Source organism: Variovorax sp. Soil_C_17 (assembly GCF_057657265.1).
Window position 1 is genome coordinate 56,761 of record NZ_JBDGIT010000010.1, and the last position, 91,178, is coordinate 147,938.

At 64.1% G+C, this 91,178-nt stretch carries 76 protein-coding genes and 6 pseudogenes (1 of these 82 running past the window's edge); 50 read left to right on the plus strand and 32 right to left on the minus strand.

What is annotated here, in order from left to right:
* Positions 1-858, plus strand: the 3' portion of a protein-coding gene (locus tag AC3A6Y_RS29540) for a winged helix-turn-helix transcriptional regulator (protein ID WP_487871782.1). Its footprint begins 165 nt before the window's first position; the window shows 858 of its 1,023 coding nt (coding positions 166-1,023); its start codon lies off the left edge, out of view; its stop codon occupies positions 856-858.
* Between the two features lie 46 nt (positions 859-904).
* Here AC3A6Y_RS29540 and AC3A6Y_RS29545 read toward each other — a convergent pair whose 3' ends face one another.
* Complete coding sequence (locus AC3A6Y_RS29545; protein ID WP_487871783.1) at positions 905-2,122, minus strand: ABC transporter substrate-binding protein; 1,218 nt, start codon at positions 2,120-2,122, stop codon at positions 905-907.
* 901 nt (positions 2,123-3,023) lie between these two features.
* On the opposite strand from AC3A6Y_RS29545, the gene AC3A6Y_RS29550 reads away from it, so the two are divergent.
* On the plus strand, positions 3,024-4,298 hold the full coding sequence (locus AC3A6Y_RS29550; protein ID WP_487871784.1) for a ribulose-bisphosphate carboxylase large subunit family protein: 1,275 nt from the start codon (positions 3,024-3,026) through the stop codon (positions 4,296-4,298).
* Between the two features lie 162 nt (positions 4,299-4,460).
* The gene (locus AC3A6Y_RS29555; protein ID WP_487871785.1) at positions 4,461-5,312 is read left to right on the plus strand and encodes an alpha/beta fold hydrolase; all 852 of its coding nucleotides are present in this window, start codon (positions 4,461-4,463) and stop codon (positions 5,310-5,312) included.
* 66 nt (positions 5,313-5,378) lie between these two features.
* Here AC3A6Y_RS29555 and AC3A6Y_RS29560 read toward each other — a convergent pair whose 3' ends face one another.
* Positions 5,379-6,317 (minus strand): LysR substrate-binding domain-containing protein, encoded by a 939-nt coding sequence (locus tag AC3A6Y_RS29560; RefSeq protein ID WP_487871786.1) that lies wholly within the window; start codon positions 6,315-6,317, stop codon positions 5,379-5,381.
* Between the two features lie 466 nt (positions 6,318-6,783).
* On the opposite strand from AC3A6Y_RS29560, the gene AC3A6Y_RS29565 reads away from it, so the two are divergent.
* The 17 genes from AC3A6Y_RS29565 (at position 6,784) to AC3A6Y_RS29645 (ending at position 26,082) form a co-directional block, all read left to right on the plus strand.
* Positions 6,784-8,610: a TRAP transporter large permease gene (locus tag AC3A6Y_RS29565; RefSeq protein ID WP_487871787.1), complete on the plus strand. Its 1,827-nt coding sequence runs from the start codon at positions 6,784-6,786 to the stop codon at positions 8,608-8,610.
* 48 nt (positions 8,611-8,658) lie between these two features.
* Positions 8,659-9,678 carry a TRAP transporter substrate-binding protein gene (locus tag AC3A6Y_RS29570; protein ID WP_487871788.1) on the plus strand — a complete coding sequence of 340 codons (1,020 nt, stop codon included), beginning with the start codon at positions 8,659-8,661 and terminating at the stop codon, positions 9,676-9,678.
* 364 nt (positions 9,679-10,042) lie between these two features.
* Positions 10,043-11,470, plus strand: coding sequence for a pyruvate kinase (pyk, locus tag AC3A6Y_RS29575; RefSeq protein ID WP_487871789.1), 1,428 nt, complete (start codon positions 10,043-10,045; stop codon positions 11,468-11,470).
* A 228-nt stretch (positions 11,471-11,698) separates the two neighbouring features.
* The gene (locus AC3A6Y_RS29580) at positions 11,699-12,709 is read left to right on the plus strand and encodes an ABC transporter permease (RefSeq protein WP_487871790.1); all 1,011 of its coding nucleotides are present in this window, start codon (positions 11,699-11,701) and stop codon (positions 12,707-12,709) included.
* Positions 12,710-12,726: 17 nt separating this feature from the next.
* Positions 12,727-13,722 carry a substrate-binding domain-containing protein gene (locus tag AC3A6Y_RS29585; RefSeq protein ID WP_487871791.1) on the plus strand — a complete coding sequence of 332 codons (996 nt, stop codon included), beginning with the start codon at positions 12,727-12,729 and terminating at the stop codon, positions 13,720-13,722.
* A 23-nt stretch (positions 13,723-13,745) separates the two neighbouring features.
* Positions 13,746-14,777: an aldo/keto reductase gene (locus AC3A6Y_RS29590; RefSeq protein WP_487871792.1), complete on the plus strand. Its 1,032-nt coding sequence runs from the start codon at positions 13,746-13,748 to the stop codon at positions 14,775-14,777.
* Positions 14,778-14,788: 11 nt separating this feature from the next.
* Positions 14,789-15,769, plus strand: coding sequence for an aldo/keto reductase (locus AC3A6Y_RS29595; protein WP_487871793.1), 981 nt, complete (start codon positions 14,789-14,791; stop codon positions 15,767-15,769).
* Between the two features lie 13 nt (positions 15,770-15,782).
* Positions 15,783-17,285, plus strand: coding sequence for a sugar ABC transporter ATP-binding protein (locus AC3A6Y_RS29600; RefSeq protein WP_487871794.1), 1,503 nt, complete (start codon positions 15,783-15,785; stop codon positions 17,283-17,285).
* A gap of 272 nt (positions 17,286-17,557) precedes the next feature.
* On the plus strand, positions 17,558-18,592 hold the full coding sequence (locus tag AC3A6Y_RS29605) for an aldo/keto reductase (RefSeq protein WP_487871795.1): 1,035 nt from the start codon (positions 17,558-17,560) through the stop codon (positions 18,590-18,592).
* Positions 18,593-18,629: 37 nt separating this feature from the next.
* On the plus strand, positions 18,630-19,103 hold the full coding sequence (locus AC3A6Y_RS29610; protein ID WP_487871796.1) for a hypothetical protein: 474 nt from the start codon (positions 18,630-18,632) through the stop codon (positions 19,101-19,103).
* Between the two features lie 26 nt (positions 19,104-19,129).
* Positions 19,130-19,999: an N-acyl homoserine lactonase family protein gene (locus tag AC3A6Y_RS29615; protein ID WP_487871797.1), complete on the plus strand. Its 870-nt coding sequence runs from the start codon at positions 19,130-19,132 to the stop codon at positions 19,997-19,999.
* A 77-nt stretch (positions 20,000-20,076) separates the two neighbouring features.
* Positions 20,077-20,658 (plus strand): L-threonylcarbamoyladenylate synthase type 1 TsaC, encoded by a 582-nt coding sequence (tsaC, locus tag AC3A6Y_RS29620; RefSeq protein ID WP_487871798.1) that lies wholly within the window; start codon positions 20,077-20,079, stop codon positions 20,656-20,658.
* A gap of 139 nt (positions 20,659-20,797) precedes the next feature.
* Positions 20,798-21,988 carry an MFS transporter gene (locus AC3A6Y_RS29625; protein WP_487871799.1) on the plus strand — a complete coding sequence of 397 codons (1,191 nt, stop codon included), beginning with the start codon at positions 20,798-20,800 and terminating at the stop codon, positions 21,986-21,988.
* 301 nt (positions 21,989-22,289) lie between these two features.
* Positions 22,290-22,565: a hypothetical protein gene (locus AC3A6Y_RS29630; RefSeq protein WP_487871800.1), complete on the plus strand. Its 276-nt coding sequence runs from the start codon at positions 22,290-22,292 to the stop codon at positions 22,563-22,565.
* A gap of 73 nt (positions 22,566-22,638) precedes the next feature.
* Entirely contained in the window at positions 22,639-23,898 is a 1,260-nt protein-coding gene (locus tag AC3A6Y_RS29635; RefSeq protein WP_487871801.1) for a ribulose-bisphosphate carboxylase large subunit family protein, read from the plus strand.
* 29 nt (positions 23,899-23,927) lie between these two features.
* Entirely contained in the window at positions 23,928-25,259 is a 1,332-nt protein-coding gene (locus tag AC3A6Y_RS29640) for a four-carbon acid sugar kinase family protein (RefSeq protein WP_487871802.1), read from the plus strand.
* 31 nt (positions 25,260-25,290) lie between these two features.
* On the plus strand, positions 25,291-26,082 hold the full coding sequence (locus AC3A6Y_RS29645) for an SDR family NAD(P)-dependent oxidoreductase (RefSeq protein ID WP_487871803.1): 792 nt from the start codon (positions 25,291-25,293) through the stop codon (positions 26,080-26,082).
* A gap of 349 nt (positions 26,083-26,431) precedes the next feature.
* On the opposite strand, the gene AC3A6Y_RS29650 is transcribed toward AC3A6Y_RS29645, so the two are convergent.
* Entirely contained in the window at positions 26,432-27,283 is an 852-nt protein-coding gene (locus AC3A6Y_RS29650) for an alpha/beta fold hydrolase (RefSeq protein ID WP_487871804.1), read from the minus strand.
* Positions 27,283-28,254, minus strand: a complete 972-nt coding sequence (locus tag AC3A6Y_RS29655) for a Bug family tripartite tricarboxylate transporter substrate binding protein (RefSeq protein ID WP_487871805.1) — start codon at positions 28,252-28,254, stop codon at positions 27,283-27,285. The genes AC3A6Y_RS29650 and AC3A6Y_RS29655 overlap by 1 nt, the downstream gene beginning before the upstream one ends.
* Before the next feature lie 76 nt (positions 28,255-28,330).
* Here AC3A6Y_RS29655 and AC3A6Y_RS29660 point away from each other — a divergent pair, with 76 nt between their 5' ends.
* The 5 genes from AC3A6Y_RS29660 (at position 28,331) to glcF (ending at position 34,225) form a co-directional block, all read left to right on the plus strand.
* The gene (locus AC3A6Y_RS29660; RefSeq protein ID WP_487871806.1) at positions 28,331-29,263 is read left to right on the plus strand and encodes a LysR family transcriptional regulator; all 933 of its coding nucleotides are present in this window, start codon (positions 28,331-28,333) and stop codon (positions 29,261-29,263) included.
* A 131-nt stretch (positions 29,264-29,394) separates the two neighbouring features.
* Positions 29,395-30,300 carry a LysR substrate-binding domain-containing protein gene (locus AC3A6Y_RS29665; protein ID WP_487871807.1) on the plus strand — a complete coding sequence of 302 codons (906 nt, stop codon included), beginning with the start codon at positions 29,395-29,397 and terminating at the stop codon, positions 30,298-30,300.
* A 103-nt stretch (positions 30,301-30,403) separates the two neighbouring features.
* Positions 30,404-31,909 carry an FAD-linked oxidase C-terminal domain-containing protein gene (locus AC3A6Y_RS29670; protein WP_487871808.1) on the plus strand — a complete coding sequence of 502 codons (1,506 nt, stop codon included), beginning with the start codon at positions 30,404-30,406 and terminating at the stop codon, positions 31,907-31,909.
* A 4-nt stretch (positions 31,910-31,913) separates the two neighbouring features.
* Positions 31,914-32,996, plus strand: a complete 1,083-nt coding sequence (gene glcE / locus AC3A6Y_RS29675) for a glycolate oxidase subunit GlcE (RefSeq protein WP_487871809.1) — start codon at positions 31,914-31,916, stop codon at positions 32,994-32,996.
* Between the two features lie 5 nt (positions 32,997-33,001).
* Entirely contained in the window at positions 33,002-34,225 is a 1,224-nt protein-coding gene (gene glcF / locus AC3A6Y_RS29680; RefSeq protein WP_487871810.1) for a glycolate oxidase subunit GlcF, read from the plus strand.
* 286 nt (positions 34,226-34,511) lie between these two features.
* Here the strand turns inward: glcF and AC3A6Y_RS29685 are convergent.
* From AC3A6Y_RS29685 to mdlC, 8 genes and pseudogenes are all read right to left on the minus strand, one after another.
* Positions 34,512-35,603, minus strand: a pseudogene (locus AC3A6Y_RS29685) (maleylacetate reductase).
* Positions 35,604-35,634: 31 nt separating this feature from the next.
* Entirely contained in the window at positions 35,635-35,943 is a 309-nt protein-coding gene (locus AC3A6Y_RS29690) for a Dabb family protein (protein ID WP_487871811.1), read from the minus strand.
* On the minus strand, positions 35,940-36,782 hold the full coding sequence (locus AC3A6Y_RS29695) for an intradiol ring-cleavage dioxygenase (protein WP_487871812.1): 843 nt from the start codon (positions 36,780-36,782) through the stop codon (positions 35,940-35,942). The genes AC3A6Y_RS29690 and AC3A6Y_RS29695 overlap by 4 nt, the downstream gene beginning before the upstream one ends.
* Before the next feature lie 11 nt (positions 36,783-36,793).
* On the minus strand, positions 36,794-37,759 hold the full coding sequence (locus AC3A6Y_RS29700) for a Bug family tripartite tricarboxylate transporter substrate binding protein (protein ID WP_487871813.1): 966 nt from the start codon (positions 37,757-37,759) through the stop codon (positions 36,794-36,796).
* Positions 37,760-37,830: 71 nt separating this feature from the next.
* Entirely contained in the window at positions 37,831-39,516 is a 1,686-nt protein-coding gene (locus tag AC3A6Y_RS29705; protein WP_487871814.1) for an FAD-dependent oxidoreductase, read from the minus strand.
* Positions 39,517-39,541: 25 nt separating this feature from the next.
* Complete coding sequence (locus AC3A6Y_RS29710) at positions 39,542-40,513, minus strand: Bug family tripartite tricarboxylate transporter substrate binding protein (RefSeq protein WP_487871815.1); 972 nt, start codon at positions 40,511-40,513, stop codon at positions 39,542-39,544.
* A gap of 23 nt (positions 40,514-40,536) precedes the next feature.
* Positions 40,537-41,988: an aldehyde dehydrogenase gene (locus AC3A6Y_RS29715; RefSeq protein WP_487871816.1), complete on the minus strand. Its 1,452-nt coding sequence runs from the start codon at positions 41,986-41,988 to the stop codon at positions 40,537-40,539.
* A gap of 40 nt (positions 41,989-42,028) precedes the next feature.
* Complete coding sequence (mdlC, locus tag AC3A6Y_RS29720) at positions 42,029-43,654, minus strand: benzoylformate decarboxylase (protein WP_487871817.1); 1,626 nt, start codon at positions 43,652-43,654, stop codon at positions 42,029-42,031.
* Between the two features lie 84 nt (positions 43,655-43,738).
* Here mdlC and AC3A6Y_RS29725 point away from each other — a divergent pair, with 84 nt between their 5' ends.
* Entirely contained in the window at positions 43,739-44,644 is a 906-nt protein-coding gene (locus AC3A6Y_RS29725; protein WP_487871818.1) for a LysR family transcriptional regulator, read from the plus strand.
* A gap of 58 nt (positions 44,645-44,702) precedes the next feature.
* Here the strand turns inward: AC3A6Y_RS29725 and AC3A6Y_RS29730 are convergent.
* Positions 44,703-45,522: pseudogene (locus AC3A6Y_RS29730) on the minus strand (transketolase family protein); the annotation flags it as partial.
* Positions 45,522-45,848: pseudogene (locus AC3A6Y_RS29735) on the minus strand (transketolase); the annotation flags it as partial. The pseudogenes AC3A6Y_RS29730 and AC3A6Y_RS29735, both read right to left, overlap by 1 nt.
* Positions 45,849-45,856: 8 nt before the next feature.
* On the opposite strand from AC3A6Y_RS29735, the pseudogene AC3A6Y_RS29740 reads away from it, so the two are divergent.
* Positions 45,857-46,107 (plus strand): annotated as a pseudogene (locus AC3A6Y_RS29740) (electron transfer flavoprotein subunit alpha/FixB family protein); the annotation flags it as partial.
* Between the two features lie 24 nt (positions 46,108-46,131).
* Here AC3A6Y_RS29740 and AC3A6Y_RS29745 read toward each other — a convergent pair.
* Together AC3A6Y_RS29745 and AC3A6Y_RS29750 are read right to left on the minus strand one after the other, a co-directional pair.
* Positions 46,132-46,611 carry a PaaI family thioesterase gene (locus tag AC3A6Y_RS29745; protein WP_487871819.1) on the minus strand — a complete coding sequence of 160 codons (480 nt, stop codon included), beginning with the start codon at positions 46,609-46,611 and terminating at the stop codon, positions 46,132-46,134.
* Positions 46,612-46,614: 3 nt separating this feature from the next.
* Positions 46,615-47,502, minus strand: coding sequence for a beta-keto acid cleavage family enzyme (locus tag AC3A6Y_RS29750; RefSeq protein WP_487871820.1), 888 nt, complete (start codon positions 47,500-47,502; stop codon positions 46,615-46,617).
* A 250-nt stretch (positions 47,503-47,752) separates the two neighbouring features.
* Here AC3A6Y_RS29750 and AC3A6Y_RS29755 point away from each other — a divergent pair, with 250 nt between their 5' ends.
* From AC3A6Y_RS29755 to AC3A6Y_RS29775, 5 genes are all read left to right on the plus strand, one after another.
* Positions 47,753-48,751, plus strand: a complete 999-nt coding sequence (locus tag AC3A6Y_RS29755) for a fumarylacetoacetate hydrolase family protein (protein ID WP_487871821.1) — start codon at positions 47,753-47,755, stop codon at positions 48,749-48,751.
* Between the two features lie 10 nt (positions 48,752-48,761).
* Positions 48,762-49,799 (plus strand): fumarylacetoacetate hydrolase family protein, encoded by a 1,038-nt coding sequence (locus AC3A6Y_RS29760; RefSeq protein ID WP_487871822.1) that lies wholly within the window; start codon positions 48,762-48,764, stop codon positions 49,797-49,799.
* A gap of 1 nt (position 49,800) precedes the next feature.
* Complete coding sequence (locus AC3A6Y_RS29765) at positions 49,801-50,913, plus strand: FAD-dependent monooxygenase (RefSeq protein ID WP_487871823.1); 1,113 nt, start codon at positions 49,801-49,803, stop codon at positions 50,911-50,913.
* Between the two features lie 40 nt (positions 50,914-50,953).
* Entirely contained in the window at positions 50,954-51,520 is a 567-nt protein-coding gene (locus tag AC3A6Y_RS29770; RefSeq protein WP_487871824.1) for a cupin domain-containing protein, read from the plus strand.
* Between the two features lie 178 nt (positions 51,521-51,698).
* Positions 51,699-52,367, plus strand: coding sequence for a TetR/AcrR family transcriptional regulator (locus AC3A6Y_RS29775; protein ID WP_487871825.1), 669 nt, complete (start codon positions 51,699-51,701; stop codon positions 52,365-52,367).
* A 22-nt stretch (positions 52,368-52,389) separates the two neighbouring features.
* Here the strand turns inward: AC3A6Y_RS29775 and AC3A6Y_RS29780 are convergent, their stop codons facing one another.
* From AC3A6Y_RS29780 to AC3A6Y_RS29795, 4 genes are read right to left on the minus strand one after another with little or no spacing between them, the layout of a single operon-like run.
* Entirely contained in the window at positions 52,390-53,241 is an 852-nt protein-coding gene (locus AC3A6Y_RS29780) for an ABC transporter substrate-binding protein (RefSeq protein ID WP_487871826.1), read from the minus strand.
* A gap of 9 nt (positions 53,242-53,250) precedes the next feature.
* Positions 53,251-53,616 carry a Rieske (2Fe-2S) protein gene (locus AC3A6Y_RS29785; RefSeq protein ID WP_487871827.1) on the minus strand — a complete coding sequence of 122 codons (366 nt, stop codon included), beginning with the start codon at positions 53,614-53,616 and terminating at the stop codon, positions 53,251-53,253.
* Between the two features lie 3 nt (positions 53,617-53,619).
* Positions 53,620-54,558 (minus strand): VOC family protein, encoded by a 939-nt coding sequence (locus AC3A6Y_RS29790; protein ID WP_487871828.1) that lies wholly within the window; start codon positions 54,556-54,558, stop codon positions 53,620-53,622.
* A gap of 38 nt (positions 54,559-54,596) precedes the next feature.
* Positions 54,597-55,769 (minus strand): MFS transporter, encoded by a 1,173-nt coding sequence (locus tag AC3A6Y_RS29795; RefSeq protein WP_487871829.1) that lies wholly within the window; start codon positions 55,767-55,769, stop codon positions 54,597-54,599.
* A 301-nt stretch (positions 55,770-56,070) separates the two neighbouring features.
* Between AC3A6Y_RS29795 and AC3A6Y_RS29800 the strand changes: the two genes are divergently transcribed.
* The 5 genes from AC3A6Y_RS29800 (at position 56,071) to AC3A6Y_RS29820 (ending at position 61,268) form a co-directional block, all read left to right on the plus strand.
* On the plus strand, positions 56,071-57,549 hold the full coding sequence (locus AC3A6Y_RS29800; RefSeq protein ID WP_487871830.1) for an NAD-dependent succinate-semialdehyde dehydrogenase: 1,479 nt from the start codon (positions 56,071-56,073) through the stop codon (positions 57,547-57,549).
* 77 nt (positions 57,550-57,626) lie between these two features.
* The gene (locus tag AC3A6Y_RS29805) at positions 57,627-58,577 is read left to right on the plus strand and encodes an ornithine cyclodeaminase family protein (protein ID WP_487871831.1); all 951 of its coding nucleotides are present in this window, start codon (positions 57,627-57,629) and stop codon (positions 58,575-58,577) included.
* Positions 58,578-58,611: 34 nt separating this feature from the next.
* Positions 58,612-59,622, plus strand: a complete 1,011-nt coding sequence (locus AC3A6Y_RS29810; protein ID WP_487871832.1) for a dihydrodipicolinate synthase family protein — start codon at positions 58,612-58,614, stop codon at positions 59,620-59,622.
* Between the two features lie 74 nt (positions 59,623-59,696).
* Positions 59,697-60,638, plus strand: a complete 942-nt coding sequence (locus tag AC3A6Y_RS29815; protein ID WP_487871833.1) for a Bug family tripartite tricarboxylate transporter substrate binding protein — start codon at positions 59,697-59,699, stop codon at positions 60,636-60,638.
* 111 nt (positions 60,639-60,749) lie between these two features.
* Positions 60,750-61,268 carry a MarR family winged helix-turn-helix transcriptional regulator gene (locus AC3A6Y_RS29820; RefSeq protein WP_487871834.1) on the plus strand — a complete coding sequence of 173 codons (519 nt, stop codon included), beginning with the start codon at positions 60,750-60,752 and terminating at the stop codon, positions 61,266-61,268.
* A 301-nt stretch (positions 61,269-61,569) separates the two neighbouring features.
* On the opposite strand, the gene AC3A6Y_RS29825 is transcribed toward AC3A6Y_RS29820, so the two are convergent.
* Positions 61,570-62,553 carry a Bug family tripartite tricarboxylate transporter substrate binding protein gene (locus AC3A6Y_RS29825; RefSeq protein WP_487871835.1) on the minus strand — a complete coding sequence of 328 codons (984 nt, stop codon included), beginning with the start codon at positions 62,551-62,553 and terminating at the stop codon, positions 61,570-61,572.
* A 159-nt stretch (positions 62,554-62,712) separates the two neighbouring features.
* Between AC3A6Y_RS29825 and mhpA the strand changes: the two genes are divergently transcribed.
* The 7 genes and pseudogenes from mhpA (at position 62,713) to AC3A6Y_RS29860 (ending at position 69,751) form a co-directional block, all read left to right on the plus strand.
* Positions 62,713-64,317 carry a bifunctional 3-(3-hydroxy-phenyl)propionate/3-hydroxycinnamic acid hydroxylase MhpA gene (mhpA, locus tag AC3A6Y_RS29830; RefSeq protein ID WP_487871836.1) on the plus strand — a complete coding sequence of 535 codons (1,605 nt, stop codon included), beginning with the start codon at positions 62,713-62,715 and terminating at the stop codon, positions 64,315-64,317.
* Positions 64,314-65,126, plus strand: a complete 813-nt coding sequence (locus AC3A6Y_RS29835) for an IclR family transcriptional regulator (RefSeq protein WP_487871837.1) — start codon at positions 64,314-64,316, stop codon at positions 65,124-65,126. Before mhpA ends, AC3A6Y_RS29835 begins: the two co-directional genes overlap by 4 nt.
* A gap of 135 nt (positions 65,127-65,261) precedes the next feature.
* Positions 65,262-65,828 (plus strand): cupin domain-containing protein, encoded by a 567-nt coding sequence (locus tag AC3A6Y_RS29840; RefSeq protein ID WP_487871838.1) that lies wholly within the window; start codon positions 65,262-65,264, stop codon positions 65,826-65,828.
* Between the two features lie 85 nt (positions 65,829-65,913).
* Complete coding sequence (locus AC3A6Y_RS29845; protein WP_487871839.1) at positions 65,914-66,663, plus strand: SDR family NAD(P)-dependent oxidoreductase; 750 nt, start codon at positions 65,914-65,916, stop codon at positions 66,661-66,663.
* A gap of 90 nt (positions 66,664-66,753) precedes the next feature.
* Positions 66,754-67,326 (plus strand): VOC family protein, encoded by a 573-nt coding sequence (locus AC3A6Y_RS29850; RefSeq protein WP_487871840.1) that lies wholly within the window; start codon positions 66,754-66,756, stop codon positions 67,324-67,326.
* Positions 67,327-67,349: 23 nt separating this feature from the next.
* Positions 67,350-68,845 (plus strand): annotated as a pseudogene (locus AC3A6Y_RS29855) (aldehyde dehydrogenase family protein).
* An 18-nt stretch (positions 68,846-68,863) separates the two neighbouring features.
* Positions 68,864-69,751, plus strand: coding sequence for an alpha/beta hydrolase (locus AC3A6Y_RS29860; RefSeq protein WP_487871841.1), 888 nt, complete (start codon positions 68,864-68,866; stop codon positions 69,749-69,751).
* Positions 69,752-69,990: 239 nt separating this feature from the next.
* Here AC3A6Y_RS29860 and sdhC read toward each other — a convergent pair whose 3' ends face one another.
* The 5 genes from sdhC to AC3A6Y_RS29885 all read right to left on the minus strand — a co-directional run bounded on the left by sdhC (position 69,991) and on the right by AC3A6Y_RS29885 (position 77,321).
* A complete protein-coding gene (sdhC, locus tag AC3A6Y_RS29865; RefSeq protein WP_487871842.1) occupies positions 69,991-70,422 on the minus strand; it encodes a succinate dehydrogenase, cytochrome b556 subunit in 432 nt (143 codons plus the stop codon).
* A gap of 107 nt (positions 70,423-70,529) precedes the next feature.
* Positions 70,530-71,210, minus strand: coding sequence for an SGNH/GDSL hydrolase family protein (locus tag AC3A6Y_RS29870; RefSeq protein WP_487871843.1), 681 nt, complete (start codon positions 71,208-71,210; stop codon positions 70,530-70,532).
* Positions 71,211-71,496: 286 nt separating this feature from the next.
* Positions 71,497-72,933: an AdeC/AdeK/OprM family multidrug efflux complex outer membrane factor gene (gene adeC, locus AC3A6Y_RS29875; protein WP_487871844.1), complete on the minus strand. Its 1,437-nt coding sequence runs from the start codon at positions 72,931-72,933 to the stop codon at positions 71,497-71,499.
* A gap of 1 nt (position 72,934) precedes the next feature.
* Complete coding sequence (locus tag AC3A6Y_RS29880) at positions 72,935-76,102, minus strand: efflux RND transporter permease subunit (RefSeq protein WP_487871845.1); 3,168 nt, start codon at positions 76,100-76,102, stop codon at positions 72,935-72,937.
* 16 nt (positions 76,103-76,118) lie between these two features.
* A complete protein-coding gene (locus AC3A6Y_RS29885; RefSeq protein WP_487871846.1) occupies positions 76,119-77,321 on the minus strand; it encodes an efflux RND transporter periplasmic adaptor subunit in 1,203 nt (400 codons plus the stop codon).
* A gap of 128 nt (positions 77,322-77,449) precedes the next feature.
* On the opposite strand from AC3A6Y_RS29885, the gene AC3A6Y_RS29890 reads away from it, so the two are divergent.
* Together AC3A6Y_RS29890 and AC3A6Y_RS29895 are read left to right on the plus strand one after the other, a co-directional pair.
* Positions 77,450-78,073: a TetR/AcrR family transcriptional regulator gene (locus tag AC3A6Y_RS29890; protein ID WP_487871847.1), complete on the plus strand. Its 624-nt coding sequence runs from the start codon at positions 77,450-77,452 to the stop codon at positions 78,071-78,073.
* Between the two features lie 125 nt (positions 78,074-78,198).
* Positions 78,199-78,285, plus strand: a complete 87-nt coding sequence (locus tag AC3A6Y_RS29895) for a hypothetical protein (RefSeq protein ID WP_487871860.1) — start codon at positions 78,199-78,201, stop codon at positions 78,283-78,285.
* A 189-nt stretch (positions 78,286-78,474) separates the two neighbouring features.
* Here AC3A6Y_RS29895 and amaB read toward each other — a convergent pair whose 3' ends face one another.
* The 6 genes from amaB to AC3A6Y_RS29925 all read right to left on the minus strand — a co-directional run bounded on the left by amaB (position 78,475) and on the right by AC3A6Y_RS29925 (position 86,061).
* The gene (gene amaB / locus AC3A6Y_RS29900; protein ID WP_487871848.1) at positions 78,475-79,980 is read right to left on the minus strand and encodes an L-piperidine-6-carboxylate dehydrogenase; all 1,506 of its coding nucleotides are present in this window, start codon (positions 79,978-79,980) and stop codon (positions 78,475-78,477) included.
* Between the two features lie 52 nt (positions 79,981-80,032).
* Positions 80,033-80,812 (minus strand): enoyl-CoA hydratase/isomerase family protein, encoded by a 780-nt coding sequence (locus AC3A6Y_RS29905; protein WP_487871849.1) that lies wholly within the window; start codon positions 80,810-80,812, stop codon positions 80,033-80,035.
* Between the two features lie 26 nt (positions 80,813-80,838).
* Positions 80,839-81,825, minus strand: coding sequence for a Bug family tripartite tricarboxylate transporter substrate binding protein (locus AC3A6Y_RS29910; RefSeq protein ID WP_487871850.1), 987 nt, complete (start codon positions 81,823-81,825; stop codon positions 80,839-80,841).
* 61 nt (positions 81,826-81,886) lie between these two features.
* A complete protein-coding gene (locus AC3A6Y_RS29915) occupies positions 81,887-83,428 on the minus strand; it encodes an AMP-binding protein (RefSeq protein ID WP_487871851.1) in 1,542 nt (513 codons plus the stop codon).
* Positions 83,429-83,693: 265 nt separating this feature from the next.
* Positions 83,694-84,416, minus strand: coding sequence for an IclR family transcriptional regulator (locus AC3A6Y_RS29920; RefSeq protein WP_487871852.1), 723 nt, complete (start codon positions 84,414-84,416; stop codon positions 83,694-83,696).
* A gap of 274 nt (positions 84,417-84,690) precedes the next feature.
* Positions 84,691-86,061: a site-specific integrase gene (locus AC3A6Y_RS29925; protein WP_487871853.1), complete on the minus strand. Its 1,371-nt coding sequence runs from the start codon at positions 86,059-86,061 to the stop codon at positions 84,691-84,693.
* An 813-nt stretch (positions 86,062-86,874) separates the two neighbouring features.
* Between AC3A6Y_RS29925 and AC3A6Y_RS29930 the strand changes: the two genes are divergently transcribed.
* The 4 genes and pseudogenes from AC3A6Y_RS29930 to AC3A6Y_RS29945 form a co-directional block, all read left to right on the plus strand.
* Positions 86,875-87,579: a hypothetical protein gene (locus AC3A6Y_RS29930; protein WP_487871854.1), complete on the plus strand. Its 705-nt coding sequence runs from the start codon at positions 86,875-86,877 to the stop codon at positions 87,577-87,579.
* Positions 87,576-89,534 carry a hypothetical protein gene (locus AC3A6Y_RS29935; protein ID WP_487871855.1) on the plus strand — a complete coding sequence of 653 codons (1,959 nt, stop codon included), beginning with the start codon at positions 87,576-87,578 and terminating at the stop codon, positions 89,532-89,534. The genes AC3A6Y_RS29930 and AC3A6Y_RS29935 overlap by 4 nt, the downstream gene beginning before the upstream one ends.
* 24 nt (positions 89,535-89,558) lie before the next feature.
* The gene (locus AC3A6Y_RS29940; RefSeq protein WP_487871856.1) at positions 89,559-90,515 is read left to right on the plus strand and encodes an ATP-binding protein; all 957 of its coding nucleotides are present in this window, start codon (positions 89,559-89,561) and stop codon (positions 90,513-90,515) included.
* Positions 90,494-91,178 (plus strand): annotated as a pseudogene (locus AC3A6Y_RS29945) (hypothetical protein); the annotation flags it as partial. The gene AC3A6Y_RS29940 and the pseudogene AC3A6Y_RS29945, both read left to right, overlap by 22 nt.

Genomic DNA, 91,178 nt, shown 5'->3' on the forward strand with positions numbered 1-91,178 from the left:
TGCTATTTCGGCGTTCGCCGCTTTGAGCGCTTCAAAGACATGTTGGGTCTTCCGCGCACGACCCTGACGGATCGTCTGCGCAAGCTCACGGCGCTCGGGCTGCTCCGCCAGGTTGCGTACTCCGAGCGGCCGGTACGCTATGAGTACCAACTGACCCTTATGGGCATGGATCTGTACCCGGTCATGCTTGCGTTGATGACCTTCGGTGACCGCTGGCTCGCTGGACGCAAGGAAAAGCCCCTGCAGCTGATTCACAAGGTCTGTGGTCAGCCGTGCACGGCCGTTGTCGTGTGCTCCGCGTGCAAGGAGGAGATCCTCGCCCGCGAGGTCACGTACCGCGACGGCCCGGGCGCTGGCAGCAGCCCGGTGCCGGAGACGCGAACCAGTCGACGATCCACCGACCCCACTGCGTTGGAACGTCGCCGGCCCAGTTCGGTTGCACGAGCGCTGCAGGTCATCGGCGACCGTTGGAGCTTCATGATCATTCGTGAAGCCTTCTTTCGGGTACGTCGCTTCGATGATCTGCAGACGCGATTGGGCATCGCGCCTAACATCCTGGCGGACCGCTTGAACAGGCTAGTCGCTGACGGTGTCTTCCGACGCGTGAAGTACCAGGATGGTCCGGAGCGTTTTGAGTACCGCTTCACCGACAAGGGGCGCGACCTGTTCGGCCCTATGTTGGCGATGCTGCGTTGGGGGGACACGTGGCTTTCGGGGGGAGAGCCACCGTTGATCTTGACGCATACAACTTGCGGTAACGACTTTGAGCCGACCGTGGCGTGTGACCAGTGCCTGGAGGCCTTGAGTGCCTTTGAGATGCGCTATCGAATGAACTACCGCGACCCTGCGACCGCCTAGAGTGAAAAGCAAATCGGCCGCCAGTGAGGCGGCCGATTTCTTGCTTCTACTTCTTCACGAGCGGGCAAGAACTTTCCGACAGCGGCCGGAAGGCCACTTCAGCGGGGATCGTTGCCCGCAACTTGTAGTAGTCCCACGGGTACTTCGACTCCGACGGTTTCTTCACCTCGTACACGTACATGTCGTGGATCATCCGGCCGTCCTCGCGAATGCGGCCGTTGGTGGCGAAGAAGTCGTTGATCGGCATTGACTTCATCTTGGCCATCACCGCGCCGGACTCGTCCGTTCCTGCGGCCTGCACGGAATTCAGGTAGTGCATGGTCGAGGAGTAGTCTCCCGCGTCACCCATATGCGGCATCCGCTTCATGCGCTCGAAGAAGCGCTTGGACCATGCGCGGGTCTTCTCATCCCGATCCCAGTAGAAGGCGTCGGTCAGCAGCATGCCTTGGGCGGTTTCCAAACCCAGCGAGTGAACATCGGTCAGCCACACCAGCAAGCCGGCGATCGTCTGCTTGCCGCCGATGCCGAATTCATGCGCCGATTTGATCGCGTTCACGAATGACGCGCCGGAGCCGGCGATCGCCACCACCTTCGCCTTCGAGTCCTGGGCGCGCAGCAGGAACGACGAGTGGTCGCTGGTCTCCACGGGGTAGCGAACGTTGCCGACGACGCGGCCGTTGCGCGCCTTCAAGATGGCCGTGGTGTCTGCCTCCAACGCTTGGCCGAACGCGTAGTCGGCTGTGAGGAAAAACCACGTGTTGTCGCCCTTGTCGAGAAGCGCACGGGCGGTGCCGTTGGCCAAGGCGTACGTGTCATACGCGTAGTGGATGCTGTTTGGCGTGCACGAGTCGTTCGTCAGGCGCGAGCTGCCGGAACCATTGACGATCGCGATGCGATTGCGCTCCTTGGAAACGTTGGCAACGCCCAGTGCGATGGCCGAATTGATCAGGTTGGTGATCATGTCGACCTTCTGCGTGTCATACCACTCGCGCGTCTTGGCGAGGGCAACGTCGGGCTTGTTGAGGTGGTCGGCGGAAATCACCTCGATAGGCACGCCAAGGACCTTGCCCCCAAAGTCCTCGACAGCCATCTGCACGGCAGTCACGGAGCCCTTGCCCGATTCATGCGAGAACTGGCCGGACATGTCGGTCAGCACGCCGATCCGTACGACGTTGTCCGAGATCTTGGCCTGGGCCCAGGCGGTGGTGGAAAGCGCAGCTACGGCGACGGCCACGCTCGTGCGAACCATGCGGGAAATCTTCATAACGATCCTCTAGCTCAAGTTGAAAAAGAACAGGTGGGGTGGCGGCCCCAGAGATGATCCAGCAATGCAAGTTACTTGCATAGTCCAATATTGCAAGTCATGATCGGTGTTTTCCCCAGATGAGCTGGCGAAACTCCGCGCTGCCCTGCGCGTTTCTTGGCCTCTAAGGGGTGAGAGGGGTGGTTTAGGGGGGCGAAGACGGGGCTCTGCCGTGTCAAGAAAGAAGATTGGGCGAGCGCGCTCCCTGGCTCTATCGCAGGTGGGCCGCTCTACGGAAAGGCGGCGGCGGGGGTCGGTGTTTTACCCAGGTCATTCGCGATGGCCTGACGCATGAACCGGAAGGAGACATATGCCAGATCGACAACGTTTCGCCGAGGCAGGCGTGCGAAGCATTGCCGTTCAAGTCCCTGGCGCGGCAAGCCGGCTGGGGCGGGCTGCCGATGACGCTGGAGCGGCTTCCTGGCAACGAGGAAGTTGGAAGCGTGGTGGTTCCCCGCGCCGCAGTCGCGATGGTTCGCGGCGGAGAAGGCACACGGTGGATCACGTCGGCGGGGGCACTGAGGAACTTCGAAGCGCGCCGGGACTGTTGGCCACGTGCAAGGACGGCTACCGCGTTGATCGTGCCCGATGATGCGGGCACGCGGGCCAGGTCATCATGATCCACTCTCCCTCAGTGATCGTGGACCCACTGTTGGAAGGGAACCTGCCTGCCGTATCGGCAACTGTCTGCTACGACGAGCGACGCGTTTGCATGTGACTTTTGCTGATAGGTCCCAGACTTAATGTCGATTGCAAGAGCCGAGGATGCTGCCTAGGATTGCCTAGCGTTGGATGGCCGACGTCTCACCCTCGTGCAATTGGCGCGGGGTCCCGCACAACCAACCTGCAGATCGACGCAACCATGTCGGAACCATCTCCCCGAGAAGAATTTCGGGCCCGCTACTTTGTAGAGAGCTGGGAGCCCATTCAGAGGGCGGCCGAAGTCATTGCGGGCGAGCAATCCAGTGGAACCTTTCTGTCGCTGCCGGGCGAAACGGACGCGTTGAAGGAGCGCGCGCGTGCGCGTGTGACACGCGTCGACCCGCTGGAGGCGGTGCTGGAGCCTACGTTGCATAGTGCGTTTATCCAGAGACGCGGCTCGACCCAGGTGTACTACAGGGGCGAAGTGGAGATCGCGTTCCCGATCGCCAACGTTGGTGTCAACATTCCGACGTTGCTTGCCACTGTGGCGGGAAACCTCTTCGAACTGGGCGAGGTGACTGGTCTGCGGCTGCTCGACATCGAGATGCCATCGCACTATGCGGAGCAGTTTTCGGGCCCTCAGTTCGGCGTCGACGGGACGAGGAAGTTCGCTGGTGTCTTTGATCGGCCGATCATCGGAACGATCATCAAGCCGAGCATTGGACTATCGCCTGAAGAGACGGCGGACATGGTCGACGCGCTTTGCTCTGCGGACATCGACTTCATAAAGGACGACGAACTTCTCGCCGATCCCCCCTACGCACCTTTCGAGGCGCGTTTGAAGGCGGTGATGCCGGTCCTGCATCGGCATGCCGATCGGCTCGGTCGGATGCCGATGTATGCCATCAACATTTCAGGCGCAATGGACGACATGCTGCGTCGGCACGACGCAGTCGTTGGCGCCGGCGGCACGTGCGTGATGGTCAGCGCAAACTGGGTCGGATTCGCGGCCGTCGAGCATCTTCGCAAGCGGTGCGCGGTGCCGATCCATGCCCACAGGAACGGCTGGGGTGCGTTCACGCGGCATCCCCAACTTGGATTTTCCTTCGCTGCTTACCAGAAGCTCTGGCGCCTCGCGGGCATCGACCACCTTCACGTCAACGGTCCGAAGGGGAAGTTTTGGGAGCCCGACGCGTCTGTGATGGCTTCTGCACGATCCTGCCTTGCCACTTTCGGCGAGCTACGCGGCGTCATGCCGGTGTTTTCATCGGGCCAATGGGCGGGCCAGGCGCCCGAAATCTACGCTGAACTTGAAAGCGTTGATCTAATGCATTTGGCCGGCGGCGGGATCATTGGACATCCAGACGGAATCGCCGCCGGCGTTTCAAGCATGCGGCAGGGTTGGCAGGCGGCACTGTCTGGGGAGAGCCTTGAAAATTTCGCCAAGACGAAGCCCGAGTTGGGCAGGGCCATCTCAAAGTTCGGTAGGCAGTGAAATCGAACCGTGACGCACGCAGTCAGACCACCAACGTGTCAATCGATCAAACAGCGTCGTGACTGCGTAGAAGATAGCGTTGACGCCACTACGTCGACGGCGGCATCGGCGCCATTGCTCTGATGTACCAGCCGCTCAAGATACTTCGATGGAGATGCCCAAATGACGTTCTCACCTGAGCACCACTACGCAACAGTCGGTGATTCGAGGGTCCACTTCGTTACCGCAGGCCAAGGCCAGCCCTTGGTACTGCTGCACGGTTGGCCGCAAACCTGGTACGCCTGGCGGAAGGTGATGCCCGAGCTTGCGCGGACATACCGGGTGATTGCGCCAGACCTCCGTGGGCTAGGCGATTCGTCGCGTCCCGCAAGTGGTTTCGACATGCGCACGGTCTCGGGCGAGATCGCCACGCTGCTGCAGGACGTTCTCGGGCTTCAGGAGATCTACCTTGCGGGGCACGACTGGGGTGGTCCTGCAGCCTTCGCATTGGCCGCCTTCAATCCGGGCCTCGTGCGCAAGCTGGTGATGCTCGACGCCGCGGTGCCGGGTGACGGCAGCGGCACCTATTCGCAGGGTGGTCGCAGGTGGCACCATGCATTCCATCAGACCCTGGACCTGCCGGAGGCCATGATCACGGGGAGGGAGGATGTGTACTACCGCTACTTCTATCGCCAGTTCGGACACCGGCAGGATGCTATGTCTGAGGAGGACATCCAAGAGTACCTGCGGACTTATCGGGAAGTGGGTACGCTGCGTACAGGCTTGGCCTACTACCGTGCGGTGCCGCAAACGGTGCGGGACAACGAGGCGTTTCTGCGTGAACAGCGCCTGAGCATGCCGATCCTGGCATATGGCGGCGGCGAGGGGTTTGGGCGCGGCGAAGAAGGGTTTACCTCGTTGGAACGCGTCGGTCAGGACGTCAAGGGCGGCGTCATTCCCGATTGTGGGCACTGGGTCGCCGAGGAGCGGCCAGAGTTCGTCCTCAAAGAGATGAACGTGTTCCTGCGCGACTGAACCAGTTCAGCCGCAAGGCACATTGGGACATCGGGAGCCCGTAACAGCCTCGGCATCGGTACGTAGTCAGGCTTCCAGCCGCGCCTGTCGTGCGTGCCCGTTGCCGTGCATGGCGATCGCATCGTCCGCCTCGGATGCGTGCAACTCCTCGTCGAGCCATGCAGTGAGGACCTTGGTCTCGTGCCTCGCCGCTAGGTGCGGCGCGACCCAAAGTGTGAGTTTCCGTGGTCCGGGCACGAAGCCGAATGGCGCAACAAGTTTTCCCGAGCGCAAGTCGTCGAGCACAAGCATGCGCGGTACGGTTGCCACGCCAAGCCCGCAAGCAGCTGCCTGGATAAGCAAGTAGAAATGATCGTAGAAATCGCTCGGATCGAGCGCGGGACCGGCGTAGCCTGAGGCATTCGCCCAGTCCGGCCATGCGCTCGATCGTGTCTTGCTCGACATCAGGCGTGCACCAGCAAGATCGGACGGCGCCTTCAGCCGAATCGATCGCATGTACTCCGGCGAACAGACCGGGCCGATGGACTCGATCATCAGCTCTCGGATGTCGACTTCCTTTGGGGATTGGATCGTGCTGTTTCGGATCGCGACACCGATCTTGTCTCGCACGAAGTCGACTTGGTCGTAGTTCATGTTGAACTGCAACTTGATGTCGGGGTGCCGCGCGTTGAAGCGAGACATGCGCGGTATCAGCCAGTACATCATGATCGAAGACGAACATGAAAGCGTCAGCGGTCCAGGCTGAATCTGCTCGACGCTCGATTGAATCAAGCTGAATGCGGTCGACAGGTCGTCTGCCAAACGCATTCCCTCGGGCGTCGGATCCGTGGAGTGCGGTCCGCGGTTGAGGAGCACGACCCCCAGGCTCTCTTCGAGGGAGCGAATGTGGCGGCTCACAGCACCGTGCGTCACGCACAGCTCGTCTGCGGCGCTACTCATGCTTCGAAGGCGAGCGGTGGCCTCGAAGGCACGCAGGGCGTTCAAGGAGAGGCGTGGTGTCTGCATGACTGTGGCTAGAGATTCAGTGTGATCTAAGTTCACAGCACCGTCGATCGGCGAACGCAGGACTGCCGGGCATCCAGACCCTGTGCGCCCATTCTGCGAACGCCCTACGGGAAAACCCGAGGTAGCCGAGTCGCGACCTGGGCTGGACTGGTAGATGTGATTATAACTCACAAGGCGGCGAGATCAAATCGTTTGTCGTCGGTCGATTTACCACTTAATCTGCTCCCACGACGATCCAGAGGTTGAGGCAGCGAACCAGCGCGGGCCCAGCCTCTTCGGCACGAAGCCCGGTCCGGTGCCAGAGCCTTGTGATTCACAGGAGACGAGATGACTGAACCCAACGACCAAGGATTGCGCGCGTCCGCACGGCGCAGTGCGGTTGCCCCCGGCCACTACGCCGCTGCTGAGCGAAGCTGCTATGTGCTCTGACGTCACAAGCATTCATGAGACGGCGCAACAGACGCCGATGAGCAACATCGCAGGCGCGGCTGAAAAGCGAGTCGGACAAGTCGTCGAGGTTGCTGCGGCTCTGCTGGTCGCTGCAGAGATCGCTGTTTTGTCCTCTGGGGTCTTCTACCGCTACGTGTTGCACAAGCCGCTGGTTTGGTCCGACGAACTTGCGTCAATGTTGTTCCTCTGGCTCGCCATGTTGGGCTCAGCGGTCGCTTTCCGGCGGGGCGAGCACATGCGCATGACGGCCATCGTGAGCATGGTCTCGCCGACGGCGAGAGCGCTACTCGATGTGGTAGCAGTAGTCGCGGCGCTTGCCTTCTTGATCGTAATCTCGCCGTTTGCATACGAGTACGCCGTCGAGGAAACCTTCATCAGAACGCCCGCCATGGACATCCAAAACTCATGGCGGGCTGCCGCCATGGTCACTGGCTTTGGCCTCATGGCTCTCTTCGCTGTACTGCGGCTCATCCGCTTCGGCAACCTGAAGCTGGTCAGCGGCGCGCTCGTGTTGGTCTTGGCTGTCATCGGCGTACTGTGGCTCGCCCGGCCGATATTCCTGCAACTCGGCAATCTGAACCTTGTTCTGTTCTTCGTGCTCGGTGTCGCGGCGTGCGTGTTCTCAGGAGTACCAATAGCCTTCGCGTTCGGACTTGCAACGTTGGGCTACTTGACGCTGACCACGACCACGGGGCCGCTGGTCGTCGTCGGGCGCATCGATGAGGGCGTCAGCCATCTGATCTTGCTTGCGATTCCCCTGTTCGTCTTCCTCGGACAATTGATCGAGATGACCGGGATGGCAAGGGCGATGGTTGCCTTTCTAGCCAGCCTACTTGGGCATGTCCGGGGCGGTCTGCACTACGTGCTCGTCGGGGCGATGTACCTGGTCTCCGGCATTTCAGGCTCGAAGGCGGCGGACATGGCTGCGGTGGCGCCGGTACTGTTTCCCGAGATGAAGCAGCGGGGAACAAATGAAGGCGATCTTGTTGCCCTGCTTGCGGCGACGGGTGCCCAAACCGAGACGATTCCGCCGAGTATCGTGCTGATCACCATCGGCTCCGTGACCGGAGTCTCGATTGCGGCGCTTTTCACCGGCGGCATGGTTCCTGCACTCGTACTCGCCGCTGGATTGTGTGCTGTCGTATGGTGGCGGTGCCGGGGCGAGAACAAGGCTCATGTAAAGCGCGCCACAAAGCAAGAGATCGGCAAAGCCTTGCTTGTGGCCATTCCCGCGGTGGCGCTGCCCTTCATCATTCGGGCCGCGGTCATTGAAGGTGTCGCCACGGCCACCGAGGTTTCGACGATCGGCATCGGGTACTCCGTCGTTGCAGGCCTGCTGATCTACCGACAATTTGCCTGGAGGCGGATTGTTCCCATGCTGGTCGAGACTGCAAGCCTTTCCGGCGCCATCCTGCTTATCATCGGGACGGCAACGGCGATGGCCTGGGCGCTAACGCAGTCGGGCTTTTCGAGTGCGCTGAGCGCAAGCATGACCGGTCTTCCTGGAGGCGCAGCTACCTTCATGGCCGTGTCCATAGTCGCTTTCGTCATCCTGGGGAGTGTGCTGGAAGGGATTCCCGCGATCGTGCTGTTCGGGCCCTTGCTGTTTCCCGTGGCTCGCTCAGTGGGCGTCAATGAAGTGCACTATGCAATGGTCGTGGTCCTCGCGATGGGCATCGGCCTGTTCGCACCTCCGTTCGGCGTCGGGTACTACGCTGCCTGCGCGATCGGGCGCGTGAATCCGGACGCTGGCATGCGTCCTATCGTTGGCTACGTCATTGCAATGCTCTTTGGCCTGATCGTAGTTGCGATCTTTCCGTGGTTGTCTACCGGACTGCTCTAAGTTCGGCCCCTATAAGTCGACGCACCAGATTCTTAAAGAGGAGCACACATGAACCTTACTCGTCGCCAATTCACGACCGCTGGCGTAGCCGGAGCCGCTAGCCTCGGCCTGGGGGTGTTGCCGCGCTATGCGAGCGCGGCTGAGGTCACGCTGCGGTTTGGCTTCAACCTGGCAGAAACTCACCCTATCACGACTCGCGCCAAAGAGGCGGCGGCGAAGATCCTGCAGGAGTCCAATGGCCGACTCGACATTCGCGTCTTCCCCAACAACCAGCTCGGCAGCGACCAGGACATGTTCCAGCAGCTGCGCAGCGGCGCAATGCACCTATTCCTAAACTCCGGCATCAATGTCCTGTCGACCATGATTCCGTCTGCATCGGTCTATGGTCTGGGGTTCCTGTTCCCAGACCTTTCGGCGGTATGGCGCGCAATGGATGGCGACGTCGGCAATTACGTGCGCTCGCAGATCTCGAAAGCGGGGATGGTGCCACTGGACAAAATGTGGGACAACGGTTTCCGTCACATCACGACGAGTGCCAAGCCAATCACCACACCGGGCGACCTGGCCGGTCTGAAGATCCGCGTGCCGGTGGGTGCGCTTTGGACCTCGATGTTCAAGGCATTCGGCGCTGCACCGACGACGATCAACTTCAACGAGCTCTACTCGGCGCTGCAGACGAAAATCGTGGATGCCCAAGAGAACTCCCTCGCAAACATCATGACGGCGAAGCTCTTTGAGGTGCAAAAGTACCTTTCGCTCGTCAATCACATGTGGGACGGCTTCTTCTGCGTCGCAAATCGACGTGCATGGGAGGGGCTGCCCGCAGACCTTCGGGAGCTTGCTACCAAGCATCTCAACAATGCTGCCTTGCTGGAGCGCGAAGACATGGCCGGGAATGTCACGACGTACCTCGCGCAACTCAAGGAGAAGGGTTTGGTGGTCAACCAACCCCCGACGATGCAGTTCCGCGAAGCCCTGATGCAAGCCGGCTTCTACAAGGAATGGCGTGCCAAGTACGGAGAGGAGCTCTGGGCGCTGCTGGAGAAGTCTGCCGGCAAGCTTGGTTGAGACATCATCTTCGGTGCCCTGCGGCAGTGCCGACCCAGAGAGTTGCACAGCGACAGTTGTTGCCCCAGAGATACTCTGGGGCGCGGTCACTCGTCCAATGACTTGAATCGGCTCGTTCTCTCGATCGTCTCGCGCTGCCGCCCATGTGCATAGCAGGGTGGGCTTGTCACCGGAAGGGCATCGACAAGTGCCGCCGTGATCGAGTGGCTTCTCGACCTCATCGTGGTGCCACGTTCCTCTGGTCTTCGATTGAACTCGCCGAGCCAAATCTCTACGTCAACCTCCGCGTGCCAGTGGATGCGGAAGGTCGACAGGGCAACTACCGCGGGCCACGCCGTGAACCGCTTTACTTTGGAGAAGTCAAATGCCGCGTCCTCGAAATGCCAAGATTGTCGCGACGCTTGGCCCGGCCAGCGCTCATCGCGAGACGATTGCGGCTCTGGTGCGCGCCGGAGCTGACGTCTTCCGTTTGAACTTCAGTCATGGAACCCATGACGATCACAAACAGCGGCTTGAGTTGATTCGCTCCATCGAGAGCGATGTGGGTCGCCCGATCGGCGTGCTGCTCGATCTGCAAGGCCCAAAGTTGCGGGTGGGAGCTTTTGAGGAGGGCGCCGTAGACCTGGATGAAGGAGCCGCTTTCCGGCTGGACATGGAGATCGATAGGTGCGGCGATGCTTCACGCGTCAGCTTGCCGCATCCGGAGATCTTCGCTGCGCTGAAAGAAGGGGCCGAGTTGCTCCTTGACGACGGACGGCTGCGTCTGAAGGTGGAGCGGTGCGGTCCAGATTTTGCAGACACGCGGGTCATCACTGGAGGCAAGCTCTCGAATCGGAAGGGGGTGAATGTTCCAGGTGTCGTGCTGCCGCTATCAGCGCTGACGAAGAAGGATCACGAGGACCTGCAGTACGGGCTAAGCTTGGGCGTGGATTGGGTGGCCCTGTCATTCGTACAGTGCCCGGACGACATCGCCGAGGTGAAGGCGATCGTTCAAGGTCGAGCGGCAATCGTCGCGAAGATCGAGAAGCCAGCGGCCATCGAAACGCTGAATGGCATCTTGGCACAAGCGGATGCCGTGATGGTCGCGCGAGGCGATCTCGGGGTAGAGATGCTTGCAGAGCAGGTTCCGGCCATCCAGAAGTTCATCGTGCGCGCCTGCCGAAAGTTGGGCAAGCCAGTGATCGTCGCGACACAGATGCTCGAGTCCATGGTCACGTTACCGGTTCCCACGCGAGCAGAGGCCTCGGACGTCGCGACAGCAATCTACGACGGTGCCGACGCAGTGATGCTCTCAGCTGAATCAGCATCAGGCAGATACCCAGTGGAATCCGTTGCGATGATGAATCGAATCATCGCTCGCACGGAGGCGGACCCGCACTACCGCGACGCCATCGAGGCGTCGCATACCCCGCCTCCGGTCGATACGGCTGATACGGCTGATGCTATCGGATGGGCTGCGAGGTCGGTTGCGGGGCTCCTGGATGTGGCCTCGGTGGTTGCCTACACGGGTACTGGATCGTCGGCATTTCGTATGGCGCGCGAGCGCCCGCGCGCGCCGATCATTGGCATGACGCCGAAGCGGGCAACGGCGCGGCAACTTGCGCTCGCCTGGGGCGTGAATCCTGTTCTATGCCACGACGTGATGGGTGTTGACGAGATGACCGAGGTGGCTCGTCAGACAGCGCTCAAGCTCGGCTTTGCGCAACGTGGCCAGAGTATCGTGATTGCCGCTGGCATGCCGTTCGGCACACCTGGATCAACCAACCTGCTGCGAATTGCACAGGTGGATTGAGAAGCCTGTCGGAGCATTCACTCAATTCGAGCGGCATCTGCCGGATGCCGAAGTGCGCTGGCACCTGAGAGCGAACGAGACTGAGCTTCGCACCAGGTGGAACTAGTCAGACGCCTTTGACTTTAAATCACAGGCCTCAACACAAAAATCGTTTGTGGCTCAATGGACCGGCTTCTACACTGACCGCAGAACCGAGCCCCTACTCAGGAGACAAGACGCGTGCAGCCAATGACAACCACTGCAAGTTATCGTCCTCAGGTGCCGATCGCACTGCTGCCCGTAATTCGATCGTTCGGGATTGTCGCGGTGTTCTTGGTGATCTGCGTCGCTTTCGCAGTTTCGAGCGAATACTTCATGACGGTGGACAACTGGCGCAACCTATTGCGGCAGTCATCGATCAATGCGATCTTGGCCATTGGAGTCACGTTTGTCATCCTCGCGGGGGGAATCGATCTCTCGGTCGGTTCCGTCATGGCGCTGTGCGGCATGGTGGTTGGAAGCCTCGTCACGTCGTCCACGTTGCATGCGGGCTGGTTCGCCGGAAGCGTTGAGGCTGGCTCCATCCTGCAAACTGTTCCGATTGCGTGCACGATCGGATTGCTCGCCGGCGCTGTTCTGGGCGCACTCAACGGAGTGCTTGTCGCCGGCCTTGGTCTTCCGGCGTTCGTTGCGACGCTCGGCATGCTGAGCATGGCGCGTGGAATGACGCTGATTTACTCAGACGGCCGGCCGATTCCGAACTTGTCGCCGGACTTTCGCTGGCTAGGTGCTGGTGATGTCGTTGGCATCCCTGTACCTGTGCTCGTCCTCGTGATCGTCTTCGCGCTGTCGTACATCGCGCTCAAAGCAACCACTTGGGGGCGGTACATCTATGCCGTGGGAGGTAGCGAGAAGGCGGCGCGCACGTGTGGCGTGCCGACGCGCCTGATCATCGCATCGTCATACGTCGCTTGCGGTGTGCTCGCTGCACTCGCCGGCCTCATCCTGACCGCGCGAACCACGGCCGCGCTTCCTCAAGCCGGCGTGGGCTATGAGCTCGATGCAATTGCAGCGGTGGTTATCGGCGGAGCCAGTCTGGCAGGCGGCCGAGGATCGCTGGTCGGAACGCTCGTCGGTGCGCTCATCATCGGGACCATCAATAACGGTATGGATTTGTTGGGAGTGTCCTCCTATTACCAGCAGCTCTTGAAGGGGCTGATCATCGTCATCGCGGTTGCTGTCGACCGCACTCGCAAATAACCAGTCCGGAGACCACTATGAAAAGCACGTTTCGTCGAACCATTTTGAAGTCGCTCGCGATGTTGACCGTGAGCGCGGCTGCTGGCCTCGCCCAAGCGGCCGACAAGGTTTACACCATAGGCGCTGCCTCTTTCGGTGAAGCGGCCGAATACATGCACACGTGGACTTCCGAAATGAAGAACCACCCCTGGGTGAAGAGCGGCCGAGTCAAGCTCGTCATCTTTGACGGCAAGTTTGATCCGCTTGTGCAGGCCAACCAGGTCGACAGCATGATTACGCAGAAGTTTGACGCGATCGTGATCGCTCCGTTCGACCTCGATGCGTCGGCGCCCCCGATCGACAAGGCCGTTGCGGCTGGCATTCCGGTCATCGGCTCGGCCCTGAAGACGAAGTCCACGAAGCTGACCTCATCCATTATCGTGGACGACGTGGAGGGCGGGCGCCTGATCGCGGTTGAGCTCGCGAAGCGTCTTGGCGGAAAGGGCAACGTCGCGCTGCTGGAAGGTCCGATCGGGCAGTCGGCGCAGATCGAGCGGCGCCGCGGAGTTGACGCCGGCCTTAAGGCGTCGCCTGGGCTGAAGCTGCTCGTCCAGAAGTCGGGCAACTGGAGCCGCGCCGAGGGACAAGCTCTGATGGAGAACTGGCTCTCCGCACATCCAGGTCAGATCAACGGTGTGCTGGCTGAAAACGACGAGATGGCGCTCGGTGCCATCGAGGCGCTGAAAGCCAAGCGGGTTGACCTGTCCAAGGTACCCGTCATTGCGATCGACGGCATCCCCGACGGCAAGCGAGCGGTGGCCGACGGGAGCATGGCCATGACGCTTTACAAGTACGCGCGTGCCGAGGGTCAGGGTGCGCTGGACTTGGCGCTGCGAGCCCTGGTTGGCACCTCCTACCAGCCTCAGTCGGAGGTCTGGAAGGACCTCATGACGTGGGAGGGTGGCACTGCGAAGCTCTACACGGTGCCCTGGCTGATGCTCGATAAGAGCAACGTCGGCAAGTACATGAACTGAGCTGTTTGGGAGATCTGCTGAGCATGAACACGCTTGCCTCGAAGCGCCTGGCCCCAGGAGTCGAAGTCACATCGGTGGGCTTGGGGACATCTCCACTCGGTGGCTGTGGTGTCCCCGTCTCCTTCGCCCAGTTTGAAGAGATCGTTCTAGCCGCCTACGAACGGGGCGTGCGCTACTTCGACACAGCCCCGCTGTACGGGCTCGGCAAGTCCGAGCACTCGCTCGGTCACATCTTGCGGGTCCATGGGCTTCGAGACAACGTCGTGCTCAGTACCAAGGTCGGACGTGTGCTCAAGCCTGCCAGCCGGTCTGCGCGCGCCGAGACGCTCTACGCGATCAATTGGGTCGACCCGCTGCCATTCGTTGACGAATACGACTACACCTATGACGGCGTCATGCGATCGTTCGAGGATAGCCAGCAGCGGATCGGTGTTGACCAGATTGACGTGCTGCTGGTGCACGACATCGGTGAGGTTTGGTTCCGGAATGAGTACCCGCGCTACCTGAAACAGTTGCGCGACTCTGGATTCAAGGCACTCGACGAACTGCGGAGCACAGGCTCCGTAAAGGCCATCGGGCTTGGCGTCAACGAGACGGCCTCTGTCCTGGCAATCTCGGACGAGTTCAAGCTCGACTGTTCACTTGTGGCGGGCCGCTACACGCTGCTCAACCACGAGCCACTGCAGACCTTCTTTCCGGAGTGCGCGCGACGCGGCATTGCAATCATTGCGGGCGGCATCTTCAACTCGGGCATTCTTGCGGAGGGTAGCCGCGGTCCTGCGGCGACCCGAACGTATGACTACCAAGCGGCTCCAAGCTCGGTCATCGAGCGAGTGCAGAGGATCGAGGCGGTGTGCGCCGACCACGGTGTTGGGTTGGCCGCAGCGGCTCTGCAGTTCGTCTGCCGTCATCCGGCTGTCGCCACGGTAGTGGTTGGCGCGTTGAGCCGTACGCAGATCGATCAGAACCTGGATGCACTGAAGCAGCCGATTCCACAGAAGTTCTGGGGCGACTTGAAAACTCGAGGTCTGTTGCCCGAGAACGCACCGGTTTGAGGGGAGGACTCATGAAATACGTGAAACTTGGCCGATCTGGCTTAGAGGTTTCTCGGATCTGCTTGGGGTGCATGGGCTTTGGGGCACCCGATCGCGGCGCTCATCCCTGGACGCTTGACGAAGGGCAAAGCAGGCCGTTGATCCGCGCTGCACTTGAAAGGGGCATCAACTTCTTTGACACCGCCAACGCGTACTCGGACGGATCGTCGGAGGAGATTGTCGGAAGGGCACTTCGAGAGATGGCACCCCGCGACGAGGTTGTCATCGCTACCAAGGTTGCTTTCCCTTCGCGACATGCACCCAACATAGGTGGCTTGTCACGCAAGGCGATCATGTCGGAGATCGACACTAGCCTTCTGAGGCTGGGCGTCGACTACATTGATCTCTACCAGATTCATCGTTGGGACTACAAGACGCCGATCGAGGAAACGCTCGAAGCACTCCACGATGTCGTCAAGGCGGGCAAGGCCCGCTACATTGGTGCCTCATCGATGTTCGCCTGGCAGTTCCTGAAGGCCTTGTACATCGCCGACCGGCACGGTTGGACGCGGTTTATTTCCATGCAGGATCATGTGAGTCTGCTCAACCGTGAAGAAGAACGCGAGATGCTGCCGCTGTGCCAGTCCGAGGGGATCGGGGTCATGGCGTGGAGTCCTCTGGCGCGCGGCCGTCTGACCCGAGACTGGAACGAGAGCACTTACCGGACGCAGACTGACGAACCAGGCAAGCGCATGTACGGGAAGACCGACGAATGCGACAAAACAATTGTCGAGACCGTCGCAGCCATTGCCCAGCACCGGGGGGTGTCTCGCGCGCAAGTCGCGATGAGCTGGGTGCTGCGCCAAAGTGCTATCACAAGTCCGATCATTGGAGCGTCCAAGTTGGAGCATCTGGACGATGCCGTGGCGGCGCTCGACCTGGAACTCACTGCCGATGAGGTCTCGGCCCTCGAGCAGCCCTACGTGCCTCACCCAGTCGTTGGATTCGAATAAGGCGAGGCGACCAATGTCCGAGTCCGAGAAGGCTGCATCCGGGTTCCTTCTGGAAGCGGTAGGGGTCGCGAAGTCGTTCAATGGCGTGCCGGCGCTGCTAGACGGGCGGTTGCTCGTGCGTCCTGGTAACGTGCATGCTCTGTGTGGTGGCAATGGAGCAGGCAAGTCCACCTTCCTGAACATCGTGATGGGCTTGTTGCGGCGCGATGCAGGCACGATCCGATTGAAAGGTCACGAGGTTGATTTCCACTCCGCGGCCGATGCTCTAAGAAGCGGCATCGCGATCATCACTCAAGAGCTGGCACCCGTCCCGGAAATGACGGTGGCCGAGAACCTCTACCTTGGTCGTGAGCCTCGGCGCGCCGGACTCTTCGTCGACTTCGCCCAAATGCGCGCCGACGCGCAGGCATTGCTCGACCGGCTCCGCTTTGATGTGCCGGCAGGTGCGCGCATGGCCGATCTAAGCCTGGCCAAGATCCAGCTGGTGGAGATTGCGAAGGCCTTGAGTCATAACGCCGACGTCGTGATCATGGATGAGCCGACGTCGGCAATCGGCGAGCACGAAGCGCAGGTTCTGTTCGACGCCATTCGTAGCGTCACGGCACATGGGTCCTCCGTCATCTATGTGTCTCATCGGTTGACCGAGATCTTCGAGATCGCCGACGAATACACTGTATTCAGGGATGGACGGTGCGTTGAGACCGGGCGTATCGCTGACATCGACCGACGGAAGTTGGTCACGGCCATTCTCGGCCACGATGTCTCCAATCGAATAGCCACTTCAGCGCAGCGGACAGAATCTGCGATGCTCCGAACGACGAAGCTCTCGCTTGACGGAAGCTTCGAGAACGTGTCGGTCGATGTGGGTGCTGGCGAGATCGCTGGGATCTATGGCTTGCTCGGGTCGGGGCGGACGGAGTTCCTCGAGAGCGTTTACGGGCTGAGAAACCCGTCGGCGGGCAGTGTTGAGTTCTGTGGGAAGGTTCTGCCGGCAGGAAGACCAGGTGAATCGATCCGTCGGGGGATCGCCATGATCTCCGAAGACAGGAAGGAGTCCGGCCTGGTACTAAGCGCTTCAATTCGCCACAACATCAGTCTGTCGACGCTGCGATCATTGTCGACATTCGGGCTGATCGAGCGGCGCCGCGAGGAACGCATTGTCTCCGAGATGAGCACGAAGCTACGCGTCAAGGCCGCGTCGCTCAGCTTGGCGGTGGAGAATCTGAGTGGCGGCAATCAGCAGAAGGTCGTCTTCGCCCGATGTTTGGCCTCTCATCCCAAGCTGCTGATCTGCGACGAGCCGACGCGCGGCATCGACGAAGGAGCGAAGCAGGAGATCTATGCATTGCTGCGTGAGTTCGCTGTGAGCGGCGGCGCCGTGCTGATCGTGTCTTCGGAAGCGCCTGAGATTCTGGAGGTTTGCGACCGGATCGTCATCTTCAAGGACGGCCGTGTCAGCGGGTCGCTTGCGCGGGAAGAGGCGTCACAGCAGGTGATGCTCGACATGGCTGCCTGAGTCGAGGTGAATCCCGATGTTCGTATTTCACCGGCCCGGTCAGCTCCTGTAGGCCGCTCCTACGCCCGAGATTTCCAAGCCGCCGCTCGGCTGCTCGCCGGGACTTGCGAGCCGCACGGCACTCACACCGCGGTGATCTTTGCTCACATCCCTCTGCCAAATTGTCGTTTGGTTCGTCCGCGAGGCACGCCTACGATCGAGCTATTGTGAGAGCAGTGCTATTTTAGGAAACAACTCTGCTCACGCGAGCAGACTATCGAATGGAGACAACGATGGCATTCCTCGGAACGCGCCGCCTGGGCGCGACCACGGCAGAAGTAACCCGGCTTGGCTTCGGCACCGTGCCATTGAGCGGCTTCGGTGAACCTGCCAGTTACGAAAAGTTTGAACGTGTAGTACTCGAAGCCTTCACTCGCGGGATTCGCTATTTCGACTGTGCGCCGATGTATGGGCTGGGCCTGTCCGAGCACTTCCTCGGCCACGCGCTGCGAACGCACGGTCTGCGTGATCAAGTCAAAGTCAGCACAAAAGTAGGTCGCGTTTTGAAGCCTGCCAGCCGGGTAAAGAAGGTCGAGACCGTCTATGGCATCGAATGGCAGAACTGTCTTCCGTTCCTCGATCAGTACGACTATACCTACGACGGGATCATGAGATCGTTCGAGGACAGCCAGCAACGACTGGGCCTCGACCATATCGACGTTCTGTTCGTGCACGACGTCGGCACTGCGTGGCACGGTGATCAGAGCGAGTTCTACTGGGATCAGCTTCGCCAAAGCGGCTATAAGGCGCTCGACTCGCTGCGTAGCAGTGGGGCCGTCGACGCCATTGGACTAGGCGTCAACGAGACAGCTTCCGTGCTCGGCGTGGCCCGAGAATTTCGCCTCGACTGCTCCATGATCGCGGGGCGCTACACGCTGCTGAATCATGGCCCCCTGGAGCAAGACTTTCCGGAATTGCTGCGTCGCAATGTGTCGGTAATAGCCGCAGGCGTGTTCAATTCCGGAATTCTCGCGGGGGGAGCAGTTGGAACCTATGACTACCAGAACGCGCCAGCAGCGGTCATCCAGAGAGTCAAGGCGCTCGGGGACGTCTGCAAACAGTTTGAAGTCAGCCTTTCGTCGTTGGCGCTGCGATTCGTCTATGACCACCCGGCGGTCGCGTGTGTGGTCCAGGGAGCACGCAGTGGGGAGGAGGTTCGGCAGAACGTGGATGCTACATCCGCTGTCGTGCCTGCGGCGCTGTGGGCTGAACTCAAGCGACGCGAGTTGATTCCCGCGTCCGCGCCGGTAGCGGACGCCAGTGCATAAGGTTGCAGAGCTGGACCACTATCTCGGATCAAGGTCCGTGCTGGTGCGCACTTCGTCGAACGAAGAAGCACCGGCCAGCTACGCAGTAGCCGTTAGGTCGGCCTTCGATGCTCTGGTGGGTACGGCGGCGCAGATGTCGGCAGCGCTGCTGGCAGCGACGGCAGGGCTACGGGATAAATCGTCCGCAGAGGCGTTGATTTGTTCGGCGTACTCATTGCACGCCGAGGCAGTCGATCTCTTGCGTGCGGTTCATGTTCCGCCGAACGCCAAGCATTTTCACCAGCACATCGAGCACGCGGCCCAGCTGATTGGTCTCGCAGTCTCGTCGACGCGAAATACCGGCGTGCAAAGGGGCGTCGAAGCCGGCAAGCCTCTTGCTCAATTGCGGCGCGGGTGGAGCGAACTGAACAGGGCGACAGCGGCATTGCCTGGACTGAGCGTCCTCAATCTAGGGCACTGTTGCGGGGCCAATCCTTCGCTGCATGAGATTGGCTGGCTGGTTAAACGGTGAACAAACAGGAGTTAGTAGGCATGTGCATGTACTCGATCTGGGTTCTCGAATATGCGTGCGTCGAGCAGCATCCGTGGAGCGCCACACTCTACGGGTCGCACAATAGCGGCACAACGAGGCTTCCGTTCTGCTACGTGCTACTGAAAGGCGATGGCGTAGTTGCCATGGTCGATGTCGGGCACAACAACGTCGACTACAAGAAGTCTTTCGCCGAACAGATCGGTGTGTCCAACTGGCACTCGCCTCAAGAAGTTCTCTCGGAATGTGGCGTGGCTCCCAAGGACGTTACGCATGTTTTTATCACACATGCGCATTTCGACCATATGGGCGGGATCGATCTCTTTCCCAACGCCACCTTCTTTATCCAGGAGCGGGAGCTTGCCAGCTGGGTCAAGACCATGGCACTCAGCCGCAAGTTCCGCTCGCTTATGGGTGGTGTCGATCCTAGCGACATCCTACGGCTCGTCGATCTAGCGCGTGAGGGGCGTCTGGTTACGGTGGATGGGGCCCGGGAAAACGTCATTCCCCACGTCGATTTGCACCCGGCATTCGACACGCACACCGCTGGCTCTCAGTACGTGGTCGTTCGCAACAGCGGAGACGGGGAGTCTGGAGACACCTGGGTGCTGGCGGGAGACTTGGTCTACAAGCACGAGAATCTTCATGGTGGCGATGAGGCAGATCCCTTCTATATTCCGGTCGGATTCGCCACCGGCAGTCAGACCAACCTTGTGATGACTTCCGATGAGATGCTATGTCGCGTAGGCGGCGATATCAAACGCGTGATACCAGTGCACGAGAATCGGCTGAAGGACTTTTTTAGCTCTCGGCAAAGCAGATTCGGCCTCCAGGTCGTAGAGCTGTCTTTGCGCGAGGCCGACGTGACGGCCGTCTAGGCTAGGCAAGTGGTGAACCAACGCCATGGTGTGATTCGCGGCCAAACAGCGGTCATCGCCCTTGTGCCGGCACTTTCATGATACGCACATTCACTCTTGCGAACATCGACGCGGCGGCGAATCTGCTTCGCAAGGGCGGTTTGCTGGCCTATCCGACCGAGGCAGTCTTTGGTCTAGGATGCGATCCATTTGATGAGGTCGCCGTCGGTCGCCTGTCTCGACTGAAGCAGCGCGATTCAGCACAAGGATTCCTTCTCGTTGCGGCAACTGAGAAGCAATTGGATCCGTTTGTTGAGTGGTCGTCGCTGTCTCCAACGCGGTTGGATGAGGTGCGCGCGACGTGGCCGGGGCCGGTGACGTGGGTTCTCCCCAGAAGGCCCTGCGCGCCGGCCGCGATCGTTGGGGCCCATACCGGGATTGCGGTTCGGGTGACGTCACACAGTGGTACGGCGGCGCTCTGTCTGGCATTTGGGAAGGCGATCGTGTCTACGAGCGCAAATCTTCACGGGTCCGCTCCGGCGAAGACCGTTTGCGAAGTTGAACGGCAGTTCGGAGGATCAAACCTCGATGGCGTCTTGAGGGCGCCGATCGGTAGGTTGGGCAAACCCACGGAGATCCGAGATGCAATGACCGGTGCCGTTGTTCGCCATGGGACTTAAATGGAACAAGGGGTGGGCGAGGGTGCGGGGCGGCTATGACGCCATGATGGGCCACTTCTGTGGCGCTTGAAGCGTTCTACCGGTGAAACCCTTGGTGACACAGATGCAGCCGCAGGTCTCTAGAGCACAGTTTGCCACGATGGCAGTGCTGTTCAGCAATGGAGTCCTCTACGCCACCTGGGGCGTTTCCATGCCGGCCCTCAAGGCCAGGTTCGGCATCTCAGACGGCATCTTGGCCGTTGCGATGGCGGCGGTTGCGTTAGGAGGCATCCTGACGATGGCTCAGGCCGGTAGATGGATTGCCAACGAGGGCAGTGGCAGTGCATCCGTGAAGAGCGGAATTATCATGGCGGCTTCTGCCGCTCCGATTCTGCTGGTTCCCAACTACTACGCGTTGCTGCCGCTCTTGCTTGTCTACGGTATCGCCACGGCTGCGAACGATGTTGCCGCGAACTCCCAGGGCTCCTACCTGGAAAAGCAGGCCAATCGGTCGATGATTGGATCGCTCCACGCAAGCTTCAGTGTTGGTGGCTTGCTGGGCTCATTGTTAGCGAGTGCATGGTCGGCATCCGGGCTTCCGATCTCGTCCAGCTTCTGGGTGGTCGCTGCTCTGGTTCTCGTCGTACTGCTGATCTGTGCTCCGCATCTTCAGAACGAGCCACTCGAGTCGGCCGGAAAGGCCGAAGCCTCAGAGGTAGTCAAGATCGAAGAGCATCCCCGGGCTAGAAGCCGTCTGCGGCTTTTTGGGGCGTTGGCTTTCGCTGCGTTGGCCGTCGAGGGTGCGTTTTATGACTGGGCCGCGGTCTACATGAGGGAAGTTGTCAAGGCCCCAGCGTCGTGGGTCGGCTTCGGCTATGCAGCCTTTGCCGTCGGCATGTCGGTCGGTCGACTTTGTGGAGATAGGGTGAGAGATGCTTGCCCGCACCAGGCCGTGGTGGCGGCGAGTGGTGTTATCTGTATCTCCGGCCTTGCTTTCAGCTTGACGGTTAGCGTGCCGACATTCGTCGTTGCCGGGTTCTGGATTTCTGGTGTTGGTTTATCCAACTTCATCCCCCTACTTTTTTCTTCGGCAGGCCGACTTTCCCGCGATGCAGGGCTGCCGGTGTCGCAGGGGCTCGCGTTAACGACACGAATGGCCTACGTGGGTCTTCTCGCCGGGCCGCTTGTCATTGGTCCCGTCTCCCAGCAGATCGGTCTTCGAAACTCGCTCACCACCTTGAGCGTTGCCGTCGGTGCGATATGCCTAGGCTGGCTGTACATAAGTCACCTGAGTGGCGGCGTGCCTTGGGAGGTTACGACCCGGATGCAGCCCACGCGCCCATCGCAGTGACTGTTCGCTACGACGCCGAAGGTCGGCAGCGGGCGCGAGCTTGAATCTGTCTCCTTGCCCGCTTGCTAGACGACAGCGTTGGGCTTGCGAAGAAAACTCACACGACAAGCCGAAGAAATCGAGTGTATGACGTGCACTTCCCTCCTAGACTTCACATGAGAACAGCAAGAAGCGCTTGTCGAGCTGGTAATAGGATTTGGGTCAACCGGGTTTGCAGAGCAAAGGTCTGGTTGTACAGAGAAGACAACATGAAGTCCGAAAGCGATAGGCTTCATGTCCCCTGGGCTAAGGAGCGTAACGCGTGAACACAGCAGACACCAACGGCCTGGAGAGAGGCGACATCTTTCTCAATCTGGTCGACTTCAAGTGGCTCATGGCCGGCATGGGTTGGTGGGTGGACTTGTCGCGCCTGCAAAGCGATAGGGCCTACATCGACGAGTGCCTGCAGCGCGCCCAGAAGAGCGGCTCGGAGTTGCTGCGCGAGCGCAGCATCGAGTTGCTTGGCTTGCGGCCTGCCTCGGATGCGCACGCCCCGCGGCGATGCAATGCCAGTGACCGGTGGCAGATTGGTACATAGGTGATCGGCGCAGCACTAACGGCATTCCCCTTTCTGCCCTTCGGAACACCGGGTTTCACTTTTGGGATTCTTCATGCAGCAACACCGTATCGAGGCCGACTATCTTCTTGAGACGCCGGACGACCCGGCATTGGCGGCGGAAACCATCGCAGGCGAGCAATCGAGCGGCACATTCGTCCCCGTGCCAGGCGAGAGTCCCGAACTGCGTGAGCGCGCGGCTGCGCGCGTCGTCAAGCTGGAGGTTCTCGAAGAGATCTTCGGCGAGCGTTCCCTGCCGACCTCGAAATCAACGCCCGAGAAAGAGCGGCTTGTCCGCGCGAAGTTGACCTTGTCTTGGCCGCTAGCAACGCTTGGTCCGTCGCTGCCGAATCTTATGGCGACGGTCGCCGGCAATCTGTTCGAGCTTCGTCAGGTGAGCGGCCTTCGCATTCTGGACATTCGATTGCCCGAGCCTTTCGCGCAAGCGTACTCGGGACCCAAATTCGGAGCGGAAGGCACGAGGCGCCTGGCTGGTGTGCACGATAGGCCGCTGATTGGCACCATCATCAAGCCGAGCGTCGGTTTTTCCGCCGAGGAAACGGCCGCGTTGGTGGCGTTGTTGTGCTCGGCCGGGATCGACTTCATTAAGGACGACGAACTCCAAGCGGACGGACCCAACTGCCCGTTCGAAGAGCGTGTGGCCGCGGTGATGCGCGAGATCAACGCCTGCGCGGACCGCACAGGTAAGAAGCCGATGTACGCGTTCAACCTCACGGGGGACGTCGAGGAAATGAAGCGCCGGCACGACGTGCTACTCAAGCATGGCGCCACCTGCCTCATGGCGAGCATCAATTCCGTCGGGCTGGCCGGGATGATCGAGCTCGCCAAGTTCTCGCAGTTGCCGATCCACGCGCACCGCAATGGATGGGGCTACCTTTCGCGGCATCCCATGCTCGGTTGGTCTTTCGTTGCGTGGAGCAAGCTCTGGCGCCTGGCTGGGGCAGACCACATGCACGTTAACGGCCTGGCGAACAAGTTCTCTGAACCGGACGCGAGTGTCATCGAGGCAGCGCAGTCCTGCCAAACGCCCATGTTTCAGTCCAAGCCGTGCACGGTCATGCCGGTGTTCTCTTCGGGCCAAGGTGTCAAGCAGGCGCCGGCTACGTACGCGGCTCTGAACTCGACAGACCTGATCGTGACAGCCGGCGGCGGCATCCTGGCGCATCCGGACGGCCCTGGTGCCGGCGTGAACGCCTTGCGCCAAGCCTGGGAAGCCGCCTTGCAAGGTACGCCGCAGGCGGAATACGCGCGTACCCATCCCGCGCTGCGGACCGCAATGAAGGCGGCCGCATGACGTCAGTTCGCCCACTCCCCGACGGGCCCTTGGTCGCCTTCTACGGCGACGATTTCACCGGCTCCTCGGCGGCGATGGAGGTACTGGCTTTCGCGGGATTGGAGACGATCCTCTTCCTCGATGCGCCGACCCCCGAGCGACTTGCTCGATTTGCCGACTATCGAGCGATCGGAATCGCGGGCGTCGCGCGCTCGCGCCCGCCTGAGTGGATGGACTCGCACCTGCCGCCGATCTTCCTTCTACTCGGACAGGTCGGTGCCTCTGTCATTCACTACAAGGTGTGCTCTACATTCGACTCATCGCCGCACATCGGAAGCATCGGCCGCGCTGCCGAGATTGGCCAACGAGAGTATCCAGGCTGGATCCCGCTGGTGGTATCTGATCCGGGCATGGGACGCTTCCAGGCGTTCGGAAACCTGTTCGCGCATGCCAATGGGGTCGGCTACCGGCTCGATCGCCATCCGACGATGTCAGTCCACCCGACAACCCCGATGCACGAGGCCGACTTGGCACGGCATCTGGCAGATCAAACGAGCTTGCGAGTGGGTCTGGTCGACTTTGCGACCATGAAGCGCGGGGGTGCCGATGACTTGCTCAGGCAGGAGATGGAGCGCGGCGCCGCCATCATCTCGCTTGATGTGCTGGATGGAGAGACCCTGCGCGAGGCGGGTCGCCTCATCTGGGAGCGTGGCGCTCCGCGACAGTTCGCCCTCGGATCACAGGGCGTCGAGCAAGCGCTGGTGGCCTACTGGCGGGCGGCAGGGCTATTGCCTGCGGACGCGGCCGCAACCAGGTGCGCCGCGGTGGAGCGAATTGCCGCCGTGTCGGGTTCGGTGTCTCCCATCACCGCAGTGCAGATCAGCCAGGCCCAGGAGCAAGGTTTCGAGCTGATTCATCTGGATGCGACGCTGGCCGTCGACGAGGAGGGCTTTTCCACCGAAATTGCAAGAGTGACGCAGGCCGCTCTCGTCGCTCTAGAGGCTGGCCTCGATCCGCTTGTTCACACCGCAGCCGGACCAGATGATCCCCGGGTCGCCGCTTTCCGCGCGGCAGTAGCCGCCAGCGGCCTGCCGATCGGCGAAGTAAACGACCGACTCGGGGCTGCGCTGGGGGACATCCTCAACGTCCTGGTTCGACGGGCGGGATTGCGCAGGGTCGTGATTTCCGGCGGAGACACATCCAGCCATGCCGCTTCTCGCATCGGGATTGACGCGCTCACAGCGATTGCGCCGCTCGCTCCGGGCGTCCCGCTGTGCCGCGCGCACTCCACGGACCCGGCGATCGACGGCTTGGAAATCGCCTTGAAGGGCGGCCAAACCGGCGCGCCCGACTTCTTCGCGGCGGTCCGGGACAAGCGGTGATCAGACCACATCAACCCTTAGAGGAATAGCAATGAGACTTCAAGGACAAGTCGCGCTGATTACTGGCGGCGCGCGCGGCATCGGTTTCGCGATCGCCACGGCATTGGCGCGCCAAGGCGCGACCATCGCCATCGCCGACATCAACCTGCAGGGCGCCAACGCGGCGGTAGCCAAACTCAGAGAGGGTGGTGCGCAAGCTCACGGCTTCGCAGTCGACGTCGCCGACGCCAGTTCTGTCCAGACGCTGCTCAAGGACCTGGTCGCCCATTTGGGGCGACTGGATATTCTTATCAACAATGCCGGCATCGGCGGCAATACGCCGTTCCTCGAGACGACGCTGGAGAACTGGAACCGCACGATCGCCATCAACCTCACGGGTGCATTCATCGTGGCGCAGAGCTGCGCAACGCAGATGGTTGCCCAGGGCGATGGCGGCAAGATCATCAACATCGCGTCGTTGTCTGGCCAGCGTGGCGGGAACGGACGGGCTGCCTACGGCGCTGCCAAGGCCGGCCTCGAATTGCTGACGAAGGTGATGGCGGTGGAGCTGTCGGAATACGGCATCAATGTGAACAACATTGCCCCGGGTGCCATCGAAACAGAGATGGCCGCCACCGCCCACGATGCTGCCACGCGAGCGGCCTACAACTACCTCATCCCGATGGTCCGCTACGGTACGCCCGAGGAGATCGGTGACGCCGCAGTCTTCCTTTGCTCCGACGAGGCGCGCTATGTCCAAGGTCACACGCTCAACGTCGACGGCGGCTTTCGGGCAGCTGGTCTAATGTTCGCCGGACGAAAGGCGCCAAAGGTGGCGACCTGACCTGCGACAGTGTGACGCGAAATTTTGACTGCTGCGGGTCGAACTGCGTCGTATGCCTCCAAAGTTGGCGTCCGCTACGCCTGCCGCCTGCTCGAGCCGCGAGATCACCTTCCAGGACCGCGGTTCGGTCAGCTCGCGAAGGTCGCACGTCTTCCCCAATTTCGGCCCGCGCTGCACCATGCGCGGCTCGAAGCGCCAGGACAGCACCTCAACGAAACGCTGCATACAAGCGGCTTTGCGTGCGCTCTGCAGGCCGAGGGGTGTCGATCATCGACATCGTGCAGCTATTCGTCGGGCTGTTCGATAGCAAAGTGCATTATTGAAGATCGACCTTCTGACGCTCGTCGACTCAAAGGTTCTTTCCCAGGAAGTCCAGCACGATGCGGTTGAAGGCCTCGGGATTGTCGCGATGCACGCCATGGCCGCTGTCGGCCACCTGCATCAACTGCGCACCCGGCAGAAGGCGGGACAGCGCCAGCGTGGTGGCGCGGTGGACATTCTGCGTGCGGGCTCCGTGCAGCAGCAGAGTCGGGATGGTCATCCGCTGCAGAGCGTCCTCGTCCACTGCGGGAAAGGGGTCGGAAGAAAGCAGCAAGGCCCGCATGGCTTCCGCGTTGCGCAGCCTGCGCTCCCGCCCCGCAGGCGTGCTGGCCTCGCCTGGGCCAGTACCGTTGATGCCGTCGGTGAGTAGCCGCACGCCGTGCTCGGGCTGTCCGCTCGCGAAGGCGTCGGCCGCGGGAGCCCAGACCTGGCGCAGGAAGCCCAGCCGCGCCGCGCGTCCACCCTCGCTGCGATCCGCGAGGGGCAGGATAGGCGGCTCGGTAAGGGCCAGCGCGCGGACCTTGTTGGGTTGTGTCAGGGCCAACTGCAACGCCGTGAGGGCGCCATAGGAGGTCCCGACCAGAATCGCTGGCGCTGCTTGCCACTGTGAGAGCAGGGCGCCGAGATCCTGCGCTTCGGCCACCGCGGAATGGCTGCGGCTATCGATGGTGTTTCGGTTGGGGCTGCTGTAGCGGCGGCTGTAGCTGATGCAGCGGAAATACGGGGTGAACTCTGCCCACTGAGGGGCCCATGAGGACCAATCCCCCATGCCCCCGTGCACGAAAACCAGGGGCTGACCGACGCCTTCCTCGATATGGTGGATCTCCACGCCGCCTGCGATCAGCGTGCGATGCAGCGGCCGGGAATGGATGTCGCCCATCACTCGACTTTGATGGTGGCCAGGCGCGGTTTCAGGCGCATCTCTTCCTTGACCAGGTACTGTTGGAAGTCCTGCGGGCTGCTTGGCTCTGAGGCAATGCTGCCGGCCTTGAACTCGGCCTCACGGTACTTGGCATCGGCCAGGATGTCCCGCACGGCCGCAGCCAAACGCGCAACCACCGGCACCGGCAGGTTCACCGGCGCGAACAGGCCTGTCCAGAGATCGGCCTGCACGCCGCGCACGGTCTTGCCCTCATTGACGGTGGGAATTTCAGGTGCTGTTGGGTCGCGTTGCTCCGAGATCACGCCCAAGGCCTTCAGCTTGCCTGCGCGAATCATCGGCAGCGCGCCGGTCAACGCAATGGTGCCTACTGACACCTGACCGCCGATGAGGTCGTTGAGAAGCGGCGCGCCGCCCTTGTAGATCACGGGGCTGACTGCAAAGCCGGCAGTGTCGGCCACGAGGGTGCCCCCCAGCGTCTGCATCATCGCCGCACCCGTGGCGCCGAGGAGCAAGGGTTCCTTGGCGCGCTTGGCCCAGGCGGCGAGCTCGTCCACGTTGTTCGCCGGCAGGCTGGGATGCGCCACCAGCACGGTGCTGTTGGTCGACAGCTTGGCAATGGGCGTGAAGTCGCGCAGGGTGTAGCCGGCCTTGAGCGCCGCAGGCCCGACCAGCAAGTCGTTGACCGAGCCGAGCAGCAGCGTGTAGCCATCGGGCGCTGCACGCTGGACCTTCTTGGCGCCGAGAGTGCCTGAGGCGCCGCCGACGTTGTCCACCACGACGGACTGGCTCAGCCGCTTGCCCAACTCGGCCGCCAGAGCCCGGCCGATCCGGTCAACGGAGGCTCCGGCCGGATAGGGAACGACCAGGGTGATCGGCTTGTCGGGATAGGACTGGGACCAGGCAGGACCGGCCACCAAGGCTGCCGCGAGAGTTGCCAGCGCGGCCCGGCGAGTTAGGAAGGGAGTCATGTGGCCAGTGTCGGCCTAGACGAAATAGGTGTCCAATCAATAATAAGGATCCGCAATTGGAGAATTCAATACCGGCATGGGAACCTCCGCCAGCACCCTCCGCAACCGGCTTCTGAGCCGTGCCCGCTTGCGCCACCTTCACGTCTTCGCCAAGGTGGCCGAGACCTTGACGGTGAAGCGCGCGGCCGAAGCGGTAGGCATCACCCAACCGTCGGCCACACAGGCTTTGGCCGAACTCGAAAAGCTGCTGGAGTGCGCGCTGTTCCTGCGGCATTCGCGGGGCATGTCGCTGACGCCGGCAGGAAAGCTGCTGCTGCCGCTCGCCCGGCGGGCCATTGGCCTTGTCGACGATGTCGCGACTCAGGCCGCGGCGCTGTCGCAAGGGGCAACCGAAGTCGTGCGCGTAGCAGCCATCTCCGCTGCCCTCGGGCGTTGTCTTGGTCGGGCCATCCCGGGCTTTGTGCGTGCATATCCGACGGTGCGCGTGCATCTTCAGGAGGCCGATGTTTCCCGCCAGGCTTCGCTCATCACCAGCGGCGATGTGGACTGCACCTTCTGCCGGGCACCAGGCCTGGTGCCCAGCGGCTGGGCCTTCACTTCGCTCTGGCCGGATCGCTTCGCGATCGTGGCTGGCCCTTCTCATCCCCTGGCCGGGAAGCGCCGCGTCTCAATGGCGCAGTTGCAGGCGGCCACCTGGATCGTGACACCCTCGTCCGTCGCGGCACGGGATGCGTTCGACGCATTCTTCGCCCACGTGCAACGGCCGATGAAGACCTACGGCGTGGTGACAGGCTCAGCTGCGATGATGTGGCAACTGCTCTCGCACGAGCCACTGCTCGCGTTGGTGCCTCACAGCGTGGTGCGAGTGTGGCTCGAAGCCGGTCTTCTCGCCGAACTGGCGTGGCCCGAGCGTCTTCCGTTTGGTGAGATCGGCATGTTGGTGCCGCAGCGGCCACACGGGGAGGCGCTGGAACAGTTCGAAAGGTATATGGTGCGGTTCGCCCAGTAACCGCAGATCTCTCCAACGGTCCTCGACCGAAGCTTGACCCCACCGCGGCTCCACGCGTGTTCTGGAGGGGTTGGGAGAATGGTACCGTCCGGGAAGCGATAGTTCGTTTCGCCACGATGTTGGAGGCCCACATGTCGTTCAGAAACATTCCTCCAGTTCAGTGTCTTGTCACGTTCGAGGCGCTTGCTCGACTGCGCAACGGCGGCCGAGCCGCTGATGAGCTGTGCGTCACGCCGAGTGCCATCAGCCATCGAGTCCGGCAACTCGAGGCACATGTAGGGTTCAAGTTGTTTGAACGCGGCGACTTCACGTTGACGTCAGAGGGCGCGCTCTATCTGGCGAACGTCCGGATCGGCCTTGCAGCACTCCAGCCCGGCACCAAGGACAATGAAAGCCGGCAAACGCAGTTGCGTGTGGCCGTGACTCCCTCGTTCGCGCGTACCTATGTGATGCCCCGGTTGGCGGGATTCCGGGCCGCCTATCCGGAGATCGAGCTGGTTTTGCAAGTGTCGATTCCGCTGCTCGATGTGACGGGAGAAGAAGCTGACCTGGAAGTTCGTTTTGGCGCTGGCAACTACCCCGATCGGGAATGGAGGCTTGTCTCCGGCGACGAGGTGACGCCGGCCTGCAGCCCCAGTTATCTGAGCGAGTACGGGCCGTTCGTTGGTTTCCATACAGCGGAGGAATTCCGGCGCGCACATCTCATCCGGAGCCCGCTCGAGCCATGGAGTACTTGGTTCGCAGCGTGCGGGATCTCGGTGTCGGAGCCCAATGTGGGTTCCCAGTTCAACGACCTGGGTCTTGTCTACGATGCGGCAGCCAGCGGGTTCGGTGTTGCGCTTGTCCGGCTGGGAATGGGCTCTGCATGGCTCGAAAGCGGAAGGCTCGCGCGCTTGTCGCCGCGTGCCGTTCCGTCCCCCAATGGGAACTATCTCTGCTGGCGGCCGCGCACGCTGGAGCGTTGGGAATGCGCGGCGTTTGCTGACTGGCTGACCCAAGACGGACCAGTCCTGACGCGCAAAATTTCTTCAAGATGATGAAGAAAAAGGATCAATCAGACATGGTTTTGAAGTCCTAAAGTTCGGGCGATCAGCGCAGCGCTGGCGCCGAGGATGGCAGGTCTCGATTTCGGAGACCTCGATGAATGCCCGAACTACCGGTACAGAGTACGAAGCGTTGCGACGCGCGCAGAGGCAGGATGGGATCGTCCGAGCCCTGAAGCGCCGGCTGCCGGCCCACGCGCTGATCTGGCAGCCCGAGGACACCACGCCCTACGAATGCGACGGCCTCACCGCCTACCGTCAGCGCCCGCTCGTGGTGGCCCTGCCCGAGACCGAGGCACAGGTGCAGGCCGTGCTCCAGGCCTGCCACGCGCTGGGCGTGCCGGTGGTGGCGCGCGGCGCGGGCGCGGGCCTCTCGGGCGGCGCGATGCCGCATGCGATGGGCGTGACGCTCTCGCTCGCCAAGTTCAACAACATCCTGAAGGTCGATCCGGTCAGCCGCACGGCTGTCGTCCAGTGCGGCGTGCGCAATCTCGCGATCAGCGAGGCGGCCGCGCCCTTCAACCTCTACTACGCGCCCGACCCGTCCAGCCAGATCGCCTGCACCATCGGCGGCAACGTGGCCGAGAACTCGGGCGGCGTGCATTGCCTCAAGTACGGCCTGACGCTGCACAACGTGCTGCGCGTGCGCGGCTTCACCGCCGAGGGCGAGCCGGTCGAGTTCGGCAGCGAGGCGCTGGACTGCGCCGGCCTGGACCTGCTGGCCCTGGTGGTGGGCAGCGAGGGCATGCTGGCCGTCACCACCGAGGTCACGGTCCGGCTGGTGCCGAAGCCGCAGCTCGCGCGCTGCATCATGGCCAGCTTCGACGACGTGCGCAAAGCCGGCGACGCCGTGGCCGCGGTGATCGCGGCCGGCATCATCCCCGCGGGCCTGGAGATGATGGACAAGCCCATGACCGCCGCCGTCGAGGACTTCGTGCGCGCCGGCTACGACCTCGAGGCCGAGGCGATCCTGCTGTGCGAATCCGACGGCACGCCGGAAGAGGTGGAAGAAGAGATCGCGCGCATGAGCGAGGTGCTGCGGACGGCGGGCGCCACCGCGATCTCGGTGAGCACCAGCGAGGAAGAGCGCCTGAAGTTCTGGAGCGGCCGCAAGAACGCCTTCCCCGCCTCGGGCCGCATCAGCCCCGACTACATGTGCCTGGACTCCACCATCCCGCGCAAGCGCCTGGCCGACATCCTGCTGGCGATCCAGCAGATGGAGAAGAAGTACGGCCTGCGCTGCTGCAACGTGTTCCACGCGGGCGACGGCAACCTGCATCCGCTGGTGCTCTTCGATGCCAACGACCCCGACGAGCTGCACCGCTGCGAGCTCTTCGGCGCCGACATCCTGGAGACCAGCGTCGCCATGGGCGGCACCGTGTCCGGCGAGCATGGCGTGGGCGTCGAGAAGCTCAACAGCATGTGCGTGCAGTTCACGGCCGAGGAGAACGAGCAGATGTTCGGCGTCAAGCGCGCCTTCGACCCGGCGGGGCTGCTCAACCCGGGCAAGACCATTCCCACGCTGCAGCGCTGCGCCGAGTACGGCAAGCAGGTGTTCCGCGCGGGACAACAGATGCGGTACGCCGATCTGCCGAGATTCTGAGCCCATGGACGCCACCCTCCGCCGCATCGCCGAGCGCATCCGCGCCGCTACCGCCGACCGCACGGTGCTTCGCATCCGCGGCGCCGGCACCAAGGATTTCTATGGCGAGCCGCCGAGCGGCGAGCCGCTCCCCACCACGGGCCTGACCGGCATCGTCAGCTATGAGCCCAGCGAGCTGGTCGTGACCGTCCGTGCCGGCACGCCCCTGGCCGAGCTCGAGGCCCTGCTCACCACGGAGGGCCAGTGCCTGCCCTTCGAGCCGCCGCGCTTCGGTGCCGGCGGCACGGTCGGCGGCATGGTGGCAGCCGGCCTAAGCGGCCCGGCCCGCGCCAGCGTCGGCGCGCTGCGCGACTATGTGCTCGGTGCGCAGTTGATCAACGGCCGCGGTCAGCTGCTCGCCTTCGGCGGCCAGGTCATGAAGAACGTCGCCGGCTACGACGTGTCGCGCGTGCTGACCGGCTCGCTGGGCGTCCTGGGCGTGATCACCGAAGTCAGCCTCAAGGTGCTGCCCGCGGCGCCGGCCGAGGCCACGCTGGTTTTCGATTGCCACCAGGCCGATGCGCTGCGACTGCTCAACGGCTGGGGCGGCCGGCCGCTGCCGCTCAACGCCAGCCGCTGGAGCCACGAGCAGGGCCGCGGCAGGCTCTGGCTGCGCCTGCGCGGCGCCGCCGCCGCGGTCGCGGCCGCCTGCGAAGGCCTGGGCGGCGAGCGGCAGGATGACGCCTCGGCCCGCGCCTGCTGGGACGCCTCGCGCCACCTGCGCCTGCCCTGGTTCGATGCGCGCCAGGGCCGCGAGCTCTGGCGCCTGTCGGTGCCGCAGATCGCGCCGGTGCTGGCGTTGGGGGCGCCGCCGCTGATCGAATGGCACGGCGGCCAGCGCTGGTATGCAGCGGCACCCCACGAGGGCGAGCGCCTGCGCGCCGCAGCCCGCAGCGCCGGCGGCCATGCCACGCTCTTCATGGCCGCTGCCGGCAGCACGACCCGGCGCTTCGACGCGCTGAGCCCGCCGCTCGCGCGCATACATGGCGCGCTGATGCGCGAATTCGATCCCCATGCCGTGTTCGACCGTGCACGGCTCCTTCCCTGAACCCCATGCAGACCGATCTCGCCCCCGAATTCCGCGACACGCCCGATGGCAAGGAGGCCGAGGCCATCCTGCGCAAGTGCGTGCACTGCGGCTTCTGCACAGCCACCTGCCCGACCTACCAGCTGCTCGGCGACGAACTCGACGGTCCGCGCGGGCGCATCTACCTGATCAAGCAGGTGCTCGAAGGCAAGGCCCCGACGCGCAGCACGCAGCTGCACCTGGACCGCTGCCTCACCTGCCGCAACTGCGAGAGCACCTGCCCGAGCGGCGTGCAGTACGGCCACCTGGTCGACATCGGCCGCAGGATCGTCGACGAGAAGGTGCCGCGGCCCGCGCTGGAAGGCGCGCTGCGCTGGACGCTGAAGGAGGCGCTGCCCTCGCCGCTCTTCGGCCCCGCGATGAAGCTGGGCCAATCGGTGCGCGGCCTGTTGCCGGCCAAGCTCAAGGCCAAGGTGCCGGCGCCGCAGCCCCCGGGCGAGTGGCCCACGCGCAGCCACGCGCGCAAGATGCTGATGCTCGCCGGCTGCGTGCAGCCTTCGATGGCCCCCAACATCAACAGCGCGACCGCGCGCGTGCTCGATGCTGCGGGCATCCAGACGGTGATCGCCCCTGCCGCCGGCTGCTGCGGCGCGGTGAAGTTCCACCTGAACGACCAGGATGGCGGCAAGGCCCAGATGCGCGCCAACATCGATGCGTGGTGGCCGCATGTGGAAAGCGGCGCGGTCGAGGCCATCGTGATGAACGCCTCCGGCTGCGGCGTCACAGTGCGCGAGTACGGCCACCTGCTGCGCGAGGAGCCCTCCTATGCGCAGAAGGCCGCGCGCATCAGCGCGCTGACACGCGACCTGAGCGAGCTGCTGCCCGGTCTCGTGCCCCTGCTTGAGGACCGTGTGAAGGCGCCACCGGGCGTCTTCGCCTACCACCCGCCCTGCACCCTGCAGCACGGACAGAAGCTTCGCGGCGGCGTTGAGGTGAGCCTGCGCGCGCTGGGCTTCGACATCCAAGTCGCGATGAGCGAATCGCACCTGTGCTGCGGCTCGGCCGGGACCTATTCGGTGCTGCAGCCGGAGCTGGCCTATCCGCTGCGCGACCGCAAGCTGGGTCACTTGGATGCACTCGGGCCGAGCGCGATCATGTCCGCCAACATCGGCTGCATCACCCATCTGCAAAGCGGCAGCGGACTGCCGGTGCGGCATTGGGTGGAGGTGCTGGACGAGGCGCTGACGTGAATGCCCGCGGCACAGCAGGAGCTCGCCGCTTGCGGTGGCGCCGGTGGAGATCCACGATGACCAGGCCCGGTGGCGATGTCCAATGCCGTGGAGAGTAGGGGCGTGCCGCGGCGCTGGCAGTGATGGATTCGTCGTTCGAGGATGCTGGGCGCCAAGGCTGGGCTGCACCTCAAGGTAGTCAAACGGCCTTGGCCGCAAGAGTCCTCCATTGCAATGTTGCGATGCTCGCGCGGTCAGGCAGGTGGGGCGGATCTCGATACGAGTGTCCGGGCAAAACAGAACCGGCTCACAGATAAGAAGCCGAATCAGGTCGGATGCCTTCGAAGGCCTTTTGCAGGAGCTGTCGGACCTCGTTGCGCTGTGTCGCACCAACATCGCGCGGGTTCCAGTACGGATTGCTCACGACAATGTCCGCAGCGAGGCCCAGGTCACCCTCCTTCATGCCTATGTCGCGAAGCGCCACCGGCGCCCCGTTGTCTCGTGCGAGGTCGAACAATCCTGCCGCAGCGCTGCACTGACCTTCCACTCCGAGTGCACGCTCGATGCGCGACATGGCTTCGGGCGCCGCCGCCGCGTTGAAGGCGACGGCCTGCGGCAGAACCGCCGTGTGCACCTCGGCGTGCGGCAGGTTGAAGCTGCCACCCCAAGGTGTGACATAGCTTGTGGTGAAGCGCCATTCCCACGTTGCCCAGCACTGCCCCACACAGCCAGGCGCCATAGAGTGCATCCCCGCGCGCCTCAAGGTCATCGCCTCGGCTGCGTATGCCCGGCAGCGCTTTGACCAGTGCGCGGATGCCTTCCTCGGCCATCAGGTCCATCACCGGGTTGCCGTCGCGTGCGTACAGACCTACCGCCGCGTGTGCGATCGCATTCATGCCACTCGTCACGCTGAGGGCAACAGGAAGCGTCAGCGTCAACTCCGGGTCGTAGATGACCGTGCGCGGCAAGACACGCGGATCCCTTCCGGTCTTTTTCAACCCGCCCTCGGTGATGCCATAGATCGGGGTCATCTCGCTGCCCGCGTAGGTCGTCGGGATCGCCAGAACAGGCAAGCCGCAGTCCAGTGCAATAGCCTTGCCCAAACCGGTGGTCGAACCACCGCCGATGGCAACGGCGCAATCGGCACCTAGGCGGCGCGCCTCATCGCGGCCTCGCGGGCGGTCTCGATGGGCACATGCATGATGGCGCGCGCAAAGACGCCTGCCGCACTGGCCCCAAGACGATCGGCCACACTCTGCGCTTGATCCATCTGCTCTGGCGTGGACAGCACCAGTGCGCGACGCGCACCGAGCAGATCGATTTCGCGCTCCAGATGTGCCAGGGCCCCGGTGCCGAATATCACCCGCGACGGCTGGCCGTTGTAGACAAAATCCTTCATGCGCTTCCTTCTGTGTCGTGTCCGGCCCGCCTCAGTCGGCCCAGACTTCGAAGTCCACTTGATGCCTGGCAATTCGGATGCCGTTCAGTGCATCGCGCACCCTCAGGTGCTCCGGATGTGACGCATACGCAGCCAGTGCTTCCCAGGACTCGAACGTGCTATCCAGCACAACATCACAGGCGTAGTCGACCGCGCTGGCATCCACGCCGACTTCCAGGTGCAGCAGCCCGGGAATGTGGCCCCGCAGACCGCGAAAGCACCTTTGCAGAAGCTCGATGTTTCCCCGCTTTTGCTCGGCTGTGGCGCCGCGCACGTCCCACATCACGATGTGCCGGATCATGACTCTACCTGGCCCAGTGGATTCAGCACGAAGTCGTACTCGACGAGGTAGGTGCCATCGGACTGCCGCGTCCAGTCTGCGATCAGCGACTGACGCACGCCGAACACCGCGTCCGAGTCCAGATACGGGTCGTCGCTGCGAAAAACATGCGTCGTCAGCGTCTCGTAGCCATGCGCCTTGATAAGAAAGTGAAGGTGTGCCGGCCGCCAGGGATGCCGGCTCGTCGCCTTGAGCAGGTCACCCACGGGACCGTCATGCGGAATGGCGTACGGCACCGCCAGGATGGAACGGAAGTGGTAGCGTCCTTCGCTGTCCGAATGCAGGATGCCGCGCGCCTGAGCATGGTCGATTTCCGCGTGCTGCACGTCGTACAGGCCGTCCTCGTCCGATTGCCACACGTCCATGTGCGCCTTGGCGACCGGTTCGCCGCCAATGCCGCGCACCGTGCCTCGCACGACGCAGGCGACGCCGCGCGCGCCGTTGGAAATGTCCGTGCCGAGTTCGTAGTGCGGAGCCCCTTCCACGTGGAAGGGACCGAAGACGGTCGCCTCGGTGCATCCGGCCGGCTTGTCGTTGTTCTGGGCGACCGTCAGCATCGACAGGCCCAGCACATCCGACAGCAGGATGAACTCCTGGCGCTTGTCGTCCGTGATGTGGCCGCATCGTGTCAGAAAGTCGATGCCTTTGAACCACTCGTCTTCGGTCAGTTCCACCTCGCGCGCGAAGGCATGCAAGTGCTTGACGAGGCTGTCCATGATGCGATTGAATCGCGCATCCGCCGTCTCCGTCTGCCGCGCAAGGACGGCTTCAGTGATCGTATGCTGGTTCAGATTGCGCATACGCGTTTCCTTCAGTCCAATTGCAGTTGAGTTCGCTGCGCGACACCGCCCCATTTGGCGAAGTCCTCCTGGCTGCGGCGTTGAGCTTCCTGTGCGCTGTTGGCCTCGACACGCAGGTCCATCTCAGCCAGGCGGGCCTTCATGGCCGGAGCTTGGAGCGCGGCGCGCACATCGCGCTGGATCTTGTCGACCGTCGAGGCAGGCAGGCTCGTGGGCGCCATCAAGGTCTCGAAGAAGGTCGCGTCGAAGCCAGGATGCCCGCTCTGGGCGACGGTCGGCACATCGGCCAGTAGAACCGAGCGCTCCTTGCCGGAGACGGCGATCGCCCGCAGCCGTCCGCTCTGGACATGGGGCAGAACGACCGAGGAAACGATGAAGCCGCAATCCACATGGCCCGCCATCACGTCCTGCGCCGCAGGTCCGGGTCCTTTGTAGGGAACATGGGTAAGCTTGGTGCCGGTCTTGGCCAGCAGCATCTCCATCGTCATGTGGCTGGGGGTTCCCGGTCCTCCGGACGCATACGGCCGCGTCGATGGAAGCTGAACGAATTTCGCGAAGGACGTGACGCCGGTGGCGGGATGGCATACCAGCGTCTGATTGAAGCTGGCGAAGTAGGTGACGGGCTTGAGCGAGGCTCGCAGGTCGAAGCCCAGATTCTTGTACAGGTGCGGATTGATGGTGAGGATGGTGTCTGGTCCGACGAGTAGGGTGTGGTCGTCCTTGGCGTGTGCGACCTCGGCGGCAGCCAGGTTGCCTCCGGCCCCTGGCTTGTTTTCGACCACGACCGGCTGGTTCCACGCCGCCTGCAGTGCCGGCTGGATCAGTCTGGCGATCACGTCACCGGGGGTGCCCGGCGGGAATGCCGCGACCAGGCGAACCGCCTTGGTGGGCCAGGTCTGCGCGTAGGCTGGGTGAACGAATGCCAAGGCCATCGCGATGGTCGAGAGGCCGCGAAGCAAAGCAATGGTAGCTTTCATTGCGAGGGTTCCTTAGGCGGATCGCCGGAAGTACTTGAAGTTTTGAAGGTGGAAGGCGGACCCGAGGGCATCTACCGGGCCGTCACGCGGGACAGCGCGCTTGCAGCGTCGCTTGCCGTCGTCCCGCGCCAGGCGACGATCTGGTCGGGCCGGATCAGCGCCAGCGGCGCTTCATAGAGCTCGCGAAGCGATGGCTGCGACAGCCGCACCACGCGCAAGTCCATCGCCAGTGCACGGGCCGCGGTTTCGAAGGCTTCGGTGGAAGGCGCATCGGGCCCCAGCGCCAGCAGGGTCCACTCGGCGTGGAACAGGTCGAACAGCGAGCGCCCATCGTCCAGCCAGGCATGCGGTGGCCGGCCGCCGGGGCTGGCGGTGGGCGTGTAGGCATTCGGCTCGTCAGGCGGCAGCGCAGCGCCGTCGCCGGCGATGATCGGCGAGTCGTCGTAGCGGCCGCCGAAAGTCACACCCGGGATGTTGAACTCGAGCCGGGCATGCTCGTCGAAGTGCCGCGCCGCCAGCTCGCGTTCGGCATCGCCCCGTGCAGAGGCTTCCTCCAACTCGGGCTTCGCGGCGAAGAGTCCCACCGAGTCGGCGAACCTGCGCGCGTAGCCCGTGTTCCGCTCGGCCAGCGGCTTGCGCTCGGCTTCGTAGCTGTCGAGCAGCGCCGGCGGCGCCTGGCCGCGGATGACGCTGGCCAGCTTCCAACCCAGATTGACCGCATCCTCGACCGCCGTGTTGTAGCCGAGCCCGCCGGTGGGCGTGAACAGATGGGCGGCGTCGCCGGCGATGAAGACGCGGCCCTTCCGGAAGCGCTGGGCCACCAGCGCGTGGCCGGCGAGCCAGGTGCCCATCGACAGGATTTCCATCGGCATATCGACGCCCACCGCTTCGGTGAAGACGCGACGCGCATCCGCCTCGGTCCAGCTGTCGGCGTCTTCTCCGGGCCGCAGCGCGGCATGGAAGGCGTATTCGCCCCTGCCGTCCACCGAGGCCATGAACGCGCGCCTCTCATGGTTGACGGCCACGTACATCCAGGCCTTGGGGTGGCGCAGCGCGGAGAGGAACTCCGGCGCCCTCAGGTAGATGGCGAACATCTTGCCGCCCATGAACTCGCGCTGGATGCCGGTGACGCCGCCCCACGCGATGCCCAGCTGTTGCCGCACGAAGCTGCGCGCGCCGTCGGCGCCGACCAGGAACTTCGCGGCCACGTCCTGCGCGGAGCCTCCTTCGTTCGGTCGCACCGTGGCGCTCACCGATGCACCGTCGTCGCGGAAGCGTTCCAGCCGCCAGCCATAGCGCACATCGGCGCACGGCCAGGCCTGCGCATGGCGGCGCAGGGTTTCCTCCACGAACTTCTGCGAGACGCGATGCGGCAGCTCGGCGGCGCTCCAGGACCCCGCCATCGACTTGATCCTGACGATGGCCTCGGCGGCGGTCGGCAGGCTGATGCGAGCCAGCTCATGCCTGGCAAAGCGCGTGAAGTAGGCGATGTCGGTTGGGTGGTCGGCCGGCAGGCCCAGGGCGCGAATCTCATGCGCGAAGCCGAGCCTGCGGAAATGCTCCATGGTGCGGGCCTGCGTCGCGTTGGCCTGCGGGTTGAAGGCCGTGCCGCGTTTGGCGTCGACCACCAGGCAGCGGATGCCGCGGCGCCCCAGCTCGTTGGCGAGCATCAGGCCGCAGGGGCCGCCGCCGGCGATCAGGACATCCGTTTCAATGAGGCGAGGGTGGCCGGCCGCAGGGCGGGGAGGGGAGATCATCTGTTGTCCTTCTTCACTTCAGGCATCAGTCGGCGCGAATGCCGCGCTCCCGGATCACGGCGCCCAGCCGCTTGAAGTCCGCCGTGCCCTTGTCGCCGAAGGCTGCGGACGTCAGGGGCTCCGGCACGTTGCCGAGGGCTTCGATGCGTGTCCGGACCGCCGGCGTCGCCAGCGCGCGGTTGACTTCGGCATGGACGCGCTGGACCACCGCTGGCGGCGTGCCCGCAGGGGCGTAGAGACCGAACACCGCATCGGCGTCGAAGCCCTTGAGCCCCAGTTCGTCGAGCGTCGGCACTTCCGGCATCTGGGGTGCCCGATGGAGGCTGGCCACCGCCAGCATGCGCAGCTTTCCGGTCTTGACGTGCTGGATGCTGATCCCCGGATCGAACAGGAAGTCGATCTGTCCGCCCAGCAGGTCCGTCAGCGCAGGCGCCGCGCCGCGGTACGGGATATGGACCGCGCTCGTTCCCGTCCGGCCCGTCATCATCTCCGCCGCGAGGTGAGGTGAGCTCCCGTTGCCGGGCGAGCCGAAGGAGCGCTTGCCGGGGTTTGCCTTCAGGTCGGAAATCAGACCCTTGAAGTCCTTGATCGGGCTGTCGGCGCGCAGCACCAGGTAGAACGGAACGCGTGCGACGGACGCGACCGGGATCAGGTCCTTCGCCGGATCGAATGGCATCTTCGCGTAGAGGTGCGGATTGATCGACACCATGCCGCCGGAACTCATCAGGAGCGTATAGCCGTCGTGCGGTGACTTGGCGACGAACTCGCCGCCGAGGTTGCCGCCGGCGCCGCCCTTATTCTCGACGAGCACCGGCTGCGCCAGCGCTTCCTGCAGCGGCGCGCCGATCACGCGGGCCAGCTGGTCGGCCGCGCCGCCGGGTGCGAAGTTGGCGACGATCTTGATGGGCTGCTTCGGCCAGTCCTGGGCCTGGGCGCTGCCGCATGCACCCAGCCCGAGCGCGAGTGCGAGTGCCGCGCTTGCCAACAACGATTTCATGAGCCCTGTCTCCTGCTATTCGGTCAGAACGGGTAGTGACGGTCGGTGGTCTGCACCGTGATCCACCGCAGTTCGGTGAAGGCATCGATGCCAGCCTTGCCGCCGAAGCGGCCGTAGCCCGAATCCTTCACCCCGCCGAACGGCATCTGCGCCTCGTCATGCACGGTCGGGCCGTTCACGTGGCAGATGCCGGAGTCGATCCGGTTGGCCACCGCCCAAGCGCGCGCCAGGTCGCGTCCGAACACGGCTGCGGAGAGCCCATACGGGTTGTCGTTGGCCACGCGCACCGCCTCGTCGACGCCATCGACGCGCACCACCGGTTTCACGGGACCGAAGCTCTCCTCGTGGTAGATGCGCATCTGCGGTGTCACATGGTCGAGCAGCGTCGCCGGCATCAGCGTGTTGTCGGCCTTGCCGCCACACGCGAGCTTCGCGCCCTTGGCAAGCGCATCGTCGATCAGCGCGTTGCAGCGCTCGACGGTACTCGCATCCACGACCGAGCCCAGCACCACCGGCCCCTTGCGCGGATCGCCCAGCGGCAGCTGCGTGGCCTTGGCAGCGAGCCTGTCGACGAAGGCGTCGGCGATGCGCCGGTCGACGACGATGCGCTCGGTGCTCATGCAGATCTGGCCGCTGTTGGCGAAGGCGCCGAAGGCCGCGCCGCTGACCGCGGCATCGAGGTCGGCGTCGTCCAGCACCACCAGCGGGGCCTTGCCGCCCAGTTCTAGCACGGCCGGCTTCAAGTACTTCGCGCAGGTCTGCGCGATCAGCTTGCCGACGCGGGTGGAGCCGGTGAAGTTCACCCGGCGCAGCGCAGGGTGGGCGACGATCGCCTCGACCACGTCTGCCGCGTCCGCCGGTGCGTTGGTCACGAAGTTGACGACGCCCGGCGGGAAGCCTGCATCCTTGAAGGCCTCGACGATCAGGCCGTGCGTGGCGGGGCTGAGTTCCGAGCCCTTGAACACCACCGTGTTGCCGCAGGCCAGCGGCGTGGCGATCGCGCGCACGCCGAGGATCACCGGTGCGTTCCACGGCGCGATGCCCAGCACCACCCCCGCAGGGCGGCGCACACCGAGCGCCAGGCTGCCGGGCACGTCCGAAGGAATGACCTCGCCGCCGACCTGGGTCGTCATGCCGGCGGCCTCCTGCAGCATGCCGGCTGCCAGGTGCACGTTGAAGCCGGCCCATGGCGCGGCAGCACCGGTTTCCGCTGCCATCGCCTCCGTCAGCGCCTGCGCCTTGGCCTCGATCGCGTGTGCCGCCTTCAACAGCAGCGCCCTGCGTTCGCCCGGGCCGGTGCGGGACCAGGCCGGGAATGCGGCTGCGGCGGCTTCGACCGCGGCCACGGCGTCGGCCGGGGTGGCGGCGGGTGCCGTGGTGGCCACCGCACTGTCGAGCGGGTTGCGGCGTTCGAAGGTGGCGCCGTTTTCAGCCTGCCGGGCCTCGCCGTTGATCAACATCGATATCGTGCCCATCGTCTGGTCTCCTTGTAGGTTGTGGATTCAAAAAAAGCGTTCAGGCCACTTCGACCTCGACCAGCATCGGTGCGGCCGCTCGCAGGGCCTGCATCAACGCCGGGCGCAACTGTTCGGCCGCCTCGACACGCAGCCCCTGCATGCCTTGCGCGGCCGCCAGCGCGACGAAATCGAGGTCGGGCAGGTCAGTGCCCGGCACATGCTCGTCGGGCCGGTAGCCGAAGATGCGGGCGAACTCGTACAAGGCTGCATAGCGGCGGTTCTTGAGGATCACGACTGTCACCGGCAGCGCCAACTGCGCTGCGCTCCACAGCGCCTGGATGGCATACATCGCCGAGCCATCGCCCACCAGGGCGATGACCCGCGCGCCCGGCTTGCCCAAGGCCACGCCCACCGCGGCCGGAAGCCCGAAGCCCAGGCCGCCGCTGCACATGGTGTAGAAGGTTTCCGACTCGAAGATCGGCAGATGGCCATGCATGATCGGCCGTGCACTGGGGGCTTCCTCGACCACGATGCTGTCGCGCGCGCGCAGATCGGTCAGCGTCTGCAGGACCCACGCGACGGGCAGGCGTTTGCCGGGCGGCGGTTCTGCCACGCGCGCCGGCCGCGGGTGCGGGCGTGGTGCGGGACGACGCGGCGGCGTGCTGCGTTCGAGCAGGTCGAGCAATCCCAGCCGGATGCTGCCGACCACGGAGCTGCCTGTCGGCGCCCAGGCGGCGACCTGAGGGTCGTCGGTCAACTGCACCAGCGCGCATCCTTCGGGGAGGTGCGGCCCGCGGCCCTCGACGTGGTAGGTGAAGGCGGGTGCGCCGAGCGCGAAGACCAGGTCGTGGCCGGCGAGCCGCTCGACGATGCGCTCGCGCATCGGCGGCAGAAAGCCTCCCCACAGCGGATGGTCCTCCGGGAAGCTGCAACGACCTGACATGGGGGCGACATACACGCGCGCGTTGTGCCGCTCGGCCAATTGGACTGCTTCGTTCCAGGCCTCGTCGCGGTCGACCGCGGCACCGACCACGAAGGCCGGGGAGCGGGCACCGTCCAGCGCCTCGGCAATGCGCCCTAGAAGATCCGGGTCCGCGCGCAGGTTGCGGCTGACCTCTCGCGGATCGACCGGCAGGGACTGGACGCCCCAGTCGTCCGACGGAATCGAGACCAGGACGGGGCCGCGCGGCGGCGTCATCGCGATGTAGTAGGCGCGCGCAATCGCCAGCGGGACGTCTTCGGCGCGGGCCGGCTCGACGCTCCACTTCACGTAGGGCTTCGGCAGTTCGCTTGCCTGCGTGGAACCCAGGAAAGGCTCGAAAGGCAGGATCGAACGTGCCTGCTGGCCGGCCGTGATCACCAGCGGCGTGCGATTGCGATAGGCCGTGAAGATGTTGCCCATCGCGTGCCCGACGCCGGCGGCCGAGTGCAGGTTCACGAAGGCCGCGTTGTGCGTTGCCTGCGCATACCCGTCCGCCATGCCCACGACCACCGACTCCTGCAGCCCGAGCACGTAGCGGAAATCTTCCGGGAAGTCGATGAACAGCGGCAGTTCCGTCGAACCGGGGTTGCCGAAGACGCGGGTCATGCCGAATGCGCGCAGCAGCCTGAAAACGGCGTCCCGCACGGTCAGGGTGCCGCCCGCCACGAGCGTCTCTTGCGCGGGCTCGACGCGTTGATCCATGAATGCTCCTTGATGAAGCACGCAGTCTTGCGCGCCCGGGCGTATCCATCAATACAATGGGTCGACTAGAAGAAAATAAGCATCATGCATAGTGAAAAGCTGGACATGAACCTGCTTCGCCTGTTCGAGGCGGTATACCGCCTGGGCAGCGTCAGCCTTGCGGCCGAAGCGCTGGGGCTGTCCCAGCCGGCCGCCAGCCAGGGCTTGACGCGTTTGCGGCTGGCCCTGGGTGATGCGCTGTTCGTGCGTGCCAACGGGCGCATGCGCCCGACCCTGCGGGCGGAGCGGCTGGCCGGCGTCGTGCAGCCGGCCGTGGCGGCCATCCACGAGGTGCTGCGGGACGAGGACACCTTCGACCCCTCACGCTCGCGGATGACCGTTCGAATGCACATGAACGACATCGGGGAGGCCCGGCTGCTGCCGGAACTGATGGCGGCCTTGCACCGCCAGGCACCCGGCGTGCGGGTGCACACCGCCCCGCTGCCGCATGGCGAGATCGCCGATGCGCTCGAAACGGGGGCCATCCATTTCGCGCTCGGTTTCCTGCCCTCGGTCAGCGGGACGGAGCGCGTCGAGCTGCTGCGCGACCGCTACGCGGTCGTGGTGCGGGCGGGGCATCCCATCGCCGGCGCCACGCAGGGGCGCACGACCCTCCAGGATCTGCGACGCCTGGAGTACGTGGCCGTGCGATCGCACTCGGAGACCCTGCGCATCTTGCAGCAACTCGGGCTCGATGGCAGGCTGGTCCTGACCTCGGCGCACTTTCTTGCGTTGCCGGCCATCATTGCGCGAACGGATTTCGCCGTCGTGATGCCCTATGCCATCGCGAGCAGGTTCATCGACCCGAAGCGTTATGCGGTGCTTCCGGCAGAGCTTCCCCGCAGCACCTTCACCGTGTCGATCCACTGGAGCCGCCGCTTCGAGTCGGATCCGGCTCACCGGTGGATGCGGGATCTGTTCGTCGGACTTTTCAAGGACAAGGGGAGCTGAGGGCCGGGTGATCCTGTGGCTACCGCGTATCAGCGCCGCCTTATGCTGAAGCGACGGAGGCATCCGGAAGGCAGATCTGGCGGAGTGTCGGCGCAACGCCCGAGCGCATCAGGAGGCTCGCAACCGCCTCTCCCAGGCCGCCGATCACCGAGTGGTTCTCCGCCACCACGACCAAGCGCCCCAGTCGGCGGATCTCTGAGGATGGTCCCCTCGTCGAGCGGATTGATCGTCGGGACGTGCAGCACGGCAACATCCACACCGTCACTCTCTGCAGTTGCTGGGCAATTTCCAGCGAGTGCATTGTCATGAAGCCGCTGGAGACACCAGGACGCTCTTTCCATCGCGAATCAGCTTGGCCTTGCCGAGCTCGAACTTGTAGTCGCAGCCGTCCAGAACGAGCGGAACGTTGCCGCGCGGCAGCCGCATATAGACGGGGCCCGCATGGTCGGCCATCTGCGCCACCGCCTGTTCGACGTCAAGCGCGTCGCAAGGGTCGATAATGGTCATGCCCGGGATGCTCCGCATCAATGCCAGATCCACGGTCGCCTGGTGGCTCGGCCTATATCGGGTGGCCAGGCCAGGCAGCGCGCAGCAGATCTTGACGTTGAGATTCTCCTCGGCGGTCACCTGGTGCACGAAGTCGTAGGTTCGGCGTGTGCCGAAGACGCCATATGTCGTCGCGAAGGGAATGAAGCCCTCCTTGGTCGTGCCGCCCCTGGCGAGGTCGGTCGTCATCCCGACGATCTCCGGCCGGTTGCGACCCAGTTCGACCATGGCCTTGCCGAACGGCGCCGCCGTGACACGTGGCCCTCGCTGGCGAGCGAGGCGATCATCGCGGAGGTGGTGAGCCTCGGCTTCTCTTGGGTAACGGCGGTCATCAGAGGGCCCCTTCCGTTTGGGTGCTGTCAACATGGGCGGTGGCTTGCTGCCATGCCGGCGGGTGGACGCGGATGAAGTGATTCTTGTCGCGCGTCTCCAGGAACGGGACGCCTTTGCCCATGAGGGTGTCGACGAGGATGACGCGGGGCTTGTCTTCCTTCAGCGCGCGCGGTATCGAAGGCGGCGACAACGGCCGGCAGGTCATTGCCGTCGACGCGTGCCAACCGAACGCGGTCCATTTGTCGACGAGTGGCTCGAAGCCCATGATCTTTCCGGACGGACCGTCGGCCTGCTGGTTGTTGATGTCGACCAGGCAGATCAGGTCGAGAGGCGATGGTGGACGATCCAGCCGTGGGCTCCTCGGTCAGCATCACGCCGAGTCGCGCTGCAGTGGACGCGGGTTACGCGCCCAACGACCCGCCGTCGGCATTTCCGGTGCCATTCAGCATCTGGCTGGCATGAGCGATTCCAAGGTGAGCGTTGCAATCAACAAGGATGACGAGGCTTACATCTTCAGTGTGGCCGACTACGGCCTTGTCGGAGATCTGTTTGATGTCATTCCCGAGTTGACCGGGGCGCTCTGACGGCCCTGGCAGCATTGGGTCCCGTCATGCCTGAACGGGAACCACCGCAAGTGACGAGATTGCATTTGCGATGACACGGGAGCCCTCTGCGTTGTAGAGCGTCGCGTGGGCGAACGCGACTTTCCCGCCCACCCGGTCCGCCCCCGCCACAACCAGGAAGTGGCCTTCCTGGCCTGCTGCCTGCATGTTGACGGTCAGGCTGATGGTGGCGCACGTGAAGCCGGGCTTCAGGCGTGAGAGGATCGTCATCGCCATGGCGAGATCCAGCATGCTTGCGAGCGTGCCGCCACCGACGACGCCATTGCCCTGAGTCGCGGTGCGCGGCGCGGTGAACCGCAGCACCAGTTGCTCCCCTCGCACCTCGACAAGCTGCGTCGAAAGGCTCGCCAGGGCGGGGTTGACGTCCAGCGGCACATGGCGGCGCCCGCTGGCGACTGCCTCCGCCACATACGCCCGGGTGGGGTTGTCTTCCTGCAGCCCGGAAGGCGTCTGAAGCGATTGCACGGGTCAAGCGCCCAGCAGCGTGCTGCGGGCGTGGTCTACCGCAGCCACCTCGTAGCCGAGGTCATCGATTATCCTGGCTGCCTTGGCGACCAGTTCAGCGTTGTCGCGCGCGAGTTTCCCGGGCGACACATACAGGTTGTCCTCGAGGCCGACCCGCACATGCCCGCCGAGGATCGCCGCGGTCGCCACCATCGGGAATTGGTCCGGCCCGATGCCGAAAGCACTCCACTTTGCTCCGGCGGGGAGAAGGCGCTGCATCTCGGCGACGACGGTCGGCGCCGCCGGTGCGCCCCAGGGAACCGAAAGGCACAGCTGAAAATAGGCACTGCTGGGAATTGCCCCGATGCCGATCAAGTGGCTGGCAAGGCGCACGTGGCCGAAGTCGAAGACCTCCAGCTCCATCGTGACGCCGGCCTGCGCGATCTGTGAGGCCATCTCGCGCAGATGCTGCGCGGTATTCACGAAGGCGGCCTCTCCGAAATTCATCGTGGCGACATCGAGACTGCAGATGTCTGGCTTGAGCTTCACCACGTGCGCCACGCGCTCTTGCGGGGTCATCAGCTCCGCATCCGGAATGGGCTCCACCCGAAACGGCGAGTCGGTCGGAACGGTCAGCATCGTGCCGGGGCCTGTCGTCAAGTTGATCAGCACGTCACAGCGTGATTCGCGGATGCGCTGCACCACCTCCTCGTAGTAGGCGAACTTCGTCGAAGACTTGCCGGTCCGCGGATCGCGCACATGGACGTGCACGACGGACGCGCCGGCACGGGCGGCATCGATTGCCTGGTCCGCGATCTCGCGCGGTGTCGCGGGTACCGCGGGATTCCTGGATCGCGTATCTCCGGCTCCCGTCAGGGCGCAGGAGATGATGACGGGAGGGCGTTTGCTCATGGTGTGACAGGTGAAGAGATGGTGGAAGCCGGACGCCGGACGCTGACCGCAACCCGGCATGGCATGGCATTGTTTGGCTTCGGGACGAGACGGGCCGTATCGTTGTAAAATAATACCGCCTCTTGGTGACCTTGGTCAACGGATGGGCCGCCAAGATCTACCCGTGCTTCGCTAGGGGTAAACACCAGGGAATCGAGGTAGAACCGAGACGTATAGTATCGAAACAATATCACGCCAACCTGGAGTCAAAGTGAAACTCGGAAGATTTGTGGTCCAAGGTCTCGACGGTCCCGTCCAGCGCATCTGCATGGTTCTGCCGGAGCAATCGCGCGTTGTCGACCTGCGGGCTGCGGAAGTTCTACGCCAGCAGGCGCGCGGCGCGAGCCGTGAGGCGGCGCTGCGCTACGCCTCGGTCGTGTTTCCGGAAAGCATGTCGGCCGCGATCGCTCTGGGACAGCAGTTCCTCGATACGGCGACGGAGGCGGCGCACCAGTACGGAGACGACGCTTCGTTGCCAATGGACGGCCTGCACTGGGCCCCTGCCTGCGACCCGTCGATCGTGCGTGACGGACTCACCTTCGTGAAGCACATTCGGCAGTTCCACGAGCGAATGAAGCTCACGCCCGCGCCTGCCTTGCTGCAGGTGCCCGGGTACTTCAAGGGCTCGCCCTGGACGGTCATAGGGCACGAAGCCGAAGTGCCGTGGCCCTTCCGCTGCGACAAGATGGACTATGAACTGGAGATCGGCTGGGTGATCGGACGCGGCGCCCACGACATCACGCCGGAGACTGCACGGTCGCACCTCTTCGGCGTCACGATCTTCAATGACTTCTCGGCGCGCGATCTGCAGGCCAACGAGTTCGCAATCGGGATGGGGCCCACCAAGAGCAAGGACTTCGCGTACGGAATCGGCCCCTGGATTACCACGATCGACGAGTTTCCCCGTCTCGACAACATACGCATGTCCGTACGCGTGAACGGCGAAACCTGGGGCGAGGGCGACAGCTCGGAATTGCTCTGGAGCATCGATGAACTGATCGCCTACGTATCGCTGGGCGATCACGTGCAGCCGGGAGACGTCATCGGATCGGGCACTATGGGCAACGGTTCGGCGCTGGAACTTGGCCGCAGCCTCAATCCGGGCGATGTGGTGGAACTGGAGGTCGCAGGCGTCGGGGTCTTGCGCAACCGCCTGGGTCAGCGTCAGCAGGGCACCTGGTGGCCCGAGCCGCGCAAGCCGTTCATGTGAGCAACGGGCAATGAAGTTCTCACTTGGCACCTTCTCTCGGGAGGACGGACGGCGTTTTGCCGGCCTCTGCCTCGGCGAACGCGTGCTGCGTCTCGAAGAGCTGCACGCAGAGGCGATGCGCTGCGGTGCGGGCTGGTCCGCCGGCGCTTCGGTTCTCGACCTGCTGCAGGGCTGGACCGAGAACCTCCCGGTGCTGCGCACCCTGGCGCAACGGTTTTCGCCCGAGCACCCGGCCGCCATGGCCATGTCCAGCCTCCGGGTGCATGCTCCTGTCGACCTGCCACGGCAGGTGCTCTGCACGGGGGCCAACTACCGCAAGCATGTGGTGGACCTCACGCTGGACATGGGCGTCGGTCCGCCAGGTCTCGAAGGAGAAGCGCTGCGCAGATGGGCCGAGGACATGATGGACGAGCGGCTGGCCAGCGGAGAACCCTATGTGTTCACGAAGCTGCCGTCGGCCATCACGGGTGCATTCGATCCGGTCGTGCTTCCCGCGACCACGCACCAGCCCGATTGGGAGGTGGAGCTCGCGGTGATCATCGGCCGGCGAGCCCGCAATGTGCGGCGCGAAGATGCGCTCGGCTATGTGGCCGGCTACTCGGTGGTGAACGACGTCTCGGCGCGCGACCTCATCGCGCGCACCGACTACAAGATGCTGGGCACGGATTGGTTGAGGTCCAAGTCGCCCCCCACCTTCATGCCATTCGGTCCGACCCTGGTGCCTGCGTGCTTCGTGCCGGACCCGCAGAGGCTGCGCATTGCGCTCAGGCTGAACGGGCAAACCATGCAGGACGAATCCACGGCGGACATGCTGTTCGACGTGGCGCGACAGATCGAATACATCAGCTCGCACGTCGAGCTCTGGCCCGGGGACCTCATCGCCACGGGTTCGCCCGCGGGCAATGGCACGCACTACAACCGTTTTCTGCGCGACGGCGATGTGATGGACTCCGAGATCGAAGGACTGGGCCGACAGCGCAACGTCTGCGTGGCGGAAGCGACAAGCCCAATGAGGCATGCCCGTTCGAAGGTGGGCGAGGAGATTTGACATGAAAAAAGCAAGCAAAGTTCTCGTGGTGGGCAGCGGCATCGGCGGCGCGACGGCGGCCTACACGTTGCGGCGTGCGGGGTTGGAGGTGCACTGCATCGACAGCAAATCCGAGACTCCAGCGACCGGCGCGGGCATCTGCCTTCTGCACAACACGATGCGAGCGCTGGCCACGATCGGGCTCGCCGAGCAATGCCTGGACAGCGGCATCGCTTTTGAGGTGTTCAAGCAGCATGACTTCACGGGCCGCCTGGTGGCTTCGAACCCGGCGCCCCTGGGATGCGGCATGCGACGGCCAGAACTGGCGCGCATCCTCGAGGGGGCGGCGGCGTCCGCCGGGGCGCTGCTCGAGAAGGGATTGACCGTCAGCGATCTCATTGATCGCAGCGACAAGGTGGAGGTCACCTTGTCCGACGGTCGACAGCAGGAATATGACCTGGTGGTGGCTGCGGATGGCGCCTATTCCAAACTGCGCGACCGCGTGTTCGGAGCCGAGTACAAGCCGCGCTTCGCCGGCCAGAGTGCGTGGCGCTTCAACGCGCCGCGGCCCGTCGAAGTGGATGGCTTCTGCCTGTATCGCTCGGCAGACGGCAAACGCACCGTCGGTGCGATCCCCACCTCCCGGGACACATGCTATCTGTTCTTTCTGGAGAACAGCGCGCAGCACCTGCATATGCCGGAGGGCGAACTCCACGTCCTGCTGCGTGAGCGGCTGGACGGCTTCTGCGCCCCTGTGATCCAGGATTCGCTCGCGCTGGTGTCCGAGCCCGCTCAGGTCCTGTTCCGGCCCTTCGACATCACGCTGGTGCCATCGCCATGGCACAGGAATCGGGTCGTGCTCCTTGGGGACGCAGCGCATTCGCCGACGCCCCAGATGACTTCGGGCGGTGGCATGGCGATCGAAGACGCGGTGGTGCTGGCCGAATGTGTCGACGCCTGCGACAGCATCCCGCAAGCGCTGCAGGCGCACTCGCAGCGACGCTTCGAGCGTGTCAAGGTGGTTTATGACGCCTCGCTGCAACTGTGCAACTACGAGCGCGACCCTGTGCCCGATCCCCACCAGACCGCCGCCTTGCTCCTCAAAACCTACCAGTACCTCGGCCAGCCGATGTGAGCATCCGGCGCCACCATTATCTCAACAGGAACGAACCACAGTGAATACGGAAACCATCGTCGACGGGAAGCGGGAGAAGGCGCCGACACAGTTGCGCCCCGTGCGTCGCATCGTCACGGGCGAGAACGCGCAGGGCAAATCGGTCTTCACCTCGGACGGACCAACACCGAACCACACGAGCGATCCTGGCTCCCCACCGGCCCATGTAGTCTGGGTCACGGGGGAGTCGGCCGCAGCCGGCGCCGAGCCGGCGCCGGCCGGCCACGCTTTCGGATTCCATTCGAGGGGGGGATCCCTCCTGCGAATCGTGGATTTCCCGCCCGACGCCAATTACGACACGTCGGCGCTGGCGCGCTTCCTGGACGATCACGGCGTTCGCGACCACGGGGACGCACGGCACTTCTGGTTTCACAAGACCGCCTCTCTGGACTACGCGATCGTGCTGGAGGGTGAGATCTATGCTCTCATGGACGAGGGCGAGACGCTCATGCGCTCGGGCGACGTCCTGATTCAACGCGCCACCAACCATAGCTGGTCGAATCGTTCCAGCAAGCCATGCCGCATGGCTTTCGTTCTGCTGGATCTCGAGCCCGGCGGGAAAGCTTGAGAACACCCGTGATGGTGCCATGCGGCGCGAGTGCCGCATCCGTCGGTCCTCAGCGCGATTGTGTAATGCCAGCCTGGCAAGTCCCGGATAATGAGCGTGTTGTTGTAGATTGCACAGTACCTTGCCTACCAAGACTTCTTCCAAAGGAACAGCGGCAAAGCCCAGCGCCCGTTCCTCCGTGCGCTCATCCGCTCGCGCCGACCCTGTCGGGGTCGGCGCGCTGCCCCCTCGCTCGCCTGGGCGAGCGCGTAGCGATGCTTCACGCGTTGCCATCCTGGATGCGACGCTCAAGCTGCTAGGCACGACGCCGCTGCAACAGATCTCCATCGAGTCGATCGCACGTGAGGCGGGTGTCGGCAAGGCCACGATCTATCGCTGGTGGAATTCGAAGGCTGCGGTGGTCATCGAGGCGTTTCTGCACACGCACCTAAGCCACACGCCCATGCCAAGGGTCGGCAGCCCGCGCGAGGCGCTGATCCGCCACATCCATCTGCTGATCGATGAGTACAACGGATGGTCGGGGCGGGTCGTCGCGCAGGTCCTGGCCGAGGGGCAAGGCGATCCGAACGTGTTGCGCGAGTTTCGCGAGCGCTTCTGGTACGGCCGGCGTGCGGTAGTGCGGGAAGTGCTCGAAGATGCACGCCGCCTCGGCGAGATCCGAAGCGACATGGACGCGGAACTGCAGATGGACATGCTCTACGCGCCAATCTACTTCCGGCTTCTCGTGGGGCACCTTCCGTTGGACAAGAAGTTCGCGGACACGCATTGCGCTGCAGTCATGCAGATGCTGGCACCGCCGGAAACGGGGGCTATCGCACCGCGCGCGCTGCGGCGTAAGACTGCGTGACCTGCGTCTGGGAACGTGGTGCTCAGTCCCGCGGCAAGACGGAGGGCTCGACCAGCTGCTCGTACGTGGTGTCTGCACCCGGCAGACCTGCTTTTCGGCGCTGCTCGATCAGCAACTCGACACCAACGCGATCCGGGCACAGCGAAGCCGGGATCGTCGACAGCATGGCTTCCACAGCCGGCGCGGGGAAGCCCTCGCGCGCGAGCGTCTGCCGCGCGGCATCCAGATCGGCGGCCATGCGCTGGCGAGCGCCGTCCAATGCGGCCAGCCAGCTTGACAGGGCTGGTCGAAGCCAATCCAACTTGCGCGCGCTGATGACCAGGCCTTGTCCCGGAAATGCGGGATACAGCGCTTGCACATTGGCAAGGCAACTCAGGCCCGCCTCGGATGCCATGAGGTCGTAAGGCGGTCCGAGCAAGGTGGCGTCGCCGCGACCGGCGACCAGCGCATCGTAGCGCTCCTTGACTCCACCCACCATTTCAAGTGCATAGGCGCCGGCGTCGATGCCTCGTTCGGTTAGCATGGCGCGAAGCGCCACGACAAAGCCGTTGCGTGGCGCATCCACCAGCAGGGTGGCGCCGCGCAAGTGCCTCAGCGCGGCCAAGCCCTTCCGCCCCACGAGCGTCAACGGGGTGGTGCGCTCCAACTGGGCGATCACACGGAGATCCTGCGGTCCCGCGCGCAAGTTCCAGTCCATCACGTTGTCAATGGCGGTGACGACCGCATCCACCCGGCCCGCAGCGAGGGCCTCGAACTGCGCCTCGGACGAGGGGTTGCGCTGCGCGTGCAGTGCAACGGATGACGTCAGCGCCCACGCGTTGGCAGCGACGACCAGGGGGGAGGGAACGAACCAGAGTAGGTGAAGCGTGTGCATGGGTCTTAGTTAGTCCCCGTGCGGGGCCTCGGCGGCGTCGATCATGGCAAGAATCCATCCCTGGGCATCGGTCTCAAGTTCTACTGGCGTCAGCGAGCTGCCCAAACAAGGGCCGGCTGTGCAGCGGCCCGTCGGAATGTCGAACTCTGCGGCGTGTCCGCTGCAAACAATGCGGGTGGCGTCGCGATTCAGATAGCCATCGCGCCGCCACGCCATGGCGCTGCCGGGCCAGTGCGGGCAGTCATTGCGGTAGCCGTACACCGACCCCTCGTGCTTTACCAGAAACATGGCGTCCCGGCCGGGGCGATCGAGCGCGAAGCCCCGGGCAGAATCCTCCTTCAGTTCATCGACGTGGCAAAGAGGTCGTTGGGGCATGGCTTATTCGGCCTTGGGCGGCGGACCGCCCGGCGCCCACTTCTCCCGCCAGTCGAACAGGAAGATCTGCGACATGTCGGTTTCAGCCGCCACCTCGCGCGGGACCCATCGGTCATCGTGAAGGTCCATGTCGGCGTCGTACTCGACGTGGCAACCCAACGGAGAGTTGAAGTACCAGAACCAGTTGGAGCCGAAGCGATGCCGGCCCGGTCCCCAGTAGGACTGGTAGCCCTTGTGCGCCAGGCTCCATCCGGCCGTCAGAAGCTCGCCCGGGCCACCCATGTGGAAGGTGAAATGCTCGCAACCCTGCATGTGCGGCGGCGTCTTGATCATGAAAAGCGTGTGATGCTCGATCGTGCCGGCAGGCCGCAGGAAGGGGCCCATGCCGATGAAGCGATCGCTGACCCGAAAGCCTAGTCGCTGTGTGTAGAAGGCTTCGGCCCGCTCGACATCGGGAACGAAGTAGACAACGTGGGACAAGGTTCGCGGCCGCGGTTGCTCGCCGGGTCCCGACGATGGCGAGACAGGTGTGTTGACCGGCCGATTCGGATCGCCCGGTGCGTTCACTCGCTCCGCGGGCAGATTGACAGGCTGTCGCCTGGACACCTTGAAACCAAGGACGAAGCCGACGTCATCGGTGCATTCGAGAGAACCATCAGGCAGTTGCTTCACCCTGCGGTCGCGTCCGAGTTCCTCGGCGATCGCGCGAAGCGTGTGTGCGTCGGTGACGCCGTACACCGTCTTTCGCAGCATGTTCGCCGTGTCCAGAGTCTTGGGGGGGAGAGTGGGATCGTCGGCTGCCTTGACGACGACGGCCGTGCCGTCCAGGGCCTCGTAACGCCCTCGCCCGCGTGGCAGGAGGCCGTAGTCGACAAGGAATTGTTCGGCGGCGGCGACGTCGGGAACACCGAATTCGAGCTCGTCGGGTCCGATGATGTTCATGAGGTCAACTTTCTCTGGTGATTCAATGGGGATGGCTCTCAGGTGGGGGTGGCCTCGGCGGTCGCCACCTTGCGCACCGTTCCTCGGCCTGCCTGCATGAAGCAGAGCGCGCCGATCGTCGCCACGAAAGCAACGGCCCAACCGATGCTGGTGTAGCCCAGGTTCTGGGCGACGACACCGCCGACGATCGGCCCTATGGCTGAGCCGGCCATGGTGATGACCGGAGTCGCTGCCACCGCTCGCGTGGAGGCGTCGTTGCGAGCGAGGAAGGCAAATACGAAAGTGTGGGTGAAGATCATCACCGCCGGGAACACCGCGGCCGCAAAGGCGTAGGAGCCAAACTGCGAGGACTGGGTGAGCGTCAGGCCCAGAAGGACTTGCAGTATGGGGCCCGCGACCATCACTGCCTGGGCGGACAACTTGCGCTCGAGCACGGCAGCGAGAACGCCCGGGAGCAGGTTCACGATGCCAACGGCGAGCAGCACGCCCATCACCATCTGCTTGCTGAAGCCGTGCGCATCGCCGACGCGCTCCATGTAGCTGAGCATCATCGAGTGGCTCAGCGTCATGAGGCTGGTGCCGACCATGGCGAACCAGACGCCGCGCGCGAGTGGCGCTTGCACGACCTGCCTGTTGACCCGAGAAGGCGCTGCTGGCCGCGCGGGAAATCCGATCGCTGCGGCCAGCGCTGCCACGAGCATGATCGAGCCGAGAACCACGAACAGCGCGGATCCGCCCTCGACGCTTACGAGCTGTGGCACGCCACCTAGGAAACCGAACGACAGTACGCTCAAAGCGGTGAATGCGATGGCGATCAGCCGGTGAGGATTGGCGCTCGCGCCGATGGTCGAATGGGTGATCGAGAGAGCGCATCCGACGCCCAGGCCGCCGATGACGTGCAGCAAAGCCATCGTTCCGTAATCCTTCGTCGTGGACAGGGCGAAGAAGGCCGCTGCGGCCACGCCAAAGGCCGCCGGGACCACCGCCGTTCCCCGGATGCGATTGACGCGCGGCGAGACAAGCAGGCTGCAAACGACGACCGCTGCCAGGAAGAATGTGACCAGTGATCCTGCGCGCTGCGGCTCGAAGCCAAACTGTCCGATCAGGACAATGCCCACCCAGACCGGCAGCGCGACGATGTCGATCATGCCTGCGCAGTGGCCCAACACGAGAGAGGTGCGGCCCTTCAGGCCATCAATCGATCTGTCCATGGTGTCTCCGGGGAAATGGATTTCAAGTTGCAATACGAGACGACTAGTCTCGCTACGTTCGAATGGTAGATCGATCACTGTGTGCCGATATGGGGGCAAACCCGAACGGAGGCGAGGAACGTGTCGCGCTTGCCTATGACAACGCAAAGTTCTTCCGGGCCGGGTTTTCCCGTGGTGCCGCCGATCGAGACGAGCTTATACAATACGGCCCGTATCGCAATAACTTCGACAACTCTCCCTTGTTGCAGAGCGCGCAGAAGCCCTGTTCGCCTTGGATATGGACCCCACCGAAAGGAATGCCGTGGCTCGCCACCTTCTCAAGAACCCGGATCTGCTCCGCGAAGCCGCGCTGATCGACGGAAAATGGATCACCGAGACAGCCCACGGCTATTCGGAACTGCGCAACCCCGCGACGAGCGAGGTTCTCGCGAGGCTGCCGCGCTGCAAGGAGGAGGAGACCACGCGGGCCATCGTGGCGGCCGACAAGGCTTTTCGCGCCTGGCGCCAGACCACCGCCAAGCACCGCTCGCAGGTGCTGATTCGCTGGTGGTCGTTGATCGTCGAGAACAAGGAAGACCTGGCGACGCTGATCACGCTGGAAGAGGGAAAGCCCCTGAGCGAAGCGCGTGGCGAGATCGACTACGCCGCAGGGTTCGTGCAGTGGTTTGCCGAGGAAGCCAAGCGCGTGCGCGGCGATGTGATCCCGGCGCCCCGGGAGACGCAGCGCATCGTCACGCTCAAGCAGCCGATCGGTGTGTGCGCGGCCATCACGCCGTGGAACTTCCCGGCTGCCATGATCACGCGCAAGGCCGGCCCGGCACTGGCAGCCGGCTGTTCGATGGTCGTGAAGCCGGCCAGCCAGACACCGCTCACCGCGCTGGCCCTCGGAGAACTCGCGCTGCGCGCGGGCATTCCCGCCGGGGTCTTCAACGTCGTTACGGGCGGCGACACGCGAGCCATTGGGAGCGTGTTGACCTCGCACCCCCTGGTGCGCAAAGTCACCTTTACCGGGTCGACCGAAGTCGGCCGGGTTCTGCTGCAGCAGTCCGCCTCGACGATCAAGAAGTGTTCGATGGAACTGGGCGGCAACGCGCCTTGCATCGTGTTCGACGACGCCGACATCGACACTGCAGTGGAAGGCATCCTCGTCGCGAAGTTCCGCAACACCGGCCAGTCGTGCATCGCCGCCAACCGCGTGATGGTGCAAGCCGGCATGTACGATGCGCTGGCCGTGCGGCTGGCGGAACGCGTGGGGCAACTCAAGGTCGGCAACGGGCTGGAGCCCGGCGTGCAGATCGGCCCGATGATCGACGCTGGCGCGGTGAGCAAGGTCGAGGAGCACGTCGGCAACGCCGTCGCCGGTGGTGCGCGCGTGCTGACTGGCGGCCGGCGCCACGTGCTCGGCGGTTGCTTCTATGAACCCACCGTGCTGGCGGATGTTGCGGCCGGCATGGCCGTGGCGGTGGAAGAGACCTTCGGCCCTGTGATGCCGCTCGTGCGCTTCGCGACGGACGAGGATGCGATCGCGATGGCCAACGATACCGAGTTCGGGCTCGCTGCCTACCTGTTCAGCAAGGACGCAGCGCGCATCTGGCGCGCGGCCGAATCGCTCGAGTCGGGCATGGTCGGCATCAACACGGGCCTGATCTCCAACGAGCTTGCCCCTTTCGGCGGCATCAAGCAAAGCGGGTTGGGCCGGGAAGGCTCGCACTATGGCATCGAGGAGTTCCTCGAGCTCAAGTACCTGTGCTGGGACGGCCTTCATCCTTCATTCGCCTGACAGACCACTGATACAAGAGCCCCATGAGCATCCATCCAGACAGTCCAGTATTCGTTTCCGGCGAGGTCGCCCGCCAGGTGTTCACCTGGAGCGATGCCATCGAAGCCCTGCGTGCTTCCTACCGGCTACCCGAGCACGCGGGCGCGACGCCGCCCCGAACCGTTGCCAACGTGGGCAAGGCGTGGCTGCGTACGCTGCCGGCCTTTCCGCCGGCGGGCCGTTACTTCGGAGCCAAGTTGATGGCCGCGGGCGTGCAGGGCGTGGCCGCGGGCATCGAGTATGTGATCGTGCTGTTCGACCGGGAGACGAGCCGCATCGCGGCTTTCCTGGACGCCAATGCCGTCACGGCCTTCCGCACGGCGGCGACGTCGGCGCTCGCGCTGGACGGACTTGCACCTGCCACGCCGGCGCGCCTTGCGGTGCTCGGCAGTGGCCTGGAAGCCTCCCATCACGCGAGGGCCTTCGCCGCGGTACGCGCCCTGACCGAAGTGGTGGTGTACAGCCCGACACCGGAGCGCCGGGAAGCGTTCGCGCAAGCCCTGACGCGCGACCTCGGCGTGCCTGCACGCGCGGCGGTCAGTGCGGGCGCGGCCGTGGATGGCGCCGACGTCGTGCTGGCGGCTGCGCGCTCCCAGGGGGAGAAGCCGATCCTTTTCGGCTCCTGGCTCAAGCCTCGCGCGACGGTCGTCTCCATCGGATCGACCATTCCACAGCAGCGGGAGATCGACGCCAGCGTTGTCGAACGCAGCGACCTGATCATCTGCGACAGCCTGGAAGAAGTGCTCACCGAAACCGGCGACATGATGGCGGCCAAGGCGGCGGGCCTGTCGTTCCGGGACAAATCCTTCAGCCTGAACGACCTGGTGAGCGGCGCTTGCGACGAACGTGTGCGTTCGGCCGACATCCGAATGTTCAAGTCGGTGGGCGGCGGGCTCCAGGACATCGTCGTCGCCGAACTCATCGTACGCAAGGCGCTGGAGGCCGGCCTGGCCACACCGCTGCCCATCCAGTTCGAATCCAAGCGCTAATGCGCAACCTCTGACACTACCGAAGGAGTACCTGATGACCCGATACCACCGCAAAGAAGCCCGCGAATGGGCGCGCGAGCACATGAACGGCGTCGCGAACGTGACGATCCCGACCATGACGTCCGATTTCAAACGCATCAACACGAAGGCCGCGCGGCACGACATCGAAACGGCGATCGGCCATGGCTTCGTCGGCACGCTCGCCTGTTCGGAGCACGCGATCACCCTGGCGCAGTACGCCGAGTTCACGAGAGCCATGGTGGAACAGGCGGCCGGGCGCATCATGGTGATTCACCATGCCATTTTCAACTCGCTCGAAGAGAACATCGAGGCGGTGAAGCTGGCCGAGGAGGCCGGCGCGGACCTCGTCCTGCTGGGCTATCCGCCCTTCTTCCATCCCAAGTCGCTCGAGGACGTCTACTCCTACACCAAGGCGCTCTGCGACTCGACCCGGCTGGGCGTGATCCTCTTCCCGGTCCCGGCCTGGGGATTCGGGAGCCTGCACCCCGCGGACATTCCGCTTCCTCTGCTGCGCCGCCTCGTGGACGAATGCCCGAACGTGGTGTCGATCAAGGCTGAAGGCGGCATGCCGCACATCATGTCGGCCATCGAGGTGCATCGCGAGTTCCACAAAGAGGTCGTGATCTCCTCACCGCTGGAATACGAGTACGTGCCACTGGCACAGGTGATCCCCATCCCCTTCTGCGGCACCAACTACTCGGCCTACTACGGACCATGGCTGCCTCGTGTTCACAAGCTGATCCAGGCCGGAAAGTACGACGAGGCCACCCAAGCCTGGTACAAGGTCGACCCGGCGCGCAAGGCCTTCGGCAGTGTGCCGATGGCGATGGGCGGGCTTATCAACAGGACCATCTGGAAGTACCAGGCTTGGCTGCAGGGCTACAACGGTGGCCCCATCCCGCAGCCGACGCCGCGACTCCATGGGCGCGACATGGCTGTCCTGCGCCGCGGTCTGGAGGCTGCCGGTCTGGCGCCGACGTCGGATCCAGATGAGGCCTTCTTCATCGGAAGAAATCCAGAATGAGGATGGTGCACGAAGCCCGCTTTCAGGCCACGAGGATGGGGCCATCGCGTTCGCGTCGCAGATTGCTTGCGGCCATGGCTTCACTGCCGACCCTGGCACTGGCCCAGGGTCGGGACGCGTACCCGTCGCGCTCGATCCGGATGGTTGTGCCCGTGCCGCCTGGCGGGCCCGCCGATCTGGCGGCGCGCGCGATTGCCGAGCGCCTTCGTGAGGAACTGGGCCAGCCGGTTGTCGTGGACAATCGCGCCGGCGCTTCGGGCGCCCTGGGCACGGCCAACGTGCTGCAAGCGTCCGCGGACGGCTATACCTTGTTGCTCTCGCTGCCATCGGCGCAGATCACAGCGCCGCTGATGGTAGAGAAGCCGCCCTACGATGGCGCCAAGGATTTCACTGCCATCGGCCAGTTTCTTCGGACGAGTGCGGTCCTGTTGGTGAACAAGTCGGTGCCGGTCCGCGACTTCCAGGGGCTGGTGAGCTACGTCAAGGCGCGGCCGGGTCAGTTGAACTACAGCTCCACGGGAATCGGCAGCAATCCGCACCTCGTGATGGAACTGGTCAAGCTGCGAACCGGCATGGACATGGTCCATGTTCCATACAAGGGTGGGGCAGCGATGTTGCAAGCCGCAGTCGGGGACGAGGTCCAGGCTCTCTTCGGAGAGATCAGCACTTCGATGCCGTGGATCCAGTCCGGTCGTCTCACGCCGCTCGGCATTGTTTCCAGCAAGCGTTCGCCTTTGCTGCCCGATGTGCCATCGCTGGTCGAGGAGAAGGTGCTTGAGGCGCCGGCCGACTTCTGGATGGGACTTGCAGGGCCGCCACGCATGTCGCCTGGCCTCGTGCAGCAGTTGAGCCAAGCCTTGGCGAAGGCCGTTGAACATCCCGAGATGAGGCAGTTCTTCGCGAAGACGGCCACCGAGCCGACCTTCTCCGACCCCAATGCGTTCCAGGCGTTGTGGCAGGCGGAACAGGGCCGCTGGGCGGAGGTCATCCGAGTTCGACGGATCCGTGCTGAGTAGCGCTTTGACGGCGCTCGAGATCTCGGTGAGGAACTCGGTTTGCTTGCTGCGATGAGCGTTTGGCCGAGGCGTTCGCAGATTCTCGGCCTAGGAATTGCTCCGAAAATCCAGATGAGCGCGATCTCCCCATCAGAGTCGCCTCCGGCTAGCTTTTCGAACTATGACGCCGACGAAGATCCGAATCTCCTGATCCGCAGAATTCTGGCACTTGTGAGGGTTTCGGTGAGTGCGAGATTGAGCGATATCAACGGACTGACGGAGTCCCAATGGAGGCCGTTACATTGGCTGTACACACGCGGCCCCTTGCGCGTGATCGAGTTGGCGCACTTTTGCGAAATCGATCCAGCCGGTATGACTCGATTGATTGATCGGCTGGAGCGTAAGGGGCTTTGCCGCAGATCGCGGTCACCGTCGGATCGGCGGGTTGTCGAGGTTTTTCTCACGGATGGAGGTCTGGATTCTGCTAGGCGGGTCACTCCTGTGCTTGAGCGCATCCAAGCTGAGTTGCTGACGGGTTTCGACAAGGAACAACAGGAGAACCTGCTTCGCCTGCTAGCTCGCTTGGCGAATAACGCGCGGGTTTCCGGACAAGCATTGACGCAGCCGCAGCGATTGATCATTGAAAGTTGAGACCGCTGTGTAGCAAAGGCTTCTTCGATAGAACGAGATGAAAAACAGAGTGAGTAGAGGCAAACTATGCCCGCCCAAATGGTGGGAGACGATGGCCGGTGCCCCTTGGCGTATTTCATCGTGTTGGCCGTATTGTTCGGGGTGCTTTTTCTCTTAAAGAAACTGACCACTGCCGGCTGAGAGAATGTCGCGGTCAGAGACCCGGCTCGAGACCGACAGTCTGTCGATCCGCCAAGGCGCTACGGGCCATGCACGAGTCGCCGGGATCAGTCCATATTCTGGCCTCTCGAGGATGAGTAGTTCAGGCAGGCAGATCGAGCTTCAGTCCTGACTGCTTGACTACGGGCACCCACTTCGCGCGTTCGGACTGGATGTACGCGCTGAACTCCGACGGGGTGCTGCCCACCGGCTCGCCTCCGTAGTCCCGGTATCGCTGCACGACTTCCGGCTTGCGAGCCACTGTCGCACAGGCAGCGGCCAACTTTGCAATGATCGGCTGGGGGGTCCCTGCCGGGGCGAGGAGGCCGAACCACGTGGAGGGCTCGTAGTTGCGGATGCCCAGCTCGTCGAATGTGGGCGTTTGAGGGAAGTCCGGGTGCCGCGTCCGCCCGGATATGGCAAGCGCCTTCAGCTTTCCCGCCTTCACGTTCGCCACGGCAGGCGACAGCGCGTCGAAGATGACGTGCACCTCGCCTCCCAGCAAGGCCGTATATGGGCTCGTCGTGTTGTAGGGAACGAACTTGAGGCTGGTGCCGGTGATGGAAGCAAACCATTCGCCGAGAAGGTGCTGGAAGGTTCCCACGCCCTGGGTGGCCGCGTTCAGCGAACCCGGTGTGGACTTCGCCAGGGCGACGAGTTCCGCGGCCGTCGATACCGGAACGCGCGGGTGGGCAAGCACCGAGCAGCGCAGGGTGGTCAGCTGACTGATCGGGTCGAAGTCCGTCGGCTTGTACGGCAGCTTCGTGTACAGCTCCTGCATGTAGCAAAGCGAGCTCGGAATTCCCATGAAGAGGGTGTAACCGTCGGGGGCCGAGCGCGCTGCGTAAGCAGTGCCGATGGTCGTCGTACCTCCGGGACGATTCTCGACAACGACGGATTGCCCCACTACCGCCGAGAGCCCGGCGGCCCAGTAGCGCGTGTCGGCGTCGAGCCCGGAGCCGGGCGGAAGGGCCACGATGATCCGGATCGGTTTGCTGGGATAGTCCTCGGCAAGTGCCGAGCCGGTTAGCCCGGCCATAAGCATTCCCGCACCTGCGTTCAGTACCTGTCGTCTATTGAGGGTCATGTCGTCTCCGTTGATACTGGCTGACTCGTACATAAATACTATACGAACCGTATTGAAAAATAGAGGTAGGTGAAAACCCAGCGCCAGCCCCGAAACGTGTCCACTGCATGGACAACCGGCCTTGTTCACCTCGCCTCGCGTGGATCATCTTGCAGAACCATGAAGTACGACGCGATCATCACGGGCTACGGGCCGACCGGCGCCACCCTGGCCAACCTACTTGCGCTGCGCGGCTGGCGCATCGCGGTCATCGAACAGTGGCCTCAGGTCTACGACAAGCCACGCGCAATCACCGCGGATCAGGAGTGCATGCGTGTATTCCAGGCCTGCGGCCTGGCGGAAGGCATTGCCGCGCATACATCGCCCCACCCGGGAACCGACTTCGTCGGCCTGGATGGCGAAGTGATCAAGCGCTTCTATCCGCAGCCGGGACTGAAGCAATTGGGCTGGGAGCCGAGCTTCATGTTCGTGCAGCCGCAGCTTGAGGAAAAGCTGCGCGCGGGGGTCGCTCGTTTCGATCATGTCGAAGTCCTGCTGGCCCACAGATTCTTGCGCTTCGATGAATCCCAGGGCGGGGTTCGCGTGCACGTGCGCAACCTTGAGCTGGATCGCGATCTCGAGCTCGGCGCAAAGTACCTGATTGCCTGCGATGGTGCCAGCAGTCCGGTGCGCAGGCAATTGGGCGGCGGGGTCGAGGATCTCGCTTTCGACGAGTGGTGGATCGTGATCGACGCGTGGCTCCGCGGTGGGGTCGACTTGCCGTCGCGGTGCGTCCAGTATTGCCGCCCCTCCCGGCCGGGAACTTACATTGTCGGCCCCGGCGACCTGCGGCGCTGGGAGATCAAGCTGTTGCCGGGCGAAGGGGCGGATGACTTCCACACCGAGGAATCCATCCGCCGCGTGCTGTCGGAGTTCGTCGACACGGAGTCGCTGGAACTGTACAGAACGGCTGTCTATCGGTTCCACGCCGTCGTGGCCGAGCAGTGGCGCCGCGGCCGCGTCTTCCTGGCGGGCGACGCGGCGCACCAGATGCCGCCTTTCCTGGGCCAGGGCCTGTGTGCTGGCGTGCGCGATGTCGTCAACCTGGCTTGGAAGCTGGACGCGGTCGAGCGTCTGCGGGCGGATCCGCGCCTGTTCGACACCTACGGCGTCGAACGCAAGCCGCATGTGCGCACCATCGTGAGCACCGCGAAGTCTTTCGGCCTGATCATCGGAGAGCTCGATGTGGAAGCGGCAAGATGCAGAGACGCGCGCCTGAAGGCAGAACTGGACAGCGGTAGGGCCGAGACGGTGCGGCAAAACTTCATTCCCGGTCTTGCCGGTGGCCTCGTAGCCACGGATGCCGAGGGCTTGCCTGCACCCGGTGCGGGCACGCTTTTCGTGCAGCCGCGAGTTCGCGTCGCGGGCTCGGCGCCGGCCGTGCCATCGGGCGATGTCCTGTTGGACGATGTGACCGGCGTGGGCTTCCTGCTGGCCGCGACCGAGGCCTGTGTGGCTGAATGGCTCGACGCAAAGACGCGCGAGGCCTGGCAGCGGCTGGACGGGAAGTGGGTGGTGATCGGCGACACGGACGGCGCCGTGCCACCGCAGGTCATCGTCGCGCTGGAGGAGGAGGAGGGAATCTTCCGGGACTTCATGGCGAAACACGGGGCTCGCGCCGTCGTGGTGCGTCCCGACGGTTACGTCTACGGGGTCGCCGCCGACCCCAGTGGCTTGCGCAGGCTCGTTCGGGCGCTGCATGAGCAGGTGTTCGATCCCGCGTGATCGGCAAAGCCATGGGCGCGGACTCGACCTCCAGCGAGATGATTGGACCGCTGCAGCGCGCCATCGCGGTGTTGTGCGCTCTCGCGAACGGAGGCCGGCTCGGCGCGTCGCTCACCGAGCTGTCTAAGGACCTGCGGCTGCCGCATTCCACGGTGCACCGCATCCTTGCGCAGATGGAGCGCCAAAGGCTCGTGGAACAGAACGAGGAATCGCGCAAGTACACGCTGGGTCCGCTTGCCTTCGAGCTGGGACTGGCCGCCGAGCGCCAGTTCGACATCCGCGGGCTTTGTCGCCCCATCCTCGAGCAACTCGCCATCGAGGCCGAGGACACCGTCTACCTGATCCAGCGCAGCGGCAACGACGCGGTATGCATCGACCGGCAGGAAGGTCCTTCACCGATCCGTGTGATGACGCTGGAGGTTGGCAGTCGCCGCCCCCTTGGTTTGGGTGCAGGCGGGCTGGCCATACTCGCGGCGCTGCCGAACCCGGAAATGGAAGACGTGTTGGTGGCCAACATGCCAGCGATCGAATCGCGTTGGCGTTTCCCGGAAGGCGCGTTGCGCGACTCGATCCAGAACGCACGGGAGAAAGGACACGCAGTCATCCGCAATCGCATCACTCTCGGCACGACGGCGGTCGGGCGGCACGTGAACGACTCGCTGGGCAGGCCGTTCGCCGCATTGAGTGTCGCTGCCGTCAACGCGCGCATGGACGCCGCCAGGACCCTGCACGTCGCATCGCTGCTCAACCGCGAAGCCCGGAAGATCGAGCGCCTGCTGCTTCGGGTGCGCCCTGTACTTTCCCAGTGAAGCATTTGTCCGCTCAGTGGAAATGGTCTGCCGCGGATCGGGAAAACGCTGACGCCCGCCGACGCTCCGTTCATTGACCGGGTAGAGAAACTGAGAAACGATACGCACCGTGTCAGATACAACTTTCCTTTCACCATGAACCTCGACTCACACGCCAACGCCCAGGCCGGGAACCAGGCCGACAGCTATCAGCCGGTCCGCCGCCTCGTCACGGGCGAAGATGCCGACCGCCGCTCCTACTTTGTGTTCGACGGACCGACACCCAATTCGGTGATCGATCCCGGTGTGCCCAAGGCGCAGGTCGTCTGGGCCACCGGCGAGGCGGCGGCCCCTGGGCCTGACCCGGCGCCGGCGGGTCACCGCTTCGGATTCCACTCTCCCGGCGGGTCGGTGTTCCGGATCGCCGAGTTCCCGCCGGACTCGCGGGCGGACCGATCGGGTCTGACCCGGTTCCTCGAGGAGCAAGGCGTGGGCGACCAGCGCCAGCCGCGCCACTTCTGGTTCCACAAGACCTGCACCCTGGACTACGCGATCTGCCTGGAAGGCGAGATCTACGCAATGCTCGACAAAGAGGAGCGCCTGATGCGCCCTGGCGATGTGCTCGTGCAGCGCGCCACCAACCACAGCTGGTCCAACCGCTCAGACAAGCTCTGCCGCATGGCCTTCATCCTGATCGACGTCGCCGAAGGCGCGAAGCCCTGAGTCGGCGCGCGATGTCCGAAGTCGTGTCCGATCACCGGAAACCGCGTCGGCGTTCTGAAGGTGGTCGCGAAGAATGGCGTTGCATATGAACAGAACATCCCTCGAAGGCCAGATTGCCGTCGTCACCGGCGCCAGCAGCGGCATCGGCGCAGCTTGTGTGCGCCTGCTGGCCGCGGAGGGCGCTCGAGTGGTGATCGGCTACCACCGCGGCGTGGAAAGAGCTCAGTCCCTGCTGCGCGAGCTGCCTGGCGGCGGGCACATGGCCGTGGAAATCCCGCTGGAGGACACGCAGAGACACGCCGCCGCCCTGCGGCAGATCTCGGAGTCGGTTGCCGGGGTGAACATTCTCGTGAACTCCGCCGGCTACACGCAGCGCATCCCGCACGCGGATCTCGACGCGCTCACGCCGGAGCTGTTCAACGCGCTGCTCGTCGCCAATGCCGGCGGGCCTTACGCGGTCACGCGGGCGATGCTGCCGTTGTTGCGCGCCGCCGGCACCGCGCTGGTGGTCAACGTGTCGTCGGTCTCGGCCTTCACCGGCTCGGGCAGCAACATCGCCTATTGCGCTGCCAAGGCGGCGCTGGACACGATGACGCTGTCGCTGGCGCGTGCCTTGGGGCCCGCCGTGCGAGTTCTCAGCATTTCGCCCGCTGTCGTGAACACCGGCTTCGTGGAGGGGCGCAGCAGGTCCGAGCTGGAGAAGAAAGCGGCCCAGACGCCGCTCGGCCGCGTCGTCGCGCCCGAGGATGTCGCGAGCGCGGTGCTGGCCTGCGCGACGCATCTCCGCACGGCGACCGGCACGCGGATCGTAATCGACGGAGGCCACACGCTGTGAACCCGATGCTGATGGACGAGCGAACCTGCACGACGCACCCGGCAAGTGGCGCGAACTGAAGCCACAGCCGCTTTTTGAAAGGATGTCCCGATGTTGATCAAGGGCCTGCACCACGCGGCGTTCCGCTGCAAGGACGCGCGGGAGACCGTCGACTTCTACACGAAGATCCTCGAGCTGAGGTTCAGCCACGCCATGGGCGAGGACCATGTTCCCTCCACAGGGCAATACAGTCCCCATATCCACATCTTCTTCGAGATGGAGGACGGCAGCTGCATTGCCTTCTTCGAGTGCCCCCTGGACAAAGGGGAGCCGTCAGGGCGCGATAGCGAGACGCCTGGATGGATACAGCATTTTGCATTTCGGGTCAAGGACACGCAGACGCTCCTGCAGGCCAAGGCGGATCTCGAAGCCAAGGGCGTCCAGATCATCGGGCCGACCAACCACGATGACTTCCTGCTGTCGATCTACTTCTTCGACCCCTCGGGGCACCGCCTCGAGCTGAGCGCGATCACGTCCACCTCCGCGATGGATGCCGCCTTCCGGGAGGAGGCAATGCAAGTGCTCGAGCTCTGGGAGCAGACCCACGATTGGTCAGGGCGCCACTTGCTGTGGGGGTCGGCGCGAGGCTACCTGCGGGACACCCCCTCATCCCCGCAACGTTGAAGCTGCACTAAAGGAACATTCGCATGCAATCCAATGACTTGTCGCTCCTGAGCCCGGAGACGCGCCGCATCCTGGACACGCCCGGGAGCCTCTGGATCGCGGGGGAGAGGCACGAGGCCAGCCGGCATCTGCCGGTGATCGACCCGAGCAGCGGGCGGGATGTCGGCGCGATCGCCGATGCCGGCCCGGAACACGTCGATGCCGCCGTCGCGGCCGCCCGCGCGGCCTTCGAGCATGGGTCGTGGCGGCGCATGCCAGGGGCCGAACGCGAGGCGCGGCTTCGCCGCCTGGCCGACCTCATGCAGCGCGATGCGCAGGTACTGGCCGAACTTGAAACCGTCGACGTTGGCATGCCGATCTGGATGGCACGCGGCCTGGACGTGGCTGGCGCGGTGAGCGCGGTCCGGTTCATGGCGGGGCTTGCCGGCCGCACCTATGGCAAGACCGTCCCTGTGCAGACGCCCGATCCAGAGGCCGCGTACTTTGGCTACACCCGGCGCGAGCCATTGGGTGTGGTGGGCGCCATCATCCCCTGGAACGTCCCGCTGATGCTGGCCGTCTGGAAGCTCGCGCCTGCGCTCGCGGCCGGATGCACCATCGTGCTGAAGCCTTCCGAGGAGGCCAGCTGTTCGGTGCTGCACCTGGCGCGACTGGTCGCCGAGGCGGGATTCCCTGCGGGTGTGGTGAACGTCATAACCGGTCGGGGCACGACCACCGGCGCCGCTCTGGCGTCCCATCTCGGCGTCGACAAGATCACCTTCACCGGGTCGACGGCCACGGGCAAGGAGATCGCGCGCGCCGCCGCCGAGAACGTGAAGCAGACCACCCTCGAGCTCGGAGGAAAGTCTCCCCAGATCCTGTTCGGCGACGCAGATCTCGACAGGGCCATCCCGGCCATCGCCAACAGCGTTTTCCTCAACTCAGGGCAGGTCTGCGTGGCGGGTTCCCGGATGTACATCGAAAGCGGCATCTATGACGAGGCACTGGACCGGCTCGCCCGTCACGTGCGGGGCCTGCAGATCGGTTGCGGCCTCGACCTCCAATCGCAACTGGGTCCCTTGATCAGCGCCAGGCAGCAAGCGCGGGTTCTCGAGATCATCGACGAGGCCGCGGCTGCGGGCGTCGAGATGGTGACGGGCGAATACAAGGTGGATGCGCCGGGTTTCTACGTCCGGCCCACCGTTGCGGCTGTGACGGATCAGAGCACCGCCATCCTGCGCCAGGAAGTCTTTGGTCCCGTGCTGACGGCAACGCCGTTCAGCAGCCTCGACGAGGCGGTGGACTGGCCAACGACACCGAGCACGGCCTCGCCGCCATGGTCTGGACGCGCGATCTGGCGACGATGCATACCATCGTGCCGCGGCTGCAGTGCGGCAGGGTGGCCGTCAACACCGAGCCGATGCCGTACCACGCGCTGCCCGAAGGCGGTCGCAAGGCTTCCGGCTACGGGCGCGACCTGGGCGAGGAGTCCTTCGAGTCCTACCTGGACACCAAGTCCGTGCTGCTGCGCTACGCCTGAGCGCCGGGATCGACAAGCATGCAAACAAAGATCAATTTCCAGTCCGGTCCCAACACGCTCACTGGCGTCGTGCACATTCCCGACGAACTGCCGGCCGGTGAGCGGCGCCCAGCCATCATCGTCATCCACGGCTTCGGCGGTAACAAGGAAGGCCCCACCCACGTCGGCGAGTGCAATCTCTACGAGTCCCTTGGCTACGTGGCGCTGCGCTTCGACATGCGCGGCTGCGGCGAAAGCAATGGCCCGCGGGGGAGGGTGCTCTGCGTCGACCAGGTGCAGGACGCGTTGAACGCGCTCACCTGGCTCGCTCAGCAACCTTTTGTGCGGCCGGAGGCGATCGCATTGAGTGGCCAGAGCTTTGGCGGGGCGGTCGCCATCTACGCCGGCGCCGTGGATCCGCGGGTCGCGGCTGTCATCTCGATCGCGGGCTGGGGCAACGGCGCGCGCAAGCTGGAGTGGCAGAACCGCGCGCCGGGCGCTTGGCAGCGCCTGCTCGGCCTTCTCGAACGTGGCAGAACATTGCGGGAAACCAGCGGCGAGACCCTGATGCTGAACCGTTGGGACATCGTTCCCGTGCCGGAGCCCATCCGTCATCTGTTGCCGCCCAACTGCGTCATGGACTTCCCGGTGGATACGGCGCAGAGCATCTACGACTTCCGGCCGGAGGAGGTGGTGGATCGAATCGCCCCTCGCCCCTTTCTGATCGTGCATGGCGTCAACGACAGCGTAACCAGCGTTTCCGAGGCTTTGCATATCTTCAAGGCTTCTGCGGGTCACCCTGAACTTGCCATCCTCAAGGGAGACCACTTCCCCTTCGTCGAACCGGACTCTCTCTGGGACTCCCTGCTGACCAATTGGGTGGAGAAGAACTTGCCAATCGTCTCTGCCGCTCCTCCCTCGGTGTGACGAGATGGAGGCCAGGAGCCACGCACTTCGACGGCGTACAGCGCCTTAGTCCGGTGACGCGGGGCATGGCCTTCTCATTGCCATCAAAGTTCGCGTTTCATGGCAGCGTCGAAATTCGTGAAACACCAAGGCGGAGTAGGCGGTTGGCGATCTCAGGCCTTTGCCGCCGAATTCCAGCACGTCCGGACTCCAGGTAGTTCGCCGCGGGCAGCTTGCCCTCGCGGATACTGCTGGTGAAGTCAGTACAGGCTGAAGATCTTGGCACCAAGGATCAGCGTCAGGAACACGCTGGCGATCAAGACCCACTGAGCCGATCGGGCGGATCGCGAACGCTCCACGGCACCATGGGTTGAGTCGAGCATGATGAAGCGCAGCCCGGCGATGATGTGATGGAGAAATGCCCATGCCACGGCAAGAATCGTCAGTTTTCCCACCCAGCCCGGCATGACGCCGAATCCGACGTCGAAGCTCCGCTTGAATCTTTCGAACGAGGTTTCCGATTTGAGCGAAGCATCAAGGGCCCAAATGATCAGCGGCAGCATCGCAAACATCAGCACGCCGCTAACGCGATGCAGCAGTGAAACCCACGCTGGCGCTGGAAAGCGCTTCATGTAGTACAGCAGATCCTTCAAGGCGATATTGCGATGCGCGTGACGTTCCAGAGGGCTCATTGGCATGGGGGTCCCTTGAAAAGAATCAGAGATGATTGAAACCGGTTCTCAATCAATTCCAGGAGCAGGACTCTGGTATGCGATTTCCGGCAGAACAGCGTCTCGACTCACGCGCATTCGGGCGCGAGCTGATCCAGGACATGAATGATGCTGCCCACGAGCCTGTCCGAATATGGCTTCGAGGGATGCAGGACGTCTGCCATTTCCTGCGGAACGTATCTCACGGCACCCCAATCCACAAAGGGCACATGGAACTCGGAAGCTAGTCGCCGGATGGTCTGGTCCGCAGCGGCACGCCCCGGAATCGACACGGCTTGCTGGGAAAGCCCTGTCAAGATGACCTCTCTGCCTTCTCGGCGCAAGGTCCCGATCATCGGGCGCAGCGAGGGTTCCAGCGGGAGGCGCTGGATCGCGTCGTTGATTCCGTACGCGATCACTACGAATCGGCCGGTGCGGAGTTCGCTTTCAAAGGCTTTCGCTCGCTGTGTCGCCGTCTCGCCATTGCGTGAATGGTCCTGGACGGTGTAGTGGGGCCTCAGACGCTTGAGGGTTGCTGCGGGCGGCTCGTCCAGGCGAAAGTGGCCTCCGTAACCCCCGTGCATGATGGAGTCGCCGTATAGATCGACGCTGCAGGTGGCTGCTTCGGTGCGTGCCTTCGGCGGCGGCGATGCCTGAATGGCCGCGGGCGCCACGGGAGCGTTTGCGCCAGGGTGAACGGGTGTTTCGCGTACGGCGCATGCGGCAAGCGCCAGTAGCGCCGTGATCACGGCTGCGAGCTCTTGACGCATTTCTAGTTTTCCAGCATTTGATAGCCCCTGCCCCTGCCCCTGCAGCTCTGAAGCGACGATCGGCCATTCGGCCGCGTGCCGAGCTTTTGGCGAATGCTGCTGATCTGCATATCGAAGCGGCGGTCGAAGCGCGTTGGGGCCGGCCGAAGGCCTGTTGCGAGATGGTGTCTTTGCTGACGAGTTGGCCGGCGTGGCTTTCGGTGAGGTCGACATCGTCGTCGACGAGTCGAAGGCGGGGCATGGCAGATCTGCAGGGTGCGAGAGGTCGCGCGCCGGGACTTCGACGTCAGCCTTGCTTCCCGGTGCTCTCCACCCAGCCGCCGCCGAGCGTCTTGTAGAAGGTCACGAGGTTGGTCAGGCGCGAAAGGCGCGTGGTGATGAGGTTCTGCTGCGCGGTGTAGAGCGATCGCTGCGAATCCAGCACGCTCAGGTAGCTGTCCACGCCACGCCGGAAGCGCGCGTCCGAGAGGCGGTAGCTCTCTGCCGTGGCGTTCACCAGCGACTGCTGCGCTTCGAGCTGGCGGCCGAGCGTGCCGCGCTGTGCCAGCGCATCCGAGACCTCGCGGAACGCCGTCTGGATCGCCTTCTCATACTGCGCCACTGAGATGTCGCGGCCGACGGTGGCGATCTGGAGGTTGGCGCGGTTGGCGCCGCCGTCGAAGATCGGCAGCGTGATCTGCGGCGCGAAGCTCCAGCTGCCCGAGCCGCCCTTGAACAGGCCCGAGAGCTCGCTGCTCGACGTGCCCGCCGATGCCGTGAGGCTGATGCGCGGATAGAAGGCGGCGCGCGCCGCACTGATGTAGGCGTTGGCGGCCTTGAGGTCGCGCTCGGCTTGCAGGATGTCGGGGCGGCGCTGAAGCAACTCGGAGGGCAGCCCCGGCGGAATGCCGGCCAGCGGGCTCGCGGCCGCCGCGGCGCTGTCGGGCAGGGCACGCGGCAGCAGTTCGTCTGGCACCTCGGCGCCCACGAGCAGCATCAGCGCATTGCGGTCCCGCGCCACCTGGGCGGTGTAGCGCTCGACGTCGACGCGGGCGGTGTCGACGCTCGTCTGCGCCTGGCTCAGCGTGAGCGCCGAGGCCGCGCCCAGCTGGAAGCTGCGCTGGTTGAGGCGATAGGAATCGCTCTGGCTGCGCAAGGTGTCGCGCGCGAGCGTGAGCTGGTCCTGGCCGGCGGCCAGTGTGAGGTAGCTGGTCGCCACCTCGGCCACCAGGCTGATCTGGGTGCTGCGGCGCGCCTCGGCGGTAGAGAGGAACTGCTCCAGGGCCTGTGCGCTCAGGCTGCGGACGCGGCCGAACAGGTCGATCTCGTAGGCGCTGAAGCCCAGGGTCGCGCTGTACTGGTGCGCCGTGAGGGCCTCGCCTGTCGACGACAGGTCGGCCGGGGTGCGGCTGCCGCTGCCGCCGGCACTGGCGTTGACAGTGGGGAAGAGCGCCGCATCCTGCACCCGGTACTGGGCACGCGCCTTCTCGATGTTCAGCACCGCGACGCGCAGGTCGCGGTTGTTGGCGAGGCTCATCTCGATCACGCGCTGCAGCGACGGATCGGTGAAGACATCGCGCCAGCCGAGCTCGGCCACCGGCGTGGAGGCCGGGGCACCTGCATCGCCGGCGAAGGTCGCAGGGACCGGCGTTGCGGGCTGCTGGTACGCCGGCATCAGGCTGCAGCCTGTGAGGAAGGCTGCCAGCGCGAGCGGGGCGAGGGGAGTCGATGTGAAGCGGAACATGTCAGACACCTTGCGAAGTGGCCGGGGTCGTGTGAGGGAGGGAGGCCGCCGCGTGCGCCTCGGCCGGCTTGCGCTTGAACAGCCTGAGCACCACGACGAAGAAGAGCGGCACGAAGAAGATCGCGAGGACGGTGCCGGACAGCATGCCGCCGACCACCGCATTGCCCAGCGCATGCTGGGCCCCGGCGCCCGCGCCGCTGCCGAGCACCAGGGGCAGCACGCCCAGGATAAAGGCCAGGGAGGTCATCAGGATGGGGCGCAGCCGCAGGCGGGCGGCTTCCAGCGCCGATTCCACCAGGCTTCTGCCGCGCTCGTGCAGGTCCTTCGCGAACTCGACGATCAGGATGGCGTTCTTCGAGGCCAGGCCGATCGTGGTGAGCAGGCCCACCTGGAAGTACACGTCGTTCATCTTCCACGTCAGGATCGCGCCGATCAGCGCGCCCAGCACCCCGAGCGGCACCACGAGGATGACCGACAGGGGAATCGCCCAGCTCTCGTACAAGGCCGCAAGGCAGAGGAACACGATCAGGATCGACAGCGCATACAGCAGCCCGGTCTGGCCGCTCGATGCCTTCTCCTGGCGCGACAGGCCGGTCCATTCGTAGCCGATGCCGGCGGGCAACTTCGCCACCGCCGCCTCGACAATGGCCAGCGCCTCGCCGCTGGAGGCGCTGCCCGGCATCGCCATGCCCAGGATCTCCACCGAGGGGACGCCGTTGTAGCGCTCCAGCCGCGGCGAGCCGGAGGCCCAACTCGCCTTGGCGAAGGAGGTGAAGGGCACCATGGCGCCGGCGCTGTTGCGCACATACCAGCGGTCGATGTCCTCCGGCTGCATGCGGTACTGCGCATCGGCCTGCAGCATCACCTTCTTCACCCGGCCCTTGTCGATGAAGTCGTTGACGTAGCTGCTGCCCCAGGCGGCCGAGAAGGTGTCGTTGATGTCGGCCATCGAGAGGCCCTGGGCCTGCGCCTTGTGCGGATCGATCTCGAGCCTGAACTCGGGCGTGTCCTCCTGGCCGTTGGGCCGCACGGCCACCAGCCGCTTGTCCTTCGACAGTTCGCCCAGCAGCTGGTTGCGCGCCTGCATCAGAGCCTCGTGGCCGAGGTTGGCGCGGTCCTGCAGCATCAGGTCGAAGCCGGTCGCGTTGCCGAGCTCCGACACGGCCGGCGGCGCGAAGGCAAACACCTTCGCGTCGCGGATCGTCGCGAAGAAGGCGCCGGCCTTCGCCGCCGCGCCCGAGACGCTCAGCGCCTCGCCCTTGCGTTCGTCCCAGGGCTTGAGCTTGACGAAGGCGAAGCCGGTGTTCTGCCCGCTGCCCGCGAAGCTGAAGCCCGACACCGAGAACACGCCGGCCACCGCCTCCTTCTGGTCTTCCAGCAGGTGATGCTCGACCTGGCGGATCACCTGGTCGGTGCGTGCGCCGGCGGCGCCGGGAGGCAGCTGGACCAGCACGAACATCGTGCCCTGGTCCTCGTCGGGCAGGAAGCCAACCGGCAGCTTCATGAAGCCGAAGACCACTGCGGCCAGCAGCACCGCATAGACGGCCATGTAGCGCCAGCCCTTGCCTAGCATATGGCGCACCACGCCCTGGTAGCGGAGGTTGCCGCGGTCGAAGCTGCGGTTGAACCAGCCGAAGAAGCCGGTGGTCGCCATCGCATGTCCCTGGGCGACGGGCTTGAGCAGGGTCGCGCAGAGCGCCGGCGTCAGCACCAGCGCGACCAGCACCGACAGCGTCATCGCCGAGACGATCGTGATGGAGAACTGGCGGTAGATCACGCCGGTCGAGCCGCTGAAGAAGGCCATCGGCACGAACACCGCGGCCAGCACGAGCGCGACGCCGACCAGGGCGCCGGTGATCTGGCCCATCGACTTGCGTGTCGCTTCCTTCGGCGAGAGGCCTTCCTCCGTCATCACCCGCTCGACGTTCTCCACCACCACGATGGCGTCGTCGACCAGCAGGCCGATCGCCAGCACCATCGCGAACATGGTCAGCGTGTTGATGGTGAAGCCGAAGGCCGCGAGCACACCGAAGGTGCCCAGCAGCACCACCGGCACCGCGATGGTCGGGATCAGCGTGGCGCGGAAGTTCTGCAGGAAGAGATACATCACCAGGAACACCAGCACGACCGCCTCGATCAGCGTCTTGATGACCTCCTCGATCGAGATTCGTACGAAGGGCGTGGTGTCGTAGGGCTTCTGCACCTTCAGGCCGGGCGGGAAGAACTTCTCGAGCTCGGCCACGCGGGCGTCGATGCCCTTGACCGTGTCGAGCGCGTTGGCGCCCGTGGCCAGCTTGATGGCCAGGCCGGCGGCCGGCTTGCCGTTGTAGCGCCCGACCGTGTTGTAGGACTCGCTGCCGAGCTCGATGCGGGCGACGTCGCGCAGGCGGACCTGGGCGCCGTTGGTCTGCGTGCGCAGCAGGATGTCCTCGAACTCCTGCGCGGTCTTCAGGCGGGTCTGCGAGGTGATCGTTGCGTTGAGCTGCTGGTTGCCCGCCGCAGGCAGGCCGCCGAGCTGGCCGGCCGAGACCTGGGCGTTCTGCGCCTGGATGGCGGTCTTCACGTCCAGCGGCGTCAGGCTGAAGTTGGCAAGTTTGTCCGGGTCGAGCCAGACGCGCATGGCGTACTGCGAGCCGAAGAGGGTGGTGTCGCCCACGCCCTCGACGCGGCTGATCGCCTCCTGCACGTTCGCGGCCACATAGTCCGACAGGTCGGACCCGTTCATGCTGCCGTCCTCGGAGGTGAAGGCCAGCACATTCAGGAAGTTGGTGGCCGACTTCGTGACGGTGACGCCTTGCTGCTGCACCTCCTGCGGCAGCAGCGGCGTGGCCAGCGAGAGCTTGTTCTGCACCTGCACCTGGGCGGTGTCGGGGTCAGTGCCGTTCTCGAAGGTCAGCGTGATGGTGACTTGGCCTGACGACTCGCTGGTCGAGGCCATGTAGCTCAACCGGTCCAGCCCCTTCATCTTCTGCTCGATGACCTGGGTGACGGTGTCCTCCAGCGTCTTGGCGGAGGCGCCGGGATAGTTGGCGGTGATCGCGACGGCGGGCGGCGCGATGCTCGGGTACTGCGCGATCGGCAGCGTGAAGATGGACAGGGCCCCTGCCAGCATCACGATGATGGCGAGGACCCAGGCGAAGATGGGGCGGTCGATGAAGAAGCGTGCCATGACGGTCTCTCGCGGCTCAGTTCGCCGCGCTGCCGGGCGCGGGGGCCTTGGCCACTTCGGCGGCCGGCTTGGGCCGGGGGCTCCATGCGACCGTCTTCACCTCGACGCCCGGCGCCGCGCGCTGCTGGCCGTCGACCACCAGCTGGTCGCCGGCCTGCAGGCCGCTCTTCACCAGCCATTGATCGCCGATGGCACGCTCTGTCTCGAGCATGCGCCGCTGCAGCTTGTGCTGGGCATCCACCACGTAGGCCACCGGCTTGCCGGTGCTGTCGCGCGACACCGCCTGCTGCGGCACCAGGAGCGCCTGCTCTTTGACGCCTTCCTGCAGCACCGCACGCACGTACATGCCGGGCAGCAGGTCCGCGTTCGGGTTCGGGAACACCGCGCGCAGCGTGATGGCGCCGGTGTTCTGGTCCACCGTGACGTCCGAGAACTCCAGCTTGCCCTCGAGCGGGTAGGCGCTGCCGTCTTCCAGCAGCAGCCGCACCCGGGCGGCATGGGCGCCGCTCTTCTGGAGATCGCCGCGCGCCATGGCCTGCTTGAGCTGGAGCATCGCGGCGCTGGACTGCGTCACGTCCACGTAGATCGGATCGAGCTGCTGGATGGTGGCCAGCGCGGTCGCCTGGCTGGCCGTGACCAGCGCGCCGGGCGTGACCGTCGACTTGCCGATGCGTCCCGAGATCGGCGCGTCGATGCGCGCATAGGCCAGGTTGATACGGCTCGTCTCGACATTGGCGCGCGCCGAGGCGACATCGGCCTCGCCTTGCGCCAGAGAGGCAGCGGCATCGTCGTAGTCCTGCTGGCTCACCGCCTGGATGGCGACCAGTTCCTTGTAGCGCTCGGCCTTGAGCCGCGTGGTCTTCAGGCTGGCTTGCGCCTTGGCGAGCGCGGCGACGTTGCTGTCGTGGCTGGCCCGGTAGGTGGCGGGATCGATCTGGTAGAGCATTTCGCCGGCCTTCACGTCGCTGCCCTCGCGGAACTTGCGCGCCTTCACGATGCCACCGACCTGCGGCCGGACGTCGGCGATGAGGAAGGGCGTGGTGCGCCCGGGCAGCTCGGCCGTGATGGCCACGCGCTGCGGCTGCACCGTGACCACGCCGACCTCGGGCGTGCCCTGCGCCGGAGGCGGACCCCCGGGCGGCTTGCCGCACGCCACGAGCATGCAGGCGGACGCAAGGGCTGCCGCAAGGGTCAGACCGAAGGTGAAGGGGGGACGCATGGCGAATCTCCAGAAGGACGAGGGATGAGCTTAAATAAACGAACCGTACGGTACGGAAATGTAGCTTGACTCACGGGACGCGTCAATCAATAATGAACACATTGGTACAGATATGAGGAGGCAACCAGATGCGAGTCAAGACCGAAGCCAAGCGCGATGCCATCGTCCGGGCGGCGTCGGAGGTCTTCAGGGAAATGGGCTTCGAAGGCGCCTCCATGTCGGAGATCGCCGCGCGCGCGGGCGGGTCGAAGGCCACGCTGTACGGGTATTTCAGCTCCAAAGAGGAGCTCTTCGTCGCGGTCATCCATGGAGCGGCCGCGGCGCATTTCGATCCGATCTTCGAAGCACTCGCGAAGGACACCGACGACGACCTGGAGCGCGCCCTGCAGCGCTACGGCGAAAAGGTCCTGGCGGTGGTGTCCTCGCAGGAAATCACCGAGGCGATGAGGGCGGTGATCGCGGAGTCCGGGCGCAGCGGCATCGGACGGCTGTTCTTCGAAGGAGGGCCCAGCAGAGGCCTGGAGGAACTGGCTGCCTTCTTGGAACTGCAGATGCAGAGGGGCCGGTTGCGCAAGGCCGATCCGCGGGTGGCGGGGCGTCACCTGATGGCGTTGCTGGATTCGGAGTCGATGATGCCGCGCCTGCTGGGTATCGAAGGGCCGCTGACCCGAAAGGAACTGCGAGAGTCCACTCGCCGTGCTGTGCAGGTCTTTCTGGGCGGCTACGCACCAGCAAGCGACGGCGCCTCGTAGCCGGCAGGTGCAGCCACCATGAAAGTCGACATCGCGGCCAAGCTGTTTGTATTTGCTTTGCTTGCCTGTGCTGCCGTGGTCGTCGTGCAGGGAACCGCCGTCCGGCTCGTCTGGAGCGCGGTTTCTTGAGCTACCTCCAACAGCAGAGCGGTACGCGAATGCAGGAGGTGGTGCCGCGCCTGGAGGAGGCTTACGCCCCTCACGGCAGTTGAAATTTCCTGCGCTGCGACTTCAAGGCATGAATGGACCTGTTACTGCCCTTTCTGCGCGACCCTGGGGTCGATCCAGCACTCCGTGTGGCGTCATACCGGCGCGCTTGCGGGCTGGCGGTATGCGCGCGCAACTCGAGGCAACATCGTTGAGTGCCCCGCCAAGGTACTCGAGATATGCCGGCGAGACCCTCAGATGTCGAATCGCACGCCCTGCGCGAGCGGTAGGTCGCGTGAGTAGTTGATGGTGTTCGTTGCACGGCGCATGTAGGTTCTCCATGAGTCTGAGCCAGACTCGCGCCCCCCGCCGGTTTCCTTCTCACCCCCAAACGCGCCGCCGATCTCGGCCCCCGAGGTGCCTATGTTCACGTTGGCGATACCGCAGTCCGATCCCCGCGCGGACAAGAAAACCTCGGCCTCACGCATGTCAGTGCTGAAGATCGAGGACGACAGGCCCTGAGGCACGTCGTTCTGCAGGCGAAGCGCGTCCTCGAACTCGCGGTAGCCCATGACATACAGGATGGGAGCGAATGTCTCGCGCCGGACGGTCTCGGTCTGTGCGGGCATTTCGACGATAGCGGGACGCACATAGAAGGCACGGGGGTGTTGCTCCTGCAGCAGGCGCTCACCGCCGGTGACTCGACCACCCTCGCCGCGGGCTGCGCGTAGCGCGCTTTGCATGCCCTCGAAACTGGCGGCGTCGATCAGCGGGCCGACCAGCGTACCGCTCTCCAGCGGGTTGCCGACGGGCAGGCCGGCGTAGGCCTTCTTCAAGCGGGCCACCAGCGTTTCAATCACAGTTTCATGCACGATGAGCCTGCGTGTGGTCGTACAGCGCTGCCCACAAGTCCCGGCAGCGGCAAAGACGATGCCGCGCACCGCCAGGTCGAGATCGGCAGTCGGGGTGATGATCGCGGCGTTGTTGCCGCCGAGCTCCAACAGCGAACGGCCGAAGCGGCGGGCGACACGGGGGCCCAGTTCGCGGCCCATGCGGGTGCTGCCCGTGGCGGAGACGAGCGCTACCCGCTCGTCGTCCACCAGGGCCTCGCCCACATCCCGGCCGCCGATGATCACTTGCGACAGGTGCTGCGGGGCCGAGCCGAAACGCTTCGCTGCCTTCTCGAAGATGGCTTGGCACGCCAGCGCCGTCAGGGGCGTCTTCTCGGAAGGCTTCCATACGACGGCGTTGCCGCAAACGATCGCGAGCGCCGAATTCCATGACCACACAGCGGCGGGAAAGTTGAAAGCGCTGATCACGCCGACGACGCCGAGCGGATGCCACGTCTCCATCATCCTGTGGCCGGGCCGCTCGGAGGCGATCGTCAGCCCGTACAACTGGCGCGAAAGCCCGACGGCAAAGTCGCAGATGTCGATCATCTCCTGAACCTCGCCGAGACCCTCCGAGAGGATCTTGCCGGTCTCGATCGACACAAGCTTTGCGAGCGCTTCCTTATCCGCCCTCAGTTCTTCTCCCAACAGGCGAACGAGCTCACCGCGCTGTGGGGCGGGCAGGTCGCGCCAAACGACAGACGCGGTTTGCGCGCCGCCAATGGCCTCGGCGACCTGGCCTGCTGAATGCGTGGGGACCCGAGCGATCTCTGCGCCGTCAACGGGTGAGACAACTTGCAGGTCGCCGCCGCTTGCGGCAGCGGCCACGCCAAAGTGATCGAGAAGGGAGGTGGTGAGGGAGGCAGTCATGACGGAAATGGGACGTTGGCTGTGGGAGATTCGAAGCGCGTTCATCGGGGTTTCAGACCGGTCGTTGACGCGACGTGAATTTTTTCGCGCCCGCCGAGTACGCTCCCGATGCGAAGTTGGCAGCGTGGCCTAGGCGGGCGGCCGTGCAGGCCTTGGCGAATAGGTCGTCGCCCATCTCTTTCCACCAGGATTTGGTGATCGCCACCGATTCTCCTGACCACGTGGCGACCAGCTCGCAGATCTCTGCGATCCGCTCATCCAGACGTGCATCGTCAATGACCTCGTGGACGAGCCCCAGGCTCAACGAGTCCTCGGCGGAAAGGATCTCTGCGAGAAGAACCAGCTTTTTCATTGCAGCTTCGCCGATGATCGGCCACAGCAGCGCGCTACCGACGATGGCCGCAGACCCCACCTTGAATTCGGTCATGCCGAAGCGAGCGTGTGTCGAGGCGATTCGCAAGTCGGACATCAGCGCAATCTGCAGGCCCGCACCGGCTGCCACGCCGTTGATCCGGGCGATGACCGGTTTCTTGAGCGCCCGGAAGATGTCGTAGAGGTCCAGATAGCTGTCGATCCGGGCAGCGGAGCCCGCGGCATCCATCGCGGCACTTTCGTACTGATCCTGCCCAGCGCAGAAGGCCTTGCCGCGGCCGGTGATGACGATTGCCCGGACGGAAGGATCGGAATCTGCGGAAAGCAGCGCCGCCCGAAACAGCTCACGTTGCTCGCGATTGAAGGCGTTCAGGGCCTGTGGGCGATCAAGTGCGATTAGCGCAACAGCGGTGTCGATGGTCAGGGTGACGCACGGGTTCGTGGAAGCTATGTCGTTCATTTTCTCGTCTCGTCGGGTGATGGGTGCTAGCGGGCAGAAGCCTTGATCGGCCGTATCACGCGCTCCCATTTGGTCGCTTCATTCAGCAGCAGGTCGCTCGCCTGGACGGGGGTGCTGCGGACAACCTGGACGCCGAGTTGGGCGAAGCGGCGCTTGATCGCATCGTCGTCGAGGGCTTCATTGAGGGCCGTGTTCAAGACGGCGATCGCATCCTCGGGCGTTCCCTTCGGCACCAGCACGGCGTACACCGACGCGGCGATGAACTGCGGCAAACCTTGCTCCGCAAAGGTTGGCACGTCCGGCAGGATGGCCAGACGCTCGGCGCTGGAGACTCCGACCGCAGCGACGCGGCCCGTTGCGAGGTTGCTCAGGGCGGTCGGTGAAGTGGTCAGCATGATCTGGATCTCGCCAGATGCCAGATCGGCCATCGCGGGTGCGGACCCCTTGTACGGAACATGGAGAAGGTCAATCCCAGCCTGCTGCCTGAACCATTCGGTGACGATGTGCTCTGTGGACCCGTTGCCTGACGATCCGTAGGCGAGCTTTCCCGGCTGTTGCCTGGCCTGCGCGGCCAGCGCCGCATAGGAGTCGACCCCGCTTTTCTTCGACACCAGCATGACCAGCGGGAGTTCGCCGACGGCAGCCACCGGCTTGAAATCCTTGGCGATCTCGTACCCCACGGCTTCGGCGCCGAACATCTTTTCCGACATGACATAGGACGTCGTGGGCGCCATGAGCAATGTGTAGCCATCGGGCGGAGCTCGCTTCACGAACTGGGCGCCGATAGCGCCCGCTGCGCCCGCCTTGTTGTCGACCACGACAGACACCTTCAGCTTCTGCGACAGGCCTTGGGCAATGGTTCGGCCAACAACGTCGACGCCGCCTCCGGCAGGAAATCCCACAACCAGGGTCAGCGGCTTGTCGGGGAACGCTGCGTGCGCGACCGCGCAAAGCAGCAGTGCCGTAGAGGCCGTGACCGCTCGACGCCAGTAGTTCAGGTCTGCTCGAATCATGTTTTTCCTTTCGAATGAAGAAGAGGGAAAGCTGAGGAGAGTTCTGGCAAGCGGTGGGCTCTTAGCGTTTGGTGATGCGGAAGTCGGTCGCATCGACGTCCCAAACGCCCAGGACATTGCGGGAGAGGTCCTTCTTTTGAATCCTCTGCGTCGGCGTCTTCGGGAAGGCGTCGATGAATTCGATATACCGGGGAACCTGGAAGTAGGGCAGCCTCTGGCTGGACCACCGGATGAGATCCATCGGCTCGACGCGGGCTCCGTCGCGAACGCGCACGAAAAGCTTGAGCTCGTCTTCGCCCAGGTCGCTGGGGACGCCCACAAGCGCAACCTCGGCGATGGCATCGTGTTCCGCGAAAACCCTTTCAACATCCCATGCGGAGATGTTGATGCCCCTGCGCCGCAGCATGTCCTTCTTGCGCCCGGCGTAGAAGAGATGGCCATCGGCGTCGGCATGGGCCAGATCGCCGGTCAGGAACAACTCGCCGCGCCGCGCGGCGACGTCCGCTTGCGGATTCCGGAAGTAGCCCAGGAAGCCCAGGCGCGCATCCTGCGCGCGCACCGCGATTTCGCCCGTCTCGCCGGGCTTGACCAACGCGCCGCTGTCATCGAGCAGCGAGATCTCGTAGTACGACAGCGGCTTGCCGATGGACCCGGGCGTACCGTCGATATTTGCCGTGACGAAGGTGATCAGCTCGGACAGTCCGTACCCCTCGCGCATGGCGACGCCGAAGCGCTCGCTGAACTGATGCCAGACGGCCTCGGGGCAACCGCCCCCCCAGGCGATGCGCACGCCATGCTTCCTGTCGTCGGGACGTGCGGGTTGCTTCAGCAGCATCGGCAGCACGCTGCCCAGGTAGTGGACGTGCGTTGCCTTGTGCCGGCGCGCGTCATCCCAGAATCTGGAAGCGCTGAAATGCTCGAGCATTGCCAGCTGAAAACGACCGATCAACGCGGCGATCGCGACCGCAACGCCGGAGCCGTGGTGAAGCGCTTCCCAGAAAAGGAAGATGTCGCCCGGCCTGGCTTCGGTCAGCCGAAGAATGGCCATCGGGCCTGCGCGGAGGTGACGATCGGTCTTCAGTACGCCCTTGGGCGAACCCGTGGTGCCCGAGCTCGGGCTCAAGGCGATGATGTCGTCCGCGCGAACGCCCGTTGCCGCCTCGTGCTCGGCGCAGGAAGCGAATCGATCGAATTCGCCATCCTTGCCGTTGCGCCAGATGAGCTGGGGCAAGGTCGCGCCCAATCCTTCCAGCGCCGCGCCGTACGCGCAGTCGACCACCATGGCCTTCGGTTCGAGTTCGCTCAGGAGGTGCTCGAGCGACGCGCCCCTTAGATGCACGTTGATGGGCACTCTCACCATGCCTGTGCGGGCCAGCGCAAAGATCAGGTACAGATGCTCCGGGTGGCTGGGCAGCATTACCGCGACGCGATCCCCCGGAGACAACCCCTGGCCCTTGAGCAGGGCCGCCATCTGATTGACGCGGCGGTCCAGCATTCCAAGGCTGATGGACTCACCCTGAAACGTGCAATAGATCTCCTGCGGATAGCGGCTCGCGCGCCTGGCCAGAAGTTCGCTGATGGTTTCATCGCCGACCTGTTCCATGGCGACGCATTCAAAAAGGCTGCTTGGCGGAGACATCCGGGTCCCGATGAGAGTGACTTGATAAATTGCTATGCAATTGCACAAATTGATAAGCGATTGGCAAGAATCGGGCTTTGTCATCGCTCTGTCAAGAAGAATCGAGTGCGTGACGGGCGTAGCCAGCAACGCGGGCCCCGGGCGCCGGACGCCGAGGTCATTGACGGGCTTTAGGAAGGGGGAAACGTGGCGCCGGCTGGCGGCAACCAAGGCTCGTGCCCCTGCCGCGCTAGATCGACGCTTCGCGCGCCGCCTGTTCGAGCTTGGGCAGGATGAGCTGGCGCGCCTTCGCAATGTCGAAGCGCGTGTGCACGGTCGAGACGTTGATGGCCGCGACGATGCGTCCCGAATCGGTCACCGGCACGGAGATGGACACGCCGTCCTCACCGAAATTCTTCTCGGTGAAGGAATGCCCTTGCTCGGCGGCCTTGCGAAAGATGGCCAGCACGTCCGCGCGACTGCGCGCGCCAAAGCGCGCGCGTACGTCCGGCGCGAGCGCATCGAGCATGCTCGACAGGCGCTGCTCCGGAGCATCCGACAGAAGCACCTGCCCAGAAGACGAGGTGAGTGCCGGAAATCGGCTGCCCACTGGAAGGTTGATGGCAGTGATGTGCGCACTGGGGATGTTCTGTAGCACCACAACATCCTCCCCATCGAGTTCGACCCAAGAGATTGTCTCGAGTGTTTCCCTGGCAAGCCTTTGCAGCAGGGGATAGGCCAAGTCTCTTTGCGAATGATGGCGGTGGATGCCACGCACCAGCCCAAGTAGCTTCAGCGAGGGGAAGTACCTCTTTGACTCGGCGTCCTTGTTGACGTAGCCGAGCCAGTGCAGCGTGTAGACAAAGCGTTGTGCTGCGCTGCGCCCCATCTGCGTATTGGCGGCAATTTCCCCAATCGATAGCGGCACTGGATGCTCGTTGAAAAGTTCAAGCACACGCATGCCCTTGTCCATCGAGCCGATAAACAGGCGAGGATCGGGTTCGAGGTGACCGCCTTGGCGCTCCGAGGGGGCTGCATGGCCAGGCAGAGGGCGAGTCTTGGAAGTTTCCACAAGGGTTCGACTGCCGGCGGTTGGTCTGGCCGAGGTTCTCAATTCAAAATCCGCGGGTAGGACCGCTGCTTCCGTGAACTCGCCGCAAGTGTAGTGCAGGGGGGTGCCGACTGGGCCTCAAGCAGGCTCGAGTGTCGATCACATGAATTAGCTGCAGGCCTTGATGAGTCCGCCGTCAATTCTCATCGAGCAGCCTGCTCACTTTGCTGCCGAGCGCACTTTCTGCCCTGAAATACCCCACCACCGTCGCCACGCTCTGATGCCCGGTCATCGCCATCGTCTCGGGCAGCGGCATGTTCTGTTTGCCCGCCTCGGTGACGAAACCCGCTCTGAGCGAGTGCGCGCTGAAACGGCCTTCGATGCCCGCCAAGAGGCACCGCTCCTTGACGATGTCGCGCACGGCCGCGGGGGCGAGAGGCTCGCCCAGATGTCCGCCCTTGCGGATGCGCCGGAAGATCTTTCCCTCCTGAATGCCATGCGCCTTGAGCACCGCGAGCCATTCGGTCATGGCCGCTGCGGCGCTGCCCACCAGCGGTTTCACATCCTCGGGCCGCAAGTCCCCGCGCTGGTTGGTTTTGGAGTGGGTGAGCGTGTAGACGAATGATTCGGCGTTCACCCGCTGCAGGTTTTCCAGGGTGGCGGCGGCCACCTCGGAGCGGCGGCGCCCGCCGGTGGCCCAGGCAAACAGGAGGAGGGCGCGGTCGCGCTTTCCCCGCAGCGACTCGTCGCAGGTCGCCAAGAGCAGCTGCAGCGGATCCTTGGTGAGCGCGCGCTGGCGCTTCGGCCGCGCGCCGCGCTGGGCGTAGGCGCGGCGGGTGCGCGCGAGGAGCTCGCGCACCAAAGGATGCGCGCAGGGGTTGACGAGCTTTTGGCCGGACGTGGCGTGGCCGGGGCCTCCCGATCCGCCTGATCCGCCTGGCCCGCCGGGTGCGGGAGAGGGCGATGAACCCCCCGTCGATCCCGTGGTCCCGGCGGAGGCCATCTGATGCGCCTTGGACAGCACTGCGATGCGATGCACCAGGGTGTTCAAAGCCGGTGGACCGAGACGCGCCTTGTAACCGTTTCGGACCAGTGCCTGGTCGACGTCCGGCGGCAGTTCGCTCACCAGGTCGCCAGCCTTGCGTCGCTGCCTGGCCGAGGCTTGTTCGCGGTGGAGTGGCTGATCGGCTCCATCGGGAATGCCGTCGCCACCCGCGTTGCCGTCTTCGTGCCGGCGCGCCGCGTGGTCGACGATGAACTGGATTACCACCGGCACGGGCACCGGCAGCGCGAGCGCATGGCCGTAGCGCGCGGCATACCAGGCGCACCAGTAGCGCATCGCCGATCCATAGGACATGCGCGTGTTGACCGATTCGCCCTGGCGCAGCAGCGCGCGGGCGGCGTCTTCGGCGGTGGACGCGAGCCGCGTGGGATCGAGCGCGCCAAGGCGCTCGGCCAGGGTAGCCAGCGGGTGCTGCGCGGTCGCCGCCAGGTGGGTAGCCGAGCCATCATCAACCAGTTGGGGAGGCGGTGTAGTCATAGCGATAAGTTGTTCCAGTAATTCCATTTGCCTTGTCGTCGCCACTCGAAGGGCCAATGGAAGCTTCCACGCTGCCGTTGTCCCAAGCAAATCCGTTACGGCAATGGCAAGCAATCCATTTAACGGATCCTCGCCTCCAAGCGATCCCTTTGACGAACGTAGCGCAACGTCCATCCGGGCTCGCGACCTGACTGGTCAGTGCTCAGCTTCCTGCTTGCCGCCAAGACTTCCTCGGCTGCGACCGAGCGCGTCGGCGTCTCAGCGTCTCGGCGAAGGGTCGTCGGCTTGCCCATGCCTCAGCCATTTTCATTTCCACATTGCTGAATGAGCACCGCACTGGTCCACGTCGAAAGTCCAATGCGGAAACGCGAACTGCTTGGGAACGGGCAAAGGAATTACTAGAACCGCATGCTTTTAGGTTGTTCAAGCAATTCCATTGCCTTGTTTCAAGTCAACGGATCGCTGCCGCCGCTGGAGCGGCCCGCGGACGCACCCACGCTGAACATCCGTTCCAAGCAATTCTGTTGCGCTATGGACAAGCAATTCATTTGACGATCATCGCCTCAAAGCAATTCGTTTGACGAACATCGCCCATTGTCGGACGTGCGCGCTGAGTCGTTGCATCCGGCCTTGTCAAAGTGCTCTCCGCGCCTATTCCTAACGTCTTTCGTGAAAGGACAGGCCGATGCTCTCGTAGGCAGAAACTGAGAGGGGCAGCCCGTTGTGGCGAGCTGCCCCTTGGTACCTCAGAAGCTTTCCTGCTGGAATGCGCTGCCAAATGTAGCGCAGGGGAGGGCGCGTTTCCAGTTTCTGTAGCGCGAACGAGGCCGAAGAATGGCCATGCAGGCTTCGACCATCAAGACGGCGCGTGGGCGCCATCCGCTCAAGGCGTCGCAGGCGGTTCGTTCCGAGTTTCGGCGGCGAGGGCAACGGCCCGGCAACCTGACGTTCTTCTACGGCGCCAAGGTGGATCGTGATTGGGTCCTCAGAAGCTCTCTCGAGCTTGCCGCGGCGCTTGAGGCCGAGGCATCTCAGGAGATCAGCTGGTACAGCTGCGACCCCGACGACATCTGGTCCGAACTCTCGGCTGCGGGCTACAAGGGCGCCAAGCCGGACATGGTCCGGCAACAGCGCGCAGGGTCTCGGACCCTCCTCGAGGTGAGCTACAAGCACGCCGCACACGGCGAGCGAGCGCCGCAGCGCCGCGTCCAGGGTCACGCGACCGCGCTGGAATATACCTGGAGCAGCTATGGAGAAGAGGATGCCTTGCGCGATCAGGTCATGCTCATGAACTGGCTTGCCATCAATCCCGTCCTCCAGCAATTCCGTCGTCTCGATATGGGGGCGCTTCAGACTGAGATCGCGGGGCTGATCACTGCACGCCAGGGCGCCACCATGGCAGACGTGTACGCAGCCTTCAAGCTACAGAGGCCGCATGTCTTCGTCGCTTTGATGAGGGCCCATCAGCGCCGCCTGCTGACCGTCGAGATCGGCCAAAGACCCTTCAGCCTCGCGACACAGGTCCTTCCCTGGAGCGAGCCATGAGACGCAGCGCGACTCGTCAGCTCCGACTTGAGGAGCTTGACCTGGTACATGCAGCGACGCCGGATGTCACCCTGCTATCGCCCGATCAGAGGGCGCGCTACGACAGGCTGCGGGCAGCACTGGAGTTGTACTGGCAAGGATCTAAGCCCAAAGAGGTCGCACGCCTCTATGGCGTGAGCCGGCAGATGCTGGACTACTTCGAGGCGCGGTTCTTTCTTGAACATGAAGACGGGCGTCCCTACGGGTTTCGGGCGCTGGTGCGCGGCACCCGCATTCACGAGTTCAAACGTCAACGAGCATCGAACGTCGAGACCATCTTCGACGGCCTCGGCGCCGCCGGCAGCTTTCGGCAGTGCCTGGCTGGCTATCCTCGTGCCAAAAAAATTCTCGACGACGAAATCCGCAAACGAGAAGGTGAAGAACCCGAGTCGATCGCCTTGAGCCATGTACTGGTCCATCGCAGGTTCCTCGATGCGCTGCGCGAAAGCGGCGTCGCCGCCACGCAGTATCCGTTCTGTACGACGACGAGGGCATACGAGTCGGTGCGAACGTACGTGCTCAGCGAGATTCGCGCCCGGCGCAGCAAGGGCGCGCGAATCAGGCTGTTCGGCCAGGCGGCGAACGACGGGCTGGATGGGAGAAGCGGCAGGCGAGGGTGGCTGGAGCCGCAGTTGCCCTGCGATGTCGCCTGCTACGACGAGCAACTGCTGCCTGCCATTGGCACGGTGGCTTTTGAGTACGGAGGCGAGCGTCACGTGTTGCCGATGGAACGGCTATCCCTGTGCGTCCTGGTTTCCGTATGGCCCAAGTGCGTGTTGGCCTACCATCTTTCGCATCGATCGCGCGTGTCCTCGGCCGACTTCCTCGAGACGTTCAATCATCTGTTGACGCCCTGGCGGCCGCAGACCTTCAAGGCCGTGCCGACGTTGAGCTACAAGCATGGCGCAGGCTTTCCGAGCGGCGTGGTGCCTGGGTTCCTTGAGGGCCTGCGCATCGGCCTGCTCAGAATCGACAACGACCTGACGCACTATGCTGACTCCGTCTTGGTCTACCTGCGCGATCTCCTGGGCGCCACGATCGAGTTTGGCCAGGTGAGGCGGTGGATCACCCGTGCCGCCGTTGAGCAGGTGTTCGGGGAGTTCGAGCGCGAACTCACGAGACTGCCCTCGACCACGGGGAGTGGGCCCAACGATCGCCACGTCAGCAATCCGTCATTGAACGCCGTCAAATGGGAGATCACGCTTGAGGAGCTCAGGGAACTGATCGAGGTGATCGTCGCCAATCTGAACGGGCGGCCGCGAACAGAGCTCTATGGCGCGTCGCCGCTCGAGGCAGTCGCGAGGGACTGGGCAGGACGCGAGGACCTGGGCGCGGCCATTCCGGGGTATGCACCGACGGTCCTGACGCAGGTGCCGCTGCCGACCGCCATCTGCAAGGTGGTCGTTCGCGGCAACGAGAAGAAGGGCGAGCCACCCTACATCGAGCTGGACCATGCCCGGTACACAAGCGATCTGCTGCGCTGCGGCTGGCATCTGATCGGCAGTCCGATGATCGCGCTGCTCCAAAAGGATCACAGGCTCATCCAGCTCAGGCATCCCGACGGCTCGGCGTTGGGGGCCGTCCAGGTGACTGGTCATTGGGCGCGCAGCTTCCATGACCGGGCGACGCGGCAGGAGATCATTCGATTGAGGAAGCAGCATGCGCTCGAGTACGGCGGTCTGGACGACCCTGTTGAGGCCTTCAAGGAGCATAAGCTGGCGCAGATGAGTGCCCATGCGAGAAAGCATCCGGCAAAAGTCATGCGCGGCAGCAACAAGTACATCCCGATCGTCAGTACTGCGGCCGCCGAGGCGCCTAAGCCAAAGCCGCACGCCCGCGGGAGCGCGCGTGTACCGGAAGCCAGCACAACCTGGACCGAGGCGCGTCTTGCGGCGCAAAAGAAGGTCGAGCGATGAGGAGCGAGAGATGAGGGTCGAAGAATGATCGACGACCTGTCCTATCGGCAGGCGACGCAGGCTCGGCATCCGACGGTCAGGCGTTTCGGCTACTTGCTCAACACCACGACCATCGATTTGTCGAAGAACCTTTTGCTCAGCTGGGTGGAATTGGGCAAAAGTGGTCTCGCGTTCGCAGGTGCGTCGAGGGCAGGTAAGACCACGGCGCTGCGCGCCATTGCTGCAGCGCTACGCGCGGCCTTCCCGCACATCGTGTTTGTCTGCTTGAGCTCGGAGACGCAGTCGGCGACGGATCGCTACGAGCGCATGTTCACGGAGTTCATGCAGCAGCTGTACAAGGACAGCTCGGTGCGCCGGCGCACGGAGAACTGTCACGTGTTCGCGAACTATCTGATGACCTTGTGCCGCGACAGAGACGCATCGCATTGTGTCGTGATGATGGACGAGGCGCAGCGCCTGGCCGTGCATCAGTGGGAGGGCATGGCCATCGTCTGGAACCGCCTGGAGCTCAACGAGTTCGGCATGTGCGTCTTCTCGTTCGGCAACGAGGAATTGCGCAACAGGGCTAATCTCATCAAGGCCTCGGCCGCCTCCGAGGGAATCGGTGGGCGTATCTTCGTGAAGGTGCTGGACTTCGACGGCGTGCGCACGAAGGACGAACTCGCGTCGATCCTCGAACAGTACGACGAGCAACTGTGGTTTCCGAGCCCCAAATGGCCGTTCACGCGCTTCTTTGCCCAAGACGCGTTCGACCGCGGGTGGAAGCTGAGGGACGAAACCCAGCGCTTCTGGGACGCACTGTGCGCCTACTCGGGCGTTGGCGAGCACGGGGCGGGCAGGGGCTTTCGCATGCAATGGATCACCGATCCGATCCACTTCGTTCTCAAGGACTGTCTGAACGACCCGCAAAGCAGGCCGGGTGGGAAGCCCCTGAGGTGGTCGACGGCCATCGAACTGCTATGCCCGACGCAGATCTGCTAGGACGTTCAATCTGGTTGTGGCCGCAGTCGTACTGGCGCGAAAGCGAGAGTGCGTGGCTGACCGCTCACAAGTTCGGCTTTCTCAATGGCCTCGACAAGGTCGCGCTCGGCCGGGCGTTGGCAAGCGTGGACCCCTCGGGCCAGCAGGTGGCGAAATCCGCGCCGCGGCATCTGTTCAGGCGCATCGCGAGTGAGCGGAGGCTGGTATTGCGGCCAGGCGCACGAGAAGACACCTTGCGTGCGTTTACGCTGGAGGAACTCTTTGCCGAGCATCTGGACAAGGTGGTCCTCCCCGTTGTTCGCTTCTGCCCGGCGTGCATAGCCCAGTGGTTCCATGCGAGCATGTTTCAACTCGCCGGCGTTCGCAGGTGTCCTTTCCACAAAATGGAACTCAAGGCCGGATGCCCAGCCTGTGGGCATCCGATCCAAGAAGCGTTCAATCCAAGGTCATTTGCGCATCCGCTGCACTGTTGGCGCTGCGGGGCGCCGTTCTCTGGCAAAGCGCCGCGGTTCTGCGAGGTGTTCGGGCGGATCGAGACCGAGGCTGCGCGGCTCGCGGCATCGATTCAGGGCGAACTGCAGGAGCTCCCCGATCGACACTTCAAACTCCCCCACCCGTGGACACTCAAATTCCTCCAGGGCAGGACGAGGATTGCATTATTGA

Excerpts from the sequence above, each read along its gene's own strand:
- AC3A6Y_RS29545 (WP_487871783.1), bottom strand. The coding sequence starts at position 2,122 with ATGAAGATTTCCCGCATGGTTCGCACGAGCGTGGCCGTCGCCGTAGCT.
- AC3A6Y_RS29550 (WP_487871784.1), top strand. The coding sequence starts at position 3,024 with ATGTCGGAACCATCTCCCCGAGAAGAATTTCGGGCCCGCTACTTTGTA.
- AC3A6Y_RS29555 (WP_487871785.1), top strand. The coding sequence starts at position 4,461 with ATGACGTTCTCACCTGAGCACCACTACGCAACAGTCGGTGATTCGAGG.
- AC3A6Y_RS29560 (WP_487871786.1), bottom strand. The coding sequence starts at position 6,317 with ATGCAGACACCACGCCTCTCCTTGAACGCCCTGCGTGCCTTCGAGGCC.
- AC3A6Y_RS29565 (WP_487871787.1), top strand. The coding sequence starts at position 6,784 with ATGAGCAACATCGCAGGCGCGGCTGAAAAGCGAGTCGGACAAGTCGTC.
- AC3A6Y_RS29570 (WP_487871788.1), top strand. The coding sequence starts at position 8,659 with ATGAACCTTACTCGTCGCCAATTCACGACCGCTGGCGTAGCCGGAGCC.
- pyk (WP_487871789.1), top strand. The coding sequence starts at position 10,043 with ATGCCGCGTCCTCGAAATGCCAAGATTGTCGCGACGCTTGGCCCGGCC.
- AC3A6Y_RS29580 (WP_487871790.1), top strand. The coding sequence starts at position 11,699 with ATGACAACCACTGCAAGTTATCGTCCTCAGGTGCCGATCGCACTGCTG.
- AC3A6Y_RS29585 (WP_487871791.1), top strand. The coding sequence starts at position 12,727 with ATGAAAAGCACGTTTCGTCGAACCATTTTGAAGTCGCTCGCGATGTTG.
- AC3A6Y_RS29590 (WP_487871792.1), top strand. The coding sequence starts at position 13,746 with ATGAACACGCTTGCCTCGAAGCGCCTGGCCCCAGGAGTCGAAGTCACA.
- AC3A6Y_RS29595 (WP_487871793.1), top strand. The coding sequence starts at position 14,789 with ATGAAATACGTGAAACTTGGCCGATCTGGCTTAGAGGTTTCTCGGATC.
- AC3A6Y_RS29600 (WP_487871794.1), top strand. The coding sequence starts at position 15,783 with ATGTCCGAGTCCGAGAAGGCTGCATCCGGGTTCCTTCTGGAAGCGGTA.
- AC3A6Y_RS29605 (WP_487871795.1), top strand. The coding sequence starts at position 17,558 with ATGGCATTCCTCGGAACGCGCCGCCTGGGCGCGACCACGGCAGAAGTA.
- AC3A6Y_RS29615 (WP_487871797.1), top strand. The coding sequence starts at position 19,130 with ATGTACTCGATCTGGGTTCTCGAATATGCGTGCGTCGAGCAGCATCCG.
- tsaC (WP_487871798.1), top strand. The coding sequence starts at position 20,077 with ATGATACGCACATTCACTCTTGCGAACATCGACGCGGCGGCGAATCTG.
- AC3A6Y_RS29625 (WP_487871799.1), top strand. The coding sequence starts at position 20,798 with ATGGCAGTGCTGTTCAGCAATGGAGTCCTCTACGCCACCTGGGGCGTT.
- AC3A6Y_RS29635 (WP_487871801.1), top strand. The coding sequence starts at position 22,639 with ATGCAGCAACACCGTATCGAGGCCGACTATCTTCTTGAGACGCCGGAC.
- AC3A6Y_RS29645 (WP_487871803.1), top strand. The coding sequence starts at position 25,291 with ATGAGACTTCAAGGACAAGTCGCGCTGATTACTGGCGGCGCGCGCGGC.
- AC3A6Y_RS29650 (WP_487871804.1), bottom strand. The coding sequence starts at position 27,283 with ATGGGCGACATCCATTCCCGGCCGCTGCATCGCACGCTGATCGCAGGC.
- AC3A6Y_RS29655 (WP_487871805.1), bottom strand. The coding sequence starts at position 28,254 with ATGACTCCCTTCCTAACTCGCCGGGCCGCGCTGGCAACTCTCGCGGCA.
- AC3A6Y_RS29660 (WP_487871806.1), top strand. The coding sequence starts at position 28,331 with ATGGGAACCTCCGCCAGCACCCTCCGCAACCGGCTTCTGAGCCGTGCC.
- AC3A6Y_RS29665 (WP_487871807.1), top strand. The coding sequence starts at position 29,395 with ATGTCGTTCAGAAACATTCCTCCAGTTCAGTGTCTTGTCACGTTCGAG.
- AC3A6Y_RS29670 (WP_487871808.1), top strand. The coding sequence starts at position 30,404 with ATGAATGCCCGAACTACCGGTACAGAGTACGAAGCGTTGCGACGCGCG.
- glcE (WP_487871809.1), top strand. The coding sequence starts at position 31,914 with ATGGACGCCACCCTCCGCCGCATCGCCGAGCGCATCCGCGCCGCTACC.
- glcF (WP_487871810.1), top strand. The coding sequence starts at position 33,002 with ATGCAGACCGATCTCGCCCCCGAATTCCGCGACACGCCCGATGGCAAG.
- AC3A6Y_RS29690 (WP_487871811.1), bottom strand. The coding sequence starts at position 35,943 with ATGATCCGGCACATCGTGATGTGGGACGTGCGCGGCGCCACAGCCGAG.
- AC3A6Y_RS29695 (WP_487871812.1), bottom strand. The coding sequence starts at position 36,782 with ATGCGCAATCTGAACCAGCATACGATCACTGAAGCCGTCCTTGCGCGG.
- AC3A6Y_RS29700 (WP_487871813.1), bottom strand. The coding sequence starts at position 37,759 with ATGAAAGCTACCATTGCTTTGCTTCGCGGCCTCTCGACCATCGCGATG.
- AC3A6Y_RS29705 (WP_487871814.1), bottom strand. The coding sequence starts at position 39,516 with ATGATCTCCCCTCCCCGCCCTGCGGCCGGCCACCCTCGCCTCATTGAA.
- AC3A6Y_RS29710 (WP_487871815.1), bottom strand. The coding sequence starts at position 40,513 with ATGAAATCGTTGTTGGCAAGCGCGGCACTCGCACTCGCGCTCGGGCTG.
- AC3A6Y_RS29715 (WP_487871816.1), bottom strand. The coding sequence starts at position 41,988 with ATGGGCACGATATCGATGTTGATCAACGGCGAGGCCCGGCAGGCTGAA.
- mdlC (WP_487871817.1), bottom strand. The coding sequence starts at position 43,654 with ATGGATCAACGCGTCGAGCCCGCGCAAGAGACGCTCGTGGCGGGCGGC.
- AC3A6Y_RS29725 (WP_487871818.1), top strand. The coding sequence starts at position 43,739 with ATGCATAGTGAAAAGCTGGACATGAACCTGCTTCGCCTGTTCGAGGCG.
- AC3A6Y_RS29750 (WP_487871820.1), bottom strand. The coding sequence starts at position 47,502 with ATGAGCAAACGCCCTCCCGTCATCATCTCCTGCGCCCTGACGGGAGCC.
- AC3A6Y_RS29760 (WP_487871822.1), top strand. The coding sequence starts at position 48,762 with ATGAAGTTCTCACTTGGCACCTTCTCTCGGGAGGACGGACGGCGTTTT.
- AC3A6Y_RS29765 (WP_487871823.1), top strand. The coding sequence starts at position 49,801 with ATGAAAAAAGCAAGCAAAGTTCTCGTGGTGGGCAGCGGCATCGGCGGC.
- AC3A6Y_RS29780 (WP_487871826.1), bottom strand. The coding sequence starts at position 53,241 with ATGCACACGCTTCACCTACTCTGGTTCGTTCCCTCCCCCCTGGTCGTC.
- AC3A6Y_RS29785 (WP_487871827.1), bottom strand. The coding sequence starts at position 53,616 with ATGCCCCAACGACCTCTTTGCCACGTCGATGAACTGAAGGAGGATTCT.
- AC3A6Y_RS29790 (WP_487871828.1), bottom strand. The coding sequence starts at position 54,558 with ATGAACATCATCGGACCCGACGAGCTCGAATTCGGTGTTCCCGACGTC.
- AC3A6Y_RS29795 (WP_487871829.1), bottom strand. The coding sequence starts at position 55,769 with ATGGACAGATCGATTGATGGCCTGAAGGGCCGCACCTCTCTCGTGTTG.
- AC3A6Y_RS29810 (WP_487871832.1), top strand. The coding sequence starts at position 58,612 with ATGACCCGATACCACCGCAAAGAAGCCCGCGAATGGGCGCGCGAGCAC.
- AC3A6Y_RS29815 (WP_487871833.1), top strand. The coding sequence starts at position 59,697 with ATGGCTTCACTGCCGACCCTGGCACTGGCCCAGGGTCGGGACGCGTAC.
- AC3A6Y_RS29820 (WP_487871834.1), top strand. The coding sequence starts at position 60,750 with ATGAGCGCGATCTCCCCATCAGAGTCGCCTCCGGCTAGCTTTTCGAAC.
- AC3A6Y_RS29825 (WP_487871835.1), bottom strand. The coding sequence starts at position 62,553 with ATGACCCTCAATAGACGACAGGTACTGAACGCAGGTGCGGGAATGCTT.
- mhpA (WP_487871836.1), top strand. The coding sequence starts at position 62,713 with ATGAAGTACGACGCGATCATCACGGGCTACGGGCCGACCGGCGCCACC.
- AC3A6Y_RS29840 (WP_487871838.1), top strand. The coding sequence starts at position 65,262 with ATGAACCTCGACTCACACGCCAACGCCCAGGCCGGGAACCAGGCCGAC.
- AC3A6Y_RS29845 (WP_487871839.1), top strand. The coding sequence starts at position 65,914 with ATGAACAGAACATCCCTCGAAGGCCAGATTGCCGTCGTCACCGGCGCC.
- AC3A6Y_RS29850 (WP_487871840.1), top strand. The coding sequence starts at position 66,754 with ATGTTGATCAAGGGCCTGCACCACGCGGCGTTCCGCTGCAAGGACGCG.
- AC3A6Y_RS29860 (WP_487871841.1), top strand. The coding sequence starts at position 68,864 with ATGCAAACAAAGATCAATTTCCAGTCCGGTCCCAACACGCTCACTGGC.
- sdhC (WP_487871842.1), bottom strand. The coding sequence starts at position 70,422 with ATGAGCCCTCTGGAACGTCACGCGCATCGCAATATCGCCTTGAAGGAT.
- AC3A6Y_RS29870 (WP_487871843.1), bottom strand. The coding sequence starts at position 71,210 with ATGCGTCAAGAGCTCGCAGCCGTGATCACGGCGCTACTGGCGCTTGCC.
- adeC (WP_487871844.1), bottom strand. The coding sequence starts at position 72,933 with ATGTTCCGCTTCACATCGACTCCCCTCGCCCCGCTCGCGCTGGCAGCC.
- AC3A6Y_RS29880 (WP_487871845.1), bottom strand. The coding sequence starts at position 76,102 with ATGGCACGCTTCTTCATCGACCGCCCCATCTTCGCCTGGGTCCTCGCC.
- AC3A6Y_RS29885 (WP_487871846.1), bottom strand. The coding sequence starts at position 77,321 with ATGCGTCCCCCCTTCACCTTCGGTCTGACCCTTGCGGCAGCCCTTGCG.
- AC3A6Y_RS29890 (WP_487871847.1), top strand. The coding sequence starts at position 77,450 with ATGCGAGTCAAGACCGAAGCCAAGCGCGATGCCATCGTCCGGGCGGCG.
- amaB (WP_487871848.1), bottom strand. The coding sequence starts at position 79,980 with ATGACTGCCTCCCTCACCACCTCCCTTCTCGATCACTTTGGCGTGGCC.
- AC3A6Y_RS29905 (WP_487871849.1), bottom strand. The coding sequence starts at position 80,812 with ATGAACGACATAGCTTCCACGAACCCGTGCGTCACCCTGACCATCGAC.
- AC3A6Y_RS29910 (WP_487871850.1), bottom strand. The coding sequence starts at position 81,825 with ATGATTCGAGCAGACCTGAACTACTGGCGTCGAGCGGTCACGGCCTCT.
- AC3A6Y_RS29915 (WP_487871851.1), bottom strand. The coding sequence starts at position 83,428 with ATGGAACAGGTCGGCGATGAAACCATCAGCGAACTTCTGGCCAGGCGC.
- AC3A6Y_RS29920 (WP_487871852.1), bottom strand. The coding sequence starts at position 84,416 with ATGGACAAGGGCATGCGTGTGCTTGAACTTTTCAACGAGCATCCAGTG.
- AC3A6Y_RS29925 (WP_487871853.1), bottom strand. The coding sequence starts at position 86,061 with ATGGAATTACTGGAACAACTTATCGCTATGACTACACCGCCTCCCCAA.
- AC3A6Y_RS29930 (WP_487871854.1), top strand. The coding sequence starts at position 86,875 with ATGCAGGCTTCGACCATCAAGACGGCGCGTGGGCGCCATCCGCTCAAG.
- AC3A6Y_RS29935 (WP_487871855.1), top strand. The coding sequence starts at position 87,576 with ATGAGACGCAGCGCGACTCGTCAGCTCCGACTTGAGGAGCTTGACCTG.
- AC3A6Y_RS29940 (WP_487871856.1), top strand. The coding sequence starts at position 89,559 with ATGATCGACGACCTGTCCTATCGGCAGGCGACGCAGGCTCGGCATCCG.